Origin of the sequence: Psychrobacter immobilis (genome assembly GCF_904846175.1) — a bacterium.
Lineage (GTDB): Bacteria > Pseudomonadota > Gammaproteobacteria > Pseudomonadales > Moraxellaceae > Psychrobacter > Psychrobacter immobilis_E.
This window is the reverse complement of the sequence record NZ_CAJGZM010000003.1, coordinates 173,015-288,357: the sequence shown is the minus strand read 5'-3', so window position 1 is coordinate 288,357 and position 115,343 is coordinate 173,015. Positions and strand designations below refer to the sequence as shown.

At 42.6% G+C, this 115,343-nt stretch carries 103 protein-coding genes (2 of these 103 running past the window's edge); 36 read left to right on the top strand and 67 right to left on the bottom strand.

Going from position 1 to position 115,343, the window contains the following annotated elements; genetic code table 11:
* The 6 genes from gspD to JMW39_RS05815 form a co-directional block, all read right to left on the bottom strand.
* Positions 1-897, bottom strand: partial view of a type II secretion system secretin GspD gene (gene gspD / locus JMW39_RS05840; protein ID WP_201544739.1) — the 5' portion only. Its footprint begins 1,371 nt before the window's first position; 897 of the gene's 2,268 nt are visible here — the first part of the coding sequence; it begins with the start codon at positions 895-897; its stop codon lies beyond the left edge, outside the window.
* Positions 898-1,129: 232 nt separating this feature from the next.
* Complete coding sequence (locus tag JMW39_RS05835) at positions 1,130-2,050, bottom strand: type II secretion system protein N (RefSeq protein WP_227679410.1); 921 nt, start codon at positions 2,048-2,050, stop codon at positions 1,130-1,132.
* Entirely contained in the window at positions 2,051-2,887 is an 837-nt protein-coding gene (gene gspN / locus JMW39_RS05830) for a type II secretion system protein N (RefSeq protein ID WP_201544738.1), read from the bottom strand.
* Positions 2,888-3,094: 207 nt separating this feature from the next.
* Positions 3,095-3,418 (bottom strand): H-NS family nucleoid-associated regulatory protein, encoded by a 324-nt coding sequence (locus JMW39_RS05825; RefSeq protein WP_201544732.1) that lies wholly within the window; start codon positions 3,416-3,418, stop codon positions 3,095-3,097.
* A 364-nt stretch (positions 3,419-3,782) separates the two neighbouring features.
* Complete coding sequence (ssb, locus tag JMW39_RS05820; protein WP_201544731.1) at positions 3,783-4,466, bottom strand: single-stranded DNA-binding protein; 684 nt, start codon at positions 4,464-4,466, stop codon at positions 3,783-3,785.
* Between the two features lie 106 nt (positions 4,467-4,572).
* On the bottom strand, positions 4,573-5,937 hold the full coding sequence (locus tag JMW39_RS05815) for an MFS transporter (protein WP_201544730.1): 1,365 nt from the start codon (positions 5,935-5,937) through the stop codon (positions 4,573-4,575).
* Between the two features lie 578 nt (positions 5,938-6,515).
* On the opposite strand from JMW39_RS05815, the gene uvrA reads away from it, so the two are divergent.
* A complete protein-coding gene (gene uvrA / locus JMW39_RS05810; protein ID WP_201544729.1) occupies positions 6,516-9,401 on the top strand; it encodes an excinuclease ABC subunit UvrA in 2,886 nt (961 codons plus the stop codon).
* A gap of 225 nt (positions 9,402-9,626) precedes the next feature.
* On the top strand, positions 9,627-10,862 hold the full coding sequence (locus JMW39_RS05805) for a RelA/SpoT domain-containing protein (RefSeq protein WP_201544727.1): 1,236 nt from the start codon (positions 9,627-9,629) through the stop codon (positions 10,860-10,862).
* 337 nt (positions 10,863-11,199) lie between these two features.
* Here JMW39_RS05805 and JMW39_RS05800 read toward each other — a convergent pair whose 3' ends face one another.
* Entirely contained in the window at positions 11,200-11,481 is a 282-nt protein-coding gene (locus JMW39_RS05800) for a DUF503 domain-containing protein (RefSeq protein ID WP_201544725.1), read from the bottom strand.
* Between the two features lie 163 nt (positions 11,482-11,644).
* Between JMW39_RS05800 and JMW39_RS05795 the strand changes: the two genes are divergently transcribed.
* The 3 genes from JMW39_RS05795 (at position 11,645) to gorA (ending at position 14,498) form a co-directional block, all read left to right on the top strand.
* Entirely contained in the window at positions 11,645-12,460 is an 816-nt protein-coding gene (locus JMW39_RS05795; RefSeq protein ID WP_201544724.1) for a threonine/serine ThrE exporter family protein, read from the top strand.
* 1 nt (position 12,461) lies between these two features.
* Positions 12,462-12,914 (top strand): threonine/serine exporter family protein, encoded by a 453-nt coding sequence (locus tag JMW39_RS05790; RefSeq protein ID WP_010201359.1) that lies wholly within the window; start codon positions 12,462-12,464, stop codon positions 12,912-12,914.
* Between the two features lie 228 nt (positions 12,915-13,142).
* Positions 13,143-14,498, top strand: coding sequence for a glutathione-disulfide reductase (gene gorA, locus JMW39_RS05785; protein ID WP_201544721.1), 1,356 nt, complete (start codon positions 13,143-13,145; stop codon positions 14,496-14,498).
* 72 nt (positions 14,499-14,570) lie between these two features.
* On the opposite strand, the gene JMW39_RS05780 is transcribed toward gorA, so the two are convergent.
* Together JMW39_RS05780 and JMW39_RS05775 are read right to left on the bottom strand one after the other, a co-directional pair.
* On the bottom strand, positions 14,571-15,617 hold the full coding sequence (locus JMW39_RS05780) for an XAC2610-related protein (RefSeq protein WP_201544719.1): 1,047 nt from the start codon (positions 15,615-15,617) through the stop codon (positions 14,571-14,573).
* A 158-nt stretch (positions 15,618-15,775) separates the two neighbouring features.
* Complete coding sequence (locus JMW39_RS05775; RefSeq protein ID WP_201544717.1) at positions 15,776-16,144, bottom strand: hypothetical protein; 369 nt, start codon at positions 16,142-16,144, stop codon at positions 15,776-15,778.
* A 107-nt stretch (positions 16,145-16,251) separates the two neighbouring features.
* Here JMW39_RS05775 and JMW39_RS05770 point away from each other — a divergent pair, with 107 nt between their 5' ends.
* Entirely contained in the window at positions 16,252-16,464 is a 213-nt protein-coding gene (locus JMW39_RS05770) for a hypothetical protein (protein ID WP_201544715.1), read from the top strand.
* Positions 16,465-16,523: 59 nt separating this feature from the next.
* Here the strand turns inward: JMW39_RS05770 and JMW39_RS05765 are convergent, their stop codons facing one another.
* Positions 16,524-17,168: a GNAT family N-acetyltransferase gene (locus JMW39_RS05765; RefSeq protein WP_201544713.1), complete on the bottom strand. Its 645-nt coding sequence runs from the start codon at positions 17,166-17,168 to the stop codon at positions 16,524-16,526.
* Positions 17,169-17,275: 107 nt separating this feature from the next.
* A complete protein-coding gene (locus JMW39_RS05760; protein ID WP_201544712.1) occupies positions 17,276-18,904 on the bottom strand; it encodes an FAD-dependent oxidoreductase in 1,629 nt (542 codons plus the stop codon).
* 289 nt (positions 18,905-19,193) lie between these two features.
* On the opposite strand from JMW39_RS05760, the gene truD reads away from it, so the two are divergent.
* Positions 19,194-20,444, top strand: coding sequence for a tRNA pseudouridine(13) synthase TruD (gene truD, locus JMW39_RS05755; RefSeq protein ID WP_201544711.1), 1,251 nt, complete (start codon positions 19,194-19,196; stop codon positions 20,442-20,444).
* 80 nt (positions 20,445-20,524) lie between these two features.
* Here truD and JMW39_RS05750 read toward each other — a convergent pair whose 3' ends face one another.
* Positions 20,525-22,057: a sensor domain-containing diguanylate cyclase gene (locus tag JMW39_RS05750; RefSeq protein WP_201544710.1), complete on the bottom strand. Its 1,533-nt coding sequence runs from the start codon at positions 22,055-22,057 to the stop codon at positions 20,525-20,527.
* A 200-nt stretch (positions 22,058-22,257) separates the two neighbouring features.
* A complete protein-coding gene (locus JMW39_RS05745) occupies positions 22,258-23,139 on the bottom strand; it encodes a PHP domain-containing protein (protein WP_201544709.1) in 882 nt (293 codons plus the stop codon).
* A gap of 202 nt (positions 23,140-23,341) precedes the next feature.
* Between JMW39_RS05745 and ispZ the strand changes: the two genes are divergently transcribed.
* The 4 genes from ispZ (at position 23,342) to mnmD (ending at position 27,109) form a co-directional block, all read left to right on the top strand.
* Positions 23,342-23,893 (top strand): septation protein IspZ, encoded by a 552-nt coding sequence (gene ispZ / locus JMW39_RS05740; RefSeq protein ID WP_201544708.1) that lies wholly within the window; start codon positions 23,342-23,344, stop codon positions 23,891-23,893.
* A 128-nt stretch (positions 23,894-24,021) separates the two neighbouring features.
* The gene (locus JMW39_RS05735) at positions 24,022-24,363 is read left to right on the top strand and encodes a YciI family protein (protein ID WP_201544706.1); all 342 of its coding nucleotides are present in this window, start codon (positions 24,022-24,024) and stop codon (positions 24,361-24,363) included.
* Positions 24,360-24,908, top strand: coding sequence for a hypothetical protein (locus JMW39_RS05730; protein WP_227679407.1), 549 nt, complete (start codon positions 24,360-24,362; stop codon positions 24,906-24,908). The genes JMW39_RS05735 and JMW39_RS05730 overlap by 4 nt, the downstream gene beginning before the upstream one ends.
* Positions 24,909-24,985: 77 nt before the next feature.
* Positions 24,986-27,109 carry a tRNA (5-methylaminomethyl-2-thiouridine)(34)-methyltransferase MnmD gene (mnmD, locus tag JMW39_RS05725; RefSeq protein ID WP_201544972.1) on the top strand — a complete coding sequence of 708 codons (2,124 nt, stop codon included), beginning with the start codon at positions 24,986-24,988 and terminating at the stop codon, positions 27,107-27,109.
* A gap of 93 nt (positions 27,110-27,202) precedes the next feature.
* On the opposite strand, the gene yiaA is transcribed toward mnmD, so the two are convergent.
* A complete protein-coding gene (gene yiaA, locus JMW39_RS05720) occupies positions 27,203-27,763 on the bottom strand; it encodes an inner membrane protein YiaA (RefSeq protein WP_201544704.1) in 561 nt (186 codons plus the stop codon).
* Between the two features lie 172 nt (positions 27,764-27,935).
* On the opposite strand from yiaA, the gene JMW39_RS05715 reads away from it, so the two are divergent.
* Both JMW39_RS05715 and JMW39_RS05710 read left to right on the top strand, forming a co-directional pair.
* Positions 27,936-28,553: a hypothetical protein gene (locus JMW39_RS05715; RefSeq protein ID WP_201544702.1), complete on the top strand. Its 618-nt coding sequence runs from the start codon at positions 27,936-27,938 to the stop codon at positions 28,551-28,553.
* A 39-nt stretch (positions 28,554-28,592) separates the two neighbouring features.
* The gene (locus JMW39_RS05710) at positions 28,593-29,210 is read left to right on the top strand and encodes a hypothetical protein (RefSeq protein WP_227679405.1); all 618 of its coding nucleotides are present in this window, start codon (positions 28,593-28,595) and stop codon (positions 29,208-29,210) included.
* 109 nt (positions 29,211-29,319) lie between these two features.
* On the opposite strand, the gene JMW39_RS05705 is transcribed toward JMW39_RS05710, so the two are convergent.
* From JMW39_RS05705 to ffh, 7 genes are all read right to left on the bottom strand, one after another.
* Entirely contained in the window at positions 29,320-29,997 is a 678-nt protein-coding gene (locus JMW39_RS05705) for a DUF4112 domain-containing protein (protein ID WP_201544700.1), read from the bottom strand.
* Complete coding sequence (gene ubiA / locus JMW39_RS05700) at positions 29,990-30,907, bottom strand: 4-hydroxybenzoate octaprenyltransferase (RefSeq protein WP_201544698.1); 918 nt, start codon at positions 30,905-30,907, stop codon at positions 29,990-29,992. The genes JMW39_RS05705 and ubiA overlap by 8 nt, the downstream gene beginning before the upstream one ends.
* A gap of 92 nt (positions 30,908-30,999) precedes the next feature.
* Positions 31,000-31,242, bottom strand: a complete 243-nt coding sequence (locus tag JMW39_RS05695) for a hypothetical protein (protein WP_201544696.1) — start codon at positions 31,240-31,242, stop codon at positions 31,000-31,002.
* Positions 31,243-31,378: 136 nt separating this feature from the next.
* Positions 31,379-32,254, bottom strand: a complete 876-nt coding sequence (locus JMW39_RS05690; RefSeq protein ID WP_201544694.1) for a class I SAM-dependent methyltransferase — start codon at positions 32,252-32,254, stop codon at positions 31,379-31,381.
* A gap of 48 nt (positions 32,255-32,302) precedes the next feature.
* Positions 32,303-33,145, bottom strand: coding sequence for an undecaprenyl-diphosphate phosphatase (locus JMW39_RS05685; protein WP_201544692.1), 843 nt, complete (start codon positions 33,143-33,145; stop codon positions 32,303-32,305).
* Positions 33,146-33,272: 127 nt separating this feature from the next.
* On the bottom strand, positions 33,273-33,971 hold the full coding sequence (tsaB, locus tag JMW39_RS05680; RefSeq protein ID WP_201544970.1) for a tRNA (adenosine(37)-N6)-threonylcarbamoyltransferase complex dimerization subunit type 1 TsaB: 699 nt from the start codon (positions 33,969-33,971) through the stop codon (positions 33,273-33,275).
* Between the two features lie 210 nt (positions 33,972-34,181).
* Positions 34,182-35,732: a signal recognition particle protein gene (gene ffh, locus JMW39_RS05675; RefSeq protein ID WP_201544690.1), complete on the bottom strand. Its 1,551-nt coding sequence runs from the start codon at positions 35,730-35,732 to the stop codon at positions 34,182-34,184.
* 443 nt (positions 35,733-36,175) lie between these two features.
* Between ffh and JMW39_RS05670 the strand changes: the two genes are divergently transcribed.
* Entirely contained in the window at positions 36,176-36,982 is an 807-nt protein-coding gene (locus tag JMW39_RS05670; RefSeq protein ID WP_201544688.1) for an inner membrane protein YpjD, read from the top strand.
* Positions 36,983-37,099: 117 nt separating this feature from the next.
* Here the strand turns inward: JMW39_RS05670 and purU are convergent, their stop codons facing one another.
* Both purU and JMW39_RS05660 read right to left on the bottom strand, forming a co-directional pair.
* A complete protein-coding gene (purU, locus tag JMW39_RS05665; RefSeq protein WP_227679403.1) occupies positions 37,100-38,029 on the bottom strand; it encodes a formyltetrahydrofolate deformylase in 930 nt (309 codons plus the stop codon).
* Between the two features lie 187 nt (positions 38,030-38,216).
* Positions 38,217-40,289 (bottom strand): Ig-like domain-containing protein, encoded by a 2,073-nt coding sequence (locus tag JMW39_RS05660; protein ID WP_201544679.1) that lies wholly within the window; start codon positions 40,287-40,289, stop codon positions 38,217-38,219.
* Positions 40,290-40,772: 483 nt separating this feature from the next.
* On the opposite strand from JMW39_RS05660, the gene rpmB reads away from it, so the two are divergent.
* Both rpmB and rpmG read left to right on the top strand, forming a co-directional pair.
* On the top strand, positions 40,773-41,009 hold the full coding sequence (gene rpmB / locus JMW39_RS05655; protein ID WP_010201401.1) for a 50S ribosomal protein L28: 237 nt from the start codon (positions 40,773-40,775) through the stop codon (positions 41,007-41,009).
* A gap of 134 nt (positions 41,010-41,143) precedes the next feature.
* Entirely contained in the window at positions 41,144-41,299 is a 156-nt protein-coding gene (gene rpmG / locus JMW39_RS05650) for a 50S ribosomal protein L33 (RefSeq protein WP_010201403.1), read from the top strand.
* A gap of 176 nt (positions 41,300-41,475) precedes the next feature.
* Here rpmG and JMW39_RS05645 read toward each other — a convergent pair whose 3' ends face one another.
* The 12 genes from JMW39_RS05645 to ispH form a co-directional block, all read right to left on the bottom strand.
* Complete coding sequence (locus JMW39_RS05645; protein WP_201544677.1) at positions 41,476-41,787, bottom strand: hypothetical protein; 312 nt, start codon at positions 41,785-41,787, stop codon at positions 41,476-41,478.
* A gap of 197 nt (positions 41,788-41,984) precedes the next feature.
* Positions 41,985-42,296, bottom strand: coding sequence for a hypothetical protein (locus JMW39_RS05640; protein ID WP_201544675.1), 312 nt, complete (start codon positions 42,294-42,296; stop codon positions 41,985-41,987).
* Positions 42,297-42,430: 134 nt separating this feature from the next.
* Positions 42,431-42,790, bottom strand: coding sequence for a hypothetical protein (locus tag JMW39_RS05635; protein WP_201544673.1), 360 nt, complete (start codon positions 42,788-42,790; stop codon positions 42,431-42,433).
* Positions 42,791-42,864: 74 nt separating this feature from the next.
* Positions 42,865-43,554: a ribulose-phosphate 3-epimerase gene (gene rpe, locus JMW39_RS05630; RefSeq protein ID WP_201544665.1), complete on the bottom strand. Its 690-nt coding sequence runs from the start codon at positions 43,552-43,554 to the stop codon at positions 42,865-42,867.
* Between the two features lie 135 nt (positions 43,555-43,689).
* Positions 43,690-43,926, bottom strand: coding sequence for a TIGR03643 family protein (locus tag JMW39_RS13360; RefSeq protein WP_320157914.1), 237 nt, complete (start codon positions 43,924-43,926; stop codon positions 43,690-43,692).
* A gap of 320 nt (positions 43,927-44,246) precedes the next feature.
* On the bottom strand, positions 44,247-45,137 hold the full coding sequence (gene fghA / locus JMW39_RS05620) for an S-formylglutathione hydrolase (protein ID WP_201544663.1): 891 nt from the start codon (positions 45,135-45,137) through the stop codon (positions 44,247-44,249).
* A 166-nt stretch (positions 45,138-45,303) separates the two neighbouring features.
* Positions 45,304-46,764, bottom strand: coding sequence for a C13 family peptidase (locus JMW39_RS05615; RefSeq protein ID WP_201544661.1), 1,461 nt, complete (start codon positions 46,762-46,764; stop codon positions 45,304-45,306).
* 353 nt (positions 46,765-47,117) lie between these two features.
* The gene (gene htpG / locus JMW39_RS05610) at positions 47,118-49,118 is read right to left on the bottom strand and encodes a molecular chaperone HtpG (RefSeq protein ID WP_201544659.1); all 2,001 of its coding nucleotides are present in this window, start codon (positions 49,116-49,118) and stop codon (positions 47,118-47,120) included.
* A 286-nt stretch (positions 49,119-49,404) separates the two neighbouring features.
* Positions 49,405-50,937, bottom strand: a complete 1,533-nt coding sequence (locus JMW39_RS05605) for a catalase (RefSeq protein WP_320157912.1) — start codon at positions 50,935-50,937, stop codon at positions 49,405-49,407.
* Positions 50,938-51,351: 414 nt separating this feature from the next.
* Complete coding sequence (locus tag JMW39_RS05600) at positions 51,352-52,167, bottom strand: thioesterase family protein (protein WP_201544657.1); 816 nt, start codon at positions 52,165-52,167, stop codon at positions 51,352-51,354.
* A gap of 123 nt (positions 52,168-52,290) precedes the next feature.
* On the bottom strand, positions 52,291-52,536 hold the full coding sequence (locus JMW39_RS05595) for a hypothetical protein (protein WP_201544655.1): 246 nt from the start codon (positions 52,534-52,536) through the stop codon (positions 52,291-52,293).
* 1 nt (position 52,537) lies between these two features.
* Positions 52,538-53,494: a 4-hydroxy-3-methylbut-2-enyl diphosphate reductase gene (ispH, locus tag JMW39_RS05590; protein ID WP_201544654.1), complete on the bottom strand. Its 957-nt coding sequence runs from the start codon at positions 53,492-53,494 to the stop codon at positions 52,538-52,540.
* Positions 53,495-53,957: 463 nt separating this feature from the next.
* Here ispH and gmk point away from each other — a divergent pair, with 463 nt between their 5' ends.
* From gmk to JMW39_RS05560, 6 genes are all read left to right on the top strand, one after another.
* Positions 53,958-54,584, top strand: a complete 627-nt coding sequence (gmk, locus tag JMW39_RS05585) for a guanylate kinase (RefSeq protein WP_201544653.1) — start codon at positions 53,958-53,960, stop codon at positions 54,582-54,584.
* 222 nt (positions 54,585-54,806) lie between these two features.
* Positions 54,807-55,067 carry a DNA-directed RNA polymerase subunit omega gene (gene rpoZ, locus JMW39_RS05580; RefSeq protein ID WP_201544652.1) on the top strand — a complete coding sequence of 87 codons (261 nt, stop codon included), beginning with the start codon at positions 54,807-54,809 and terminating at the stop codon, positions 55,065-55,067.
* 519 nt (positions 55,068-55,586) lie between these two features.
* On the top strand, positions 55,587-57,776 hold the full coding sequence (locus tag JMW39_RS05575; RefSeq protein ID WP_201544650.1) for a RelA/SpoT family protein: 2,190 nt from the start codon (positions 55,587-55,589) through the stop codon (positions 57,774-57,776).
* Positions 57,777-57,935: 159 nt separating this feature from the next.
* Positions 57,936-58,316, top strand: coding sequence for a RidA family protein (locus JMW39_RS05570; RefSeq protein ID WP_144296647.1), 381 nt, complete (start codon positions 57,936-57,938; stop codon positions 58,314-58,316).
* Between the two features lie 148 nt (positions 58,317-58,464).
* A complete protein-coding gene (locus JMW39_RS05565; RefSeq protein ID WP_201544648.1) occupies positions 58,465-60,762 on the top strand; it encodes a primosomal protein N' in 2,298 nt (765 codons plus the stop codon).
* A 210-nt stretch (positions 60,763-60,972) separates the two neighbouring features.
* Entirely contained in the window at positions 60,973-62,166 is a 1,194-nt protein-coding gene (locus JMW39_RS05560) for a cation diffusion facilitator family transporter (RefSeq protein WP_201544646.1), read from the top strand.
* 75 nt (positions 62,167-62,241) lie between these two features.
* On the opposite strand, the gene JMW39_RS05555 is transcribed toward JMW39_RS05560, so the two are convergent.
* The gene (locus tag JMW39_RS05555) at positions 62,242-62,556 is read right to left on the bottom strand and encodes a hypothetical protein (RefSeq protein ID WP_201544643.1); all 315 of its coding nucleotides are present in this window, start codon (positions 62,554-62,556) and stop codon (positions 62,242-62,244) included.
* Positions 62,557-62,760: 204 nt separating this feature from the next.
* Between JMW39_RS05555 and JMW39_RS05550 the strand changes: the two genes are divergently transcribed.
* On the top strand, positions 62,761-63,465 hold the full coding sequence (locus JMW39_RS05550) for a hypothetical protein (protein WP_201544642.1): 705 nt from the start codon (positions 62,761-62,763) through the stop codon (positions 63,463-63,465).
* Between the two features lie 75 nt (positions 63,466-63,540).
* Complete coding sequence (locus JMW39_RS05545) at positions 63,541-65,427, top strand: monovalent cation:proton antiporter-2 (CPA2) family protein (RefSeq protein WP_201544641.1); 1,887 nt, start codon at positions 63,541-63,543, stop codon at positions 65,425-65,427.
* A gap of 24 nt (positions 65,428-65,451) precedes the next feature.
* Here the strand turns inward: JMW39_RS05545 and JMW39_RS05540 are convergent, their stop codons facing one another.
* On the bottom strand, positions 65,452-66,381 hold the full coding sequence (locus tag JMW39_RS05540; RefSeq protein WP_201544640.1) for a DUF2628 domain-containing protein: 930 nt from the start codon (positions 66,379-66,381) through the stop codon (positions 65,452-65,454).
* 337 nt (positions 66,382-66,718) lie between these two features.
* Here JMW39_RS05540 and trmB point away from each other — a divergent pair, with 337 nt between their 5' ends.
* The 3 genes from trmB (at position 66,719) to JMW39_RS05525 (ending at position 70,835) form a co-directional block, all read left to right on the top strand.
* Complete coding sequence (trmB, locus tag JMW39_RS05535; protein WP_201544639.1) at positions 66,719-67,588, top strand: tRNA (guanosine(46)-N7)-methyltransferase TrmB; 870 nt, start codon at positions 66,719-66,721, stop codon at positions 67,586-67,588.
* A gap of 1,089 nt (positions 67,589-68,677) precedes the next feature.
* Positions 68,678-69,736 carry a recombinase RecA gene (gene recA / locus JMW39_RS05530; RefSeq protein WP_201544638.1) on the top strand — a complete coding sequence of 353 codons (1,059 nt, stop codon included), beginning with the start codon at positions 68,678-68,680 and terminating at the stop codon, positions 69,734-69,736.
* Positions 69,737-69,776: 40 nt separating this feature from the next.
* A complete protein-coding gene (locus tag JMW39_RS05525) occupies positions 69,777-70,835 on the top strand; it encodes a regulatory protein RecX (RefSeq protein WP_201544636.1) in 1,059 nt (352 codons plus the stop codon).
* A gap of 168 nt (positions 70,836-71,003) precedes the next feature.
* Here JMW39_RS05525 and JMW39_RS05520 read toward each other — a convergent pair whose 3' ends face one another.
* The 6 genes from JMW39_RS05520 to JMW39_RS05495 all read right to left on the bottom strand — a co-directional run bounded on the left by JMW39_RS05520 (position 71,004) and on the right by JMW39_RS05495 (position 77,010).
* The gene (locus tag JMW39_RS05520; protein ID WP_201544634.1) at positions 71,004-71,735 is read right to left on the bottom strand and encodes a YidB family protein; all 732 of its coding nucleotides are present in this window, start codon (positions 71,733-71,735) and stop codon (positions 71,004-71,006) included.
* Positions 71,736-72,009: 274 nt separating this feature from the next.
* Positions 72,010-72,468 (bottom strand): hypothetical protein, encoded by a 459-nt coding sequence (locus tag JMW39_RS05515; protein WP_201544633.1) that lies wholly within the window; start codon positions 72,466-72,468, stop codon positions 72,010-72,012.
* A 41-nt stretch (positions 72,469-72,509) separates the two neighbouring features.
* Positions 72,510-72,809, bottom strand: coding sequence for a succinate dehydrogenase assembly factor 2 (locus JMW39_RS05510; protein WP_201544632.1), 300 nt, complete (start codon positions 72,807-72,809; stop codon positions 72,510-72,512).
* A gap of 151 nt (positions 72,810-72,960) precedes the next feature.
* Complete coding sequence (folP, locus tag JMW39_RS05505) at positions 72,961-73,860, bottom strand: dihydropteroate synthase (RefSeq protein WP_201544631.1); 900 nt, start codon at positions 73,858-73,860, stop codon at positions 72,961-72,963.
* Positions 73,861-74,056: 196 nt separating this feature from the next.
* Positions 74,057-75,952: an ATP-dependent zinc metalloprotease FtsH gene (gene ftsH, locus JMW39_RS05500; RefSeq protein WP_320157911.1), complete on the bottom strand. Its 1,896-nt coding sequence runs from the start codon at positions 75,950-75,952 to the stop codon at positions 74,057-74,059.
* Between the two features lie 425 nt (positions 75,953-76,377).
* Positions 76,378-77,010, bottom strand: a complete 633-nt coding sequence (locus JMW39_RS05495; RefSeq protein ID WP_201544630.1) for an RlmE family RNA methyltransferase — start codon at positions 77,008-77,010, stop codon at positions 76,378-76,380.
* 379 nt (positions 77,011-77,389) lie between these two features.
* On the opposite strand from JMW39_RS05495, the gene JMW39_RS05490 reads away from it, so the two are divergent.
* Positions 77,390-77,701, top strand: a complete 312-nt coding sequence (locus JMW39_RS05490; RefSeq protein ID WP_201544629.1) for a YhbY family RNA-binding protein — start codon at positions 77,390-77,392, stop codon at positions 77,699-77,701.
* A gap of 144 nt (positions 77,702-77,845) precedes the next feature.
* Entirely contained in the window at positions 77,846-78,730 is an 885-nt protein-coding gene (locus tag JMW39_RS05485) for a hypothetical protein (RefSeq protein ID WP_201544628.1), read from the top strand.
* Positions 78,731-78,873: 143 nt separating this feature from the next.
* Here JMW39_RS05485 and JMW39_RS05480 read toward each other — a convergent pair whose 3' ends face one another.
* Positions 78,874-79,599: a CHAP domain-containing protein gene (locus JMW39_RS05480; protein WP_201544627.1), complete on the bottom strand. Its 726-nt coding sequence runs from the start codon at positions 79,597-79,599 to the stop codon at positions 78,874-78,876.
* 164 nt (positions 79,600-79,763) lie between these two features.
* Here JMW39_RS05480 and JMW39_RS05475 point away from each other — a divergent pair, with 164 nt between their 5' ends.
* Positions 79,764-80,279: a hypothetical protein gene (locus tag JMW39_RS05475; protein WP_201544625.1), complete on the top strand. Its 516-nt coding sequence runs from the start codon at positions 79,764-79,766 to the stop codon at positions 80,277-80,279.
* A gap of 298 nt (positions 80,280-80,577) precedes the next feature.
* Here the strand turns inward: JMW39_RS05475 and lpxC are convergent, their stop codons facing one another.
* The 13 genes from lpxC to JMW39_RS05410 form a co-directional block, all read right to left on the bottom strand.
* On the bottom strand, positions 80,578-81,495 hold the full coding sequence (lpxC, locus tag JMW39_RS05470; protein WP_201544623.1) for a UDP-3-O-acyl-N-acetylglucosamine deacetylase: 918 nt from the start codon (positions 81,493-81,495) through the stop codon (positions 80,578-80,580).
* Positions 81,496-81,843: 348 nt separating this feature from the next.
* Positions 81,844-83,040, bottom strand: a complete 1,197-nt coding sequence (gene ftsZ, locus JMW39_RS05465) for a cell division protein FtsZ (protein ID WP_149488760.1) — start codon at positions 83,038-83,040, stop codon at positions 81,844-81,846.
* A 234-nt stretch (positions 83,041-83,274) separates the two neighbouring features.
* Positions 83,275-84,567, bottom strand: coding sequence for a cell division protein FtsA (gene ftsA, locus JMW39_RS05460; protein ID WP_201544621.1), 1,293 nt, complete (start codon positions 84,565-84,567; stop codon positions 83,275-83,277).
* 173 nt (positions 84,568-84,740) lie between these two features.
* Complete coding sequence (locus tag JMW39_RS05455) at positions 84,741-85,538, bottom strand: cell division protein FtsQ/DivIB (RefSeq protein ID WP_201544620.1); 798 nt, start codon at positions 85,536-85,538, stop codon at positions 84,741-84,743.
* Between the two features lie 445 nt (positions 85,539-85,983).
* On the bottom strand, positions 85,984-86,913 hold the full coding sequence (locus JMW39_RS05450; RefSeq protein WP_201544964.1) for a D-alanine--D-alanine ligase: 930 nt from the start codon (positions 86,911-86,913) through the stop codon (positions 85,984-85,986).
* A 233-nt stretch (positions 86,914-87,146) separates the two neighbouring features.
* Complete coding sequence (gene murC, locus JMW39_RS05445; RefSeq protein WP_201544619.1) at positions 87,147-88,586, bottom strand: UDP-N-acetylmuramate--L-alanine ligase; 1,440 nt, start codon at positions 88,584-88,586, stop codon at positions 87,147-87,149.
* Between the two features lie 61 nt (positions 88,587-88,647).
* Positions 88,648-89,733: an undecaprenyldiphospho-muramoylpentapeptide beta-N-acetylglucosaminyltransferase gene (gene murG, locus JMW39_RS05440; RefSeq protein WP_201544618.1), complete on the bottom strand. Its 1,086-nt coding sequence runs from the start codon at positions 89,731-89,733 to the stop codon at positions 88,648-88,650.
* Between the two features lie 231 nt (positions 89,734-89,964).
* Positions 89,965-90,408 carry a DUF2147 domain-containing protein gene (locus tag JMW39_RS05435; RefSeq protein ID WP_201544617.1) on the bottom strand — a complete coding sequence of 148 codons (444 nt, stop codon included), beginning with the start codon at positions 90,406-90,408 and terminating at the stop codon, positions 89,965-89,967.
* A gap of 150 nt (positions 90,409-90,558) precedes the next feature.
* Positions 90,559-91,530 (bottom strand): glutathione synthase, encoded by a 972-nt coding sequence (gene gshB, locus JMW39_RS05430; protein WP_201544616.1) that lies wholly within the window; start codon positions 91,528-91,530, stop codon positions 90,559-90,561.
* Positions 91,531-91,673: 143 nt separating this feature from the next.
* The gene (gene pyrE, locus JMW39_RS05425; protein ID WP_201544614.1) at positions 91,674-92,402 is read right to left on the bottom strand and encodes an orotate phosphoribosyltransferase; all 729 of its coding nucleotides are present in this window, start codon (positions 92,400-92,402) and stop codon (positions 91,674-91,676) included.
* Positions 92,403-92,479: 77 nt separating this feature from the next.
* Positions 92,480-93,517, bottom strand: coding sequence for a hypothetical protein (locus JMW39_RS05420; RefSeq protein WP_201544612.1), 1,038 nt, complete (start codon positions 93,515-93,517; stop codon positions 92,480-92,482).
* A 67-nt stretch (positions 93,518-93,584) separates the two neighbouring features.
* Positions 93,585-94,442 (bottom strand): SDR family oxidoreductase, encoded by an 858-nt coding sequence (locus JMW39_RS05415; protein ID WP_201544610.1) that lies wholly within the window; start codon positions 94,440-94,442, stop codon positions 93,585-93,587.
* 81 nt (positions 94,443-94,523) lie between these two features.
* Entirely contained in the window at positions 94,524-96,725 is a 2,202-nt protein-coding gene (locus tag JMW39_RS05410; protein WP_227679386.1) for a DUF4105 domain-containing protein, read from the bottom strand.
* A gap of 214 nt (positions 96,726-96,939) precedes the next feature.
* Here JMW39_RS05410 and ampD point away from each other — a divergent pair, with 214 nt between their 5' ends.
* The 4 genes from ampD (at position 96,940) to JMW39_RS05390 (ending at position 100,607) form a co-directional block, all read left to right on the top strand.
* The gene (gene ampD, locus JMW39_RS05405; protein WP_201544606.1) at positions 96,940-97,527 is read left to right on the top strand and encodes a 1,6-anhydro-N-acetylmuramyl-L-alanine amidase AmpD; all 588 of its coding nucleotides are present in this window, start codon (positions 96,940-96,942) and stop codon (positions 97,525-97,527) included.
* A gap of 45 nt (positions 97,528-97,572) precedes the next feature.
* On the top strand, positions 97,573-98,091 hold the full coding sequence (locus tag JMW39_RS05400) for a hypothetical protein (protein ID WP_201544605.1): 519 nt from the start codon (positions 97,573-97,575) through the stop codon (positions 98,089-98,091).
* Between the two features lie 180 nt (positions 98,092-98,271).
* On the top strand, positions 98,272-99,822 hold the full coding sequence (murJ, locus tag JMW39_RS05395; protein WP_201544603.1) for a murein biosynthesis integral membrane protein MurJ: 1,551 nt from the start codon (positions 98,272-98,274) through the stop codon (positions 99,820-99,822).
* 149 nt (positions 99,823-99,971) lie between these two features.
* Positions 99,972-100,607: a hypothetical protein gene (locus JMW39_RS05390; protein ID WP_227679366.1), complete on the top strand. Its 636-nt coding sequence runs from the start codon at positions 99,972-99,974 to the stop codon at positions 100,605-100,607.
* A 52-nt stretch (positions 100,608-100,659) separates the two neighbouring features.
* On the opposite strand, the gene JMW39_RS05385 is transcribed toward JMW39_RS05390, so the two are convergent.
* The gene (locus tag JMW39_RS05385; RefSeq protein ID WP_201544601.1) at positions 100,660-101,304 is read right to left on the bottom strand and encodes a GNAT family N-acetyltransferase; all 645 of its coding nucleotides are present in this window, start codon (positions 101,302-101,304) and stop codon (positions 100,660-100,662) included.
* A gap of 214 nt (positions 101,305-101,518) precedes the next feature.
* Here JMW39_RS05385 and ribF point away from each other — a divergent pair, with 214 nt between their 5' ends.
* Complete coding sequence (gene ribF, locus JMW39_RS05380) at positions 101,519-102,556, top strand: riboflavin biosynthesis protein RibF (protein ID WP_201544599.1); 1,038 nt, start codon at positions 101,519-101,521, stop codon at positions 102,554-102,556.
* A gap of 104 nt (positions 102,557-102,660) precedes the next feature.
* On the opposite strand, the gene JMW39_RS05375 is transcribed toward ribF, so the two are convergent.
* The 4 genes from JMW39_RS05375 to JMW39_RS05360 all read right to left on the bottom strand — a co-directional run bounded on the left by JMW39_RS05375 (position 102,661) and on the right by JMW39_RS05360 (position 107,918).
* Entirely contained in the window at positions 102,661-102,900 is a 240-nt protein-coding gene (locus JMW39_RS05375) for a DUF2789 domain-containing protein (protein WP_201544597.1), read from the bottom strand.
* 218 nt (positions 102,901-103,118) lie between these two features.
* On the bottom strand, positions 103,119-104,102 hold the full coding sequence (locus JMW39_RS05370) for a malate dehydrogenase (protein ID WP_265088447.1): 984 nt from the start codon (positions 104,100-104,102) through the stop codon (positions 103,119-103,121).
* Between the two features lie 426 nt (positions 104,103-104,528).
* Positions 104,529-105,227, bottom strand: coding sequence for a hypothetical protein (locus JMW39_RS05365; protein ID WP_227679360.1), 699 nt, complete (start codon positions 105,225-105,227; stop codon positions 104,529-104,531).
* A 441-nt stretch (positions 105,228-105,668) separates the two neighbouring features.
* Entirely contained in the window at positions 105,669-107,918 is a 2,250-nt protein-coding gene (locus JMW39_RS05360; RefSeq protein WP_201544593.1) for a lytic transglycosylase domain-containing protein, read from the bottom strand.
* Positions 107,919-108,336: 418 nt separating this feature from the next.
* On the opposite strand from JMW39_RS05360, the gene miaB reads away from it, so the two are divergent.
* On the top strand, positions 108,337-109,839 hold the full coding sequence (miaB, locus tag JMW39_RS05355; RefSeq protein WP_201544591.1) for a tRNA (N6-isopentenyl adenosine(37)-C2)-methylthiotransferase MiaB: 1,503 nt from the start codon (positions 108,337-108,339) through the stop codon (positions 109,837-109,839).
* Positions 109,840-110,082: 243 nt separating this feature from the next.
* Here the strand turns inward: miaB and JMW39_RS05350 are convergent, their stop codons facing one another.
* From JMW39_RS05350 to JMW39_RS05330, 5 genes are all read right to left on the bottom strand, one after another.
* On the bottom strand, positions 110,083-111,915 hold the full coding sequence (locus JMW39_RS05350; protein WP_201544589.1) for a DUF3413 domain-containing protein: 1,833 nt from the start codon (positions 111,913-111,915) through the stop codon (positions 110,083-110,085).
* Positions 111,916-112,178: 263 nt separating this feature from the next.
* Positions 112,179-112,904: a LysE family translocator gene (locus tag JMW39_RS05345; RefSeq protein WP_201544587.1), complete on the bottom strand. Its 726-nt coding sequence runs from the start codon at positions 112,902-112,904 to the stop codon at positions 112,179-112,181.
* Between the two features lie 147 nt (positions 112,905-113,051).
* Complete coding sequence (argE, locus tag JMW39_RS05340; RefSeq protein ID WP_201544585.1) at positions 113,052-114,302, bottom strand: acetylornithine deacetylase; 1,251 nt, start codon at positions 114,300-114,302, stop codon at positions 113,052-113,054.
* 74 nt (positions 114,303-114,376) lie between these two features.
* Positions 114,377-114,859 (bottom strand): nucleoside deaminase, encoded by a 483-nt coding sequence (locus JMW39_RS05335; protein ID WP_201544583.1) that lies wholly within the window; start codon positions 114,857-114,859, stop codon positions 114,377-114,379.
* A gap of 109 nt (positions 114,860-114,968) precedes the next feature.
* Positions 114,969-115,343: the 3' portion of a UPF0149 family protein gene (locus JMW39_RS05330; RefSeq protein ID WP_201544581.1), read on the bottom strand. The gene runs 279 nt beyond the window's last position; 375 of the gene's 654 nt are visible here — the last part of the coding sequence; its start codon lies beyond the right edge, outside the window — the gene reads right to left on this strand; the stop codon is at positions 114,969-114,971.

Genomic DNA, 115,343 nt, shown 5'->3' with positions numbered 1-115,343 from the left:
CAGCATCTCTGCAATGTGACCGGCACTGGCATATTTTAAGCGAAAAACACGTAGACCACTCAAACGTCTGGTTGGCGTGGTATCAAGCTGATTGACCATCTCTTTGACTTTGGCAATCATCTCAGGACTGCCTTTTACCAATAATCTATCGCTAGAAGTATCAGCAATGACTTTTAGCTGATTGTTGCCACCTTGGGCTTGCGCGCTACCCGCACTTGCCACCAATGCACTAATCAGCTCCATCATACGTTCAGCATCGACATGACGCAGCGGTATCACTTGCAAACTGTCATTGACGTTGCTGTCTAAATCACGGATAAGCGACGTAAGCTGATTAAGACTATCGGCGCGATCAGACAATACTAGCGCATTAACGCCCGGCACTGCTGCTGCGTGAGCGGACTGCGGCATCAGTGGTCGAATGACACCGAGGACTTCTGCGGCTTGGGTATTGGTCAAATAAATCACTCGCGTCGCTAGCGTCTCACCGACACTATCACCCCGTAAATCTACTGCAACACCCGATTGTTTGGCAACATTATCAGGTACCAGCTTAATCGTCGTACCAGAATCGATAGCAGCGATACCGTTGACTTGCATCACACTTAAAAATAGCTGATAAATCTCATCACGCGACAATGCTTTGTTAGAAATGACGGTGACGTTACCGTTAATGCGCGGATCAAGGACAAAGTTTTGATCGGTAATGGTCGCCACTTCATTAATAAAAGCTTTAATATCGGCATCTTGTAAATTGACCTTCCAGCTTTCTGCACTCACTAGCCCCGTACTTGCCGCCCATAGTGGAATAGCTAGGCATAGAGGACGGCACAGACGCATCAAACGCTGCAAAATATGGTGTAAAGGCGTGACCGAAAAATTTTGAAGACTGACCATATTGATAATTACCTACAGTGATGTCGCGAATATACTAAGTTGCATGATTAATAAGTTTCAAGAGTACTAAGTTTCGTGTTTGCTAAGTTTCGTTTGTACTAAACAAAATGTTTGCTGAACGTAATATGAACTAAATTCAATAACTCATTCATGATTTTTTGCCAGTTTGCCAACTATAAGAACACGCAAAGCTTTATTTAAAAAACCAGTAGCTAAGATTTCTAATTTTTGCTTAAAATTGCTGACGAATAGTAATGACTTGATCGCCGCGTTGTACTTCTATTTGTGCTTCGCCAGATTGTTTTGCTTGCTGCAAGACGTTGGCATCTTGTCCAGGATTACTGCCGACGCTTTGACCATTAACAGTCAACACCTTATCGCCCGGCTCTAGCCCTAAGCGATTACGCAGTTTAGCAGGCATGGCGGCTGTGACCTGATAACTTTCACCTGACGCCATCACACCCATACGACTTAAATAACTGGCGGGATTGGATTGTAATTCAGTGACGGCTTCATCAATCGGCGACTTCGGCTCACCCGCGCTGCTTGCTTCGCCATTTGGCTCGCTCTCAGGATTAACTTGGTTCGGCGGCGCTGTATTAGGTAAGTTTGGCGACATAGTATTATCTGGCAAGCGCTGATTACTCACCGTACCTGCCAGCATAGCACTTTGATCAAGTGGCATAGCTTCCGGCATTTTGATGACGATTTCTTTATCATAGGCATCAGCAATAATGACTTCATTCCAATCGACGGCGACCAACGTATAATCACTATCTTTTAAGGTGTCACCGATACGGTAATTTTTTACTTCGCCATTGACGTCCAACATTGCCGAAGACAGACTTTCTGGTATGGCCATAAGCACACCTTTTAACACGATATTAGGCGGCGGTTGGACTGGAGCAGCGATAGGATCAGGGTCAGTAAAGATAGCAAATAAGCTACTATAATCTGTATTTGAGTTCGCCGTACTTTGTAAAGGAGCAAGCGGTAATGCAGGCGCTAATGGAGCGGCCAGCAGCAGCCACAGTAAGCGCGCCGCTGTCCAGCATAACCAAACAATCGCTAATAACAATAACCACGCTGAAAAGCGATTTAGGGTGTTAATAATAGGTTTTAAACGGCTGGAGATATCGGCAACATTCATCATCTAGCGTGCCCCCAAACCATCGAGCAGCGGCTGCCGCACACTGACCACGGGTGTATCTTGCGGTGCTTGTCCTTTATATTCGGGCATGTTTTCTAGTAGGCGCTGGGTTAAGCTCACATCTAGCATATTATCGCCATCAATATATAAGTCGCCCAAGCGCTTATCTTGATTGTTTACAAGATTAATATGCAGCAGGTTTTTATTGTTCTTTTGCTCGGCGCTGAGCTCGGCACGCAGCGCTGGCATGGTGATATAAAAAACCTTACCGCCGCTAGGATAGCCGACTTCACCGCCAACCCAAGTCAGCTGGCCACTCGCCTCACTAAAGCCCGCCGCATTTTTACCTGAGTTTTCGCCTGAAGTACTTGCTGCGAAATTTGCAGCAGACTGACGTTTTAATGAGACGTTATTAACTTGAATAGGCGCATTAGGCAATTGCCAATCGACCACACTGGCCAAAGTTTCAGAAGCAATTTTACCGCTCATATTTTGAACTTGCCATGAGCTGGTGCCTACTTTAACCTGACCATTCAATCGGGTCTGCTCTGAGCTGATATCAACCTCTGCACCTAATTTGCCCAATAATAAATGCCATGGCTGCCATGACCACTCAGCGGCGCCAGTAAGCGGCGTTGCTGAGACGGGCAATTGCCAAATCGCCGAGCCTTGCCATAAGTTGCCCGACACATGTTGCACATAAGGCGTATCTGGAGCATATTTTTCAAGTAGCCATGCTGCTGGCATTTGCAAAACGGCAAATAGCGCAAATAATACAAAGCCAAATAGCCACCAGAGCTTGCGGGGACGCTTGTGAGACGACGTGGATACTTGAGGCACGGTTAGCTAACTCTTATATAAGACAAAAACGTCATTATCATAGCAAACAATGGCATACAGATGACAGAAAAAAAGCCAGTATCTTTGCACCAAAATACTGGCGATAAAGAGACTGGCTTTTATCTATCGATTTATCTATTAAACCATCATGATTAATGACGCGTTAAAGCTAAATAGCATGAGAGCTTAACAAGATATTTTTAATGACTAAATAGCAAAATCTTCCAATTTACGACCTGCTGCTAGTGCCTCTACCAACCATGTTGGTTTACGTCCGCGACCGGTCCACGTTTCTTCATTATTATCCGTATTGCGATATTTAATGCTACGTTTTTTCTCAAGTTTCTCACCCGCTTGTAAAATCTCTTCAATGCTAGCATCGCTTTCTTCAGCGATTTTTTCAAACTGCATATAAGCGTCGTATAAACGCTGGTGTTGTTTTTGCGCAATAAGTTGTTGGGCATTTTCGGTAATAGCGCGTAGCTCATCAACGTTTAGATCATTTAAATCAATGAAATTGTTTTTGCTCATCATAATCTCCACTTTTATATCAAGGTTATAAATCACATAGCCTGACGACTAATGACTTATGAATAATAAAAATCGTAAGTAACAGTAATATAAACAAAAATATAATCCATCACAAGTATTGATTGGTATTCATTGATAATAAGATAACAATCATAAATGTTATTAAATTATAGCGGTTTTAAAAGATAGTTAACTTTATATGAGTATTTATAATAAAACTCTATTATTCAAATATTATTACTTTATAAATCTTAAGTATTTCTCTTTATCACTATTTAAATAAGTCAAAAATCAGCAGCATAAAAAAGAGCCTATAAATATAGGCTCCCTTAAATTTAATCTGCATTATTCATTTATGTATTCCTCAAAAAGGAATATCATCATCTACAGGACCATCTGGCATCGCTGTCGGTTTAGACTGTGCTGGTGCTTGAGCTGGTTTATTAAATTGATTTTGCGATGACGGATTTTGATTATTAAAGCTGTTTTGGCTGCTGTTTTGATTGTTGCCTTGTGACATACCTTGCGAAGCTGGAGCGCCGCCTTGGTTATAGCCACTTTGCTGATTACTCGCTGGTTGACCATAATTACCCTGACCACCTTGGTTTTGACCGCCTTGATTGCTATAGCCGCCACTACCCTGATTGCCATAACCACCTTGACCTTGATTTGAGCTTTGACCACCAAAACCACCAGCATCTCCACTACCGCCGGTCGCGCCATCGAGCATTTGCATTTGCTCCGCACGAATCTCGGTGATATAACGGTCCTGACCATTGGGATCTTGATATTTACGCGTACGCAAACTGCCTTCAATATAGACCTTGCTGCCTTTACGCAAATATTGCGCCGCGATTTCGCCTAGACGATTAAACAATGAAATGCGATGCCATTCCGTTGCTTCTCTTTTTTCACCGCTTTGCTTATCAGTCCACTGCTCTGAAGTCGCAACCGAAATGTTGGTCACGCTACCGCCATTACTGAATTGGCGTGCCTCGGGGTCTGCTCCAAGGTTACCGATGATGATAACTTTATTAACTCCGCGCATAGTATCGTCCTTTTATTGACAAATCGTTTTATGAATATTTTAATAACTATTAAATGAAACTGATTAATAATATCAGTAATATGAATTTACTTTAACCAATTTTTGTTTAAATATCTAGGGGGCTTTGTGCCAGATGCGACAGCTCTTGTCGTGACAAATCTGTAAGCTGTGTCTTATCCAATTTTAAATAAGCGACCTGCTCTTTTGCCATGACGACCAACTCATCAACGCCATCTACCGCCAGCATTTGCCGTGACCAATCCTGTATATTGATATCTTTAGGAATCGTAACGGTGGTACTTGATAAATATGGTGGATCGGCAATCGGAATAATCAGCAGCAATGCCGCGCCCATAATAACGGCCAATATACCCCACGCCAGCAGATTTGGCTGGGTCAATAATAAGCCACCCATCGCCCCACCGACAAAGGCACCAAAGAACTGACTCGATGAATTCAGTCCCATTGCCGTCGCTTTATTGGCAACTGGCGCACGCTTCGATATCCACGATGGAATCGTCGCTTCAAGTAAGTTAAAGCCCATAAAATACAGCAGCAGCCCTAAAATAATCCCCACACCGAGCTGACTACCAAGCGCCAATAACGCTAAAGCGGCAGTCATCAATGCAATCGCGCCCAAGAATACTTGGCGCATTTTACGTTTCTTTTCAGCGATGATAATAAAGGGCAAAGCAACTGCAAAGCCTATAAACAATAACGGCAGATACACCAGACCTTGCTGACGTACCGACAATCCCATTACCTCATTAAGCTGATGCGGCAAAATGACAAAAATAGCCGTCATGGTCAAATGCAGAGCAAAAATACCAATGTGCAAACGATTTAAATCACCAATTTTTAAGACCTCTGCCAACTGCTGACCAATCGATTTATTATCCAAATTGTGCTTGAGTACCCGTAGCGGCGTTGGCACAAACAATAATAACAACATTGCCAAAACAGCAAAGCCTGCGGTCAACCAAAAAAGTCCAGAAATACCAAGTGAGCCGACTAATAACGGCCCAAAGGCAAACGCAAGCATAATAGAGGTCGCAATGGTCAAGCCCATCGTCGCCATCGCTTTGGTGCGCATCTCTTCGCGCGTAACGTCTGCTAACAGCGCCATTAATACCGCCGAGACCGCGCCACTACCTGCCAGTGCGCGCCCGATAATGACCTCATAAATATCAGTCGCATTGGCAGCGACTATACCGCCGAGGGCAAATAATATCAGACCTAAAAATATAATAGGTTTACGTGGAAACTTATCCGCCGCCAAACTCATTGGGATTTGAAAAATGGCTTGCCCTAGTCCATAAATACCGACCGCCAAACCAATTAGAAACGGTGTCGCATGCGCATAATTATCACCATAGACAGAAAATACTGGCACAATCATAAACAAGCCGATCATCCGCAAGGCAAATATACCACCAACCCCGAGGATTGCCCTTTTTTCTACGCTATTCATACTTGCCTCACTGATTCATCATGGCTGGTTTATCGCTAATTTATCACTACGCCTCTGCTCTTTATCTACAACGCTCTATGCCAGGTATCGACTAAAAATTAAGCCCCCTAGTATAAGACATTCGCTGTTTGCTTGCCGATACTTTTGCCTTGCTGCTTCAGCATCACGGCTGACACTGACTTAAGCGCTTCATTTTACGAGATAATTTTGTTACCAAGTGCGTATAAGGCAGCAGCACACCTTGAATAATGTGCTCAGGATGACAATAAAGTAAGACGTCGCAAATGATATTGTTCGCTCAAATCTATAACAAACCACTCATATTAGTTACCCTTTATTTAGATTACCTTCATCCATTTCAAGTACTAAAGGCATAATATAAAAAAGACAATCATTACTATCGCTTTGTGAAAACTGCACATTTTTATAAAGCCATATTAATTCAAATAGTATTTTTAAAAATAGCCACACTTTTGATTCATCATTACTTTTAATTAAGCATTTAACTCAACTTTATTTAGCCCTTTAATTTTAAACATTTTTATATACCCTTTTATCAAATAGGAAATCTATCAACGATGGCACACGAGTATATTAAGGTTCGCGGCGCACGCACTCATAATCTAAAAAATATCGATTTAGACATTCCACGAGATAAATTTGTGGTGATTACGGGTTTATCAGGCTCTGGTAAATCGTCATTGGCATTCGATACGCTTTATGCTGAAGGCCAACGTCGTTATGTTGAAAGCTTGTCGGCTTATGCACGTCAGTTCCTCTCGCAAATGGAGAAGCCTGATGTCGATAGTATCGAAGGCTTGTCACCGGCGATTGCTATCGAGCAAAAATCAACCAACCATAACCCACGCTCAACGGTCGGTACGATTACCGAGATTTATGACTATTTGCGTCTACTTTATGCGCGTATTGGTACGCCTTATTGCCCAGAGCATGGTGAGCCGATGGTTGCACAGTCGGTGACTGAAATGGTCGATCAAGTGATGGCGCTGCCCGATGACACTAAAATCATGATACTTGCACCGGTGATGCGTGAGCGTAAGGGCGAGCATACGGTCTTACTTGAGCAGCTAATTGGTCAAGGCTTTGTGCGCGTACGCGTTGACGGTGATGTTTACGATACCGATGAGCTACCGACACTCGATAAAAAGAAAAAGCATACTATTGAAGTCGTCGTTGACCGCTTTAAAGTCCGTGATGACTTAGGCAACCGTGTTGCTGAAAGTTTGGAGACGGCGCTGCGTTTAGGTCAAGGACTGGTCACGCTACACTTTATGGATGGTAATCCAAAAGAAGGCGGTGATGAAAACCAAGTGATGTCAGCTAAGCATTCTTGCCCAGTCTGTGATCGTGCGGTCTCTGAGCTTGAACCACGGATGTTCAGTTTTAACAATCCATATGGTGCTTGCCCAAGTTGCGATGGTCTTGGCAAACGTCAGTATTTTTCTGCCGAAAAGCTGATTACCCATCATGAAAAATCGCTCAATCAAGGGGCGATTAATGGTTGGGATAAGCGTCATGCTTATTACTTTGGTCTGCTCTCTACCGTTTGTAATCATTTTAAAATTGATATGGATGCACCGTGGCAAGATTTGCCAAAAGAACAGCAAGACCTTATCATGCAAGGCTCTGGTAAAGAGAAGCTGACTTTTAACTTTACTGATGAGCGCGGGCGTAAAACCAATAAGACTGTGCCATTTGAAGGCGTGCTGCCTTATTTAGAGCGCCGTTATGCCAAAACCCAAAGTAACCTGGTTCGTGATGAGCTGGCTAAATATTTGGCGGATACCACTTGTAACGTCTGTGATGGTGCACGTTTGAATGAGATTTCACGTAATGTCCGCGTTGACGATCAAACCATCGCTCAAATCGTTAAGCTGTCTATCGGTGACGCTGCTGACTATTATAAAACGCTGAAGATTGGTGGTCATAAAGGTGAAGTCGCGGAAAAAATCTTTAAAGAGATTAATGAGCGTTTAAACTTCCTCGTTAGTGTCGGACTTGATTATCTATCGCTTGCCCGCTCTGCTGAAACGTTATCCGGCGGTGAAGCACAGCGTATTCGTCTTGCTAGCCAAATTGGTGCAGGCTTGATGGGCGTCATGTATGTGCTTGATGAGCCGTCAATTGGTCTGCATCAGCGTGACAATGATCGCTTACTCAAAACCCTAACGCGCTTACGTGATTTGGGCAATACCGTACTGGTCGTCGAGCATGATGAAGATGCCATTCGCCAAGCGGATCACGTTATCGATATCGGTGTCGGCGCAGGCGTACATGGCGGTCATATCATCGCTCAAGGCACAGTCGATGACATCATGGCGAATAAAGAATCACTGACTGGACAATATATGTCTGGGAAGAAAAGAATCGAGATTCCAAGCATTCGTCATAAAGCCAAAACCATCGATATGGAAGTCAAAGGTAAAGCCAATCCCAAACAAATACCGATGACTATTGAGCTAAAAGGCGCATCAGGTAACAACTTGCATGACGTTGATTTGACCTTGCCAATCGGTATCATGACTTGTATCACTGGTGTTTCAGGTTCTGGTAAATCGACTCTAATTAACCGTACCTTAATGCCTTTAGCCGCAACGCAGTTAAATAACGCCTCAACACTTATCGCGGACAAGCATGACAGTATCAGTGGTCTTGAGCATTTAGATAAAATGGTCGATATCGATCAAAGCCCAATTGGTCGTACGCCGCGCTCAAACCCAGCGACGTATACTGGCGTGTTTACCCCAGTACGTGAAATGTTTGCACAAACGCAAGAAGCACGTGCTCGTGGTTATAAAGCCGGTCGCTTTAGCTTTAACGTAAAGGGCGGACGCTGTGAGATGTGTCAAGGTGATGGTCTCATCAAAGTTGAGATGCATTTCTTACCGGATATGTATGTGCCGTGTGATACCTGTGAAGGCAAGCGCTATAACCGCGAGACGTTAGAGATTCACTATAAAGGTAAAAACATCGCTGACGTGCTCGATATGACCGTTGAAGATGCGACTGAATTCTTCTCAGCCATTCCAGCGATTTATCGTCGTCTGCAAGCGTTGATGGATGTCGGTCTTAGTTATATTCGCTTGGGTCAGTCTGCGCCAACGTTATCAGGTGGTGAAGCGCAGCGTGTTAAATTGGCGCGCGAACTTGCCAAACGTGATACCGGACAGACGCTCTATATCTTGGATGAGCCAACCACTGGGTTGCACTTCCATGATATCGATAAGCTACTGCATATCTTGCATACCCTACGCGATAAAGGTAACACTATCGTGGTCATCGAGCACAATCTTGATGTTATCAAAACTGCGGATTGGGTGATCGATTTAGGTCCTGAAGGCGGCAAAGGTGGCGGACTGATTATCGCTGAAGGTACGCCAGAGGAAGTGGCGGAAGTAAAAGGCTCATATACGGGTGAGTTCTTGAAGCCGATGCTTAAATAAGCGATGAAAGAAGTCAGTTAATAGAAGTCAGTTAATAGAAGTTAGGTAATAATTGATGAAAAGGCTACTCTTTATAGGGTGGCCTTCTTTGTTGTCTAAAATTTGGTTGTTGTAGATAATCACGTTTTTTTATACTTGGTAGGATCTGATAGCGATAGCGTAACCTACCATTAATGTGGCAAACTAACCCATCTTACACGGCTAATTTTATGGATATAAGTATTTATGAGAAATACAGATGAGAATAATATATTTGAATTTGAAGGTCTTCAAGCTGAGAGCTTAAAAGAGGCAAATATTAGTAAAAATACAATTATACAAATTTACAGAGACTATATATTGAATCAAGAAATTCTAAAGCAACAGGCTCAATATTTCGGGAATATACTGCATCTAGGCGAAGAAATTAATTCGGTAAAATGGAGAGTCAAAGATCCTATTCACTTACTAACTAAAATAGTTAGAAAGAGAAAAAAAGCTATTAATGAGCATCAGAAATCTCCTTATCTAGAAATCAATGTAACTAACTATAAAAATATAATTGATGATTTAGTCGGAATTAGAGCTATTTATTTGTTCAAAGAAAATTGGGGACAAGTAAATAAATTTATTTTAGAGAATTTTAGTGTATGTGGAGATGAAAATATAACCATATATCATGCTCCTGACGATGATTTAAGCTTCTATCCAAATGATAATTTGAGCGATTATAAGTACAAACGAGTAGAAAGAGATTCTCGATATAGGTCTACTCATTACATTATCAAAGGAATTACACCTCATAGTTATAACTTTGAACTACAGACTCGCACTATATTAGATGAAGCATGGGGAGAGATTGACCACCATGTTCGATATCCCAAATTTGAACATCATCCAGAGTTAAAGCGGAAAATGTCTGTGCTAAACGGTGCAATTAGCGGATGTGAAGAACTAACTTCAAGTTTTTACAGTTATTTTAATAGTTTAGACTCCAATACTACTGATGGAGATAAGGCGCTAGATTTTGTTAATACATTGACTTTACACCCTGAACAAGAACAAATGATACAAAATATTCCTGATAATATGGATATTGTAGAAGAAACTGCAAAAATAACAGATGAAGTATGGGACAGCATAATATCTAAAGCAGCCCAATCAAGAGAAAATGAGAGAGTATTGAAAAATAAAGGATTGTTAGATACGGATAATAAATTATCTTCGTCTCATAACAATGTACTTGATGAATTAATAAAATACTATGTTCGTATGTTAATCCCAGAGGACAGCCATAGTTCTCTTTCATCTTTCTTTAATAATCGAACACCTGATAAAGGTGAGAAAATTCCAAATAAGGGTGAGCAGATCATAAAACCTCTTAATGAATCGAAAGTGAAAAGTGAATATTTAAAAAAAATAAATGTTGTTTCTAAAGATATTGATTTCACCAATGACGATTCAGATGATGATAAAAATTAGACTATGTCTGATATTACTATAAATTTTTGAATTTTTTTAATAATAAGAAAGTATTATGAGAAGTATTAATTATCCATAGGATTCATTGCATTTATGATAAGACAAATTATCACGCTCATATCGATCATACTCACATAGACCCTTTTAAATATGAATATGTAGAGCAAATTGAAGACTGGCAATATTCCTCATTTCCTCGATTTGTGAAGGATGGTTTGCTTCCTGTCAATTGGGACAGATGAGGATATTCTTTTTTAAAGTAAATGTTGGGTGTCGCAAGCTCCACCCAACCTACAAGTTAGACATTTTTCAGAGTTAAGATATAAAACCATTTAAACTAAACAAACTCCCTCTCAACATTCATCACCCGCGCATCTACCGTCCGCTCTACCTTCTCTTCTATTTGACTGCATTGCGACTCAACCTCACGTTTAGACAGCCCGACTATCACAAACGTCCACTCGCTGGCGTCATGCCGATCACGCTCACCGCTCTCACATACCGCGATGCTTGGCGTACTGCCAAAGCGTGCATGCAAGCCGCCCATGCGTTGGCGCTTTTCTTTTAATGAGCTACATCCGGGTAAAGCAAAAGTCAGGGTTAAGATAGCGATATGCATTTTATTCTCCTTACGACAGTGGTTTACGCTTTATAATAGTAGCAAATAAGCACGTCAAGTTATGCTATCGTTACCTTGTTGTCTCGATAGCCCATAACCGCTCACAGTGTTTATACTTATGCCCTTCATACAAATCACAATAGCCAACATGCGTATCTAATCAATGACCTCTATCAGCTACGTACAGCAACAGCACATTACTCGATTATGCGTGCGCTGCGGACTACTCCTTATGCAGTATGGTGCTGAGTCTGCCGTGGTGGTGGACTTATCGAAACGCTTGGGGCTTGCGTTGGGGATGAACAGCGTAGAATGTTCGCTGAATTTTAATGCCATTACCTTGACCACTATCTGTGATGAGCGCTGTATCACCACCACCAGAGATACAATCAATCAGAGCATTAATGTCAATTTATTGGTACAAATTCAGCAAATTATCAACAGAACCGAAGCCGATATAAATAGCGACAAGCCAGATAACAATAAGCTGAAGTCTGAGCTGACGGAACGCACCACCCTTGCCTTTGATGAGTTAGATAAAACCATTTATCCAACATGGCTAGTGGGCATATTTGTTGGTGCATCTTGTGCTGCGTTTGCGTATCTAAATGGTGGCAGTTGGTCGATTACTGGCGTGACTTTTATCGCGGGTATGGTAGCGATGTTTACCCGTATTTATTTGTCCAAACACCATTTTAATCCCTTTATAGCGGTCATCGTGACAGCTTTTATCGCTTCTTTAATTGGGTCGACGACTTACTATTTTGATATTGGTAATAATGCTGATATTGCCGTTGCCTCTAGTGTGCTCTTACTAGTACCAAGCTTTCCATTGATCAACTCTTTCTCAGATATCCTAAAAGGCTATGTCAATATTGGGATTGGGCGTGCCGTTTTTACCTATATGCTGACTTTGTCCGCTTGCGTTGGCATTGTGATGGCGCTGGTTTTACTTCGAATACAGCACTGGGGGTTTTGACATGTGGTTTATTGAAACCGTGGTGCTGTCCTGCATCATTACCCTTGGTTGGACGCTGATGTTCAGCGTTCCCAAACGCTATATTTTGCCATGTTTATTGATGACCGCGTTTGGATTTGGGCTAAAAACAGCGCTGGTCTATCAGCACGTCCATCTGGTGGTTGCCAGCTTTTTTGGGGCGATGCTTGCCAGCTTTTTGGGGGTTTATTTTTCTAAAAAGTACACCCTACCACCCAAAGCGTTAATTTCGCCAAGCGTCATCTGTATGATGCCAGGTATCGCCGCTTATAAGGCGATGGTCAGTATGGTGCAGATTGGCTATTTCGGTTTTTCGGACGAATTATTTAGCCAAATGATGGTGTATCTATTTGAAGCTTTATTTGTGACCTCAGGATTAGTGCTGGGCTTATCGATTCCCGGACTGTTATTTTATAGACGGCGTGCCATAGTCTAGGTAGGTTTAAGTAGGTGTAGATGAATTTAGATAAGTTTAAATCGCGGGCTGTTTGTGCCTAAATATTTTTATAACCTGATGCTAGCTGGCACAGCTTCATAAGCAAAACCTTGTAAGATTAATTATCATACCCATTACAATAGAGTTTAAAACAACAGAATTAAAAAATAATAGACTGCAAAATTGTACCAATACGCATCAATACGTACTGAATAAAGAGACTTAACTATGACCAAACATTATGATTATATTTCCATTGGTGGCGGTAGCGGCGGCATTGCCTCGATTAACCGCGCAGCGAGCTATGGCAAAAAATGCGCCATTATCGAAGCCGACAAATTGGGAGGCACGTGCGTAAACTTGGGTTGCGTACCTAAGAAAGTGATGTGGTATGGCGCGCAAGTTGCTGAAGCGATTCATAAATATGCGCCAGATTATGGCTTTGATATCGAGGTTAAAGGCTTTGACTTTCAAAAACTAGTGAATAGCCGCCAACAATATATCGAAAACATTCACCGCTCTTATGACAATAATTTGGCGAAAAACGGCGTTGAAGTGATAAAGGGCTTTGCCACATTCGTCGATACCAATACGGTTGAGGTCAATGGCGAACTGATTACCGCTGACCATATTTTGATTGCGACGGGTGGACATCCAATTCTCCCCGATATCAAAGGCGCAGAATACGGCATCGATTCTGATGGCTTTTTTGCTTTAAACGAGCTGCCAAAACGGGTGGCTATCGTTGGCGCTGGATATATTGCTGTCGAAATCGCTGGCGTGTTAAATAGCCTTGGCTCTGAAGTCCATCAGTATGTGCGTCAACATTCGCCGCTGCGCTCATTTGACCACACTATCGTTGAAACCTTGCTGATAGAGATGGAGCAAGACGGTATTCAGTTGCATACCAATACCATGCTCACTGAGATTAATAAAAATGATGATGGTAGTCTAACTTTATGTACCGCAGATGGTAGCCTCGATACAGTAGATTGCCTGATTTGGGCGATTGGTCGTGCGCCTTCGACGGACAATATCAACTTGCAAGTGACAGGGGTTGAGACGACTGAGAACGGTAAAATCAAAGTCGATAAATTCCAAAATACCAATATTAAAGGGATTTATGCGGTCGGCGATATTATCGAAAACAGCATTGATTTGACGCCAGTGGCTATCGCCGCAGGTCGTCGCCTATCTGAGCGCTTATTTAACGATAAGACCAATGAGCATCTAAGTTATGATTTGATACCGACGGTTATCTTTACCCACCCTGCTATCGGCACGATTGGCTTGTCTGAAATCGATGCAGTTGAGCAATATGGTAAAGAAAATATCAAATGTTATAAATCGACTTTTACCTCTATGTATAGCGCGGTGACCCAGCACCGTCAAAAATGCGTGATGAAGTTAGTGTGCTTAGGTGAGGATGAAAAAGTGATTGGCTTGCATGGCATTGGCTATGGCGTCGATGAGATGATTCAAGGCTTTGCCGTCGCGATAAAAATGGGCGCGACTAAGGCTGATTTTGATAATACGGTTGCCATTCATCCAACTGGCTCGGAAGAATTTGTGACGATGCGCTAGCTTTTATAGACTAGATGATATTAGTAAAAAGGCTACCTTTAACAAGGTAGCCTTTCTTGTTTTGAATGCTTTTTATCTAATTTTTACATTCTTAAATCGCGCAAGATTGTTTAAATTTCCACGCATACTACCGTTTTGTGCTTTTAAGAGAACGGTCTGATTAGAATTTTTGACCGTAATACCTTTATTATTTATTTCATAAACCACTGGCTTATTGGTGAAGCTCAAGGTTTTTTGCTTAGCGTCATATATGAACTGTCCATCATAATACAACTCAATTTTACCGTCTTTATCAATAAAGGCATAATACAGATGATCCTCATCATAGCTATCGAGTATCATTTTTTTGCCATTATCTAAATCGAATCCATAAACGTAGCGCGATGAATCATCGCCTTCTTCATACATAGCTAGCTTCTGGTATTGGTTTTCGACCATCTTGCCATTGACTCTCGTTTTCTCAAGGATAGAGAGTAAGCCTTTGTAGTTATATTCTTCCTCTACGATACGCACCGCTACTGGTTTATTATTGATGACTTTATAATCTGAATATTGATGCCATGCCGCGCCACTCTTAGTCATGGTATGCAAAGTCTGTTTTTCTTCGTCAATATCAAAAAATCCGCAATTACCTTGCGCCAGTTCAGTAAAGCCTTCGCTGTGCACGAAAGTCCTCCCTTGCTTGAGATAAACCTGATAAGAAGAGCCGCCATAACAGCCATTACGCCCATCTTTAATCGCTAAGTCGAATTTATTGTCAAAATTGAAGTCGTCATAAATCAGCACACTACTCTCTCCATAAGGAAGGCTGACAATATTGGCGCTGATTTTGTCGCCTAGCTGATGCGCTTCACTGTTATCAAGCTCATAGTCAATATCGATATCAGCAGGCTGACTAATCAAGATTTTCTTAGTCTTGGCGTCTCTTATTTCCACAATACTATTGGTTTCACTATCTGCATCATTTGTTGATTTAATAATGGCGTAGTAATCGTCAGAGAAGTCTTGTATCTGATAGGTTTGAGCTGAAGCTGCATAGGCTAAAAAAGGCAAAACAAACAAACCCAAAAATGCGAATGCCTTCTTGCTTATCTTTTTAGAGAAAGAATAAATATCCATATAAATCCTTAGCAGCTTAAGAAAATAAAAAATACCAATTTATACCAGCTTTAATATCAATCATTAAATCATTAAATCGTTAGGAGAGAGTTCAAATTCGTTAGCTTGAAAATGTCGATGTTTTTTTTATAAGTAGTTTATACAAGCATAGCTCAGTTTTAATCACCTAGTACCCATTCTCCTTTAACTTGATAAAATTTAAAATTGGTCTTATGGGTGCGACTATTCCCTGCAATCGTTTGGGTGATATCAGCGCTACACATATAGGTATTGTCGCCCTCAACGCGGTCACAGTTGATATTCTCAATGCGCTCAAGTTTTGGCGTCATGCGCTCCATCAAACTGCTTATATCTTGTGCCATTTTATCATTGCCCGCGTTCGCCTTGGCAGCCTCCATTATTTCGATACCTTGCTCATATTGCACTGCAATCAACCCCTTAACTGTGCTTTCAGAAGGCTCGTTAGAACACGTGGCAAAAAATAGTATCAATACTACGGTTAACGCCCATCTTTTAAAATCTCCCACCTTGTCCTCCTGTTATGTTACTAGCATCTTTAAAACTGAAGAGGCGGATAATTCAGACAGTACAATCACGTTACTGCTATCATGCGTTTAATAATCACCGTTGCGAGATGCTTGTGTGGCAGATGTATTTTTCTATATTACCGATTGGTCTGGGCATCATGACCTTGGTCGCAAGCCTAATTGGCTTGTTTGCTTATTTGATGTCTGATGATAATGCCACGCGCCTGCCTGCTTTTAATTGGTTTAAGCGCTTAATTATCGTGGCATTTCTCCTATTGAGCGTCGGATTATTTATGACCTTTGGCAGTTTTTGGGGTTAGTTGCTTTAATGTCAGCTGAATTGAGGTTAGTTTAATTGAAGTTGATAAGCCTTATTAGTTTATGACTCACTTACGAGTTTTTCTAATTCTAATAACTCTAAATCTTGGCGTTTAGGTTCACCATTATTGCCGTCGATAGGAAACGGCATACTGTTGCCATTTAACTGATAACCGCGGCGCTGATAATATGCCAAAAGCTCAGGACGATGACTTAAAATAGACATGGTCAAACGCGCGGGACTTTGAGCAGACTTTGATGTATTTGATTGCAAATGCCGCTGCGCAAACGTCTCAGCTGCCTGCAATATCTGATGACCAACGCCATGCCCTTGCAACTCTGGCAGGACGGCAAACATGCCGATATAGGCTTTCTTATTGCCAGCGTGCTGATTTGTATCAGTATCATCTTTTATATCGACCGCGATACAACCTAATAACTCGCCTGTTTCTTCGCCATCACGCTCGCCTGTTGTGGTTTTTGGATAAATGAAAACGTAATGTTTTGGGTCAGCGATGACGGCTAACAGCTCATCTTTAGTAGTACGAATACCGCCGATTAAATCTGCCTCATTGGTCCAGCCTTCTGCTTGCCGATAACAGCGATTCAGCAATTGCTCAAGCGCATCAATATCATTTGCTTCAGCTTGGCGTAAAAATACGGTTGTTCTATTTAAGACTTCTTTATTTATGTTCTCTTTACTCATAACATCGGTTTTCCTTTTCCGTTCATATCTTATAAAAATCTATCGTATAAAAGGCTGGCTCGGATAACCAAGCCAGCCTTTATAATAATACGTATCAGTTTTGAGTACTAGCGGGATAACGCGTGGGCTTGCTCGATAATATCAAATCCTGCATTGATTTGAGCGCGCGTTGGCTCATGACCAAGGCGCAATAATTCAGAGAAAGCAATCAGCTCTTTGTCACGTCCGAGCGAGCTTGCGGCACTGGCTCGCGTATTCTCCCCATCATCATCAAAATAATATTCGATATAATCAAGCTTATCAGGCGAACCAAATAAAATACCCTTATCAGGTGTGGCAGCATGGCCGCTATAGCGCAGGCTTTTGCCATACTGTGCTGTCCAAAAGAAAGGAATACGCTCTGCTAACGAATTGACATTATCCTCATTCAAGATAGCTGCCGCCGTAACTAGACCATGTTGCAACGCCACCCGCCAATGCTCGATACGCATGCGTCCCATCTGATTGGTGGCTTTGGCGATATCACCCAGCGCATAGACGCCATCACGCAGTTGTAAGGTCTCATCAACTTGCACACCATCTGGCGCGTTTACTTCATTTAACAGCTCAGTACGTGGTGCAACACCGGTTCCTAAAATGACCACATCGGCGGCAAGCGTTCTGCCATCTGATAGGGTGACGCCGCTGACTTTACTGTTTTCATTATCAGTACCGTCTTCATCAGCATTGATTTCGTCAACGCCGGCACCGAATACAAAATTAACGCCCTTTTCTTCGTGTAATTTGATTAAAGCATTACTGACGCTTTCAGAAACGATATTAGCCATCACACGGCGACTACGCCCAACGACAGTGATAGAGGCCGCCTTCCCTGCCTCCATTAGTGCCGACGCCACTTCCATACCGATAAAACCGGTGCCGACAATAACCACATGCTTATTATCACTGGCATTTTTGATAGCCTTAGCATCATCCATACTACGTAGCGTATAAACGCCATCGAGCTCAGCCCCTTTAAAAGGCGGTATTTTTGGCTCAGCGCCTGTGGCCACTACTAAGAAGTCCGCGGTTTGCTCTTCGCGTTTACCGTCTGCGTCTTTGATGACAATGGTATGCGCGTTCGGTAATACTTCACTGACGATTTGCTGTAAGCGCAAATCGATATTATTGTTACGTGCCCAATCAGCGCCGCCCAGCATTAGATATTTCTCATCCATTTTACCTGCCAAAAACATTTTGGATAATAAAGGACGATTATAAGGGGCTTTATCGTCTTGGCTAATTAAGGTAATCTTGCCGCCATAACCGGTATGCCGCAGCTGATTGGCCGTCATAAAGCCTGCGCCACCACCGCCTATGATAATGGTATGGGTGTCCGTCATTTTGTCATTGGCCACACGCTTATCTATCTTTGCCGTGGTTTTGATGGTTAAGCTATCGCCTTCGTCGGTCAGTTCGTATTGGGTCAGCCCGCGCATAGCGACTGGCTCTAATAGCGTGCCATCGCGACTATCAAAGCTGCCATGATGCCACGGGCAAATGACGCGATTACCACAGCGTAACCCTGCTCCCAGATCTGCGCCAGCATGCGGACATTTACCATCAAAGGCGCTAAATTCGTCCTCATCACGCGTGATTAAAATGATACTATCGTCATCCTGTTTATAGGATTTCATGCCACCATTTGGAATTTCGGCTTTACTAATGGTGACAGTATGAATCGTTGCATTGCTCATAAGTTATCCTTAACATTTAATATTGATCGTTATTGGTTCATGCTAAAAAATTCCTGCTGAAAACGTATTGATGTAAGCTGATTGAATCAATCAATACCGATAGAAATACGCAATTTAAAAAATCAGATACCTTGATAGTAGCAAGCCCATTTGATAGGCGCTGTTTATTTGTATGCTGCCTGCGTTGCAAAACGTAATTCTGACTTTTAAATCTTTAATGCCTTTTAAACCTTTAACATATATCTCAACCAATTTACTTTAATACCTATAATCAAAAAAAGATGCCTTTATGACCTCTCAAGACGATTTAAATAACGACTCACTTAATAACGAAACGCTTGATGATAAGACATTTGATATTTCGATCTTCGATATCAGCGCCGCTACTAATACGGCCAACTTACCACAACCGCTGCAGCCGCCTTTAGCACAAGCGACTTATAAAGCCCATGCCACAGACTTTGTGGTTAATGAGATATTGCCGCTCGACTTTACGGGCGAAGGTGAACATTTATGGTTGCATATTGAAAAGCTGGGCATGAATACCGCCTACCTTGCCAAGCTGCTATCCGAATGGGCGGAGATTCCACTACGCGATGTTGGTTACTCAGGGCTTAAAGATCGTCATGCGCTGACCACACAGTGGTTTAGCCTGCGGATACCTAAGAAGCAATTACCAGAGTCTGAATTTGCACCCGTAGATGTCGGAGTCGACGAATCGATCACTATCCTTGCGCAGTATTGGCATAACAAAAAGCTCAATCGCGGTACGCATAGAGCCAATCAATTTATCATTACCTTGCGTGATTGCCGGTTTGCCGATTTAGATACAGCAGCGCCAATGCCTGAGCAGTTATTATCATCTAAGAAAAGTGACAAGGGTGCTGTCGAGCAGCATTTAGCCAATATCAGCACAACGGGCGTGCCAAATTATTTTGGCCCACAGCGCTTTGGATGGAATGGTAATAATGTAAGAGAAGCATTGGCATTGTTTGCTCGTCCAGCGCCAGAAAGTCGGCCGCAACCCAAAAAAAGCAAACGCAAACAAGCGCCGCGCGAGCAAAACAGCATGGAGCTGTCTGCTGCGCGTAGCTTGATATTTAATGAAATATTGGCAGCACGGGTGCGCGATGGTAGTTGGACTAATGGGCTTGCAGGCGAAGTGTTTAATTTGGACGGGTCAGGCTCGATATTTGCCAGCGAAGCAATCGATGAGACTTTGCAAGCGCGACTTGCCAGCGGCGATATTCATCCAACGGCGGTATTATGGGGCGTGGGTAATGATAAAGTCAGTGGCACAGCTGCCGCTATCGAAAATGATATTGTGCAGAAAAATCCATTATTACATCAGCTAGCTACAGGATTAGAGAAGTGCGATATCAAAGCACAACGACGAGCGTTAAGATTACCGATTGAGGAGCTAAGCTGGGAATGGCAGGACACAGATGATGAGCTGACATTGGTGCTCAGTTTTACTTTAACGACCGGTAGCTTTGCAACCAGTGTGCTTTCAAGCTTGGTTGCAAATTTAAGCACCTAACTGAATAACCGCCTAAGCAATAATTTAATCATTAGAAGCAATAATTTGGTGATTTAGAGAAGAAACTAAATATCAAATAACTAGCTAGTCGCGTAAAGGACGGCAATTTTATCTTTTTCTGCCGCTAGCATATGATTGGCACTGACCACTTGATTGCGGCCACGGTCTTTTGCTTCATATAAGGCTTTATCCGCAACACATATTAAGCGCTGACAAATATCGCTAGGCAGTTGTGCTTGCAGTATTTCTTTTGCGGCGCGTTTTCTTCTATGGGAAATTCTTTTTTGCGCGTGCGTTTTTGCTGCGCCTGCTTGATTGCTGCTTGAAGTATGCGCACTATTGCCTTGTTTACGGTTTTTATGTGGCTTTGTAAGCGGTGGCGTACCTTCTTCTAGCGCCAATGCCTTGTATTCACTTTGGATGCAAACACGCTCATCATGTGTCAGGGTATAAACCCCTAAGCTGGCAGTAATATAGAAATCCGTACCCTCATCGCTCTTGATGACATGTTGGGCGATATCTTGGCGTAGCTGCTTAGCAATAGCCATCGCACCCTCATGCGTGGTATCTGGCAGCACGATTAAAAACTCTTCGCCGCCATAGCGACTGACAATCGCCTCTTCTGATAAAGATTTCAGTAGCGTCTGGGCAACTTCAGACAAGACTTGGTCGCCGACATCGTGACCATAGTTATCATTGATATTTTTAAACCAATCTAAATCCAGCAAAATGACACTGAAATCTTGCTTATCTCCCATCGCTAGTAGTGCTTGCTGCATTTGCGTCAAACCGTAGCGGCGGCTTTTTAGCTGGGTCAATTCATCTTGATTGGCATATTGCATGATTTCAGCTTTGCTGTTATCCAATATTAACAGCAGCGTGCGAAACATATAGATGATAAAAATTGCTTTTGGGAGCGCCATATAAATATGGGTGGTGCGCCAAAAAAATGCAGAAGAAAAACGCAGTTGATTAAAGTTGTCCCAGCTCAGCGTTCCATTTTGAAAAATAGAGGCAGAGATGGCATTTTCGATTGCCATCGTTTCGCTAAAGGTAATATAACTATAAGTATCTAATGGAAAAGAGGTAATCGTCATTTGGCGCAGATTAGGTATCGTAAAACCAAAATAAGGAATCAAAGTGACCAAAAAGATCAAGGCGATATGCCCTAAAAAGGCTTTCCATACGTAGCGCCGCCGTATCAGCATCATGCCCAGCATCGCGCCGCCAACCAGCGAAACCCCAGCAACCAGACTACTGTGACCCATGACTAAAATCACCACGGCAATATACAGGCTATAAAGCGTGACCATTATCGCCTGCCATTTATACAACGAGCCCGTATCTTCTCTAATGGGTGATGCACGGCTAACCATCCAAAAAAAGAACAGCAGCATCAGCGTCACGCCAATCCACAAGGGATACAGTAGCGCCATATCTACATAGGAGCCATAAATATCTTGACGCCACCAAACAAACAAGCACCATAGCCAATGTGACGTGACTTCTATTAAAACAAACAGCGCCAGTAGCGATGCTCTATCAGCGGCTTGCCACTCGAAAATCACTCGCGAGAGTTTTCTGTAGCCTAGATGAGATATCGATACAGCCATAATGGGCTACCGCAGATAGTGAAAGTTATTGAGATAAACCAAGTATAAAACTAAGATCTTTGACTTATATTAGACTTAAACTGACGTATTTAGTGTGGCAATTTTTCCTTTAATTATCAATCTCTTTAATTAATTTACTCATCAATATCTGACTTTTATTTTACCTTACTTATTATTCTTAAAATATAGACTATTTTGGACTAAGCCAATGCCGCAAACGACTGCCAAACGCCTTGTTGCTCAGGGTTAAGATTTGGCACATCACCCAAGCGTCGCCACGGCATATTACTGCCATGAAAGTCGCTGCCGATAGAGGCAGCAAGCTGGTGTTCAGCAATACTACGATCGACCATTCTACGGGTGCTAACCGGTTCGCTATTTGACGGCAATTCACAAGCATCACCGCCAAGTCGTGCGAACTCTTCAATTAATTTACGTACGCGGGTAGCTGAAAGCTGATAGCGAGTTGGGTGCGCCAATACCGCCTTGCCGCCGCAAGCATGAATCAGCTCGATACCGTGTTGCATCGTTAATGCTTCAATCGCCACATAAGCTGGCTTATTATCCGCCAGATATTTATCAAAAGCTTTTTGCACGGTTTTCACTGCGCCGCGCTCAAACAACACTTGACCAATATGTGCACGCCCTACCGCTTGTGGATTGCCGCCAGCTTTATCGAGCACCGCTTGCCATAGCTCAGCATAATCAATATCTAATAGCTCACTAAGTTTTTCAGTGATACGTTGACCGCGCGTGGCACGGCTGTCTTGTAATTGTTGCAAAGTAGCGTGCATTTTATCAAAGTCAGTAAAATCCAGTCCAAGCACATGGATGATTTTATTGGTAGATTTATTTTTACCATAGCCGCCGCTAAGCGTATGCTCGCAGCTAATCTCAACCCCATTGATTAATTGTATATCGCAGGCCTCAGCCGCCGCGCGCGCCTCGTCGATACCCATCAAGGTATCATGATCCGTTAGCGCCAGTACATTAATGCCAGCATTATGCGCGCGCTGTACTACTTCAGTGGGCGCATAGGTACCATCAGAGCACGTGCTATGGCAATGTAAGTCGATTTTCATAAAACTGGCCTTAAGGTGTTGAATGTGTTGTTCATTTAAATATGCTATCACTATGAACTATATTATCAGTAAAACGAGTTAAAAATGGCGAAGATATGGGCTATCGATGTCATATCGGACGATTATCAGGTTGATTGCTTTTTTTTGCAGCAGTAGACGTGTAAACTACCCCATACGTTTTTTGTTGGACATCCTATTTGCTATGAAAGCCTTATTAGACTTCATTCCGTTAATCGCTTTTTTTATTGCCGCGCGTTACAGTGGCATTTTAGCGGCGGCAGGCGCCTTGCTCGTTGCCACTATTATTATTTATGCCATCCATTTTGTGCGGCAAAAAGGCAAATTTGATAAGCAGCAGTGGGTCGTTTTATTATTAACCATCGTCTTTTGCGGTGGGACGCTGCTATTGCGTGACGACATCTATTTGCGTTGGAAATCACCTATTATCAACGGTATCTTTGCCTTAACGTTATTGGTCAGTGCGGCCATTAATAAGCCACTGATGCAACTGGCTATGAAAGAAGTATTTTCACTCACGCTGAGTGGCTGGAAAAAACTGACCGTCGCTTGGGCGCTGTTTTTTGCCATGATGGGCGTCCTGCATTATATCACGGCATTCACCATGTCTGATGAAGCTTGGATTAACTTCAAAACCTATGGCTGGATTCCGATTATGCTAGTATTCGTGGTCGCCCAATTTGCGCTGTTAAAAAACCACCTCAATCCGGCGTTAACTGACAAAAGCACTAAATAAGAGCTGGTTTAATTATAAAAGTCAGTTTAATCATAATATATGATTGAAAAACATGATGAGACATAAGCTCATTGTTTTTCATTATGCTTTATAGCGCTTTATTCTTACTATTTACTTGAGGAAGTCCCATGTCCTTATTTGCCATTATCGGTCACGATGTTGCTGGCAGCAGCGCCCAACGTCAGGTAACGCGCGCCGAACACGTTGCCCGACTACAAGTATTACAAAGCGAGCAGCGACTCATTATCGCAGGTCCAACGCCCATTGAACACGGTAAAAGCGAGATGTCAGGTAGCCTGATTATTGCTGACTTCGACTCCCTCGATGCCGCGCAAGCATGGGCAAGCGCTGAGTCTTATTTGCGTGATGGCGTTTATAGCCATGTAGATATCAAGCCGTTTATACAGACATTGCCTGCACCTACTAACAGCGCAGCAGATAAGCCAGCCAATAAGGTAGCAGCATCGTGATTAAGCAGTTATTATTAAATAGTGCTGTTTCTAATCATGTCGCTTATCATGGTATTGCGCTTTCTTTTGGTCGCATCGCTAATCTTAGTGTTGCGAGCTTATTGTTGCTTGCTAGTCTATCGGTACAAGCAGCGCCAACTGTGACCAATGCTGACCCTGCAGCAGGAACAGCTACGCTGACGCCTAATGCTGTATTAGCGCCCAATAATGTTACTCAAATAACGCCGCCAAATACTGCTTCAAATACCGTAGCAACTACAGCGCCGAACCCAACTGCCATTGCTAAGCCTGCGACCAATATTAGCGACACTTTAGCGGCGCAGCTACAACCGTCTAATAAAGCGCTTTCTGCGGCCAATCAAGAATTGCTTAGCCGTAATGCCCAGCTTCAACGTCAAGTCAATGACTTACAGACGCAAGTGAACGTTTTGGTGTATGAGAGCAAAGGTCAATTGTTTTTATATGGTGCATTTACGGTGTTAATGAGCTTATTGGTCGGGATTTTTATTTCGTGGTTGGTGTTTGTTCGCCGTGAACGCTGGTAGTAAATCCTCTATAAATGTGATGCTTTATGTCCAAATTTGTGTCTAAATCAGCTATATCTAAGCCTACCTCTCCCGCCATGCGCAAGCCTCATAAAGCCAGCAAACCCCCTAAAAAACCTGCACCGCCAAACGTGATTAGCCCTGCTAAGATTGCATGGCAAAACGATGATGCTGGCAATCAAGTGCCAGTATCAGGTGAGTTTGGCGATGTCTATTTTTCGCACGCTGATGGCTTGGCAGAATCCCGCCATGTTTTCTTAGCTCATAATCAACTACCAGAACGACTAGCGAACCTTGCAGACAAACAATGCTTTACTGTCGCTGAATTGGGCTTTGGTACTGGCTTGAATTTTTTAGCGACATGGCAGCTTTGGCGACAGCTTCGTACGCAGCAGCCGTATTTAACAAGCGCACGCTTACACTTTATCACCACTGAAAAATATCCCATTCCGCTTACTGACTTAACGCAGATACTCAGCTTATGGGCACAGCGCGCGCCCGAACTTGCCGAATTGATTGAAGAATTTTTAGCAAACTACCCACCGTTAATTGCTGGTTGTCATCGACTAAATTTTATTGACGATAACGTCACACTTGATATTTGGTTGGGCGATGCAGGCGATAGTTTGGCAAGTTTAGATGCTTTAGATACCTCAAATATTTTCGATACCTTAGATATTTTAGATAATGATTCGGCTATTAAACGCCCTTACGTTGATGCTTGGTTTCTAGATGGTTTCGCACCTTCTTGTAATGAGACTTTGTGGGCGGATACGATATTTACTCAGATGCAGCGCCTATCGCGTACTGGCACGACTGCCGCTACTTATAGCTGTGCCGGTATCGTCAAACGTGGGTTACAAACTCATGGCTTTATCATTAAAAAGGTAAAAGGTTTTGGGCGCAAGCATGAAATGCTGACTGCAATTATGGCTTATAACGCTAATTCTTTAGCACTAAATGACGATAACAATATCTCCATTTTACCAAACCCTCTCAGCCACATTCCTAGCCATATAGTGGTAATTGGCGCAGGCGTTGCCGGACTGCTCACGGCTTGGACGCTAGCCAATCGCGGTATTGCAGTGACGATGGTAGATAAGGTCGCGCCGCTTGCTGGCGCCTCTGGTAATCCGCGCGCCCTCCTCGCGCCAAACATGACGCCCATTCACCACGTTTATGAGCACCTGCACTCTATCGGTTATCTATATAGCGGCAGGCTATACCGTTATTTTAATCAGCAAGCAGCTCTGCAACAAACGCCACTGATACTTGAGCAAACAGGCACGTTAGATTTGCTGATAAAAACCAATATTGGCACGGCGCAGATTGCCGATTATCCTAATGAGATGGCAACCACGATTACGACTGAAGAAGCGCGGCGGTTAAGTGGCTTAAAGCTGAAAGACTTAGCAGACAATTTATATTTGCCACAATCTGGTTTGGTCAATCCTCAAGCGCTAAAAACGATCATCCTTGCGCATCCGAATATCACTTATCAGCAGCTTAGCGTTACTGATGTCAAAGAAACTGCTGATAAGGTTACGGTGATTGGTGATAAAGACAGTGATAATGGTAATAACAGTCAGAACCCTGTCACTATCTGCGCTGACAATGTCGTTATTTGTGCCGCCTATGAGAGCCATCAATTAGACAAACGTATCGTTGAGTGCCGTACCATTCGCGGGCAATTATCTTGGTTTACGCCTACTGACGAGCAAGTAGCTGGTCTGCCTCAATTACCGCTTAAATATAGTGGTTATTGCGCGCCCTTTATCGGGCAAAGCGATGATCCTGAGGTAAATATAATCGCCGAGGGTCAGCAGCAGTTTTTACTGGGGGCCAGCTTTGTAGATGCTGACGCCAGTACTGATATTCGTCGTGAAGAAAATCAGCAAAATTATGACAAACTGCTGGAGGATATGCCGGAATTAGGCAATGTCCTGCCAGATGATACCAGCGCATGGCAAGCGCGCGCCGGTGTGCGTACGCAAACGATTGATTATCATCCATTGGTCGGACGACTTGCGCAAAGCCGCCGAATTTGGACGCTCTCTGCGATGGGGGCAAAAGGTTATGCACTAGCACCGATATGCGCTGAAGCATTAGCAGATATGATGTTAGGCTGCTTTACGCCTTTATCCGCTGTTACCTTAGCGCGACTGTCACCCAATCGGGCGCGGTTGCATAAAGCGGGCTAATTTATTAACTAAGCTATTTATTCGCTGAGTCATTTATTTTATATAGCTTAAAATAAGCTATATAAAATAACCGTTATAGACGCAGTAAAAATATTATTCACTATCGTTCTGATCACGGCTATCTATTCTCGATTTAACAGAACCAAACAAGGATTTTCCTGAGTCTGATTTTTGATTTGATATTCTGGCGGTACTATCATCACTAAGACTGGTCGGTGAAATTAATGCACGGATTTGCGCTTCGTCTCGGGTGTTTTTTTGAATCGTGACAGCAGCAAATAAACTCATGGTAAACGCCATCATATAAAACCCTTTCTCACTCAAGCTTAAACCAGTGGCGTTCATCAACCCAATAGCAATAAGTGCAATGGAAACCGCCAGCGCCGCCCAGCTTATTAGATAATATAGATTGGTGGTAGGAATACCTTCTGCACGGTCACGCAACGTTTTTTGTAAGCTGATTGCTGAATACAATCCCAGTGCTAAAATGGCGAAGTAGTAGCCCTTTTCGTTAAGTAGCATACTTTGTGCATTCCATAACCCCATTAGATAGGCCAAAACCCCGACCAGCATCACTGCCCAAGAAGTACCTACATAAGCCGTGGTTGGCTTATATGCCGCTAGCTGACTTTTTGTAATTGTGTCATTATCCATTATCGTCCTTAATTACTTATCCATTATTATTAATTGTTTTATCGCAGCACTTACCAACTAGTGTTCTACCTTGGGATAAAATAGCACAAGTATGTTATGTTGTGATACACAAATATGCACAGAAAAATGCGTGCTTTTTTATATTTATAGCTTTTTATGACAGAGTATTGATATGTCTTTTTTTACGCTACTTATTTTACTCAGCCTTATCATTATTGTACCTATCTTTTTTGTCATGAAAGAGAAATCTCGTCGGCTGCAAATTGACTCAACCCACAGGCATAAACAATATTTAGCATCCGCAAGTAGTGCTTTGTCTGAAAGCGAGCAAACATTACCGCAAAACGATAAAACAGATGGTCTGGCTATTATTAGGTTTACCGCGCAGCATGCGTTTATCAAATACCTTTATGCTGAACAAGTTCCTGAAGCCTTTCGCGCAATTATGGACGATATCGGTCAACAGTATGAGCGCATGCACCATGTTCAAATCACTGAATCACAGCTATTTACCCTCAATAAACTTATAGAGATACGCATACCCGAGCTGATTCAGGATTACCTCAGCCTCGATCCACATTATGCCACTACTGTTATTATTGACCGCGATAAATCTGTCACCAGTTATAGCATGGTGTTAGAGCAGTTGAACTCTATTTTGGACTTTGCACAAAAGCTAAATATCCAAAGCCAAAGTGGCGTCGTTGATAAGCTGCTTGCCAGTCGTCGCTATTTAGATGATGTCTACCAAGAAAGCGCAACCAGTAACGATTTATTAAAATTAAAGTAAAAACTAGCCAATACCTTAATCAATGGATAGCTGTCTATTATGAAAACCGATATTTCTAACTTAGTAAAATCAAAACCATTCTTTAAAACAATTTCTATTACTCTTTTAAGCCTGTCACTACTGAGTGCTTGCCAAAAGACGCCAGAACCTGAGACCGTTAATGAGAATTCTGCTGACACAACCACCCAAACGACGCCAGTAAGCTCGAATATTAATGTACCGAAAGTTGCTGATGAAGATACTGCTAAGTCTGCTGTTAATACAGAAGCAGATATGAGCTTAAGTGTATTGGAAAATGAGCTTGGCGCAGCAGATACTTCAGCAAATAGTGCTGCGATAGCGCCCAATCCAGAACAAGCTATTAAAGGCGCACAAATCACCGATGTCAACTATCGCAGCGCCAGCGGTGAGACGTTATTTGTCATTTTTGAGACCTCAGAAAAAGGCGTGCTTAACGCTATCGTCACCCTTCCCAATAAACCAAAAATGACTTTGAGTGCGCCAGAAGGTCAAGGCAATAACCCTACTTACCGCTCAAGCGATGGCAGTATTCAGCTGGTTAGTCATGGCGGTGGTAGCAGCATTGACCTTATTCAAAATAATAAAACAACCAGCTTTGAGGCCATCAGTGTAGAAGCAGAAGTCATCACCGAATAATGTTATCAATAAAAATTTGGCTTAGAACCATTTAAAGGTAGTAATTTAAGCATTAAAAAAGGCGACAAATATTATTAATGCTTGCCGCCTTTTTTGCTTTGGTTTGTCTTTAGCCAAAGCCAGTGGTCTTGCCAAATAGACTAACTAGCCAGCTTATCGCCGCCCATAAGCCCCAACCAATCACTACAATAACGACTAATCCAAGCAGATCAGGAATATGCAAATATAGCCAAGCAACGACAGGATTACGCCAAAAGAACGCAAAACGGCTTTGTTGTTGCTTATCTTCTAATGATTGATGCAAAAATGGCCGATCCATATGCATGGTTTCGGTGATACCGTATTCATCGTGTAAATGCTCATGTACGATACTCAATGTCTTACGACTGGGACGAATAAAGATATCAAGTACTGTACCAATCCCAGGTACGATACCAACCACCATATCAATCAGTGCCAATCTAACAGCTGGCGTCATTTTATGCGCCGGTACGCCTAACTGCCGACCTAATATGAAAGCATAACTGGTCAGAGCCAGTCCTGCCAAATCTCCGGCCAGCGGAATGGTCGAGAGCGCTGCATCAGCGCCCATGCCTTGCTTGGTAAAAGGAATCCGCACAAGAGAATCCATGGTATTGGCAAACTTTGCTAATTTACGCTCGGTCGCAATGACTTGCTCACGGGTTAAGCCATGCTCAGCCAGCTTTGCTTGATAATCGATGACTGGCGCATTAATAGCCGCACTCCTTTTCACTTTTGACTTTGAGAGCTTCTTAAAGTTATCCATTAAAAGTCGTCCATAGACAAGCGATTGCGATAAGAGCAAAGACGTAACGCCCTACCCATATATTGGCTAAAAATGCCTGAAAGCAGGCCATAGCATGACGACTGGCACAAGCGCTGTTTTGCTTAGCAAACATCATCGCCACTAGCGCCAAACCAAATACGGGTATCACACCTACACTGGTTGGCGCAAAATAATGCCACATGACCGCACCCATAATAAGTAAAAATACGGTTTGTAGCAGTGAGATGATAATCACATCGTAGTGGCCAAATAATATGGCCGTAGATTTGACCCCAATCTTTAAATCGTCCTCACGATCCGCCATGGCATACTGGGTATCATAAGCTACTGTCCAACACATATAAGCAATAAACAACAGCCAACACCAGATATCAGGTGCGCCTTGTATAGCGACATATGCCATTGGTATCGCCCAACCAAAAGCTGCCGCTAAAAAAACTTGCGGCAAATGGGTAAAACGTTTCATGAATGGATAAATAAACGCCAATATGACGGCGCCAAGCGACCAGTAGAAGACGACAACAGGCAAAAAGAACAGCAAACTGGCACTCAGTAATACCAATACCAAAAAAGCAGCAATGGCTTCTTTAGCAGACAAGCGTCCGTCTGCTAGTGGGCGTCCTTTGGTACGGCTGACATGACCATCAACCTTGCGATCAGCAAAGTCATTGATCGCACAGCCCGCCGCCCGCATAAAAATCGCGCCCAACGCAAATATCAGCAATATCTTGAGACTTGGCAGACCTGCACTTGCCCCTTGCTGCTGCGCATGACCCATGGCAGCCAGCATCACACCCCACAGTGTTGGCCATAGTAAGAGCTCAATACCTACTGGCTTGTCAAAGCGCGTCAGCTGCAGGTATGCTTGTAGTTTGTCGTTAAATGTCATGGTATTTTAATTATCATTGATAGAATATTTTGGATATCTGTTTACCTGCTTTTTCTGCAGCTATTAGATTGATTGGTTAATAAATCGGCTAGCTACTGGATTTGTTGCCACAATTTATTGGCTTCGATGAGCGACAACTCAGGATATTGTTTGCGTAAAGCTTTAATGGCAGGAACCTTTTCTTTTTGTTTGGTTTGCTCACGCAAAAACGCTAAATAATCCTCAGGACGACTAAACTCTTTGAGACGCGCTTCCAGTCTTAATATCCGCGTACGTAGAACAATATTGATTAATAATAAACCTGCACCCATCATCCATATGATTAGCGTTGACATTCCCTGCTCCTAAATTCAACAAATCCAAACTTGGCAAATATAAAATTTTTAACTGCGACTTCTAAGCTCAACAAATCAGTAGCGTTTGTATCGTAAAAAATTAGCTATGGAAAAACACCTTTTAAAATAACAACCATCAAACAAAATAACCGTCAAAACGTACTGCTTCGTTATGCCAGCTCTCACTTGGTTGTTGGTTAGCAAGTAACGGTGCCAACTGCGGACGCTTGACGACCACGCGGCCAGATGTTTGGGCACTTTGACTGACAACTGCTTGTGCAGATTGTAGCAATTGTCGCTCTTCGTCTGAGGTTGGCGGACGCGCCAATTGATTCAGTGCTTGCATATGCTTACCAACTTTAGCACCTTTACCCGTTTTGCTATCTTGATAACTGTTTTCAGGAAACATAGGATCCAGATATACCACATCAACTGCTTTCGCATCAGTTTGTAATTTTGCAAAATAACTGAGCGCATCGATATTGATAATCTGTAGAAGACTCATTAGCTTTTGCCAATTTGGTAGCGCACGCATACGCTGCTGCTCAGCTAGCAACAACAACGCCATCAGGGGTTGCTGCTCAAGCATGGTAACTTGAGCGCCAGTACTAGCCAATATCAAACTATCATGTCCAAAGCCTGCCGTCGCATCAATGACTGTACTATCCGATGTGATTTTGGCAGCTTGTAATAACAGCTCAGACTTGCGTCCTGCAATTACTACACGGCGCTGTAGCTTATCCCATTCTGGTGCAACGCTTAACCCATCACTCAGCCATGAGAGCTTGTTTTTTTCATCCAACAGCAAGATAGATTGAGTAGCTGTCTGGCTTAATTGCTGGCGACGTTTTTGAGTGAGCTTTTCGGTAAACAACTCAGGATTTAAAATAATGGGCAGTTGATGCTGAGCTATCAGTGCTTGCAGGTTTTCAACCTGTGCGTCCTGTAACTCACTCACGTAGACAAGTTGGCAATGCGTAAAGCTACTAGATGCTGGTTGCAAACTGCTCATGACTGCCCTCTCTTTGATGACTTACAAAGCCATAAACCATAATGATAGTTAGCCTGCCATTTGATAGCCAAAACCCCAAGCAGCAATTAGTACCAATACACCAGTGATAATACGTAGCCATGCAAAGATTTTAAAGTCACGACGGCTGACCCAAGCAACCAATAGGCGAATACAAAGCAAGGCGACGATAAATGAAACTACAGTGCCAATACCGAGCACTAACCAGTCTTCGCTACTGGTCAAGACGTCATGATGCTTGAGTAAATCTAATAACGCCGCTCCTACGATAACTGGAATACCCAAAAAGAAAGAAAACTCAGCAGAAGCCTTACGTGAGACGCCAAGCCATAGTGCGCCAATAATAGTCGCACCTGAGCGTGAGGTTCCTGGTATCAAGGCTAAACACTGCATCAAACCAATCATCAATGCCGTTTTTAGAGTGACGTCTTCTGCTTCTTGCGCAATAATCGTTTTAGGGCGATTCTCGACATAGAAGATCAATAGACCACCGATAATCAGCATAATTGCCACAACGATAGGGTTAAATAAATATGCCTTAATTTCATCAGCGAAGGTAAAGCCAACAATCATCACCGGAATGGTCGCGACAATTAAGCTTAAACCTAACTGTCTTGGATTGCTCATGTCTTCCGCTTTACCAGTCAATAGCCCCATAAGGGCTTGCCACAGTCTGCCCCAGTAATCGTAAATAACCGCTAAGATGGCGCCAAACTGTACCACCACGACAAACAAATCAACTTTTTCTTTGGTCCAAAAGCCCATCAAATCAGCTGATAATATTAAGTAGCCAGTGCTAGAGATGGGTAAAAATTCAGTGATACCTTCAACGATACCCATGATGACCGCTTGGATTAATAACAGTATATCCACAGTTGCTTCCCTAAAAAAACAGCGCTATTGCCTGTCCTATATGATCGTTGCTTTTATAATCGTTTGTGCCTACTTGATGCTAAATACTTAGTCGTTAAAAACAACTTTTAACTTCATAAAGCTTAAACTACCCTTTACCTTGCTCTTTAAGCGTTTTCCACGCCTGATTGCGCAAGTATCTTGGTAAGGCATTGGCGGCATCGGTACCACCAGAATTTATGAATTGAGCGATACCCATTTGTCCGATCACTACCGCATCCGGCCAAACATCTTCATAACATACTTGTCCGTCATGTGCTTTTAATAACACCGCACCATTACCGACGATAGGCAGATTAAGCGTTGTTTGGCTGTCATAATCAAGCAGTTGCTCGGTGCTATCGCTATCAGTAGCCAACACTGGCTGCATGATAGCATTGCCTGCTACATCGCCTATGATTGAGTACTGCCCAAAATAAACTTGCTGCATACGCGCATCAAGAGCGCTATGAACTTTGGTCAAGCCGTACTTTTTATAAGCACATTGGGCAATCGCTTGCAGGCTTGAGACACCCACACAAGGAATATCATGTGCGACAGATAGCGCTTGCACCACTGCCGTATTGATTCGTATACCACTAAATGCGCCAGGACCGCGGTTGAATATCAATGCTTGTATGTCCGCAAGACGAACTTTAGCCTCAGACAATGCGGAATCAATCATCGGCAGGATTTGCTGGGTCTGCTGGCGTTTACCCGTCTCAGTATGACTCGACAGCACCTGACCATTGGCATCTAAAATCGCGATCGAACACTGATCAAACACGGTATCCATTGCTAAAAACATCACAACCTCGGCTTATTCACTTGGCATTATAAAACAGCGCCTATCATAGCATTTAGGATAGACTAATTAACCGACTTTCTATATTTTTCATAATTTTTAATAGTTTCTTTATGGAAAGTTACTTAAGCAGTTAAAACATAAAAAAACCTCAAAGCCCATTTAGCTTTGAGGTTTTGGTGAAAAATTTTTACTAATAGCAGTAACTATTATTTAAAAACGTTTCTTAAAGCCTTTCGGGGCTTGATTTTGCATTTCTTGCATCTGCTTTTGCATCTCTTCAGTGCTTGGCATGTTGTTTGGATCAAGTCCCATTTGCTTTGCCATTTGCTGCGGGTTCACATCTTTGACGCCACCTTGCTGACCACCACCGCCAAATAATGGACCACCTGCTCCGCCACCTGCTCCGCCACCACCCATTAATCCTTGCATCGATTTCATCATTTTACTGATGCCTTCAGGCTTTGAAATCATTTTCATCATTTTTGCCATTTGCTTGTGCTGCTTGAGCAAACGATTGACGTCTTGAATCTCACGACCTGAGCCAGCTGCGATACGGCGCTTACGGCTTGGGTTGATTTTATCAGGGTTTTTGCGCTCAAATGAGGTCATTGAATTAATCAATGCTTCCATCTCACGCACTTTTTCTTCAGGCTTAGCGTCTTCAACGGCTTTTTGCATGTCCGAACCGCCCATACCAGGCATTTTATCTAAGAAGCCTGCCATGCCGCCCATGCTTTTCATTTGCTGAAACTGGGTTAATAGATCCTCAAGGTCAAACTCGCCGCCCTTTTGCATCTTTTTCGCCATTTTTTCGGCTTTATCACGGTCAATCTTTTGCTCAACTTCTTCGACCAGACTCAGTACGTCACCCATACCCAAAATACGTTGGGCGATACGCTCAGGATGGAACAACTCTAGGGCGTCAAGTTTCTCACCACGACCTAAGAACTTAATCGGCTTACCCGTGATAGCACGTACAGATAATGCAGCACCGCCGCGAGCATCGCCGTCAGTCTTGGTCAAAATAACGCCCGTTAATGGCAGCGCATCGTTAAAGGCTTTGGCAGTATTAGCCGCATCCTGACCGGTCATCGCATCAACGACAAATAAAGTCTCAGAAGGATTGACCGCAGCGGTTAACGCTTTAATTTCATCCATCATGGTTTCATCGATGGCCAGACGACCTGCGGTATCAATAATCAAGATATCTTGATATTGAATTTTCGCTTCTTCGATAGCACGCAAGGCGATATCAATTGGGTTTTCATCGCTACTTGAATTGACGAACTTGGCATTTACTTGCCCAGCAACTTGCTCAAGCTGGGCAATCGCCGCTGGACGGTAGACGTCAGCAGATACCAGCATGACTTTTTTCTTATGGCGCTCTTGTAAAAACTTTGCTAATTTACCGGCAGTCGTGGTTTTACCCGCACCTTGCAGACCTGCCAACAGATAAACGACTGGCGGCTTACCGGTCATCTCTAACTGCTGATTGGCACTGCCCATCATTTCGGTCAGCTCATCATGGACGATTTTGACAAATGCCTGACCTGGCGCCAATTCTTTAAGCACCTCAGCACCAAGCGCTTGCTCTTTCACTCGTTTCACAAAATCACGAGTGACCGGTAGTGCGACGTCAGCTTCTAACAATGCCATGCGCACTTCGCGCAAGGTGTCTTTGATATTGTCTTCGGTTAACTGCCCAGTCCCGACGATATTACGCAGGCTCGACGATAATCGTTCTGTTAAGGTATCAAACATAAATAACTCTCAATTAAAATAATTCTTAGTGAAAACAATTTTTGGTAAAAAATACTATGACAACAATATGTCGTGAAACTTGGTTCAGTGTTGATTGCCGATAACTTTTATTAAGGGGTGCTATAGCATATGAGGTGGCGTTTTTATAAAAATCATTATAAAAAGCAGCACATTATCAATACTATAGCATTAAGGTGCTGCAAAGCTTATAGTCGTTTTACAAATGACAGTTTGCAAATATAGGATTAAATAAAGCTATCTACTTAAGTTTAAAGCTAATAAATACTGAATTTTAGCGCTACTGTCCTACAAGTGCTTATAATCAATCCGTAAGATGGCACTCAATTACTTGCCATTTTATGATAAATTGGATGATTATTCTAATCATTCTGATAATACCATTTTAGCATTCAATTGAGCGGCGATTTTGCGCTCATCATGAGATGAGGTTTTTTATCTTGCAACTTGCATTTTTACTGGCTGGCATGGTTTATATTTTGGTCAGCATCTACATTGGTTGGGCGCTGATTCAGGATAAACCTATCCATAAAGGCGTGAGCTTAGGTTTATTGGTCGTCGGCATGCTGGCACATGCAGCATTACTCTATCCGCATGTGGTTACCCTTTACGGGCTAAATTTTAATCTATTTAACATTATCAGCTTAATCAGCTTGTTCTTTTTATTTTTTTACGTCATGTTTTCTTTATATCGACCTATTGTTAGTCTCGGGATATTGGCAGCACCGAGCGCTTTGTTAGGTATGTTAATCGGCTATGTTGGGCGCGCGCCTTATCGTCCACTTACCGATATCAGCATGGGGCTTGAGGCTCATATCATACTATCGCTTGCAGCATATTGTGTGCTGCTCATGGCGGCAGTACAAGCGCTGTTTTTACGCCAACAAATACGTGAGCTAAAACACCAATCGATTCATCGCTTTTGGGTAAATAAACTGCCATCGCTACAGAGCATGGAAAGTCTATTATTCGACATGCTATTAGTCGGCTTTGTCTTGCTAAGTATCGCGCTAGGGATTGGTTTTGTTTACGTAGAAGACTTGATGGCGCAGCACCTTGCCCATAAAACAGTATTTAGCATGCTGTCGTGGCTGCTATTTGGTGCATTATTATTGGGTAACTGGCGCGCAGGATGGCGCGGCAAACGTGCCGCAAATATGACTATTTATGCTTTTATCTTATTAGCAATTGGCTTTGTCGGTAGCAAGTTTGTATTAGAGATGCTGTTATAAAACCAGTTCTGCAATAGCAATATGGTTAGAGAAAGCCGCGAGCATTAAATACTCGCGGCTTTTTTATTAAATATTCTTAATGCTCTTTTCTTAATTTGAAATCGCTTTAACAAAAAGCTAATTAAAAACCACGGTTTTATTACCCGCTACAATCACCCGATTTTGTACATGCCAATTTACTGCACGCGCCAAGACATTACGCTCTATATCACGGCCAATAGCGCGTAACTCGGTTACACCTTGTCGGTGAGTGACACGATGGACGTCTTGCTCAATGATAGGCCCTTGATCAAGCTCGGCTGTAACATAGTGCGCGGTTGCGCCAATCAGCTTAACTCCCTTTTCATATGCCTGACGATATGGGTCAGCCCCCACAAATGCGGGCAAAAACGAGTGATGAATATTAATAACTTGCATCGGCCAACGTTTAACAAAATCAGACGATAGTATCTGCATATAACGCGCCAATACCAACAAATCATTACCTGCCATCAACGTATGAATCTGCTCTTCTGCCTCGGCTTTATTATCCTTAGTGACTGGCACATAATAGAAGGTGATACCGAAGTTTTCTACCGCTTGGCGCAAATCCTCATGATTACTGACAACAGACGTAATCTCGCAATCGAGCAAGCCGCGCTGATGCCGCCATAGTAAATCCAACAAAGCATGATCAAACTTTGACACTAAGATGCCAACCTTGGTTTTAATCGCATTGTTATGTAAGCGCCACGCCATATTATGGCGCTTAGCCACCGTATGCCCAAAGCTGGCTTCAAAATTATCCATAATCTCGCTCAAGCCTGCTAACGCAAACTCTAAGCGCATAAAATATTGACCACCTTCATGAGCGGTTGAATACTGATCAAGAGTAATAATATTGCCGCCATAACGGTGTATAAACTCAGATACCGCTTGCACGATACCCGCTTGGTCACGACACTTAATCAGTAGCGTCGCGGTATCAATAACATCAACAGATAGTACATTTTGAGAATTTTTGCTCGATTTTGTGCTTGCTATAGCAGTCGTGGTATTGTCTGACATAAGGCGCCCAATTAAAAATGAAACGTGCTGCTTACTTTGAATATGCTTAGCAGCATAGGAAACCGACTATTCTAATCGCTTTTGCAAAACTTTGCTGATTGAGTTACTTGTATTTAATCATTGAGATTATAAATACAAAAACCCCCAACGCGAGGTTTGGGGGTTTTTTATGCATAACTTATGCTATTTAGATTATAGAAAACGTCGTAGTCTTTGAAGAAGGTGCTGGTGTTGTAACTGTTAGCTTAATCTCATCTCCATTCGCACAACCTGATGTAGATACTCCGTAACGAACAATATCAGTTCCTGCAAAGAAGTTCTGATTGGTAGTACCATTAACTTGACTCAAAGGCATTACACCAGGCAAAGTAAGATTCCCATCAAAGATTTCAGGCTCACAAGTTATTTCATTCTCAGTATTATCTTTTGTTTGTAAACTGAAAGTAGTACCAGAAGGCATAGGAAGTGTTTTCATGCTGTTACCGTATATCTCAAAAGAGATAACTCCAGACTCAGAATCAAAGCCATAATTGGTCATTGTCGGCGTATCACTAGCAAGACCCATAATAACTTGTTTACGTATTACTGTAGCTAACGAATCGTTACACTCAGTCGCAACTTTATCTTTCATTACGAAGTTTGGCAAATTGGGCTGAGATAATGTACTTGCCGCACAAGCAGCTGCTTTGACACTTTTTGGAGATTCGCCTCTTTTATAGACGAACTCACCTGGGTTATATGTAAGATCTTCATTGTCGTCACGGAAGAAGTCGCCAATGTTATCTAGCAGTTTATCTATCCCTACAGTATAAGTATTATCTCCATTAAGATCAGAGTAATCCTTGTCTCCCTCTACATAAGCAATAACGCTAACACGACCATTTGCAGGTCTTGGGTTTTGAGACGTAAAGGTTACTGAGCAATTTCCACCCGAGGTAGCACAGTTCGGACTAATAGTACCCCCTTCAGCAACAAAGCTCACCACAGTACCATCAGGAACAAAGTTTCCTTGACGATCTGTTAAATAAGCAGAGATATTAGTAGAGTCAATAAAATTATCTACTAATACATTTTTACCTAATGCTAAGGTAATACCACTTTGACTAGGTCTACCAGTGGCAACGGCAATATTTTTTGTGAAAGCAAAAATGTTTTTATTTGCACTCAATGCTGCACTTATTTCTACAGGTCCGGGTATATTACCTGGATATAGATTTACAATTACTTTTCCTGAAGCATCACTCTTTATAGTTTGAGTATTGCGATTATTTTGCGATATGAATCTAAAATCACTAGGAGACTTTACTAAACTAAGCTCCACTTGTTGATTCGATGCTGGAATACCATTGGCATAGACGGTAAACTCTATTTGACCTGATGACGATGAACCACTATCTTTAGCGCCTAATATAATCGCTTTATCTGTAGTATACACAATAGAACTTGCTGCAATTGCTCTGATATTAACAGTAATACTACGAGATGGGGTGGTACTGTTGGCTGTCGAAGCAGTAATCGTTTGTGTACCCTCACATAAGTTACCATTACTATCGATAGCTTTATAAGTCGAGCTTACATTACCTTGATTAGATGAGCTTACACTAGCAGCTTCAAAGGAACCGCAGGTCGCAGAAAAATTAACTGTTACGTCATTTTGAAATTGATTAGTTCCTAGATCTCTTGTTTGAAGCGTAACAATAGTAGAAGCACCTGACTCTAGTGTGCTTTCACCAGAGGCCAGATTCACTAATGCTATACTTATTGGCTGTAGTGAGTAGTTATACTGTCCAGATGTAGCACTGATATCATTATAATTCGCTGTAGTAGATAAACTGTAGCTGCCTGTATCATCTACAGATAAAGGTACTAAAGAAATAGTTGCTATGCCATCGCCATTAGTAAGAACAGAACCATTAGATGTACCGAACTTAACCCCTGAGCCAGTAAAAGTAACTAGCGCTCCGCTTAGTCCATTTCCTTTGGCATCTGTGACAGTGACTTTAGCAGTTGCAGAAGAAGTAGAAACAATACGTGTTGGCTTTCCATTACTATCTAACAAAGTAATGGCAGTAATATTGACTTCACTGACCGGTATAACCGGTCCTCCATCGCCATTACCACCTACATTTACACCCAAATCAGGTTTAGGTGCGATTACGTCGGTACCATCCCCACCACCACAACCTGCCAATGCTAGCGCACAAGTCAAAAAGGTGAGTTGAAATAACTTAGAAGTTAGTGGTAGTGAGCTATATGACATTTTTGAACTCCGCGGCGGACGCAATTAATTTGAGTAAATATACATAATCATTACATGGCTTCATATTAGAATACCAATGATACATATACTTACAATAATAGCAGTTGTATTAACAGATTGTATTAAATATATAACCGCAACTTTACTGACTTTTGTTATAACTTACAACTAAAAAATGAATCTCTACTATTAAATAATCAATCACATAGCCCGCTCATTTCAGGTATAATAGCTCGCGTTGAAGCAGACATTCATCATAAAAATATTTGAGTATTCATTACTTTTATGGTATAAATGTCGGCTTTAAAATTTTCTGAATTGGTTAGCCTGTTATTTGCCTTTAGATGACAGTCATATCAGCTCAACCTTCATATAGTTTTGTTTGGTGCAAAGCTGCCGCTTGCTGTGTCCATGCCGCAAATACGTGCAACTTGCCCAGACTGGTATGAGAAAAACTCATACCTCATAGATTAGGAGTTCGCCATGTCTAGAGTTTGCCAAGTGACTGGAAAGCGCCCTATGGTGGGTAATAATGTTTCGCACGCAAACAACAAAACCCGTCGTCGCTTTCTACCAAACCTTCATAACCATCGTTTTTGGGTAGAGTCTGAAAATCGTTTTGTACGTCTACGTGTGTCTACCAAAGGTATGCGCACCATTGACAAACTTGGTATCGATAAAGTGCTAGCAGATATGCGCGCACAAGGTCAAAAAGTATAAGTGACGACTGCTAGCTTAAGGACATCGATTATCTTTGTTACTTAAGCTGCTATTCTGCTATCTTCATTGTAGCCACTGAATTTTTTAGATCCGTACCCATCGTTTGAAGACCCCTCATTTACAGGAAAGCTATCATGAGAGATAAAATTAAGTTAGTATCGACCGCTGGTACTGGGTATTACTATACCACTACCAAAAACAAGCGCACTATGCCTGGCAAAATGGAAATCAAAAAGTTTGATCCAAAAGTACGCCAGCATGTGATCTTTAAAGAAGCGAAAATCAAATAATTGCTATTTTTATGGAATGTATTTTTTATAAATACGTTCTATAAATAAGTTATTTGAACAAAAAAAGGGTTTATCATTTGATAAACCCTTTTTTATTGCCTATTTTCAACCAACTATTATTTTAGTGAGGCATTAATTATATCTTCACTATGGCAAATTCACAGACCAATTAGCTATTAACTATAATGTGTCGGCTCTTTATCATACACATGCGCATGCCACTGGCTCATCTGCTTTTGCATGATGACTTGAATCGCGGCATGAATCATATGCTGACCAATCGCTTGCGTATCGCTACCAAGTATTTCTTTAAGCTTTTCAGAAAAATCAATGGTCATGAGTGGCGCTTCATCTTGTTCAGCATCACGTAATAGTAAGCGACCATCATCTGCTTCTACCAGCTCAAGCGTGGTTTCTTTGGCAAATCCTGCAAACTGATCGGTACTGTCGCTATCTACTTCTATGTCATTATCAATATCGTATGGCATTCATTTTTTCCTTATTATCCCGTTTTATATCTGTAAAAATGCGGTCATGTTATTCATTAAAGCGCTCGTCTTACAGTCATGCGGGCAAAACTATCTTAGTCATACAATGGACGCTTTATGCCTACAATTCAAGGGCTGGCGTCCAAGTCTTTTGCATACATGCACTTTATTCGTGCTTATTCGCCAAAAACTGATACTTAACGCCAATAACGCAGTTTTGCCAAGGTAAATAAGAAAGCGACAAACATACCAAGATAATAGGTCAACTTAAGCTCAAGCGTAGGATCACGATATTTAAACGGTAGGGCAACAGTGGCAGTGGCCGTCGGTATTATTATCAGCATGAGTAGCCAATTTTCAAAGACGTGCAGCCAACCTTGCAGCCCCGTACCATGACGCAGGTAGGATAACCCTAATAGCAAACAGGCAATAATTAAGCTGGTAAATAAGCCATTTGGTAAGTCTTTTGGATAAATAATGTTGGCAATCTTGGTCGGCATGATTCGCATGTAAAATTCCAGTCACGCTAGCAACGTATGACTTAATGATTGAGAAGTGTGTAAAAACCGCTTATAAAAAATATTGCCACGTTATATGGATAAGGTTATATCTATAAGGCGGTTTTATCTTGGTGACTAAACAATTAACTATAGGTACCCATCAACCATAGCATCGATATACAAGACGTTAAATAGCCCAAGCTAATGGCATTCCAACCTTCTATATGCGTGCCTTTAAGCTTGTTAAATATGCGTGAACCTATCCAAAACAACAGCGGAATACCGAGCATAAATACGGGTACTATCACTGCAGCGTGGCGTAACACTTCACCAGTATCATCACCTACCATCAGACGAAAGCCATAGCCTGCCAGACTGAGTACTAAGGCAAAAGCCGCCATGCCAATGGTAATACCTCTGGGGACTAAGCTAGCTTGCTGCGACTCAGTCTCTTTCACAGGTTGATGCGGTACTGCTGCGTTAACGGGCTTTTGCGTATCCATATTTCACCTTTGCATGACTTTTCATTGACTATCATTATAACTTTATCATTCATATGTATGGCTATAGATGGAGATTAATAGCCATTTGCCAAGGCCAACTCTGCGCGCATGGCATCGATAGCCACTTTATAATCTTCTTGGTTAAAGATAGCGGAACCGGCGACGAACATATCAGCGCCCGCTTCAGCAATGGCACGGATATTACTGGCTTTGATGCCACCATCTACTTCTAACCTGATGTCACGACCACTGGTAATGATACGCTGACGGACTTGGCGAACTTTATCTAATGTGCCTTCAATAAATGACTGACCACCGTAGCCCGGATTAACGCTCATCAGCAGGATTTGGTCAACCTTGTCCATCACATAGTCCAGATAATGTAGCGGCGTTGCGGGGTTTAATACCAAGCCACATTCTGCGCCGCCATCTTTAATCAGTTGCAAAGAGCGGTCAATATGCACGCTGGCTTCTGGATGGAAGGTGATGATGCTGGCACCCGCTTCTAAAAACTGCTCAATCATGCTATCAACTGGTGACACCATCAGATGCACATCGATGGGCGCCTCAATACCGTAATCACGCAGCGCCTGACATATCATGCTACCAAAAGTCAGATTGGGCACATAATGGTTGTCCATTACGTCAAAATGGATGACATCCGCACCCGATTCTAATACCCGCTCTACTTCTTCGCCTAATCTAGCAAAGTCGGCAGATAAAATAGAAGGAGCGATTAGATACGGTTTAGAGGGGCTAATCATAATTGAGCTACCTAATTGAGGTTGGTATAAAAGTTTAGTAAAAAAGGTTTTTAATGAATGTTGTTAGCAGTTAAATAACTGATGTTAAAGCATTTGCTGTTAATAACTGGCTATTAAAGTAATAAACTCAAATCACTAGCGCGGCTTATACTGGGTTTTACAATAAGCGCGACCAACGTCAAACGGACGTTTTGCCAAATGCTTAGTGGCACGATTGGTAACACGCTGACGCCATAAGCGAAAAGACGATGGTTTCAGTTCTTGTCGCATCAGCTTAATGACTGCCGTCTCGTCGAGACCGTAGCTATGCTCTATCGCCTCGAACGGCGTTCTGTCCTCCCACGCCATCTCTATCACCCGCGATAGTTGCACGGCATCGAGTTGTTTAGCGGCAGTTGCAAAGTTTGATTTCACGTTACGGACATCTGAATTTAGATTGCTTTTTTGCGCAATACTGTCTTGCTGTTTATTTTTGACAGCAGCAGCCATGTCAGCTTGCATAGTCAAAAGCGATGATTGAGCTGTTTTCGGCGTATGAGTTGCACCCGCATTTACCGATGCTTTCAGACTGTTTATCATAAAACTTTACCTTTAAGGCTACTTAGCATATATACAATCAAGCTCTATTTTATACCAATAAATGCGTTTGGTTAAATAATCAGCGTAACCATCTGTCAAGTTATATAACGGGCTTAGCTCATCTGCGCCATTCGCCAGTGATGTTCAATATGGTCGTTAATGACGGTTTGAATAAAATAATAGCTGTGGTCATGACCTGCCTGATAACGTAACGTCAGCGGCTGTTGCGCCTTTTTACAAGCTTCTTGTAGCTTAGAGGTTTGCAACTGCCCTTCTATTAAAAATTTATCAGCCGCGCCTTGGTCGACCAAAATACTGGCATATTGCTGACCGACCTCTACAATCATCTGTGAAGCATCGGCTTGCGCCCATAATGATTGGTCATCGCCAAAGTATTCGCTATAAGCAGCCTGCCCCCATGCTGACTCACTGGCCGCACAAACAGGCGATAAAGCGGAGACACTGACAAACTTACTTGGGAACTTAAAGCCCAACAGTAACGCGCCATGACCGCCCATCGAATGGCCAGTGATACCAATACTATCAATTGGAAACTCAGAGCGCAGCAAATCGTATAATTCATCAACGATATAGCTTTGCATATTAAAGTGTTCTGTCCACGGTAATTGCGTGGCATCGACATAGTAGCTTGCGCCCTGCCCGACAAAATAACGCTCATCGTTTGGTACATCGTGACCGTCACTGCTTCTAGGAGAAGTATCAGGGGCAATAAAAATCATGCCAAGCTCGCTACATTTTTGTTGGAAATGGGCTTTATGAGTGACGTTATCAGCATTACAGGTCAACCCTGAGAGATACAAAACTGCCGGACAGCGGCGACCGGCAAGCGCTTCATCGGGCAGATAAATACTAAAGGTCATTGGCGTTTTGGTCGACGCTGATTGATGATTATAGTAATGCTGCTCGCCATCGAAGCAGCGATTGACGCTGATCTGCTCGATTTTCGAGCTGGTAGATAAACTGTGTTTATAAGAATTATTCATAAGTAATATCCTTGTTATCCAAGATAAAATAAGCGTTGAGCGCTAATCAATAGTTAATAACAAATCATTAATAAGACAAGCGTACCATTTTAGACGTTTTAAAAGCGCTCAGCTTTTAGCTTTTAGCTTTTAGAAACTACGAGCTAAGCAATTAAGAAATCCGTGCTTAATCAATAGGAGCAGCAGCAATATTCACTGGCATATCTGAATTAATATCAGCGGCAGAACTATCAGTCACGTTAGCAAATGACGGTCGTGCTTTATCAAACAACACTTGCTCAAATGCTGGCAATGCCGTTTCCATCAAGCTACCAATCACCATTTGCGGCTCTGATGGCTCAAAGCCCATCGCAATCTCACGCTCATTGACACGCAAACGCGCATCTTTAAAGGCGGCTTCGAAGCTGGTATTGCCACGTAAGCTTTCAGCAAAAAACGCTTGGCCAAAATAGGTCATCTCAGCGCTATTGGTACAACCAAATGACATCTTGTCAGCGGCAGAAGCGGTAATGATTACTGTCGTTGGAGACGCCAACTCATCGATAAACGAGCCTGAATAGCACGCGGATACTACAATCACACGCCAGCGAATACCGGATGCGTCTAAGGCCTCACGTAACCATGCAACATCCAAATTATCAATCGCTAATGGCGGATTCTCTAGTTGAATGATATTTTCATCACCGTGTGAAGACAATGTGAGGAATAAAACATCTTCATCGGCATTCATCTGCTTACCGATGGTTTTTAAGCCGCGCAATATACTGGTCTTAGTAGCAATCGGCTCATCTAACCAACTATAGGTGTTGTTAATCAGTGATAGGGAGTGTCCGCTGGTGCCAAAACGCACATCAAATAGCTCACGTACTTTATTAATCTCAGAGCGAAAGACGTTTTGCTCTGAGAATCCTGCCACACCCATAAAATACCAGTCGGTCTTGCCTAGAGTACTCGCATCGATACTACTCAAAGCTTGCTGCAGCAATCTTGGCTGCTCGTATAACGCCGCTTCTTCTAATACCGGCTCAACAGGGATTTGCTTAAATATCGGCTGATCCGCGACATTGCGCTGCCAAATGGTCAATAATGCCACCGCCCCTATGATGACAATAATGCGCTCCCACCAAGGAACCCGCAAGCGCCTAGAGAAAATCCATAATAGTGCCAAGGTTTGCCATAAGAACAGCACCAAGAACAATATAGGCAAAAGTGAATAGCTCCAGTCGGGCAACCAACCATAACTACCAAAAAACTGTACAAGGCTTTGTAGCAGCGCCGATAACGTATCGGCAACCAACCATAGAATAACAGGCACAAAGACCAGACCTTGATTACCCGCGCGGCGTGCCAAAATGATGCCGCCCAATAGAATAATCATCGGCCAAATTAAATAGCTGACCAATCCTTGCTCATTAAAGACGCTGCCATTTTCTGCTGCCAGCCACGAAAAAAGCACATTACTACCCAGTGCTAATAAGGCGAAAACTGCAAACTGGATAAAGGTAGGTTTTACCCAAGAAAACGCCCGTGTTGACCCTACTAACATCCATAAGGTTGCAATAATGTTGGCAGCGAAATTGAGCGAGAAGCGCTGAAGCGAAACAGTTTTTAACGACGCAAGTGACAAAGACTTAGACCTCTAGCCAGTCGAGAGAAATAACGCCAATCAATAATAAAATATTTTGCTACGAATACTTTTTAATATGTGTTCTTTGAAAAGAAAAACGATAAATACATATTTTTATAAGGCGTATCGGTAGCAATTTCAGAATTAATTAACGATAAAATAGGGTTGAAAAGCAAGAAACCTAACTTAATAGTTTAGCCCGCTAATCTATCGCGATTGTAACGGATTGTCGGTCAAGAACATAAGGCTGATTTGTAAAATTCACTTAAAAAACACCCTAAATACTGATTAAAAATTTATTAAAAAAAAGAGGCCTTAGAATCAAGACCTCCTTTCTATTCAAACACTAAACATTATCTCATCAATAGCTCATTGACGCGTTTTAGATAGGCAGCGGGGTCTTCTAATTGACCACCATCTGCTAACAATGCTTGGTCAAAAATCACTTGTGCAAGCTTCTCAAAATCAGCGTCAGACTGCTCGCTACTCTCAAGCTTTTTAATCAATGGGTGATCAGGGTTGACCTCAAGCGTTGGCTTGCTTTCTGGTACGTCCTGCCCCATTTGCTTAAGCATCTGAATCATTTGTGGTGACAATTCTCCTTCACCAATGACTAGACATGCTGGACTATCAACCAAACGCGTAGATACTTTGACGTCTTTAGCACGCTCGCCTAATGCCGTTTTTAATTTATCAACAACAGGCTTCATGGTTTCTTGTGCTTTTTCCGCTTCGGCCTTTTCGGCTTCATCCTGCAAGTCGCCCAAATCAACCGCACCTTTGGCGATATTTTGCAGCGGTGTCTCATCAAATGAGGTTAAGAAGTTCATCGCCCATTCATCGACACGGCTGGTCATCAAAATAACTTCGATGCCTTTTTTCTTAAATAGCTCAAGTTGCGGGCTGTTCTTTGCTGCCGCCAAGTTATCAGCCGTTAGATAATAAATGGCTTTTTGACCGTCTTTCATCCGACCTTTATAATCTTCAAAGCTGGTCTCAACCTTATCGTTAGTGCTAGTCGCATAACGAAGCAATTTGGCAATACGCTCTTGGTTGCCCATGTCTTCGCCGAGACCTTCTTTGATAACATCACCAAATTCGCTATAGAACTGGGCAAATTTTTCTTGCTTATCACTGTCTTCGCTATTGGCCAAACTGGCAAGCAAGGTCAAAATACGACGGGCGTTACCATCACGGATTGATTTTACATCACGCGATTCTTGTAAGATTTCACGGCTGACGTTTAGTGGCAAATCGGCTGAATCAATCACCCCTTTAACAAAACGCAGGTACATCGGTAGCAGCTGCTCAGCTTCGTCCATAATAAAGACACGTTTGACATAAAGCTTTAGACCATGTTGCTGGTCACGAGTATATAAATCAACTGGTGCTTTTTTAGGAATATAAAGCAGCTGGGTATACTGAACACGGCCTTCGACACGGTTATGCGTCCATGCGAGTGGCGCATCCATATCATAGGTGATGTTTTTGTAGAAATCGACATACTCATCATCTTCAATCTCAGAGGCTGAACGTGTCCATAGCGCGCTGGCCTTATTGATAGTTTCCCATTCGTCCGTTAAGACCATTTGACCATTGGCAGGCGTGTCGCTTCCTTCTTCAACCTCATCTTCTTGCCAAACTTCTTTACGCATCTGAATCGGTAGACTGATATGGTCTGAATATTTATTCACCAAACGCTTGATTTTGCCACGGTCTAAGTAGCTGTCTTCGCCTGCTGAATATTCTTCTTTTAGATGCAAAGTGATAGCGGTACCGCGAGTTTCTTTGGTGATTGGCTCAACGGTAAAGCTACCGGTACCATCAGATACCCAGCGTACGCCTTTATCGACAGTCTCGCCTGCTTTGCGAGTTTCAACGCTAATGGTATCAGCGACGATAAAGCCTGAGTAGAAGCCAACCCCAAACTGGCCGATTAATTGACCATCTTGCTTTTGCGATTCAGACAATTTATCTAAGAAAGCCTTAGTACCTGACTTAGCAATCGTGCCTAAGTTCTCAATCGCATCGGCTTCATTCATGCCGATACCATTATCGGTAAAGGTAATGGTTTTAGCGTCTTCATCAACATTGATACGGATTCTTAACTCACCATCATCTTCATACAGACTGTCATCATTGGTCGCTTCAAAACGCAATTTATCACAGGCATCAGAAGCATTTGAGACCAACTCACGCACAAAGATATCGGCATTAGAATAAAGCGAATGCGTCACTAAATGCAGCAGTTGCGCCACTTCCGCTTCAAAGGTATGTTTTTTTAATTCAGGGGTGTCTTTATTAACATCAAGGTCATTAGCGTTTTTATTGTCCGCTTGGGTTTGTTCACTCATAAAAACTCCTATTATTGTTACCAAAACTGCTGTTGCCAGCAAACGTTAATCATAAAATTTCAAATACCAACAGTTTAGCGAATCTGCTTAATGAAACTACACTATAAATACTGTTAGGCTGCTTATACTAATAGGGGCACGGAAGAAAATTTCAAGCGCAAACAAATCAAACCAAGTCAAAAAAATCATTAGCCATAAAAAACCGCCCTAGTTTCCCAAGGCGGTTTTTTGATATTTAGTTAATAAACTGCTTTTGCTTAAAAATGACTCATTATTAAATTATCAACTATAAGCAGCTGGCCAAATGACGAGCTGGGTCAGATGCGCGAGCTTCCATCGCCTCGTCAACCGTTAAGCCTAGTGCTTTGGCAACGCCTTCGCCATATGCAGGATCACACCAGTTACAGTTACGAATATGACGATACTGAATAAAGTCCGGTACACCTGCCATATTATTAGCAGTATTTTCAAATAGCACTTGTTGCTGCTCAGCACTCATCAAATTAAACAACGCTCTAGGTTGGCTAAAATAATCGCTATCGTCTTCACGGAAATCATAATGCGCGGCATCGCCGTTAATCTTTAGTGGCGGCTCAGCATAGTCAGGCTGCTCTTGCCATTGGCTAAAGCTGTTTGGCTCATAGTGTGGGCGACTGCCGTAGTTATCATCAACACGGCCTTGACCATCGCGATGATTGCTCATCACAGGGCAACGTGGCTTATTCACCGGAATCTGCTGGTGATTAACCCCAACACGATAACGCTGCGCATCAGCATAGTTAATCAAGCGATTTTGTAGCATTTTATCTGGTGAAACGCTGATACCCGGTACTAAATTACTTGGGGCAAATGCGGCCTGCTCGACATCGACAAAGTAGTTATCAGAGTTTTTGTTTAATTCGAACTCGCCAACTTCAATCAGCGGATAATCGCCTTTTGGCCATACTTTGGTTAAATCAAACGGATGATAAGGTACAATGTCCGCCTCAGCTTCTGGCATGATTTGCACATACATTTTCCACTTTGGAAAATCGCCATTTTCGATGGCATCATACAAATCTTTTTGATGACTTTCACGATCCATACCAACCACATCTGTCGCTTCTGCATCGGTTAAGTTTTTGATACCTTGCTGTGTACGGAAATGGAATTTGACCCAAAAACGCTCATTGGCTTCATTCCAAAAGCTGTAGGTATGCGAGCCAAAACCATGCATATGTCTATACGATGCTGGCAGACCGCGATCACTCATAACGATGGTGACCTGATGGAAAGCTTCTGGCAGCAAGGTCCAAAAATCCCAGTTATTGGTTGCTGAGCGCATATTGGTACGTGGATCACGTTTGACTGCTTTGTTCAAGTCTGGAAACTTACGTGGGTCACGTAAAAAGAACACTGGGGTATTGTTGCCGACCATGTCCCAGTTACCTTCTTCGGTATAGAACTTTAACGCAAAACCGCGAATATCACGCTCGGCATCAGCGGCACCGCGCTCGCCTGCCACCGTACTAAAACGCGCAAACATTTCCGTTTGCTTACCGACTTCACTAAAGATAGCAGCGCGGGTATATTTAGTAATGTCGTTGGTGACGGTAAAGGTACCAAAAGCGCCAGAACCTTTAGCATGCATGCGGCGCTCTGGAATCACTTCGCGAACAAAGTTACCAAGCTTTTCATTTAGCCAAATATCTTGTGCCAATAGTGGTCCACGTTTGCCTGCGGTGAGACTATTTTGGTTATCAGCGACTGGTGCACCATTGCTCATGGTTAGCTGGGTTGGTGCATAAGGACATTTTTTATCGCTCATATCATTGCTCATAGTGATACTCCTTTGAAAACAAATGGATGAAAACAGAAAATCTATTCTGAATAAGCTTCTAGCAATAAATCTAGAATAGCGGTCAGTTTGTTCGAAAAATGGTAATTCTTTTTCATAATAACCTGTCAGTGTAATGATGTTGTGGTGCTTGTTGACTTATTAGCTACCATTACAACCGATTGGCATTGATTTGTATAATTAATTAACCACATGCTTTTGTTTTATTTTTCAGAACCACTAAGCGCATTTTTGATTTACCAAAAGGACTTTATTGCCTAGGAGATAATCTCAATAATAGCGATAAAAACGGCTGTTAGCTCAATATTGCAACTTCAAAGTGAATTGATTACATTCAATGATAATGAATTGATTCGCGCATAATTAAATAGTGCTTAATGAAATAGCGGCGAGCTTTTAGCGCGGCATTGGACGGATCGTTAAGATTTGCTCGCTGCGACCAAAAGGACCATGGATATCATGCAGCACGGCGCTGGTCAGCCCGATGCCATCAGCACCGTATTGTTGCACGGCTTCAATTCCAAGCCATTTACCTTGCGGCGCGCGATGCATATGAATTTGCAAATCCGTATTAGGGAACATCCATTGCAATTCTGATAAGCCAAGTCCCAGCCTTGGTACGACGCCATTGGCGGTATCGACCATACCCAGTAGATGCACCAAGTCATCGGTAGGTACGCCCTCTACCATATCGACATCGTTGGTGATCCATACCATGCCACGACCAGGACGACGGTCTGGAGCAGCCACTAAGCGCACGCTTTCGATAAAACCACCCGGCCAGCCTTTCATACCTTCCCAACTCGATAACTCTTCAGGCTTATGAATGGATTTTTGGTCTTCAAGTCCGGCAATCTCGCTGGTATCTTGCGTCATCAAGCGCCATGCGCGCGCAATAATCGCATCACGACCACGGCTGCTCATGACCGATTCAACCAGCTCAATCGTTCTGCCGGGACGAATACAGCGGGTGGTAATGGTAAAGTCATCAAGCGGAATCAAGCCTAAAATATCAAGGCTGATACGGGCAATACGCATATTTTCCTGCGGGGCATAACCGTTAAGCTCAGCAGTAAGCAAACCTGTCACTGGTGCCATATGCTGTTCATGCTCATTCCAAGCGCCTTGTGCATGCTTGGTTGGCTGATAATGGGCAACGCTGACACCGTCTTCTTGCTGTTCGCGTTTGATAAAATGATAATAAGCTGACATGAACACCCTTAATCTTTAATCCAATATTTCTTATTGATTTAGTACTTTTGACCGCTGTGATAATTCGGTAGCTTTGTTTTAACAGCTTCGTTTTGATGGTTAAATTTGGCTTACCTTCACCATTTATTTGCTGAGCTCTTGTTTTCTCATCATCAGCAATGTGCGACTTTTAGCCATTACGAATAGAAAAAAAGCCATGATGGCAATAAGCGCCCCATATAGCAGACTATAATCTCTCATAAACTGCGCGATATTCATAAAAAGCACCAATATCAGTATGACAATGGTGAACATATTGATTTTCAATTGCTTATTAACGTCATCAAGAGAGGCTTCTGCCAAGACGAATTTCTGTTTCTGCTTGTTCATGCTACTTACCTACTTGCGTGACCGGAATGCGTAAAGCTTTCGGCAAACTAAAAGTAACGTTTTCTTCGATACCTGACAGCTCGCTCGGTAAATCACCGCCCCAATCTTGCAACTGCTGCAGCACCTCTTGGATTAATATCTCAGGCGCTGATGCCCCAGCGGTCACACCGACACTCTGTATGCCGTCAAACCAACGTCTATCCATCTCGGTGGCATTATCAATCAGATAGGCACGACAATCCATGCGCTCAGCCAATTCACGCAAGCGATTAGAATTCGACGAATTCGGCGAACCAACCACCAAGACTACTTCACAGCGACCGGCTAAATCTTTGACTGCATCTTGACGATTTTGGGTGGCATAGCAGATATCGTCTTTGCGCGGACCTTGAATGCTAGGGAATTTTTCACGCAGCGCATCAATAACGCGTGCGGTATCATCCATCGACAAAGTTGTTTGGGTAACAAAGGCTAAGTGCTCAGCATTTTGGACACTCAAAGCTTCGACATCGCCTTCATTTTCGACCAAATGAATTTCACCACCATGGCGACGATTGAAACGCCCCATGGTACCTTCGACTTCAGGATGTCCTGCATGACCAATCAATACCGCATCCATACCGTCTTGGGCAAATTTCGCCACTTCGATATGTACTTTAGTAACCAATGGACAAGTCGCATCAAATACGGTCAAATCACGACGCTCAGCTTCATCTTCAACGGCTTTTGAGACGCCATGAGCCGAGAAAATAACAATCGAGCCGTCTGGTACTTCATGCAGCTCTTCAACAAAAACTGCACCGCGATTGGCCAAATCAGACACCACAAATTTATTATGGACGACTTCATGGCGCACATAAATAGGTGGCTCAAAACGTGTCAATGCTTCGTTCACTATCGCAATCGCGCGATCCACACCAGCACAAAATCCACGTGGATTGGCAAGATAAATTTGCATAATAGGGCCTATCATTAGATAATTTATGGTTAAAGCTCAACGTCAAACTGCTTTACATCAAAACTTGGGATAAAATCAATGCTCTACTTTAGCATAATTTGCTTTTATTGCCTTTGAAAATAGCCATGTTTCAAATTTACCGCACATTGACAAAGCACTTTTTTATCATAAAACACACAATAAATAAGGCTAAGTCATAAAAAGCCCTTTCTAATTAAAATAAAAGCCTTAAAAGCAGTTTATAATAAGGCATCTATTAACAATCAATAAAAATCTCTAGCGCCATACTTGATGGCGTTTTTTCTTTTTACCAGTTTTTAGCGCTTTATTAAAACAGTTTTGGGTCTTTTATTAGCAACATAGAATAAATTTTGCCAGCTCATATTTTGTTAATAAATGCTTCATTAGAATACATAGCATCAGAGCAGACTCCATTAGAAAACACTTCATTAGGGAATACTGTATGACAGGTTCATTATTTATTATTACTGCCGCCTCGGGTACAGGCAAGACTTCACTGGTAAAGCAATTATTGGCCACTACCAATGACTTGACGGTTAGCGTATCGCACACCACGCGCGCACCGCGTCCAGGTGAGATTGATGGTCATCATTACCATTTTACCGACGTTAATAAGTTTGTCACGGCTATCGGTGAAGGCAAGTTTTTAGAACATGCCGAAGTGTTTGGCAATTATTATGGCACCTCAGAGCAAAGTGTTCGTACGCAACTGGAAGCTGGCGTTGATGTTATCCTAGAGATTGATTGGCAAGGGGCGCTGCAAGTGAAAAAAATCTTCACCGATGCGACGATGATTTTTATCTTGCCGCCAAGTATCGCCACCTTACGTCAACGTCTATCGACGCGCGCACAAGATACGCTAGAAGTCATCGAGCAGCGTTTGTCTGGTGCAGTCACTGAGATGGCGCAATATGTGCATTTTGATTTTGTCATTATTAATGACAATTTTGAAGTGGCCTTGACTGAGCTAAAAGCCATTATCGTTGCTGACAGACAAACCCTTAAACGCCAACAGCAGCGTTATCATCGCACCATTACCAACTTACTCAATCCTAAAGTAGAAGAGTAGTCGGAAAAAGAGGCGAAGGTTAAAATGGCATTATCTACCCTCTTATCTAAGTATTGCGCGCGTCGCCTTCAATATAAGTAGCAGCAGATATAAAAAGCAACCACGCGCCCAAGCAAAAAATGCTATAATGCCTAACTATCACCCCTTTTGTATTTTTGATATTATTTTTATTGAGTGGCGGGCAAGCTCCGTGACTAATAAAAACAACCGAGGTAGCTATTTATGGCACGAGTGACGATTGAAGATTGTTTGGATAATGTTGATAATCGCTTTGAGCTGGTATTGGTCGCAAGCAAACGCGCCCGTCAGTTAGCCAAAGGTATCGCTGAACCATTGGTTGACGTTGATAACGACAAGCCTACTGTATTGGCATTGCGTGAAATCGCTGCGGGCAAAATCACCCGTGATATTTTAAATCAGCCAGATCACAACTTTGCGACAAACTCCTTAGATTTAGCTTTATCAGGCGATCATGGTTTTTAATGTTCTTTTATAATCAAGCTTTTTGAAACAGTACTTTTAAGGTCTTAGTTTGCTTGATCACTTTTCCAAGTGATGACATTTTTGATAAATAATAACCACAGCATAAGCTGTGGTTTTTTGGTTGTGACGCTATTATTATTTATAATACTCGTAAACCTGACAAGAACGAGAATACCAAACTATAAGCATTGAGTATAAATACCGAGCAAAAAGCGAGCACAAACTAAGCAATGAGCAGTTTTAACGTCCGCTTATAGCGAAATTCCTACCATTCAGTCGGAATTTCTTAATTTTTGCATAGCCTACTCGCTTAGCAGTTGACATTGAAGGCGATTTACGATTAATTAGAGGGTGGTCTGCCCGTTTTTTAGCTTTGCGCTTTTAAGCTTTTGTAGCTTAGGTCAGTCAGCATTCATTCAGTCACCATTTACCCAAACAGTCCAGCACCGATAAACTGTCTCGCATCGACAAATCCTCCTGAACTGGCAAATAGGTATTGGAAAATAGGATCGCCGCTTTATGAGTCAAACCTTACCCAAACTCAGTCATCCTTTAGTCGATGACGCTCAATATAATCTGCTGCGCTCAGTAGGTTATCTCACTGCGGCTGAACGTAGTGATATTATTGATGCCTGTGAGTTCGGTGATATTGCGCATATCAAAGACAAGCGTAAATCAGGGGAGCCTTATATCACCCATCCGATTGCCGTTGCCGAAATATTGGCAGGTTTTCGCTTGGATCGCGATACGATTATTGCGGCAATTCTCCATGATACGGTCGAAGATACCGAGGTCACGGCTGAGCAGATTGAGCAGCGTTATGGCAAAATAGTGGCAAGACTGGTCGATGGCGTCACCAAATTAAAATCATCAACCCATAATAAACAAGAAAATAAAGCGGCTACCTTTCATAAAATCTTGACGGCCACCCTTGCCGACCCGCGTGTACTGATTATCAAACTATCTGACCGCTTGCATAATATGTCGACTTTGGATGCGGTACGTCCTGAAAAACAGCGCACCACGGCACAAGAAACCTTGGATTTTTATGTGCCCTTTGCACGCTTAATGGGTCTCAATGACATTGCCGACTATATCGAAGTGCTTTGTTATCGTAACCTTGATTCTGAAATGTATAACAAGATCTCTGATAAGCTACTACAACATGGACTTGGGCGCAATTTTCAAAGAGAAGCCATTCATCGCTATTTAAGTATTGTTCTTAATAATCTTGATCTTAATGGCATGGTTAAAGTCTTAGACAATCGCGTCGTTATCTTCCGGCAGTTTTTCCGTAATCGCGGTGAAATCAATGCCCTACTGCGCCATTATGCATTTGAGATTGTCCTTGATAATATCGAAGCCTGTGACAAGCTTGCTTATTATCTGATTAAAAAGTATCAGATTGATGACAGTCATATCGCTGATAATATTCGCCGGCCGCTGCCCGGTGGCAATCAGTCGCTGACCCTTATCTATGAGCGCGATAATGACTTTGTTAAAGTCACCATTTTAACGAAGCAAATGCAGAACGCTGCAAGGCTTGGCGTTATTGGCGCAGAACATGCCTCCGACGTCAGTCAATCGGTCATTCAAGCGTCATTACGCAATATGAAAGACTTGGTCGACGATGAAGACAGCTTAAATGAAGATAGCCCCGACTTTTCAGCGGCGGTCTCCACCATTAATGAGCTGATGGATTATCTGCACTCGAGTAAAATCATCTGCTACAGTCCACAAGGGCGTGCTTATGAGCTACCACAGGGCGCAACCGCGCTAGACTTTGCCTACGCCGTAGGGCCTATGGTCGGCAATGTCGCCGTCGGTGCCAATGTTGATAATAAACACGCAAAACTTGGTACCGTGCTTAAAAACGGACAGTTGGTCGAGATTGAGGTCAATAGTCACTCTGAACCAAAAGCGGAATGGTTAGGCTTTGTAGTCACCAATAAAGCGCGGGTTGAAATTCTACGCTGGTTTAAAGACTTATCTGCCGCCGATAAGCAGCATCACGGCATGCAAGCCTTAGATAGAGCATTAAAAACCTATCAAAAAAGTCTTGATGATTTAAGCGAAAGTGATTGGAAAAACCTCATCGAATGGCGTGGACTGACTGAAAAATCGGCGCTATTTGAACAGATAAGCTCAGGTACACTATTGCCGCAATTGGTGGTTACGCGTTTGTTTAGCGATGAAGTTTGTGATATTCAATCGCAAGAGAGCGTTGATGATATGACCCAACCGCAGCAATTGATTGTCAATGCTTCAGGCGTTGAGCTTGATTTTGCCAATTGCTGTCACCCCATTTATGGCGACCCTATCGTCGGCCATTTATCTCGTCATGGTCTGGTTGTCCATCGACATAAATGCTTTTCATTGGACGATATCCGTAAGGACAATCCTTATCAGGTTATCCAATTACGCTGGCGCAATGATAAAGCAATTAAGCAGAGCAACTCAGAAGAACATGGTAGTAAAGTTCGTTTCCCCGCTTATCTTAAGCTCTCAATCGCCTTAAGTGATGAGCAAATCAGCGAAGTGATTTATCATTTGCGCCAGTTAAATATCGGGGTCGAAAAGGTCGATGTGCGTAGCAGCGATACTATTATTCATATCGTGGTACGTAGTCGCAATCATTTAGCGCAAGGTATTCGCGAACTCCGCTCGCTACTCGGATTCCCTAATATTATCCGGCTATATCAATTATAAAAGCAGTTAAAATAAATGTTAAAATCCATATTTTTTATCCATACCTTTTAAACGTTAGGCTTCAGCCTATGTATTTAATTTTAAGCGTTTAACGCAGCCTAAAAGTTATTGCTAACTTTTCAACCAAATAAACATTAAAGAATATCATAAGGATATTATATGACTCGTCAAACTATTCAAACCGATAAAGCCCCAGCCGCCGTTGGCACCTATTCACAAGCGGTAAAAGTAGGTAATACTGTTTATATTTCAGGGCAGTTAGGTTTTGATCCTGACACTATGGAGTTAAAAGAAGGCTTTGAAGCACAAGCGAAGCAAGTATTTGCAAACATTAAAGCCATTTGTGAAGCAGCTGGCGGCAGCTTAAATGATGTGGTTAAATTCAACGTCTCTTTAACCGATTTAAATGACTTTGCCGCGTTAAACGAAGTATTCGTCGCTAATTTAAGCGAACCATACCCTGCCCGCGCAGCCGTCCAAGTCGCCGCACTACCTAAAGGCGGTGTGGTTGAAATTGAATCTATTATGTATATTGAATAAGACGGTTATTGAGCTTTGTTAAGCTCTACGGTTTTATGTGAAATGATAATAAGCTTAGCATCATGCTAAGCTTATTAGTCTCCATCTATTTGTATTTTAACCTTTCTTCCTAATCCCCGTTCACCTGATAAGACTGCGAAGCCCTTTTATGTTGCTACAAGTTGCGCTACCCGTGCCCCTTTATCGGGTGTTTGACTACAGCTTACCCGCAGAGACTAACGCTTTGCCGAATATAACCTCCGCTCATATACCGCCTATTGGTAGCCGTGTCGAAGTCTCCTTTGGTCGTCAAACCTTAATCGGTATCGTTATTGCTCATATTGCTGCAACAGATAGCGACGCACCTCTTAATAAGCTCAAACCTATTAATAAATACTTGGATGCTGAGCCTATTTTGGATACCAGTATGCTAAAGCTGGCGCATTGGCTGGCGCGCTATTATCACTATCCGCTCGGTGACGTCTTAGCGGTTATGTTGCCAACTCTCGTTCGCCAAGGTAAGCCGCTGGATTTACTGATTACCCATTGGCGAATTTTGCCACATGTAAACGACGACGACTTTCGCGCCAATGCAAAAAAGCAAAAGCAACAATTTGATATGCTTAAACTACACGGCGAGCACGGCGCTAGTGAAGATATTTTGCTGTTAGAAGGGATGCAGCGCAGTTTTTTAAAAGCGTTAGAAGAAAAAGGCCTTATCGAGCGCTATATTCAAAACAAACAAGCACCTGCTCCTGTTAAATTGGCAACCATGCCACTTGAGCTTAATGAAGAGCAAGAGCTTGCCGTTACCGCGATTATTGCTGCTCATGAAGCTAAGCAATATACGGGGTTTTTATTAAACGGTATTACCGGTAGTGGTAAGACCGAAGTCTACTTGCAGGCGATGCAAGCAGTCTTAGAAGCCGGCAAGCAGGTATTGATATTAGTACCAGAGATTGGACTAACCCCTCAGACGCGCGCGCGCTTTGCCAGTCGTTTTGCCGCTTATATTGTCTTATTGCATTCGGGCATGAACAATACCCATCGCTTGCAAGGTTGGCAAGACTGCCGTACCGGTCATGCGCAAATCATCATTGGAACGCGCTCAGCGGTACTATATCCCTTTGCAGATTTGGGCTTAATTGTCGTGGATGAAGCACATGATGGCTCTTATAAGCAGCAAGATACGTTGCGCTATCATGCCGCCGACGTGGCGCTTTATCGTGGATTACAAGCCAATATCCCTGTCGTACTTGGTACCGCTACCCCGTCTCTTGAGCATTTAAAACTGGTCGATGATGGCAAGCTGGTAGAGTGCCTACTGCAAACTCGCCCCGGTAATGCCAAGCTTGCCAGCATGCAGCTGATTGATGCACGCTTGCAAAGTACCCATCAACAAACGACGGACGCAGGCGCACGCTATGATACTGGTCTGACCGATGCGCTTATTGGCGCGATACGGCAAACGCTAGAAGCGGGCGATCAAGTATTGATATTCTTAAATCGTCGTGGCTATGCGCCAGTTCTGTTATGCGAAGCTTGTGGTTGGCAGGCAGATTGTCCGCGCTGTGATGCGCATTTAACGGTTCATTACAATAGCAAATCGCAATCTAATTCCTATTCAAGCAGCTCCTATTTAAAATGCCACCACTGCGATTGGCAAGCTTATATTCCAACGATTTGCCCTGATTGTGGCAGTCAAAATTTGGATGCCAAAGGGATGGGGACGACAAGACTTAGCGAAAACTTGCATGCGATTTTTGCGAATCCGCAAACCAGTAAAGCGCTGTATCCCATTATCCAAATCGATCGCGATACCACCAGAAATAAAGACAGCTGGGAGAATATCTATCAGCGTATCAATGAAGGCAAGCCTGCTATCTTAGTCGGTACGCAAATGGTCGCCAAAGGTCATCACTTTCCCAATGTTACCTTGGTTTGTTTACCCAATGCTGATCGTGGTTTTTTATCCGCCGATTTTCGCTCGCCAGAACATACCGCACAATTAATGATTCAAGTAGCAGGACGTGCCGGTCGCGGTGATAAATCGGGGCGCGTACTGATTCAAACCTTGCAACCCGATAATGAGCTGTTATTAAAATTGGTAAAAGATGGTTACTTATCATTCGCACGCGAGCTATTGCAAGAACGTAAAATGATGGGCTTACCGCCGCAAAGTTATGCTGCCTTGATACGCTGTGAAGGCAAGACTCTCGCCACCACGACGCAAGCACTTAAAGATGCGATTGCCATTTTACCAAATGGGCATAATCTTGCTGTCCTCGGTCCTATCGATGCGCCGATGAGTAAAAAGAACAGTCGCTACCATGTGCAATTGCTGCTGTTAGGCAAAGACAGACAGCAATTGCATCGAGTATTAAATCATTGGTGGCAACCCGTCCTTGCTCTGCCAAGCGCCAAATATCTTAAGCTGACCTTGGATATTGACCCTGTTGGCTGGTAACTTCCAACTATTACTCTTTAAGCCCAACTACTACTCTATAGCTAGCCGTCAATAAAGAACGTTATGCAAAATCAGCAATTCATCGTTTACCGCCTAGATACAGCAAGCATTTATTAAATGTGCTAAATTCTTTATATCTGTCTGGTTTATGCTCAGCAAGCAAAGCTTTATAAACCATCCATTTCACCTTTTATCATCCTGAGTGTTGTTATGAATCAAAACCATCCAAACCCTGAAAAACATGACCATTCTCATGAGAATGCTGCGGCTGATAACCATAATCACGGTCAAAAGGATGAAGAAGGTCATTATACTAAAGACAGTTATACTGATCATAATCAAGACAATCATGACCACGATGAGCACCTAGAACAGACGGTTGCACCACGCGATACCAAAGGCTATCAGCGTACTTTGCTGTTTAGTTTTATCATTATTACTATCTATATGTTTGTCGAAGCCATCGGCGGCTGGCTCACTGGTAGTTTGGCGCTACTGTCTGATGCTGGTCATATGCTCAGTGACGCGGTGGCCCTTGGCGCGACGTTAATGGCATTTAAGATTGGTGAAAAAGCCGCAACGCATCAAAAAACCTTTGGTTATAAACGCTTTGAGATTTTAGTGGCGACGGTCAATGGTGCGACGTTGGTTATTATTGCCATCATGATTTTTTATGAGGCAATTAAGCGCTTTAATTCGCCGCCTGAGATTGCGACCCAAGGCATGCTTATCGTTGCCACCATTGGTATGTTGGTCAACATTTTAGTCGCTTGGCTGATGCACCGTGGTAGTCGTGGCGGAGATGCACATGGTCACAGTCATGCAGGCAGTAACGAGAGCAGTCAAGGGAAAAATGAAGGTAAAGCACCGGTCAATCTTAATATGCAAAGTGCTTATTTGCATGTCTTGAGCGATTTGATGGGATCCGTTGCCGCTATCGTTGCCGCGCTTTTGATGATGAGTTTTGGTTGGGTTTGGGCGGATGCGGCGGCCTCGGTAATTGTCGCCATACTGATTTTATTTAGTGGTTACCGCGTCGTCCGCGATTCGGTCCATATCTTGATGGAAGGCACACCAGAAGGCATATTGCTGGTGGAGGTCGAAGACAAACTACTCGCCCATCCGCAAGTACGGCAAGTCCATGACCTGCACGTTTGGAGTATCACCAGTGGTCTAAATGCCCTATCATGCCACGTGGTCGTCGACGGCGAAATGAGTATTTATGAATCTAGTATCTTGATTACCAATTTAGAGCAAAGCCTCCTTGAACTTGATATTCACCACGCAACCATTCAAGTTGAAAGCTTAGCGCATCCGCAAACCAAGACCCATAGCGATGCCTTAGTTTGCGATATCTCACAGCAGGCGACTGATGCTAACAGTCATATTGGTCACAACCATTAAGCATAAGAAATTAAATATTAAAAACCCTATCTTTCATATAAGTATTAATTAAAACGTCGCCTACTTATTTGTCAGTTATGAGCGACGTTTTATCAAGTAACGCTTTATAAAGTGATGCCCATAACGCAGCATTATATAAATTATCCAAAGTGCTGTTATTAGCCAAATACCTAATCCCAATCCTAACAGCATCATGCGAATCCAAAAATCTAGCGCACCGTCCATAATATGCGGCAGATAAGCTGGTCCCATATTTGACGCAATTAGCAACCAAAATCCAAATAGCAGTGCCAGTCCTGCACAGATAGCTTTTAAAATTATTTTGCCAAAAGTTATTAATAAGCTGCGCCAGTCATTATGATTGGGAGAATATTTTAAGCCATTATTCACAATAATAGCTCCTAATAAAGAAACTTAAAAAAGATAACTAAAAATGTCTAATTTTAAATAAGCTTATATCACGCGGGTTTTTATCATTGTAATCGGATGTTAAAAAATCATGGGAAATTTTGCCGCGTCGCCATATTTTTCATCTAAATTCTGTATACTTAAGGCCTAAGACCCTTATTCATAACCAATTGATGACCTTCTGCCATGTCGAGACGCTCAGCTCCTTTCGTTGCTCCAAGCTACATTGATGACCCTATCTCAAGCGAGGGTAAAAAACATGCCAAAGCATTGTTATCAACGTTGCAAGAAGATATTGCCAGCTTTCGAGATGAGCAGTTTCCGCCTGATATTTTGCGTCAAATTCGTGATATGCCGATTTATGAAGGCAATTTAGCCGAAGTCCAAGCCTATCAGCAGCGTTGGCATAATCTGCTTGAGCGCGCAATGGCTTTTTATCCGGCGGCTAACCTACCACCCGACTATCTGCCGCTACCAGCCAGCCTTGAGATACCGCAATTTATCTATCATGTGCAAAGGCTACATCTGACCAAGACCCGTGCCAAAGAATCCAAAAGCTTTGGGTCGGTCGGTGCGCTTACTGATAAATGTGGCAATTACAGCACTGATGAAATCGCCCGTATGAGCGCCATATTTGATAATGATGATGAGGCGCGTTTGGTAGCACATCGTGAATTTATCGATTTGCGCGCGTATGTATTTTGCCGTGATAACAAAGGTGAGATGCTAGAGCCTGAGCGCGTGCGCTTTTATCGCACTGGGCTTATCGTTCATGCCCTGCCCGATTTTAAAATTGTCGATAGCCGCCAGACTCCGCGTAAGCGCCGTAACGATGCTTATAGCAATGCGCTGGCAGATAATGGCGTGTGGAAGATTTATCGTAAAAAATAAACCTGCAAAAATGTTTTTGCTTATTGGCCTACCTTGTTTTACTGCTTATTTTATCGTTACTGCTAAGGATTCCAGATGCTCGCTGCCGCCGCCGGCTCACCAAATTTAATGTTACAAGCTACGATTTTCTTGGGAGCAGCGCTACTGTTTGTACCACTGGGTAAGCGTTTCGGTATTGCGACAGTGTTGGGGTATTTGATTACTGGTCTGATATTAGGCCCCAGTGGTTTAGATGTCGCAGGCGATGCGGAAAGCTTATTACACTTTTCTGAGTTCGGCGTGGTCATGTTGTTGTTCATCATTGGCCTTGAGCTGCAACCCTCGCGCTTATGGGCGCTACGGCGTTCAATATTTGTCCTCGGTGGCTTACAAGTTGGTCTGACCGGCACGCTATTAATGTCGCTGTTACACCAGTTTTTTGCCTTGCCGCTCGATACCGCTTTTATCGTTGGTTTCGGTCTTGCGCTGTCATCTACTGCCTTTGTTCTGCAAATCCTGACGGAAAAACAGCAGCTTTCTAGTACTCATGGCCGCGAAGCCTTTACGATTTTATTATTCCAAGATATTGCCGTTATTCCTTTATTAGCGGTCATTCCGTTTTTGTCAGGGGTACGTGAGCAAAGCTACGATTTGATTTATTTTGGCAAGGTTTTCGCGGTTTTTGCCGGACTTATCTTTGCCAGCCGCTATATCATCCGACCTTTCTTTAAATTCGTGGCATCCAGTGGCGCATCAGAACTCTTAACCGCCGTCGCCCTATTTATCGTCATGGGCGTGTCTATTTTGATGGGGCAAATTGGTTTATCGATGGCATTGGGTGCATTTTTAACTGGGGTTTTGTTAGCAGATTCTGAATATCGTCACGAATTGGAAGCCAGTATCGAGCCGTTTAAAGGGCTACTACTAGGACTGTTCTTTATGTCGGTCGGTATGCTCACCGATGTTAAACTCATTTTAGCAAAGCCTATTTTTATCATCGGCTGTGCCATGGCGTTGATGATGATTAAATTTGGTGTTATTACCGCTATTGCAAAAGTATCTGGCAATCGCTGGCCGACCAGTATCCGATTGGGCGTCACCCTTGCGCAAGGTGGTGAATTTGCCTTTGTGTTATTCAGTGTGGCCACAGCGCAGAATGTCTTGCTCCCTGAACTTGCCAATACCCTAAACCTTATCGTCACCATATCCATGGCACTCACGCCACTGGCATTTTTACTATTAGAAAAAATCGGTGAGCCACTATTTGCTAAAAGCAAACCAAGCCGCGAATACGATACGATTCCCGACGATGAGCATCAGGTCATTATTGCTGGTTTTGGGCGTGTCGGTCAGATTATTGGTCGGGTGCTACGTATGCACAATATCGAATTTACGGCGATTGAGCGCTCGGCAAATCGTGTCGATTTCGTGCGTAAATTTGGTAACCAAGTTTATTATGGCGATCCAAAAAACCCCGAGATACTACGCGCCGCTGGTATCAAAAAAGCACGCGTCTTTATTCTCGCTATCGATGATGTGGAGCGCTCTATCACCACCGCTCAATATTTGCGTAAAAACTATCCCGATATGATTGTTTTAGCGCGCGCCCGTGACCGCCAGCATTATTACCGTTTACGTGAAGTCGGTGTACGTCATATTTGGCGTGAGACCTATTTATCGTCTTTAGATATGTCGCGTGAATCGCTACAGTTACTCGGTATCTCACCGGAAAAAGCGCGCGAAACCGTCCAAACCTTCCGTGATTATGACGACGATTTGATTGAACGCCAGCAAGCGATTTATGACGATGAAGCCAGTATGATTGAATCGGCACAATCAGCCATAGCGGAGCTTGAGAGTTTATTTGATGAAGATATCGATAAAGCCCGTAAAATGGATTTAAGCGATTTTTATGACGCGCTAAAAAGCCAATCAACACCTGCCGATGGAAAAGATGATCTGACTGCTGACTCTAAAAATTAACCACTATTTCCTTTTAATAATCAATTAATCTTCAATACAGCTTTGAGGTGCTTGTCTTTTATTTAGCGAGGTCATACAGCGCCAATTATCGCTATCGGGCACATGATAGAAGACCAGCGTCTGCTCATTTAAATAACGTAATGGAAACTTAACGTTTTGAATAGTGGCAATGACCGCGCAATCGGTGTTTGCCACGCCCGCAGCTTTGGTATCGACAGCGATATTTACTTGGTGCGTACCCATATCTAGAGGCAGGTTAAGTGGACACTGCCCCGTTTGCCCATAAGTCAGCGCCACACGATTTTGTGCTGTTTTAGCGGTATCATAGGTATCAAACAACACTTCATTTTCTTTGGGCTTGGCGACAATGGGTAAAAACTGCACCTTTATTACCATTAACGCAAAAGCAAAAAATCCAAAGCCTAAACCCAAGCCAAATAAGCTCACCCCGCCTTCTTTTTGCAAATGTGCTTTTTGCGCTGCTTCATCGCGCGGATAATCATTGATAGCATCAGCAATCTCGCGCCGTGCCATGCGGTAATAATAAGCGTCCGTCCAACGTGCGACCATAAATGACCAAAATAGCCAAATCAGCGCCGCAATAGCAATACGAATGGCCATCTGGTAAGCATCGGCAATATACGGCATCGCGACAAACTCAACCGCCACCAATACCAGCGCCACATTAAGCTGGATAAATGACCAGCCTGCAACGCTATAAACAATCGCATCCATATAACGCTTACGATACAGCAGCCAAGGGAAAGTCACAAAAAATGCCGCCCAGTGCCATTTTGGAGACAGATAACCTTGCTTATCAAACTCCTCAAAGCGCTTAAGATAATACGACTGGCTACGCTGACTGATAAACCATTTATCCAACTGTTGACGCTTTTGAGGCGTGAGCTGTTCTTGATAAAATGGGGGCGGCGAATCCGTCTCGATAAATAACATAATAATAAGCCTTACTTGTTATTAAGCAGAAATTTTAACGCAATGATTCTTATGAAATATTTTTCATTAAAATATTCTTACTAAATGGCTATGTTTGATAATTATTTTTAAATGACGCTTACTATATGATAACGCCAAAAGCCCTCCGTAGAAAACCCATATATATGAAACCTGACTATAGAAAAAATAGATTTCTAGCATTGCATTTCATAGAAAAGCCATAGAAATAGATGAAAGTTATGGCAGGCTCGCTAAAATTGGATTGTGCGTTCACAGTGGTCACGATTTCACTTATAATGAGGCAACTTTACCCACTTAATTAAGCCTTGTTAATCCTATGAGTCAACATTCTGATATCAATGAAAACATCAATAGTACTAATACTACTGATGAACAAAACCCTAATACTACGAATAACATGAGCACCATGAACTCAGCAACTCACACTGCCACTAGCGTTGATGCCGATTCTAACAGCCAATCTGAGCCTACAGAGGGTAAACACATTCGTATCGTTAATACCTTTATGAAACGCCGTACACATATGAATAAAAATGCGGAACTGGCACTGACTGCGCCAGAGTTTGCGCATTACTTAGTCAATAACAGTTTCGGTGATGGCAATCTTGATGGCATCGATGATTTGCGAGCGCTATTCGCAGATAGCCCTAACGGCAGTGCAGCGCCTCTCACTTTAGAGATTGGTTTTGGACTAGGTGATTCATTTATCGAGATGGCCGCTGCTGAGCCGACGCGTAATTTCGTTGGCGTTGAAGTCCATGAGCCAGGTATCGGTAAATGCGCTTATATGGCAGGTACTCAGGGTCTAACCAACGTTAAAATCATTAACGGTGATGCTATCCAATTACTTAAGCAGTTACCAGAAAACCATATTGATCGTATCCAGCTTTACTTCCCTGACCCGTGGCAAAAAAAGCGCCATTATAAACGCCGTTTTGTTAGCCCTGAGCGCATGGCGATTGTCACGCGCAGCTTAAAGCAAGGCGGCTGGTTCCATACGGCGACTGACTGGGAGCATTATGCCTTTTGGATGGTTGAAGTACTGGATGGTTTTGCAGGCCTGACCAATCAAGCAGGCGCAGGTAATTTCACTGACCGTCCTGACTTTCGTCCAATGACCAAGTTTGAGCGCCGAGGGTTAGAGCGCGGACATGGCGTTTGGGATTTAATCTATATTAAAGACTGATCTCGATAGCACTACCCTAGCGATGTTGCTATATAGCGGCTAAGATACTAATAATGTACTTAGCCGCTTTTTTGTGGCTGAATACCTATCCCGCCCTACTTCATCTGTTGATATATAAGGCTTCGCACGCTGTGCTAGCTAATTTTAAATCATTAATGCCTTTAAATGCGGCCTTTATATCCACTAGATACCCGCTAGCCATATGTGAAACATAGGCATTAGACGTTAACTTTACCCCCTAAATTTAAAGTTGCAAAAATAGAAATAGTCTATATTTGGCTTACAGCCGATATTTCATATCTGCGCAAACATTGGTAGTACAAGGGCTTCATGAGTTCTCCCCATAAGCTGTGGATAACCCTGTGTATAAGTCGCTACTTGACAAGCATTTTCCTAGGCAGCTTAAAGGGTTAGGTAAAATCGTTCATTTTTTGTACAATTTTTAAAGCTATGTAAATCAACAACTTAAATTTTATTTGAAAGAAAAATAATATATTTTTAATATTTTTCAAATTAATTTTATCGCTAAGGATGTTTCACAAGCGCTGAATAAAAATGCTTTTTTTATTGTGGACAACTCGTAAATATATTGACAAATAAGCCTATTATAAAGTTCGAAACTAAGAGAAAAATCAAGCTTATTTTATGAGTATTCTTATAAAACACCATACGACACTCACTGTCGTTTAGCCTCTTAGCAGCCTCAATATTTACCTTGGATTTTGTTATAATAGCCTTATCTAATCAACAGTGATATAAAATAGGATAGCTTAAAAACTACGTGGAAAGCATGTGCTAACTAAGCTCACTGCTATTATTATGCTCATTTAATAGCAAAAATCATGAACTTTTTTTTGCTTTTCTCATTATTGAATTTTACTGTATAGTAGGGTGATATATTCGATATCACCGTCTTCAACCTAATATCTCCAACCACCTCGACTTTGTTTAAAAATCTCTCTTACTACTGTTTGAGTCTGTAAGCTAACCCATTGAGCAAAGCGTCTGTGATGGATAGTTCTAAATAACCAGTACATTTATTAGCCTTACTCATTATTTACACTTATTATTAATAACAAGGAGTCCTATATGGACGAAAATAAAGCCAAAGCTCTCAAAGCCGCACTTGGTCAAATCGAAAAGCAGTTTGGTAAAAACACCATCATGCACCTAGGCGATGACTCAGCTATTATGGATGTGGATGTGGTATCAACAGGCTCATTGGGTCTAGATATTGCGCTTGGGATTGGCGGTTTACCAAAAGGTCGTATCGTTGAGATTTACGGTCCAGAAAGCTCGGGTAAAACGACCATGACCTTACAAGCAATTGCAGAATGCCAAAAGCAAGGCGGCGTCTGTGCCTTTATCGATGCTGAGCATGCACTAGATCCAGTTTATGCGCGCAAGCTTGGCGTGAACACTGATGACCTACTACTTTCTCAGCCTGACAACGGTGAGCAAGCGCTTGAGATTACCGATATGTTGGTACGCTCAGGGGCAGTTGATATGATCGTCATTGATTCCGTGGCTGCTTTGACGCCGCGCGCAGAGATTGAAGGCGAAATGGGCGACTCACACATGGGTCTGCAAGCACGTTTGATGAGCCAAGCCTTGCGTAAAATTACTGGAAACGCCAAACGCTCAAATTGTATGGTGGTGTTTATCAACCAAATTCGCATGAAAATCGGTGTGATGTTCGGTAGCCCTGAGACCACCACTGGTGGTAATGCGCTGAAATTCTACGCCTCAGTACGTATGGATATCCGCCGTATCGGTGCAGTTAAAAATGGTGATGAAATCATCGGCAACCAAACCCGTGTCAAGGTAATTAAAAACAAGATGGCGCCTCCATTCCGTCAAGCAGAGTTTGAAATTACTTATGGCGAAGGTACTAACCATTTAGCTGAAGTGATTGACTTGGGTGTTGAGATTGGTGCAGTGGGCAAAGCCGGCTCTTGGTATAGCTATGGCGATGAAAAAATCGGTCAAGGTAAAGCCAATTCGGTACTGTTCCTAAAAGAAAACCCTGCGATTGCACAAGAAATCGAAGCCAAAATCCGTGAGGAAAAACTTGGATCCAAAAAAGAAGCCAAAGCCACAGATACTAATGAAGCCGATGTAGAACTTGCTTCTGAACCTGTTCAATAACGGATTCATTATTCACCGTTATCAATGATCATGACTTGTTATGAAAATTAAAACCTTAGCTGAAATACTCGCTGAATCGGAAGCCGATTCAGCGAGTAGTCCTAATGCTAAATCTAAAAAACCTATCAAATCCTCTGAATCTGTTAAACATTCTCAACACTCCTATCAAGACAAGCCTAGAAAAACGGCTAAAACGCGCAAGCATTCAACCCATTATCGTGAAGACAGTTCATTATCTGACGATTCTAACTTTGAGATAGATTCAGTTGATGCTCATTCTTCTACCAGTAAAAACCCTTCCAAATCCAAGAAACGTAAAAAGCGTTTTCATCCAGCGGCGAATTTTAGCCCTGAGCCTAGTGACGTGCCTGCTTATCAGCCTCCAGAAGCTCAAAGTATTAAGCAGATGCTCGCTGAAGTTAAGAATAACGTTCATGATGATCCTATAAACAGTGACAAACATCAAAAAGAGTTTGCTGAAAGCCATCAAGCAGACCTCGATAACCTACCCTCTGCACTCAAAGCGTATTTACGCACTCCCGAACAAAAACAAGCGGAAATTGACGCTATCAAAGCCGAAAGTCGCTTACGTTGGTTGGCGTTTTATTATTTATCACGTCGTGAATACGGCAAGGCTGAGCTTAAGCAAAAACTGCTTGATAAAGAACAGGATCCAGACAAAATCGACGATCTACTCGATGAGTTTGAAGAAAAAGGTTATCAAAGTGATTATCGCACCACTCTAATGATTATTCGTGAAAATATTCGTAAAGGGCGCGGACGCGGACGCATCAAGCAGGAGTTTTATCGTAAAAAAATTGCTATGCCCGCTAATATCGATGAGCTTATCGATATGGCCAATGCCGAATCGGAAGAATTTAGCGAGTTTATAGAGGATAGCGCGGACAATCTGGTCGATGGTGTTGACTGGCTCAAACTAGCAGTAAGCGCACGTACCAAAAAATACGGCGATGACATACCCACTGAACCAAAAGACAAAGCCCGTCAGCTACGGTTTTTACAATATCGCGGCTTTAATACCGATATTTGCTTTGAGGCGCTAAATTACACCTTGGAGACTTTGGATGAGCGTTTTTAGAATTATTTTCCTTAAAACGTTCGCCCTTCAATAGTTTCTTACTTTGACAAATAAAAAAGAGCACATTCACATGTACTCTTTTTATTACTAATAATTTTCAAACACAGATTCTGAAACAGTAGTTAGCAACCCTATTTTATTTCAACGTCGTTCTATTTTAATATCGCTTTATTTTAACGTTCCTAAGCGGCTCGATAATTGATTCATAATTTGATCAATCTCTTCATTGGCTTCAGGCTCATTATCCAAATTGCCATTGGGCGTCAATTGATTCATCACTTCAGGCAACAGCTCAGCGAGACCTTGACGTACTTCCATCTCATTTGCGCCAGTATGCGCGGCTACTTGCTGGATTTCGCTTTCATCAAATAGATTGTGAATTTCATTAGGATCTAAATTATCATTGGCTTCTTGATTGCTCATCCAAGAACGTGCTTGATTGTCATAACCCATGCCGGTAATTTTTGATAAGGCGCCACTCAAGCCCCCATTACGTTTGATCCAGCTGAGCACCATCGGCATAAGCGCAGCAATCAACATACCTTTACCGCCAAAGCCACTTCTAGAAGTTTGACCGCCAGTCATTTGACCACCCAGTACACTTCCTAAGATATCCCCAAGTCCGCCTCTACCCGAGCTCATACCACCACCGCGCTGATTAGCGCCTGTCAGACCGCCAATGATATCGTCTAAACCAAAGCCGTTATCGGTGCGGCGCTCATACTGCTGCGGATTGTAACCACTCGGCTGATTACCGCCGCCTAATACGCCACCCAAGATATCACCCAATCCGCCAGTACGGCGTGGGTTAATACGTTGATTCACTGGATTGCGCTGTGCGTCTTCTGGATCCATAGCACTGCGAGCAACCTGACTCACTAAATTCCCTAATAAACTCATAATCGCTTCCTTTTTATTATAAAACATTTATCATCAAACGCTTTTATTCACTTAGCCCATGTAAACAACCATCTGCCAAAAGTATGGCAAATAGTTATAAATAAGTCATTATAAACAAGTGCTAAAATAAATTAGCTATTAACGCTTTCTTGCAATATAGCAAATCTCTTTCATTATCTAGATAGGCATTTTGTTATGGGATGTAGTAGATCGTTAGCGATTAAAAAGAAAAAAGTGAAAGGAATGGCAGTCATAAATAGGAGATTGAGTTTATCTACGCAGCTTTATGAGAAATGCTATGCGCTAAAATTGTTAATTGGCGCCAGTGTTCCGCGCTGACTTGATCCCGAAATACCGCTACGGATAAAGGGCGCAGATAAGGCTCTTTGATAATAAAACTAAAGCATATGACCCACTGATAGTTACTGACCGCAGTAAGCTGCGCCTGCCATAAGGCATCACCGTGACTGGTACGCATGAGTAGCTGCCAATGCTGATAAACGCTTTTATCCAATGGCGGTTGACTCAGATGCAATAATATCGGGCGTGATAATGCTAAATAGCTGACCGCGGCGACAGTAACCACAAATATGAGTACATATTGCCATAATGCCAAGAACGCAAGTCCAGCTAATATCATCATTACACTCGCTAAAAGCATATAAAACAACAGGCGCAAATAGGTTGTAGGCTGAATAGGTGCGTCGATACGTAGCGAGGTTGGCGATATCATAATTGAATATCCAAGTATGCTTAAAACAAGAGCTTTAAGAGTTAGACTAAATCTTTATTATGGCGCCATGTTTTGATTTTATTGACCAAATCCCATATTGCCTCATTCTCTGGACGGCTTTGGTTGGTAAAGTAATCTAATAAATCAGGGTCTTCATGGGTCAGCATTTCTGCAAAAGTCGCCTGCTCACTCGGGTCAGCGGTTAAATATAGCTCTTTAATATAAGGGTCTATATAAAAGTCTAACTCTTTTAATCCACGGCGAGCTTGATAAATAATGCGGCGTTGCTCGATAGTTGGCTCTGGTTGATTGCTTGGTTCTGGCTGATTGCTAATCGTCATAAAAATATTCTCATAGGTTTAAATGGTATTTAACTGAATAGGCATTTAAATGAATAATAAAGCTGATAAATAATAGAATTCAGCTGTACTTATAAAGACATCGGTTATAAAAAGCAGTTTATAAAAAGTCATTTTATAAAAATCTATTATCCTATTGGTCTTGATGATAAGTCGATAACTGCTGCCATAATGCCACAGCTTGCTGCATCATAGCGACATTGTGCGTGCGAATGATACTAGCGCCCTGCTGCAGTGCAAACATTGCCGCTGCCGTTCCTACCGCATCACGCTCTATCGCTTGGGTAGTAGCAACCGCTTCGGCTCCGCTCTTGTTTAACACTTCAGCTAAAAAGCGCTTCCGCGAAATACCAAACATCATTGGCAATCCAAATGCTTGCAATCGTATCAGCTGGCTTAATAAAGCGCGATGATGCTCATAGTCTTTAGCAAAGCCAAAACCTGGATCAATAATAATCTTTTCACGCTTAACGCCAATACTGGTGACCTCATCGATACAGGCTGCCAGCTCGATACTGACCTCTTCAATTACATCGTCATATTGTGCAAGGTTATTCATTGTCGTCGGCTCACCGCGCATATGCATCAGCATGACAGGAATATCAAGCTTAGCTGCCATTGCCGCCGCGCCATCACGCTTAAGCGCTCGTACATCATTCCAAATATCTGCGCCTACGTCAAAAGCTGCCTGCATAACCGCCGGATTACTGGTATCAATTGATAACCATATGTCATTACCTAGCTGGTGACGAATTGCTTTGACCACTGGAACAACGCGCTGTATCTCATCGCTAGTCGCCACGGGTTGCGCGTTTGGGCGGGTAGATTCACCACCAATATCGATAATGGTTGCACCTGCGGCAATCATATCTTTAGCATGCGCAAGTGCGCTATCGATAGCGTTAAACTGCCCACCGTCAGAAAAAGAGTCTGGTGTGACATTTAAAATACCCATGATATGCGGCTGCGATAAATCTAATACTTTATCTCGACTTATCACTTTATAATTAGGTAAGGGTTGGAATAATGACATAACATATCCATTATAAATTCAGTTCGTAAAAATCGTTTTAGCTACAGTAATAATCTACTAAGCTATAATGCCTATGATAGCAGCAAATCTTATGCTGTCCTAAAGCCTTCCTAAAATTATAGCAACAAAAAAGCCCTTTACTAAAAAGGGCTTTTCTATCGAAAATAGATGCAATCTCAAAAGACTAAACCAGAAACTACATCGCTGGTAATGGCGGCGGTGTTGAGGTCGTAGTTTTAACATCATTTTTTGATAAGTTTACTTCATTATGCTGATAGACTCTAGGCGGACGAGGTTGTTCGCCAGCTAGAATATCCTGCAACTGATCACGGTCAATGGTTTCCCATTTCATCAAGGCATCTACCATAGCATGGATTTTTTCTTGATTGCCTTCAATCAATTCGCGCGCGATGTCATATTGCTCTTCTAACATACGACGTACTTCTTCATCGACCTTTTGCTGTGTCGCTTCTGAAATAGTACGACCACCGCCACCGAAGTAACCTTGTGAGTTATCGTCATCTTCGTAAACCATGATACCTAACGCATCTGACATACCGTATTTGGTAACCATTGCTCGTGCCATCTTAGTTGCACGTTCAAAGTCGTTTGAGGCACCCGTTGACATTTGATGGATAAATACTTCTTCTGCGATACGACCACCAAATAAAATCGCAATATCGCTCAGCATTTTTGATTTATACATACTGGTTTGGTCATGCTCAGGCAACTGCCACGTCACGCCAAGCGCGAAACCACGCGGCATAATAGTCACTTTATGCACAGGGTCAGTACCCGGAAGCAGCTCAGCAACCAAGGCATGACCCGCTTCATGATAAGCCGTTGCACGGCGCTCTTCTTCACGGATAACCATAGATTTACGCTCAGGACCCATATATAGCTTGTCTTTTGCGTCTTCAAAGTCATTCATATCAACGCTGCGCTTGTTGCGACGCGCGGCAAATAAGGCGGCTTCGTTGACAAGGTTGGCCAGCTGCGCACCACTAAATCCTGGTGTACCACGGGCAAGAGCATTGGCATCAACACCAATGGTATTAGGTAATTTTCGCAAATGCACTTTCAAAATTTGCTCACGACCTTTGATATCTGGTAAACCTACTTGCACCTGACGGTCAAAACGACCCGGACGCAATAGTGCTTTATCAAGAACGTCAGCACGGTTAGTCGCCGCAATAACGATAACGCCTTCATTGCCTTCAAAACCATCCATTTCAACCAATAACTGGTTCAATGTCTGCTCGCGCTCATCGTTACCGCCGCCCATACCAGAGCCACGATGCCGACCGACTGCATCAATCTCATCAATAAATATGATACAAGGGGCGCTTTTCTTCGCTTGCTCAAACATATCACGCACACGTGAAGCACCAACACCAACAAACATCTCAACAAAGTCAGAACCTGAAATCGAGAAGAACGGTACTTTGGCTTCACCAGCGATGGCTCGTGCTAGTAATGTTTTACCCGTACCTGGAGGACCAACCATTAAGATACCACGTGGAATCGTTGCCCCAAGTTTGGTAAATTTATCAGGGTCTCGCAGGAACTCTACGACTTCGACGACTTCTTCTTTGGCTTCTTCACAACCAGCAACGTCTTCAAAGTTAACTTTGATTTGATCTTCGGTCAGCATTTTGGCTTTTGATTTACCAAAGCTCATCGGACCACCGCCTTTACCGCCAGCGCCGCCCTGCATATTGCGCATAAAGAATAGGAACAGACCAATAATTAATAAAATTGGGAAACTGGCTATCAATAGTTGCATCAAGACACTTTGGCGCTTAGGCGCAGTACCTTGTACTTCAACTTGGTTTTCGCGCAATAGCGGCATGAGCTGTTCATCAGCCACGGCTGGTCGAATGGTCTCAAATGCTGAGCCATTTTTCTTTTCGCCGGTGATTTGTTCGCCGTCGATTTCAACACTGGCTACTTGGTTTTCTGACACAGCGGTCACAAACTCAGAGTAGTTAAGGCTATCAGGCTCAGAAGATTTATCAAAGCCGCTAAACACCAGCACTAAAACGCCGATTACCACCAGCCACAATAAGGTATTTTTTACCATGTCGCTCACTAGTTATTCCCATCCCTTACTTATTGGTGTGTTTACTAAACACGTGACGTCTATATATAAACGTTTGGCTCACTATTCAATGCCTAGTTGCAAATTATTATTCATGCTTGGTACTTTCACTATTTTTTAGAGTCATAAACCAAGCAAAATAATTAAACAAACGGCTATAAATAACTGAGCTGATAAGGCGCTTACTATCAGACGACTTAGCTTAAAACGACTTTGTTTAAAACTTCAAACGATTCTGTTTAAAACATAGCCTTGATATATAGCTCTATATTTAAAGCGATATAGATTCAAAACAAAGTTAATATACCATGATATGTGGTGCTAACCTGAATAATTCAAGCGGCATTGCTATTTATTCAGTTAACGAATGTAGCGCTTTTAATTTGATGATTTTGTTCAGTATTACTCAATGGCAGTTATTTAATCGCAATCCAAAACATCTCTTTTGAACGTGGTCTTGAAGCGCCAGGTTTGATACTACGAATTTTACTAAAATCAGCCTGCATCTGCTTGCGTAATTCTTGTGTACCCTCACCTTGAAACACTTTCATAATAAGCGCGCCACCTTCTGGTAAGGTTGCGAGGGCGAAATCGACTGCCAACTCGCATAAGTACATCATGCGCGGCTGATCGATGGCGCTATTGCCAGCGGTATTCGGTGCCATATCGGATAACACCACATCGACCTGTCGGTTGCCCACTTCTGCCATGATACGGTCGAACACTTCTGCCTCTCGAAAGTCGCCCTGAATAAAGGTGACGTCGGGCAAGGTGTCCATTGGTAAAATATCAGAGGCAATCAAGACGCCTTTTTCACCAACCAGTTGTCCCGCAACTTGCGACCAACTACCCGGCGCACTGCCCAAATCGACGACGGTCATGCCTTTTTTAATTAGATTGGTCTTCTCATTAATTTCAAGCAATTTATAAGCAGCACGGGCACGGTAACCATCTATTTGGGCTTTTTTCACATAAGGATCGTCAATGTGCTCCTGCATCCAAGCACTGCTGCTTTTTGACAATTTTTTATTTTCAATACGCGTGACCAAAATGACTGCTCCTATTACTTTGTAAAACACCGCTAGCGGTTTATAAATTGGTTATCTATAAGGGTTCAATATCTGTCTATTTATAAAAAACTTGACTACAAGATGACTATTGCTAGGTACTTAAGTTCTTTAACTAAATTAGCAATAAAGTCTTAAATGCACCTTGTAACCTTTCACGGTCAAATTCTCTTGGTTAAAACACTGCTTTATAAGACCGTAGCGTTTATAATGTACTCATACTTTCAGTTTAACATTTTCATCATGTAAAATCGTGCAAAATCCTGCTGATCTCATGCAAGATGACCTCAGATTATCTATAATGGTCATTATCTGCTCTTAATAGCACCATCTTTTATTTTTACCAACATCTAGGAATTATATGCAACTCGATAACGCTACCATCAAACGCCTAAAAGGCATTGGTCATGACCTAAAACCTATCGTTATGATTGGCAACAAGGGTATTACCCCAAGCATCACTGAAGAGATTGATCGCGCTTTGACGGATCACGAACTTATCAAAATAAAGCTGCCAGCTGGCACTAAAGAAGAACGCGATATCATCGGCGCTCAGCTTGCCGCCGCCGCTAATGCCTCTTTGGTACATTCAATTGGTCGTATGGCGCTGTTACTGCGTAAAAACCCACATGCCAATCCTAAACTATCAAATCTTGCTCGTCACGCGCAGTAAGTTGTTATTGCCAGCTTAGTTTGTGTTTTATCTTATCTAATAAAAGCCGCGCAGCATTTGCTCGCGGCTTTTATGTTATCTACTTACCCTTTACTGCTTACAGTTCATTCTTAATTGCTATTAAACTGCGGATATTATCAACTTATGAGCCAAACTTTTAACTTATGCCTAGCAACGGATACCCTCGCTGCTGATGCCAAACAGCTTGGCGTGACGATAGAGGACTTACAAAATATTCAAGTAGAAGTCATCGCAACCCTAGCTCAAACAGCAAAGAGAACACAAACAGAACAGAGAGCCCAAAGCACTGAGCAGCCAGAGTGGCAGTTACAGCTTGATTATTGCGTAACACTGCCACTTAAATCATTAGCGGCGCAATTAGACTGGCCAATATGGCAATCTGCGCAAGTAGGATTTGTAGATTATTTATGGGAGCAGACTTGCCTTGAATGCTTTTTAGCAGGCGGTGCAATAAATAGCACTGTTTCGATAAATAACACTAATGAAATGGGTATTGATTCAATAGATGGTAACAAAACTAGCCCTTATATTGAAATTAATGCTAATCCTGACGGTCGTTATGCGCTTTATCAGTTTAAAAGCTATCGTAACCCTACGATATTGCCGCCAACACCAGTTTTGCAAGCTAATGGGCAAACACGTGCTTTTATTAATTGGACATCCAGTCATTGCCCTTCGAGTAATGGCACTGCCAACCCAGAGCAGAACCCATTGTCAGAGACAATCAAACCTTTTATCAATTCATTAACACCTAATATTACCACCACCAAAACTTATCTTTATGAACGCAGCTTTAGTTTGTCCTTAAGTCGGATTCATAATAAAAAGGATGTTATCAATGATACTGATAATGGCATTGATTACATTCATCCTTGTGTGATTTTGAGTTTTTCGACGACATTTGGTACAACGGCGTTATATTTTGCACCCAAACACGTATCCCCGCCAGATTTTCATAATATGCAATATTGGTCAGTATTTGATAAACAGGCGGCGCTAGCTAAGTAGATTCTTTATTTACATAGCTAATTTAAACAGTTATTAAATTATGCCAAGCAAAAAAAACCAGTAATGTCATCAAGAGCATTACTGGGTTCGGAGAAAACACTTTATTCTAAAAATAATGATAACTGCTTAATGAATGCCTAATATTAGTCAGCCATAGCAAGGTAGATACCACGGTTAGACGCATCGTCAACATATTGAGAATCGCGCCAAGTTGTATAATTATAAACGCCGCTGTATGGGCTAATACTGCTTTGACGGAAGTCAGAGACCCAACCATTGCCATCAAAAATCTGGATATGACCATGTGGATGCTTTGAGCTGCGATCATAGACCACAACATCACCAACTTGTGGCTGCATATTGTTACTGATTTTAGCAAAGCCAGCTTGGGCAAGTGTGCCACGAGAGGCATACTGATAAGCTGATGGGTTAGGCGTAAATTCATAACCCGCTGATTGTAGTGCTTTACGTACATAACGCGCACAGTAACCAGAGCTGCTTGAAAGCGCGACGCGTGCAGCATTGGCTGCAGCAATGGCAGGAGCAGAATAACGATCTGGCACTGAGCTTGCTTGCTGCTGACGCTGCTCATAAGACAAACGATTGGTTAGCGAAGCAAGCTTATATTCTTTTTGCTTGGCATGGGCACTGAGATTATCAATCGCTTGACTGATTTCATCATTGCTTGAAACATAAGCACCGCTATTAGTGCTATAGATATTGCGACTTGAACCGTAGTTCGCAGAAGTAGAGATATTTGTGATGGTATGACTCAAGGTATTATTTGGTTGAAAGGTTGTTTCGACAGCACCACTCGTCTGCGCTATACCCATTCCCAATACTGACAAAATTAATAAAGCTTGTTTCATAAATTTACTACCTATTGTGAATACAGGATTGCTCGCCGTCCGTGACAAAGCATGAATTAATTTGGGGAAGATAACCATGAAATAAACATGATAAAATCCTTAGTACAAAAGCTCGCTGTTTATGATGAATATCGATTTTTTCACCTATTAGATGAGTGCTTACGATGTCAAAAAAACAACCTAACCGCCTTGCTAAACTGATTGATCATCAAGCTTTTGCTGGTAGCGCGCTACCTCAAACACTTGCTGACAATATGCGTTTATATCTACAAGCAACGACCGAGGTAAAAGAGCTTTTGGTAGATTGTCTACCTGAGGAAATCCTCAATAACTGCTGGGTCGTGGGCTTAACCTCTGAGCAACTCATACTCAGTGTGGGCTCGATGACTGCTGCCAATCACATTCGCTATTTACAGAGCGCTTATTTGCAGGTACTAACAGAGCAGTCAATTACATTTAAACAACTCAAGCAAATTCGCGTCGTAGTAGCCAAAAATTCTGCTTATAATGATTATTCTAAATCATCACAAGCCTTGTCAGCACCTCTACCAAAGCCTCTTAAAGCCCATGGAAATCAGGCTCTTAGCCAAAACACAAAGCGGACTATATCACAGGCCGCAGAGCATGTCACCACTGATAAAAATCTCAAAAAGGCGCTTTTACGCTTGATTAATTCCTAAAATAGAGTAGTTCACTTTGTAAAGTTATGTAAATTAAACCCATAGTTACCCCTGCTAAAGCTGCGTTTTTGTAATTTCTTCTATAAAAAAAATCAGTGATCGGTGAGGTTCACATTGTGAAACTCACCGAGCACTGATTTTTTTATTTCCTACATCTATTATTTTGCCTACCTTGAAGCAGGTTATTCGTAAAATGAGAAACAAAATATCTATTTAAACGAATATTATTAAGCCTTACTTATAACCATTTTATGTAATATTGCGTAAATGTTTCGATACTTCGTGTATATTCCTGTATTCATCCTTCAACGGTTATACTATTCAAAGGTAAATATTCGATAGGACAGCTTACATTGTCATCAAAAGTTACAATTTCAAAGTTAATAGGGTCTGATAATATCTCGCGCACCAACATATTATTTAGCGCGTGACCAGATTTATAAGCATTAAAGCGCCCTAAAATGGGATAACCAATCAGATATAAATCACCTAGTGCATCTAGAATTTTATGACGTACAAATTCATCATTAAAGCGTAAGCCTTCTTCATTAAGAACGCTGGCATCATCAATAACAATCGCATTGTCCATGCTACCGCCTAACGCTAAGTTATTCTGGCGTAAGGCTTCGATATCACGTAAGAAGCCAAAAGTACGCGCTGAGCTCAATTGCTCAATGAAGTTTTGGGTTGAAAACTGCAACTGTGCATGCTGAAAGTCTTTATCAATGGCAGGATGGTCAAAATCAATCTCGAAGTTTAACTCGAAGCCGTCATAAGGACGCAGCTCTGCCCATTTATCGTCAACTTTCACGCGTACCGGACGCACAATCTTAATAAAGCGTTTTGCCGCCTCTTGTTCGCAAAATCCGGCTTGGAGCAGTAAACCCACAAACGGCGCTGCACTACCATCCATAATCGGTATTTCTGACGCCGACACGCGAATCAATAGATTATCAACGCCAAGACCTGCGACCGCACTGAGCAAATGCTCGACCGTGCCGACACGCGTGCCACCAAAGACTAGGTTCGATGACATCATGGTATCTTGTACCAAAAAGGCACTAGCAGGAATAGGATTACTACCGGCAATATCAGAACGTTCAAAAACGATGCCAGTATTAATAGGTTGTGGATGAAACTCTAAGTCAACAGGTTGACCACTATGAAGACCAGTACCTGTAACGGCTATTGCTGTTTTTATGGTTCGTTGGTTCATGGCTGTCTTCTCACATATTTTGTTACAATTGCCATAGTGTAGCATTACCCACCCCTATTTCGCTAGCGCTAAAAAGCGTTAATTTGCTTATCTCTTTGATTGATAACACTTATCGTAATCATCTTAACGTTAATTTTTATCAGGCAATAAATGCTCAATCTTTGAGCAATCAATGCTTAAAAGCTTACTAACATCCAACTCTACAGATTATAATTTTATAAATAGCCAGTTTATAAGTAAAAAAATTAAAGTTTTGAAGCGAATTTGAAAAATAGGCACAAAAAAGCCAGTATCGAAATACTGGCTCTTTTTATCCATACTATCTAAAATAACCATTCATTTTAAGGATTATTTATTCTGTTGGCGCTTAAGATAGTCTTGAATACTGTTGGTTTTAGTTTTAGGCTGCTCTTGCGTCGCATTTGAGCGAATCGGACTTTCTTGATATTGAGCCTGAGACTGCTTTTGACTATTTAGCGCACTGGTATGCAAATTTGGGTCAACAGGTTGCGTGCTGTTTACCGATGGTACAGGCTGCTCTACCACTTCAGGCTCTTCTCCAGCATTTTCATCCAAAGTCAGACCAGTGGCAATCACAGTCACATGCAAATCATCACCCATTTTTTCGTCGATAACTGAACCGTAGAAAATATGCGCATCATCGATATCAGTGATTTCTTCAACGATAACACTAATTTTACTCATTTCATCTAATGATAAAGATTCAGATGAAATCACATTAACGAGTAAACCTTTGGCGTTTTCTAAACGTAAATCATCAAGCAATGGCGAGCGGATGGCTTTTTCGGTCGCTTGACGCGCACGGTCATCGCCGCTTGCACGACCGATACCCATCATCGCATGACCTTTAGCCGTCATGGCAGTGCGGATATCGTTAAAATCAATATTAATCATACCTTCGCTGGCGATAGTTTCTGCAATACCTTGAACCGCATGCAAGAGAACGTCATCGGCTTTTTTGAAAGCGTCTTGCATAGAGATATTGCCATACACGCTCATCAGCTTATCATTTGGAATGGTAATGATAGAGTCAACGAAATTGGTCAACTGCTCAATACCGGCTTTAGCAGCCTTGATACGTTTACCACCTTCAAACTTAAATGGGGTTGTGACAACCGCCACCGTCAATACTTCCATTTCTTTAGCAATACGTGCTACGACTGGTGCTGCACCGGTACCTGTTCCACCACCCATTCCGGCGGTGATAAAGACCATATCTGAATGCTCAAGTAGGGCTCGAATCGCTTCTTCATCGCTTTCTGCAGCTTCACGACCCACTTCTGGGTTTGCTCCTGCACCTAAACCACGGTTGGTCTTAGCGCCAAGCTGCAATTTATGCGGCGCGGTGAGACGATCGAGCGCTTGTTTATCCGTATTGGCACAGACAAACGTTACACCTCTAATCCCTTGTTGCACCATATGCTCAACTGCATTACCGCCACCGCCGCCCACACCGAATACAGTGAAGCTTGCCTGGCCATTGTTTTGAAGCTGATTATCATCTGGCATGGTGTATTTTGACATAAAAAGGTTTCTCCAGTTGCAGATAGCGTGATGGGTCGATACTTGGTAACACACTCATATGGCGCGCTATCGACTTACTATATATAAATGTATTTAAATAAAACACGGCAAAGGCCTAAATAGTTGTGCTTAGCCAATATATGCCGTTATTGTACAGGGTGTTGCTTTAAATATGCTTACCTATAATACTGCGGCATGCCGTTAACTGCTTAATCTCAGTAAAATGCAGCAGGATTATAATATCTTTTTGAGTACACTGGCAAAACGTTGCCCTGCACTTTGAAAAACGCCCGTGACACGATTTTTTTGAATCGCTTCCGGCTCACTTTTTTCACTACGGCGAAACTGCTCGCTTTGACTATATAGTAATGTACCAAATGCTGTTTGATAAGCGCGATCATTGACCTGAATATTCAGCTGTTTAAAGGACTCATCATTATCAAAATGATTGTAAGCACTAATAGCTGGATGGGTATTGGTCAATACTACAGGCATTCTTAACAGCTTTTTAGCAAAAGGTATCATACCTTTAATGGCACTGCCACCGCCTGAGAGCACAAGCCCTTTATCAATATAACCTAACAAGTCGGCGTCATGTAATTGGCGAACCACTTCGGTGAATATTTGCTCATAACGCGCTTCGATAATGCGCGCTAAATTATAAGTGCCGATGTTAATCTCATCGCCCGATCCTTGCGGCTTAAAGAGGAAGAATGAGCTAGGATCGACGCTATTGATATCGACAGTACCATGCGTTTTTTTAAGCCTTTCTGCCTCTATCATAGAGATACCAACATCGGCTGAAATATCCATCGTCACTTCATGGCTCCCGGTGGCAATACAATGGGTGAAAATTAGCTTATTTTCTTTATAGACACAAATACTGGTAGTACTCGCACCGATATCAACCAAGCAAACCCCTTGCTGGCGCTCATCAGGCATCAAACTATATTCAGCGCTGGTCACTGCATCAAAAACGATATGGTCAATACCGACGTCACAGCTTTGTAGTAGTTTTTGGATATTTTGACGGCTAGATACTGGCATCATCATCATGTGATACATCACGCTGATATTGTGCGCGACCATATCAATGGCATCATCAACCATAAACTCCTGATTGTCGATATAAATGCCTTGCTGACAACAATGCATTAAATAATAGTCAGGCGACAAGTCTTGTGACTTGGCGTTTGATAGCGCTTGTACCATGTCTTTGGCACGGACGACTTCGTCTTCTACTTTGACATTACCGGCGCTGTTTTTACTTAACAGCTCAGGGGTCGCCATAGTCAACCAAACGCTATGTACACGGCAATTAGCAGTGTCTTCTGCCTCTTGGATGGCTTGTCTAATAGCGCCTTGCAAGCGTTCACGGTGCTTTATTTGACCTTGATAGAAGTCGCTATTTTTAACTTGCCCCACACCCATAATACGAATGTCTTTTGCAGAGACAACGCTACCGATGACGACATAGACTGCCGTGGCACTTAGATGGACAACAACCAGATTTTCAGTATTTTTCATGGTACCAGACAAATTATCGCTAAACAGGAGACCAAATGACGTCTCCATTAAATCATTAAAAAGCGCTATCAACACGCGGTGATATTATATGTTAACTTTTCATATCGAGAAAGCAGACAAATATAAGGTTTTGACTGCTTTCTTAATGTTTTACTCTTCTGCGATGGATTCTTCTACGGCAATGTTTCAGTAGTTTTTGGCGGCGCCAGATTCCATGCGATAGTAAATCCATTTTTGTAACGAAGATCGACGGATTGTATTTCATCGCGGCGATTGCTTAATTGATTGCCAAGTAACTGACTTAAATTCAATAGCTTTTGCGCGGTGTTCTCATTATCAACGATGACACGTTGACCATTATCAAAGCGAATCAGCCAGGTCATTCTTGGTGATAAGATTATATCTTCAACTTGCATACCAAGCGGCGCATACCAATCATTTACTTGCTGCATTTGTTGCATAATAACGGGCGCTTGCGCTATATCGCCTTGCAATGTCGCAAATTTCTCTTGCGTTAACTCTCGACTATCCGCAGGAACGAAGACGGCGCCTTTTGCATCAACCAGACGCTCGGTACCGAAATTTGCCACTGCCTGTTTTGGTAAGGCTTTAATGACAATACCGCGCTGCCAATCACGACTAACGCTCACTTGGTCAACCCAAGCTAAGCCAGTACTAATATCTCTTAGCGCTTGCAAGTCAGAAGTGAAAAAACTGCTGACACTCTGTTGGTTCATGACTTGCTGTAACGCTTGGTACTGCGCAACTGTCAAATCTCGATCATCGACGTGAATAGCAGCCGGCGGTGCGTCGCGTAATGCTTTACCACCCATGATTAATATCAGCACAAGCAAACCTAACACCAGTACCGTAAAGAAATATCTTAACGCAGTCGGTACCTGAAAGTTAGAGCTCGGGCGACGGGTCTTATCACTCATCAAGTCAGCGACGTCATTGACAGTTTGAGCCATAATAAACTTCGTCCCTATTTTTGCCTAAAACTATTCGCATAATGCCAATAGTGCTTTTATTAAAGGTGAATCTGCTAAACATTCGCAGCGATCGATGAACCTGACATGTTATCAATTTATTTGTTTAAAACGGCGTATAAAGTGCAGTTATAGGGATTAAAACGTAACATTTTTCTTATTTAATGAATAACTTAAGAGAAAGCTGCATAAATAACCATAAATATTACTAATATAGACCAATAATTACAATATTAACGTATTTTACGTTTAAACAATAGCCTATCCCCTACTACGAACAACGAATTTACACAAGTTTACACGAAGCTGTGTTATAGCAGGGCTAGCGATACATTTGCGTGTGTTTAGAAAGATTATTTATAGTCATTAAAATGCTGTTAAAGTTAGGTTTTGACTAAAACAAAACAAGCTATTTTACGTTAGATATTTATAGGGTTTGCGCTAGGATATGCCAGCATAAGCTGTCAAAATCCATGCCGCGAGCTTTGGCCGCCATGGGTACCAAGCTATGACTGGTCATACCCGGCACGGTATTAATCTCAAGTAGCCAGAAATTGCCCGCTTCGTCTTGCATCGCATCAATACGTCCCCAACCTTTAGCATCGACGGCGCGGAATGCCGCCAAGCTTAACGCTTGCAAGTGTTTTTCATCAGCGGCGCTTAAACCGCAAGGAATATAATAGCTAGTATCGTTACGATTGTATTTGGCTTCAAAATCATAGAAGTTGGTAATATCGGCAGGCTCGAGGCGAATAACCGGATAAGCTTCATCATCGATGATAACAATGGTAAATTCGCGACCAGTAATCCAGCGCTCAGCCATGACCACATCGCCGCACTGTACGGCGGTTGCATAAGCAGCAGGTAGCTCATCGAGGTTATTAACCTTGGTCATACCAATACTGGAGCCTTCATGGACTGGCTTGATAATCAGCGGTAGTCCCAGCATATTAACCACTTGCTGCCAGTCGGTATCAGCGGTTAGCAATGAGAATGGCGCAGTCGATAATCCGCAGCCTTGCCAAAGCTGTTTGGTACGTACTTTATCCATACCGAGTGCTGATGCCAAAATACCTGAACCGGTCTGTGGAATATTAAACCATTGCAGCACGCCCTGTAATAAGCCATCTTCGCCGCCGCGACCATGTAAAACGTTAAAGACGCGATCGTATTGACGAAGTTCCGTAATATCTTGCTTCTTCGGATCAAAATGAGTGGCATCAACGCCTTGGTTTTGCAGTGCTTGTAAGACTGCTGCGCCACTATCTAAAGAGACACTGCGCTCATTGCTACTGCCGCCGCAAATGACGGCAACTTTACCAAACTGACTGGCGTCTTTGACTTTACTGCTTGCCATACTAGGAACAGTGTTAGATTTTGGCTGCTCACCTTCAATCTTATCTTGCTCTGCTTGTGCCGCCGCTGCCAATGCCGGTTCTGGATTGGTAATCGTGGTTTTAGCGTCTGCATTAATACTTTGATCAATGCGTTTATCAATGTTATTTTCATTTTCTTGCTTATTTTGTTCTGGTTTATTGTTTTCTGGGTTTTGAATAGTCATGGGTCTCGTTCCTAAAATTCTTTTGCGGCTTATTTGATATATAAATTATTGGCGGCCAATTCGATCGCTATTTGCCCAACATTACCCGCACCTTGGGTAATGAGCATGTCACCTGCTTTTAGTAATCGCTGCATTACCGGTGCGATATTAGCTTTATCGATAATCGTCGGTTCAACGGCACCGCGCAAACGGATACTACGTGCCAAAGCTTTGGTATCGGCACCAGCAATCGGGCTTTCACCAGCCGGATAAACGTCCAATAACAATAATTCATCGACGCTTGAGAGCACTTCGACAAAATCATCGAAACAATCACGGGTGCGACTATAACGATGGGGTTGGAACATCATCACTAAGCGGCGCTCAGGGAAGCTTTGACGAGCCGCTTTAATGGTCGCATCGACTTCTCTTGGGTGATGACCGTAGTCATCAATCAGCAGAACATTACCCTCATCTATCTCTACGGACGCATGCTGCTCAAAGCGACGCCCGACGCCTTCAAACTTCTGCAAGGCACGCTTAATCGCCTCGTCATCTACGCCTTCATCGGTTGCCATGGTAATAGCAGCCAGCGCATTATAAACATTGTGTACGCCCGGAATATTCAAGGTCAGACGCAATGGCTCACGGTCACGGCGCAAGACAGTAAAGTGGGTTTTTGTACCTTCGCTAACCAAATCAATGGCTTGTACATCGTTAAAAGGTTCAAGACCAAAGGTTAATACCGGACGCCCAATATCATCAATCATGGCATATAATTCAGGGTCGTCACCGCACACCACCGCCAAGCCATAAAACGGCATGTTTTGTAAAAACTGGATATAAGCGGCTTTTAATTTATCAAAACTATTGCCATAGGTTTCCATATGGTCTTGATCGATATTGGTGACAATCGCCGCCATCGGATGCAAAGATAAGAAGGACGCATCAGATTCATCGGCTTCGGCAATCAAAAAACGACTGCTGCCGAGGGCGGCATTTTTACCCGAAGCATTTAATTTACCGCCAATCACATAAGTAGGATCAAGCTTACCTTCCGCCATCATGGTGGTCAGCAGACTGGTGGTGGTGGTTTTACCATGTGCGCCAGCAACGGCGATACCATGACGATAACGCATCAATTCACCGAGCATATCAGCACGGCGTACCACGGGCAGACGCGCTTCAAGCGCCGCTTTGACTTCAGGGTTACTACGGTCGATGGCAGACGATACGACGATCACATCGGCATTGGCGATATTCTTGGAATCATGACCAATCGCGATATCAATACCAATCTGCTCTAAACGTTTAGTGACTAGGCTCTCTGCGATATCAGAACCACTGACCTTATAACCTTGGTTATTCATGACCTCAGCGATACCACACATCCCCGAGCCACCAATACCGACAAAATGCAAATGCTGAATACGGCGCATTTCTGGTATTTCAATCAAACGCTTAGTTAAGGCTTTAACAGAGGTTGGCATAGGGTTTTCTCTTTATTGTAGACAAACAAATTTGGTTAATAATAGGTAATAGAATTAGATTTTATACAGCTTGCCAGATAATATCGGCTACCTGTTGGCAGGCATGACGGTTGGCAAGCGCATGTCCTTTTTCTGCCATCTCTAAACAAGCTCGCCTATCTAGCATGGCCAGCTCATTACTCAAGCGTTTTGGAGTCAGCTCGCTTTGTGGCAGCAAAATCCCCGCTTTATGCAAGGTCAAGGTACGCGCGTTTGCCGTCTGATGGTCATCAACCGCGCTTGGTAGCGGTACAAATATTGCCGCTATACCAACATTTTGAATTTCAGTTACTGTCAACGCACCGGCTCGACAAACCACGATATCGGCCCAATTGTAAGCTGCTGCCATATCATCAATAAATGGCTGTACGGTAAATTGATGGGCGCTTAAATCTTCACTATCATATGCCGCTTGCGTGGCGGTCTCGTTATTGCGTCCACATTGATGACGTACCTCAAACGGACGGTCAATCAATGCCAGTGCTTTGGGTAGCGTCTCATTTAACACTTGCGCACCGAGCGAACCACCCACCACCAGCAATTTAAGCGGCGAGCTGTCATTCACATCGTAACGCACACTGGGTTCGGCAACACCGCTAATGGCATTGCGCACCGGATTGCCCACCGTTTCTATCTTGCTATCTAGCTGGCTATTGGCAAAGGTATTTTCAAACGCTTGCAATACCTTGGTCGCCATCTTGGCCAAATAACGATTGCTCATACCTGCAATGGCATTTTGTTCATGGATAATCAGCGGCTTCTTGGTCAAACGCGCGGCAATACCGCCGGGCGCGGTAACGTAACCACCAAAACCAACAACCACATCAATCTGATTGCCACGAATGACTTTAATCGCCGCCATCGTCGCTGAAAATAAAGTAACGGGTAGCTTCAGCAAGCGTCCCAATCCTTTACCGCGCAACCCTTGCATATCAATCGCATGAAAAGGATAGCCAGTTGGTGCAACCAAGCCATTTTCCATGCCATTTGGCGTACCAAGCCAGTGAATAACAGCGCCGCGCTTGGTCAACTCTTCGCTAACCGCCAGCGCTGGAAATACATGCCCGCCTGTACCAGCTGCCATCATTAATATATGCGGTGTTTTCATGAACGCCTGCCTATCTTTTCTTTATTTATATGAAAGACTTATTATCTTTTGACTGCATTATATATCGAACCAAAATGAGCCTATAAAAGCCCGCATAGTATAGTGTAAATCGCTGCCTGATAGACAGCATTTTATGCAGCGTGAATAATAAAAATCCAAGCCGTGAGCAATCGCGGCTTGGCTTTATTGAATTTATCGTCTTAATAAGAGTGAATATTAAAACAGCAATGATTAACGGCGTTTTAAAACACGAGTTTTGCCAATTAACGAGATACCTTTATAGCCCCGTAGCTTCAACGTATAACCTTGTAATTCTGCTTTTCCAGAGAAGGTTCTGCCAGTCTCTGGCTCGATACCGCTGCCATTAACATACTTATTAGGATCATTAGCGTCCGGCTCTAAATCCCACAATACGGTCGCTCCGGTCAAAGGTTTGTTTTTGAACTGACCTTTGCATTTATCACAGACTTTTTTGTCTTTAGCACGAGGGTCCAAAATTTCAACGATTTTCGCTGAAAGCTTACCATTGCTTTCAGAAAATCTTAGCACCGCATCGGGCGTGCCATTATCATTGTAAGTGGTCCACTTAGTATTGTTAAGCTGGTCAGCCGCGCTAGCACTAAAGCCAAACGCTAAGCCTACAGTGAGTAAAAGTGATTTTGCAAATGTGTTCATAGTACGTCCTTGTGTTATAAAAATTTTATAAAACGCGCAGTATCATCCTATTTATCGATAATACTGTTTTATCATATAAAATTATGACAAACAATTAAGATGAATTATGAATATAAGTTGATCTTTATTCCGTTACAAAAACTGCTTTATTTAAACGGCCAGCTTTTTCTCGATAGCGATAATAAAATCAGTCGCAATATCCGTACCGCATTGATCATCAATCTCACGCACACAGGTTGGACTGGTGACATTAATCTCAGTAATACGGCCACCGATTAAGTCTAAGCCGACGAACATCAGCCCTTTTTCTTTCACAATCGGTGCAACTACTTCTGCCACTTGGCGTTCGATATCAGTGAGCGGCATCGCAACACCACTACCACCTGCCGCAAGATTACCGCGCGTCTCGCCTTTCACCGGAATACGTGCCAAGCTATAACCGACCACTTCGCCATCGACGATTAGCACGCGCTTATCGCCTTCTTTGATTTCCGGTAAATAACGCTGCGCCATGATTGGTAGCGTCTCAAGCTCGGTTAAAATCTCAAGCGTCACGCCGATATTTGGACTGTCAGCAGTCAAACGGAAAATACCAGTGCCACCCATACCATCTAATGGCTTGACGATAACGTCTTGCTGCTCAGTAATAAATTTGCGAATATGTGCCTGTTTACTGGTCACAATCGTTGGGCTCATATAGTCGCTAAACCAGGTAGCAAACAGCTTTTCATTACAATCACGTATCGCTTGCGGGTCGTTCGCCACCAGTACGCCTGCGGCTTTGGCATGGTCAAGCATGTAAGTAGCATAAATAAAACGCATATCAAACGGCGGATCTTTACGCATCAAGATTACATCATAGTCGCTGACCGGCGCTGTCGTTTTATCCCCTAAGGTATAAAAATCATTCGGGTCACGCTTGACCGTCACCGGCTGGGTATCAACCATCAACTGCCCACGATCCAACCATAAATCATGAATCTGACAATAGCCAAGGCTGTGACCACGGTCTTGCGCCGACCACATCATCGCAAGGCTGGTGTCTTTTTTATAATTGACCTGCTCGATTGGGTCCATGATGACGAGTATATTTAAAGATTTCTTTTGGTTTTCTTGGCTCATGGTAAGGCTCACTTACGTTATAGTATTAATTATTTAAAATAGTATTAATCGTTCAAACGGACATTAATGACATGCCAACATGACTCAAACTTCACTCAGATATTGCTGGAACATAGCTAAAATACAGTAAAAACTGCGGTAAATTATACGCCGTACTGAGCGCGATAATGCTGCATTTTTGCAAGCTGGGTCGCATCTTTTTCTGGGCTACTTTCTGCTAAGTAGCTGATTAAATCATCGATATCGACAAGGGCACGCACTGGTACTTCTAATGTCGACGCCAACTCTTGAATAGCAGAATACTCCGCTAAACCCTTTTCTTTACGGTCAAGAGCGACAATAATACCCGCAACGCTTGCGCCCGCTTGCTCTAAAATTTCAACCACTTCACGCATCGCCGTACCAGCGGTAATCACATCATCAAGTACCCAGACTGCTTTGCCCTGAACATTAGCACCCACCAAACTACCACCTTCCCCATGAGTTTTGGCTTCTTTGCGGTTATAACCCCATTTAGCGTTGATACCATGATGCAGCCATAATGCTTGCGCCGTTGCCGCCACAAATGGGATGCCTTTATAAGCGGCACCAAAAATAACCAGCTCTTGCTCATCTGCGCCAGCGTTTGCCATTGAACCTTGTGCAGCCATCTGCTCAGCCAAGGCATCAGCATAACCACGCGCTAATAACGATAACATCTCACCCGACGCCAGCAAACCGGCATTAAAAAAATACGGACTAATACGTCCAGATTTTAAGACAAACTCACCAAATCTTAAGACCTGATTATCTAAAGCCAATTGGATAAATTGATGCGATGAAAATGACGTATTATTGGCAGGTTGGTTATTCGGCGTTGTGGCATTAAGCATAGGGCATTCCTATCAACAAAAAGAAAATGGAAAGTTAAACAATAAAAAGTTGTGAAGCGCATTATAGTCGTGGTGGTTTAACTTGACCAACCATTGATATCATAATCCTGCATATTCGCGTAACGCTTCAATAAGCCACAACGTGATGAGATATTAAAGTAGCATTGACCATCGCTATTGACCTGTATATCCCAGCCCAAATGATAGGCGGCAACGATAATATGGCCAGTAAATAGACGTACTTGGCGGTACGCATGACGCTGTGCTGGCTCAAAAACAACCTGACTGAGCAAGTAGCTGCGCAGATGCTGACAAATTTGCGCCGCGCTGTAGCTGTGATTGATGGTCTTACGCGTACTGCATTGCTTTAAAGCATGGACAGCAACGCTACAGGCCATAAGATCAGTCGCCAAACTGCCCTCGCCGCTGTCAAATTGCTGCGGCTGCAATATCACTTGCCAGTCATCGGCATAGACGCTATTGAGTAGCTCATCAGGATTATAACGTTTGGTCAATACTCGCAAAGATTCTGATGCTAAAGCTTTCTTAATATGATTATTATCAGTAGTCTGGTTATTAGCCTGCCCGCTATCAGTATTAATATTGTCTTCATTTATAATATCAGCAGCTAAAAACCCATAACGCGTCAGTTTTGGGTACGTTTGAAGCACGCGCTGGATATCCGCCATATCAAGCAAAGTCATATCTGTTAATGAAGCTAATAACGGCTGCTCGCTATGATTGTGATAAAAGCTCTCGGGCAGCTCAACCAGTCTTGCGGCACTGAGCAGTGATAAATGCTCAGCCAATGCTTCTGAAGCCATCAATGCCCATTTCGATAAGCTGTCTGTATTGGGCTGATAAAAACGGGTCGAACTGCCATATAAGCGGCGCAGCTGACTATTTAAGCGCCGTGCAGGCTCTGGAATATCAGTCAATGGCCGTGCAGGGTCCAATGGCAAACGCTTTGGGTCAAAATTAGGATGTACAATCGCAGGCTGCTGACTGTTTGCTAAATTAGCAGACTGCTCAGTATGACCTTCTGCAAGCTGATCCTCTTCTGTTATAAAGCTAGCGTTGGATAAACGGTCATCAGAAGTAGGAGGCTGGGTCATGAATTTTCCCTAGGCTTACAAATTTAAAAAGTCGTAAAAATAAAATCAATCAAATCAAAATGACATTTTATTGTTGATGTTGCTCTTTATCTTGATAGTGCAAAATATCACCATAGCCTACTTGCCAATCAGGATAATCTAGCCAAGCTAACGGAATGTTACTGTGTAAACGTTTTCCCGTTACCGCCGTTTTATTATTATCAATAATAGGCGGTACTTCATTTATCTGCTCACTTAACCAGCTACCTAGCTCAAAAGTGGTGACTGGGGCATAATCCGTGGCGATATAAAGCGGTTTTGGCGTTTCTATAGTCATGACATTAGCGATAATAGTAACCAAATCGCGATCCATAATACGATTGCTCCAGTGCGCAGCGGCCACTGGCTCTTTTTGTTTCTCTTTGGCTTTACGTAGACGCATCAGGCGCTCGCGTCCGTAAATACCACTTGGACGAATGATGATGGTCTTATCACCAAAACCTTGTTGAAGTGTTTGTTCCGCTTGCAATATCACTTGTGAGGCTTCACGCGCAGGCATCACAGGCGCGGTGTCTTCATCAATCCATTCGCCATTATCTTGCCCATAGACAGCAGTTGATGAAATAAAAACAATGCGCGCAAGGTTGGTGAGTTTGTCGGCCAGTGTTGCCAAATGCTGGCTGATGGCTAAGTAACTGTCATGATAACCGCTGGTTGAATACTCATCAGGAGTGACGATAATCGCCAACGCTGTAAAGTCTTGCAGCTGTTCAGCAGTTAGCGTTAATGCATCGGCTTGTAAAAAGTTAGCTTTATCATCTAGAGCATAATGATGACGCTCACGACGTGCCAGCCCAGTGACGTTTAAACCGTCCTGCGCCAGCTTATTGGTAACCGGCAAACCAATATCACCTTGACCAATAATCAGTAAATTTTGCGTATTCATCATGTATCCTTTATTCAAAAACTGCTTTTAATGACCGCCTAAGAAGGCTTTTAATAACAAGTAATCATTTAATAACAAGTGCTAAAAATAGCGTCTGTACAACAGCTGTATGTCTTCTTTGGCATCGATACGATCTTGCCATTCGTAGTTGGCATTGATACGTAATGCTTGTTTTTTATCGATGTCGTATTGTAGCCCTAATGTCGATATCGGCTGCCAATAATGACCACGAGCATTAGACTCATCGCTGCTGCCATGATACCAATATGGCAGTTGCAATTCAGCCTGCGCACGTAACTGATTGTTAATCTGATAGCGGCAACCGGCATTGATACCTGCGCCAACACGATAGCCTTTATTTATACCGCGCCCTGCTTGCGCCGTTCCTGCCAAAAACGTATAGCATAGCTGCGGCGGCATCTCGCCTGTATTTGAGCTAGGAGTACCAAACGCCCACGACCAACCCGTCTCATAGCCTAGACTACCGACTAAGTGATCGCTGCCATCCTGCTGCGAGCCGTCGTTCACGCGGGTCGCTTCAATACTGGCGCCCCACGTTTTGCCTTTTTTAGCAGAATTGACTGGATTAAATGAACGCCCTCGTACCAAGGTCACATTTTGCAAAACCACGCTGCTTGGCTGATTGGCCTTATCATTATCATAGAGGCGTAAAGTCACAGCCGCGCCTTCTAAATCAAAGAATTGTGGAAATCCTGACGGTCGATCAAGAGTATCGTGATAACCTGCGCGCACGCTTAAATCAATATAATTATTATCACCGCGCTGCCCTAGCCCGATAAACCCCAGTTGCAGCGGATGTCTGTCTATTGGATTATTATCGGCTACCGCAATACGACGTGGCAATAGCGTTTCCCCATCGGCGGCTATGCTCGAGGTTGGATTCAACTGGGCAGACTTAATCTCATTTAACGTCTGCTTAGCGTTATTATGATAGCCCAATTGCTCACGCTGCTCTTTAACCTTGTTTAACTGTGCTTGGCGCAAGGTGCTATCAGCGGGTGTATAATTGGTGCTGGCAAGTAAGTTTTCGCTATTAAGTAACTGCACGACATCTGAGGGAATTACGGCATAAGGTAGGCGGCTTAATAAATGCTGCTGCGGGCGTACCACATCAATTAAGCGTAAAATCTCAGACGCGCAGTTATCAGTGGTGAAGTAATACGGCAATTTCAAATCTTTGGTTTCCCAGACATGCAACATAATCTGCTGCACTTCTGCTGGGGTTAAATCCAATTGATAGGTCCACGCATCACGCTCGTCTTCTTGCAGATACTTTGCCAGCTTTTCGGGATAAGGGTCAATTTCAATGAGATTGTCATAGCTACCAATCATCGACTTGACGGCGTATACCAAAAAATTATCGGTTGAATCACCGCCCACCGTATAATTTAGCGCAACCGCATGATGAATTTGGCTTGGATCCGCCACGCTGGCTTTAGAATCGATGCGCAATAACGTATGAGCAAAAGCTGAGATAGGATTGTCTAAATATTCTTGCGCAAACATAATAGACAGCTGCTCGGGTGCCAGCTTTTGCATCCACTCATTCAGCTCTGGACAGTCGACTTGCAAGCCGCTTTTGTCGATATTGAGTGTATCAGTCAGCCATTGGACGCGTGCGGGGAAACGGCAGAGTACCGAGTTTTTAGTCGCAAGATTGGATAGTTTGTTATTAGCAGTGCTGTTATCTGGAGTCGTAGCCATCTCGTCAGCAAGGGCAACCAACAATGCATCAAGCTCTGCAGCGGAATCTTGTTGTCCATTCTTACTTAAAAAAAAGGCAGCATCATCAACGATACTAGTATTTTTTTTCTTGCCGATTAAGTTCTTTTGATCATCAAAGAAATATAATAACCGTCGCCATGTTATATGTTGGGCAAGGTTTTCTGTCTTTGCTTGCGCACGCCATGATGCTAATAGCTGTTGGGTGTTCGCCCTATTATCACTATTATTAGCACTTTGATTGTTATATGTCCGAGAAGTGACTGCGGTATTTGAGACACTATCTGGCTTGATGGTATCATTTGATTCGGCGACAACTGGATTAGTGTAAGCCGTTAATATTGGCTCAGCATTTTGTGATTTAGCGTCAGTAGTATCTAGTGCCAACTCACCTGTTGTCACAAGCGATGCGGGCGTCGGCAAAAATGCCTGTGCCTGTGCCGTCAGTAGCAGTCCGGCTATGGTGAGCGGCAAACGCGCTCGCCTGCCAATGTTTGTTGGCGTACAATCTATCGGCAAAAGGTTTGAATATATAGACATGAGTAACATCTCGCACGGTAGGAGTCATACGCTTATCGCGTTATGAGTTCTATCGAATTATTAGAGTGATATTATAAATTATCGTTTTGAACGACTGCTTTAAACCATTGTTTTGAATGACGGCTTTTTAAGTAGATACGCCATTTATTGATAAAAAAATATAATCATCAGCATTTACTGCGCACTTATTTATCAAATTATAAAAGAGAGTATTATGTCCACAGCATCGTCAATGACTGTTAATGCCGGTCGATTATTAGCTGCGACTTGGCTTGCCTCACCCAATTATAATAAACGACCTGAAAATGTCGCGATTGATGCCATTGTTATTCACAATATTAGCTTGCCACCCAATGAATTTGGGGCTTGCGATACTGACGGTCTACATTACGTTAAAGCGTTGTTTACCAATCAACTAGACTGGGAAGCACATCCCTACTTTCAAACCATTAAAGGCGCAGAAGTCTCAGCGCATTTATTTATAGAGCGCGATGGCGCGATTACTCAATTTGTCAATTTTAACGAACGCGCGTGGCATGCCGGACGCTCTAGCTATTTGGGTCGCCCTGAATGTAATGATTATAGCATTGGCATTGAGCTTGAAGGTTCAGATTTTGTGTCCTTCACTACTGACCAATATGAAGCGCTTGCCAAAGTTATTGTCGCCATCTATGACGCCTATCCAAAAACCCGTCGGCATCTGACTGGTCATAGTGACATTGCACCCGGTCGCAAAACAGACCCCGGTGATTATTTTGAATGGAAAAAGTTGCGTGAGATGATTGCAGCCCTATTAAAGTAATTATTTCTTAATTTCAATAATAACTATTCATCGATTGGAAAAATTATGACTTGGATTGAAGTGGTCGATTCAGCAGTAAAGATAGGTTTGGCCACATTGATAGCAGGCGTTATTACTTTTCTACTGTCCTCAACACAACATCGTAATGAGCTTAAAAAAGCTAAAGTAGAACGCGAGTTTGAGATGTTAAAAGAAGTTGCAGAAAAAGTAGAGAATTTTAATACCATTGCTCTGAATTATTGGGCATTTGCCACTGATTGGCGGCGTAGACTGGTTCCAGACTCATCTCTTCCTAAATCTAACGGATTCCTAGATTCTCAAAATAAACTATTCGATAGCTTTAGTGAACTAACGGAAGCAGAATCTTTATTACTATTGTTTGGCTATGGTAGCGCTCAAATTAAGCTCAGAGAATATGGCGAAACAGTTATAGCTCTTAAAAAGAGAGTCGAGTCTGTAGATATACCTTTCGACCATAATGATACAGCCAATTATAGAAAATCTATGATTGATAAACGCTCCGAGCTATTTAGTCTCTTGAATGAAATTTATAAAACTATTTGATTTTTAATTTATTTGTCGCAATTAAAAAAATTATCGCCACTTATCAACGATTTTTTATCATTCTATATTCCACATTCAATCCATTTATCAGTGTGATGAAAGTGCTATAATCCGTCAGTTTTTTGACAACACTACATCAACAAACAACCTTTAGTAAACAAATTAGCAGAATAGGTTCTCATGGCAAAAAGTCGTTTATTTCGTTCAACCATGGTGGTCAGTAGTATGACCATGCTGTCACGTATTTTGGGTTTGGTACGCGATATTGTATTATTAGGCGTCTTTGGCGCTGGTGGTCTGATGGACGCCTTTTTAGTCGCTTTTAAGATACCTAACTTTCTGCGACGTCTATTTGCTGAAGGTGCGTTTAGTCAAGCTTTTGTGCCTGTTTTATCGGAATACAAAGAGAAATACAGCTTACGAGAAGTACAGATATTAGTCAGTCGCACCTCAGGCGCTCTGCTATTAATCCTGTCGATGCTGACCGTGGTGGTTATTTTAATGGCACCATGGGTCGTGACATTATTTGCGCCCGGTTTTGCCGATCAACCTGATAAGTTTGCCATCACCGCTGAGCTGTTACGCCTGACCTTTCCTTACTTATTATTTATCTCTATGACCGCTTTTGCTAGTGGTATTTTGCAAAGCTACGGGCGTTTTGCCGCGCCTGCTTTTGCACCCGTATTGCTCAATCTATGTATGATTGGCGGCGCATTGGTTTTTGCACCGATGTTTGAGACACCTATTATGGCGCTCGGTTACGCGGTCGCTATCGCAGGCTTATTACAGCTTCTACTTCAGTTACCACAATTGTCCCAACAAAAGCTACTGGTGATGCCGAAAATCGACTTCCAGCATGAAGGCGTCAGGCGTATATTAAAATTAATGCTGCCGGCTATCTTTGGCGTATCGGTGACTCAGATTAATCTGCTATTAAATACTGTTTTTGCCTCTTTGATGATTGGTGGCTCAGTCTCATGGCTATACGCTGCTGAGCGTATGAGTGAGCTACCACTTGGTTTAATTGGCGTGGCAATTGGTACGGTTATTTTACCTAGCCTATCAAAAAGTGAAGCGCAAAAAGACGATATCAGCTTTAAAAAGACCATCGATTGGGCAGCACGTTTAATCATCTTAGTCGGTGTACCTGCATCGGCAGCGCTATTTATTCTGTCAGATGTGCTGATGCAAGCGCTGTTTTTACGTGGCGAATTTACCTTACGTGATGCACAAATGAGCTCGCTCGCGCTAAAAAGCATGGCGGGTGGCATCTTAGGCTTTATGTTAATTAAAGTCTTTGCCCCTGCTTTCTTCGCTCGTCAAGATATCCGCACCCCAGTCAGAATTGGTATTATTTCCGTTTTTGCTAATATGATTTTTAGTGTCATCTTTATTGGCATATTTTACTTTTTTGACATGCCGTTACATGGTGGACTAGCACTTGCGACGACTGGCGCATCATTTGTGAACGCTGGCTTATTATATTACTTCTTGCATAAGCGTGAGATTTTCCGCTTTGGCAGTCATTGGAAAAAGCTGTTTGCGCAATTTGCAGTTTCTACCACTGCCATGGTCGCTGTACTTTACGTCATGCTACCCTACTTTCCAACCAATGAAGCACAGTGGCAACGTTTGGTTGCGCTACTGATTATGTGTGTGGTCGGTGCGCTGGTTTATGGCATAGTATTATTGGCAACGGGATTCCGTCCTCGCCATCTGAAACATGGTTAAAACAGTAAGCGTTAAACATTAATTACTGAAAGCCAAGTGAGGCTTTAATTTACCAAACCAGAACAAGCTTGGTATGAGAATTGACAGTGCATGCCGCTGATAGTTGCCATAATTGCTCTTTAAGAAATAAATGAATTCTGAGAACTAATATGACGACTAAATCATCAGCTTTACCATCAACCTTGTTATGCTTACCAAGCATATTAACTGTTGGTATCCTGAGCACCGCACTACTTTTAAGTGGTTGTAGCAATAATGATAAGGGTGAAGCAGAGACCGCGGCTCATACTGCAAGCAGTAATGAAGACACTGCAGCGGTCGCGCAAACATCTGAGAACGACGCGAGCCAAGTAGAATTAACAGGCACTACTACTGATAGTAAACAGGCAGTAGATAACGCTAAAGATGAAACCACGATTGCTAGCGATAATATCAATCCTGTTACGACTGCCGCTAAGCAAAAAAGCTTGGTCACAAATCCGACCCAAGATGGTACGCCAGAAGATACGGTTAAACAGGCACTAGACAGCTTATATTATGGCGACGCCAAACAAGCCGCTACTTATTATAAAGTAGATATGGCGAACTTCGAGGAAGAGCTTGCCAAAACCCAATCGGCTTTCCAGCAAACGGTTGACGGTGTTACTTTTACTGATACCAAATACAGCGATAATAAAACCCATGCTACCATCACTGGCGAGTTGATGCTAAGAGGGCAAAGTGAACCGGCGTCATTGACTTATGAGCTACAAAAGATAGACGGAAAATGGAAGATTTTAGGATAAGAAATCTAAATGCTATTATCTAAAATTCCTTCATTTGGCATTATTAGCTGTCTTATTTGTCATTATTAGCTACCATCATCGCTTTACCAAGCATCACCACATCCGCGATAAACCCCTGCATATCGCACACTTTTGGCATATAGCCCCATTGCTCAAAGCCAAGCTTACGGAACAATCCTAAGCTTGGCTGATTATGCGCAAAGATAAGCGCCACCACGTTATGAATACCTAAGCTCGGCGCTTGCGTCAGCATCCAGCGTGTCAATAAGCTACCCAATCCTTGGCCATGGTAATCTTGATGCAAGTAGATACTAATCTCAGTGCTGATATGATAAGCCGGTCGTGCATATAAATCACTAAAACTGCCCCAGGCGACGATTGGCGATAATGTTTGCGCCTCACCTATAACGCCTATAGTTTCTGATTCTCTAGCAACGCGAACAATATAAATAGGTCGCGTGGCACTATTTACATGCTCATTGAACCAATCCTGACGCTCTTCACAACTGACAGGCGTTAGATTAGCGGTTGCTTGCTTGCCGGCGATACTTTGATTATAAATCGCTAAAATTTCTGGCAAGCCTTCTTTATGCGCACGCTGAACAATAAAGCGCTCGTTAAGTTTATAGACTGGTGATGTATGCATTATAGAATCATGAACATCATCACAATCAGCAGTGTAGATAGCATCAGACATAGCTTTTCCATAAAGTGTCATTATAATAATGATAAGTAATAAATAGCAGCTAAGGTGTTAGCCTTGTTGTTTCATTAACAACAGACTATAGGATGTTACTAGGGCTATTTTACTTTATAATGGCTGCTTTTAAACACATCTGTTTTGGAAATCTCTTTAAGTAGCGGTGTGTTTTTCTTTTTTATCTGGTCTTATCTATCATAGCTGAAAATTTATGAATACCTATTTTCTTGAGCAACTGATGGCATCGCCAAGTGCTGTGTCTGCCAATACTAGCCCAGTAGATTTGGCAGCCTGCGTGCTGACTATTGGCAACTTCGATGGTGTGCATTTGGGTCATCAAGCGATGCTGGCACAAGTTCGCGATACCGCTAAAGCACAAAATATTGGCTCGGCAGTCATGATATTTGAGCCGCAGCCACGTGAGTTTTTTGCGCCAGCTACCGCGCCTGCCCGCCTAACCAATCTTGCCGAAAAGCAAGCTTTGCTTAAAGAGTATGGCATCGAGACTTTGATTGTTGCAAGCTTTGATAGCGATTTTCGCTCGCTATCGGCACAGGCATTTGCCGATATTTTAGCACTGCGCCTCAATGTAAAAGCATTGGTGTTGGGTGATGACTTTAAGTTCGGTCATGATCGTACTGGTGACAGTCAGTTTTTACGTGATTATGGCTTAGATGTGACGAATCTGCACACCGTTATCGACGATAAAGGCAAAGGCGCTCGCATTAGCTCTACGCGTATACGAGACCTATTATTGGCAGGTGACCTTAATGCGGCAAATGCGTTACTGGGTCGCGATTATGCGATGACAGGCGTTGTCGTTGGTGGCGATAAAATCGGTCGCACTATGGACTTCCCCACTGCCAATGTCGATCTAAAGCGCATAAAACCTGCATTACATGGCATTTTTGCTGTCGATGTCGTTAGCCTTGATGATAATGGTGATGTCATACCGAACGGCTTGACCGCACTGACTAATAGCGAAAATTCAGGGGTTGCAGGTTTACGCCCGCATAGCTTATTTGGTACCGCCAATATTGGTATCAGACCTTCGGTAGATAAAGAGCATGATTGGCGCTTAGAGGTACATTTTCCTAAGCTCCAAGCAGACTTATACGGCTTAACCTTACAAGTACGTTTCTTGCATTATTTACATGGCGAGCGTCATTATGAGAGTTTAGATGCGTTAAAAGCAGGTATTCATAACGATGTGATTGATTTACTCGAATGGCGTGAACAGCAGAGCTAGAATGATAGTTATGACCATATAAAAACTTAACGTATAAAAAAACCCACAGCGTTATTGACGTTTGTGGGTTTTTACTTGGTCTAGTAGCTTACTACTTTCTAAGTCTAAGAATCAGGATGCATACGCACGTTTAAATCATCGATAACCTCGACCCATGCGGCATCTTTATTCCATTCTTCTTGCAAAAAGGCACGCTGACTGTCATTCCATACCGTCGACTCGATTAACTTTTCTTCTTTTGCTAATTGGTTTTTTTCGATAAAACTATCAATGGATTCATCCGAGCTATCAAGTCCTAACTGCGCAAATAACTCATTCATATTATATTCAGGTTCACCCAACATAGTCTTTTTCCTTAATAAAAAAATTTGATAATGATTTGATTGTATTTATTATTTGAATTAACCACTTTATTGTAGCAAGCTTTAGACTAATAGCTGTTAATCAACGTTTAACTAACGTTATCAATTGTATTAATGGATGATCAAGGCACAAAAAAGCCCTCTATCGTAGAGGGCTTTTTAGATTAAATTCTATATAACAGCTTGAGTAAATTGCCTACTTATGGAAGCAAGTGTGCTACTGCATCACGCTCTTCGCTAAGCTCTTGCTCAGTTGCGGCCATTTTCTCTTTTGAGAAATCTGATGACACGTCAACGCCTTCTACGATAGACCAGTCGCCGTTAGCGCAGGTTACTGGGAATGAGTAGATTAAGCCTTTAGCAATGCCGTATTCGCCGTTTGAGTAAACGCCCATAGAGACCCAATCGTTTTCATCAGAACCTAGTGCCCATGTACGTACGTGTGCAATGGCAGCATTGGCAGCAGAAGCGGCAGATGATGCACCGCGCGCTTTAATAATTGCGGCACCGCGTTGTTGTACTTCTGGGATATAAGTGGCTTCGTACCATTCACGATCGACTAAATCTAGCGCTGGCTTACCATTGACAGTTGCAGCCGTTAGATCTGGATACTGAGTTGATGAATGGTTACCCCAGATGATCATTTTTTTCACGTCATTAACGGTGCTATCAGTTTTGCCAGCTAACTGTGCCATCGCACGGTTGTGATCTAGGCGAGTCATAGCCGTAAAGTTACGTGGATCTAAATCTGGTGCATTACGCTGAGCGATAAGCGCGTTGGTGTTCGCAGGGTTACCAACGACCAATACTTTAACATCACGGCTAGCAACGTCGTTCAATGCTTTACCTTGGGCTGAGAAAATCGCAGCATTGGCTTCTAGCAAATCTTTACGTTCCATACCTGGACCACGAGGACGTGAACCGACTAGCAGAGCATAGTCAACATCTTTGAATGCAACGGTCGCATCATCAGTTTGAACAATACCGGCCAATAATGGGAATGCACAGTCTTCTAATTCCATGACCACACCCTTTAGGGCGTCAAGTGCTGGGGCGATTTCAAGCAATTGCAAAATAACTGGCTGATCTTTACCTAGCATCTCACCAGAGGCAATACGAAATAACATAGCATAGCTGATATTACCAGCGGCACCAGTGACGGCAACACGTAAAGGCTGTTTCATTGACATTGAATACTCCCTAATTATAGATTAGATAATTCACGATTCTAATGAATAGTTCTGATTAATGATTCTAATGGATGGTTCTGATTGATGAATATCGTTTGAGATAGCGATCTGCTCGCTCTATATAGCAGTCATAAACCGATAGCTAGTGTAGCACCTCAGCCTATTAATCGTCTAGAGAAAGCGCGAATGCGATTGCTGACAATACTGGTTATATTGTTACATTTTATACGAATAGATGTTTGAGCTTTTGGGAAAGGCTTAAAAACAAGGCGTTAGATAAGCCTTAAAAATATTTAAGGCAGTCTTAGTAGCATTATTGACATGAATATAAGGCAACTAAATAAATGATATTTCCGTTAAATAACAAGCAGTCTTATTAAATAAACGCTACGGCTGTTCTTAGATATCAATGAATAGATATTATTTACCACCCGAAATAATAAACTTACTGCCACAGTTATCGACAACATTACTACAAGTGCCAAATGAGCTGCCTTCATAACATACATGAATGTCGGTCAATACCATTTGACGACGTGTTCCTGCCTGACAAATCAAATCAACGCTATTAGCTGACATACCACTATTTAAGTGGCTCATCTGTGCGACAAAACGAGATTTTAATACCGTATAACTGTTGCCTGTATTCAACTCACTCGGCAGTTTTAAGTCGCCAGCATAGTTGGTGATTTGGCGAAAATAATTACTGGCGCTAAGCGGACTACAAACGCCATAACGCTGCCATGCTTGGGTACGAACCGTAGTATCAGGCATGATACGGTTGATCACTTTTAATTGTAGCGGGGTCAGACGCGGCTCACTACCGCGTCCGCAGCGCTCGCCATAACCCATATCAAGTCCTGAAACCGTTAACGAATACCCTTCTAAACACTGACGCATACGCGCACGCGTCGGTTGTAAGCTACACAGCGCGGGCGTCATCTCAATCATCAATACCCGCTGCCCTGTCTTGCTGGCACTAGCAGCTTGTGCAGGTAGCGTTATGGCACCCTGTAGTAATAGTAAAGCCGTCACACCAAGTATGGCATTGCCTTTACTTTCATACTTTTTGCTCATCAAGCATTCATTAAAATGCTCTGACAGCCTTGTCTTTGACATCGAGCCCACCTTTGTCTGAATAGATAGTTGACGCTTAGCTCGCGACGATATGGGCAGCTTAAAATATTTTTTAATCATAAGAAGTTAGAGCATCTAGCAATGACGAATAGGAGCTTTTACGCTTAATTATTATCTATAACTCAAGTTAGGTCGCTTTCAAAATATCAGCTACTTAAGAATAAATGAACAAAAAATGCAGACGGTAATGAAAGCAATGGTAGCAAACTGCCTTTTTTAATCTATAGCAGAAACGTAAACAGGACTTAATAAGCTGGTGATTGCTTTTAAGTGAGGAATTTTAAAAGCGCCATATAAAGCCAAGATATATTGAAGCACTTTATGTAAAAGCCGTGCATATAAAAGCCATACATATGCAAGCCCGACATATAAAAAACCATTAGCAGTTACCTGCTAATGGTTTTGTCATGCAATATTTATAAATTAAAACGCCGCAGGAATCGTTCCCATACGTTGGCTAATAGGCTGACCACGACCTAATAGACTACTGTAGATAGTAGCGTTTTCCATGACGTGTTTGACGTAATTACGGGTCTCAGGAAAGGCAATCGACTCGACATACTGGTCAGCTGCGAGTGAACCATAGGTTGGCTGCCAGCGTTTGGCATTATTTGGACCAGCATTGTAGCCCGCTGTCGCTAAGACTGGTTGGCTGTTTAATTTTCCAAAGATATCGCCCATATACCACGTACCATAACGGATATTGGTATCGCCGCTATTGGCACGGCTGGCACTATAAGTTTCGCCTAAATTACGCGCAATATATTTAGCGGTATCTGGCATGACTTGCATCAGACCGCTAGCACCAACGTTTGAGCGTGCTGACGTCACAAAACGACTCTCTTGACGCATAATGCCATAAGCCCATGCCGGATCGATACCCGCCGACTGACTGTGACGGACGACCGCCGATTGGTGCGGCATCGGATGTGATAATGCCAAACTGTCGACTCTATCGGTATTATCAACCGCATAAATCGCCCGATCGAGCCAGTCTATATCATATGCTTGACGAGCAGCGGCAATAATCAGATTATCATCACGATTGTCACGTGCTTTTTTCACCGCCCAGTTCCACTCGCGATTGGCATAGGCACGACTGGCATCAGCGTTATATAAAGCAAATGCGCGAGCAAAGTGTGGATTTTGCATAACACGGGCGCGGTCGGCGCTACTAACGTTAGGCAAATTGCTGCCACCCAAGCGACTGGCATCAAAACGTTGACCGACTTTATCCTTGGCCATCAAACCATAATACTCATTACTCTTTGCTAAGTTTTGATACATTTTTTTAGCGGTATTGCGTTTGTTGGCATCACTTGATTGCTCATAAGCACGTGCCAGCCAATATTGCCATTGATTGGTTTTTTGGGTTTCGGCATCCATTTTTGAGATAGCTTCGACCACATCATCCCAACGACTAAAACGAATCGCTGCCATAGCATAATATTCAGCTTCTTCAAAGCTAAAGTCATTGTCCAAGCTATTACGGAACCAATCAACCGCTTCAACATTAAAGCCATCATCGGTATTATGATTCATCCGCTGCACGCCAAGCGTACGATAAGCAGCACGGCGGGTATCATCCGTCAATAATTTGGCTGAGCGCTGATTGTCTTGCTTGATATCAAAATCCAACTGCAATGCGGCCTCACGATAAGACTTTTCGGCGACACGCCCCATTGCATAAAGGTACAGATATTGATTCATTTGGCTTGCAGGCTCGCGGGCAAAACGGCTAAAGAATGCTGATGGATTGAGCTGAATCTCACTCAATGACGAGTAAGGAATAGGTGTTCCTAATCGCGAAGACAGCGCCATAATATCGCCCGTTCTGCCTTTACGCAGCATACGCTTAAGGCGCGATACTCTATCTTGATTGCTAATCAGCGCATTATTATTCATCTCTAGCGCCAACTGGTCACACAGTGCTGGCTGCTTTTTGGTGTTTAGCCAAACATCAGATTTGGCTGCCATCGCACGCATGGTATCGCCGCCATTATTGAACCCAAGCGCAACGGCACACTTCTCACTGTCATCAGCGTTGGTAATGAGATTTGCTACTTGGCGTACGGCGGCATAATCATTGGAGCCCGCTTTGGTTTCAGCAAAATCAGCCACCAGTTTTTCTGCCATTACCGTATCTGGGTATTGACGCACAAACTGTGAAACCGCTGCCGGGCTTTGCGAATTTAAGTCTAAATTCATGCGCCAATAAGTGGGATACATGGCAAATAAACCGCCACTCATCGCTTGCTCGTAATTATAAAGCGCGTTGACATCACCGCGCTCTGCTGCAATCGCCGCTGCTGTAAATGAGCTCGCACCACTATCAGCTTGATAGCCGGTGTTTGATTGGTAACTGTTATTTGGCTGAGAACTTTGCGGTTGATAGCTGTCTGGTTGATAGTTATCCGGTTGATAGTTTTGAGGCTGGTAAGGCTCAGGCTGGTATTTGCCTTCTTGCGGATAACTATTATTAACACTACTACTGGTATTATTACCCCAAGTCAGTTCGGCATAAGCCACTTGCGATATGGCCAGCGCACCCATTGCCGTTGCCACACTCAACACACTGGTTCTTAGCATCGTTCTTTTAAGGTGGTTGGGCCTATTATTTTGATGATTGGCAGCTTCATCCTTGATACTCTGAGCAACTTGCGGCTTTGTCATACGGACTCTCTTTATAATAAGTCTAAATAATTTGGCTAGATAAATAGTTTAAATCTAAGTTTAAAAGGGTGTTTCTCACCCTACTTAAAACGCTCATTTAAACAATAGTACGGATATGGTTACCTTCATCATACTATACTCGTTGCATATTCAACCATAAGCTTTACTTTTCGTTAATAAATCGGATAGCCCTGTGTAACACAAAAATGTTACAACGCTTCAAATACCGACAATCTTTATCAATACTAATAATTGTTCCACAATACTAGGTAAGCATTTGATAGTATTATAAATAATCTAGCATAATTATCCCTATAGGCGTACGCTAACTTTTCACATTGCTGCAGGGTTGTGATAAAATACGCCACCGCTTAATCGCCTACCCCGCTATATTTTTAGTCAATCATGGACTTCGCTTATGAGTGTTACTGTATTTAATCCCCGCATCGATGACGCTGCTGTTGACACAAGGGTTACTGCGCCTACCGTTACGGCACTCAACTCGCCAAGTTCCGTCCAAACATCAATAGCCAAAGCAGCAGTCAATGGCGCGCCAAAAAAAGTCTTTGTTACCACCCAAGGCTGTCAGATGAACGTTTATGACTCTGGCAAAATGCTTGATGTGCTTGGTGATTCGCACGGTATGGAAGTCACTCACAATATCGATGAAGCCGATGTACTGTTAATGAATACCTGCTCTATTCGCGAAAAAGCGCAAGAAAAAGTCTTCTCAGAATTAGGTCGCTGGCGCAAACTCAAAGAAAAACGTCCAGACTTGGTTATCGGTGTTGGTGGTTGCGTCGCTTCACAAGAAGGCGACAATATCCAAAAACGCGCACCTTATGTCGATATGGTCTTTGGGCCACAAACCTTACACCGTTTGCCGGAGCTCTATGATCAATCTAATGAGCAGCGTGAAATCGCGCCTAAGAATCGCATCGGTACAGTAGATGTATCCTTCCCAAGTATCGAAAAGTTTGATTTTCTGCCAGAGCCGCGCGTTGAAGGCTATAAGGCCTTTGTATCCATTATGGAAGGCTGCTCAAAGTATTGCTCATTTTGCGTGGTGCCTTATACGCGCGGTGAAGAATTATCACGCCCACTAGATGATATCTTGGCAGAGATTGACAGCTTAGCTGAGCAAGGTGTGCGCGAAATTAATTTACTTGGTCAAAACGTCAATGGCTATCGCGGCGAAAAAGACGACGGTAGTATTTGCCGTTTCGCAGAACTGCTGCATTATGTGTCGCACGTCGATGGTGTTGAGCGTATTCGCTATACTACCAGTCACCCGCTCGAGTTCACCGATGATATCATCGACGCTTATGCGCAATTACCAGAGTTGGTATCACACTTACATCTACCAGTTCAAAGTGGCTCGAATGCTATCTTGGCAGCGATGAAACGCAACCATACCATTGATGTTTATATCAATCAGATTAATAAGCTTAAAGCCATACGTCCTGATATTCACTTGTCGAGTGACTTTATCATTGGCTTCCCCGGTGAGACTGAGCAAGACTTCCAAGATACTTTAAATCTAGCAAAAGAATTAAATTTCGATCACTCTTATAGTTTTATCTACTCTAAACGTCCGGGTACGCCAGCGGCAGAATTGCCGGATGATGTGAGCTTTAAAACTAAGAAAGAGCGTTTGGCAGAATTCCAAAAAGTCATCATTGACTCAACACTTGCCAAAACCCATGAAATGGTCGGTACGACCACTCGCGTTTTGGTCGAGCAAATTGCCAATCGTCATCCTGATTGCTTAATCGGTACGGCAGACAACACGCGTACTGTTATGTTCCCTTATGACGTTGATAAAATGGATGAGCTACTTGGTAAAATCGTGAGTGTGCGTATTACCGATTTTGTCAGTCCCCATATGGTGAAAGGCGAGCTAATCGAAGTGTTGGCTTAAGTTTTTAGAAAAAATTGGATTAGTAGAAAAAAGCCGTTCGCTATTTAATAGAGAACGGCTTTTTATTTACTCACTTTATTTCTAATACATTTTGGTAAATGCTTCAAACCGGAGACAGCTCATAAATAGAGTTAATTGATCTGATTAAATTTCAGTATTAGCGTAAGGCTTTTAGCGGTTGATTTTTATTTGCAACCGCCCTTATTTATTGGTGAGATTACTCTCGCATATTACTATCATAGCTTATTTACTAAAACGACTAATTTGCTCCATTGCTTGCTTTAATCGTGCGTAATCGGGTTCCTCTTTCAATGGCTTATACTCCTTATTAATGTATGAAAATTGTCCTGCAGAGCCAACCTCCATAATATCCTGATGAGCAACTACCGCGTATTTGCTATAGCTAGAAGCAAGCAGCCAATCACGATCAACAGGCTTACCCAATAAATTCACTCCCATAGAATAGTCTTGTATTGGATTTTTCACGCCAAGATAGTTCTTTAATAGTGTTGGTACAACATCTTGATGGCTCGTGAAGTAGTTATCCCAGCCATCGACATTTTTAGGCACATTTTTACCAACGATAACAAAAGGAACGTGTATTTGAGGGTTCGAAAAATTACTATTATGTCCCCAATAGTTCTGCTTATTGTCATTTATCTCTTCACCATGGTCACCTGTAATAATAACGATAGTGTTTTCCATCTCTCCTGAAGCATTCAATTCATCTAATACTTGCTTAGCTAGACTGTCAACAAAATGTACGCTTGTTTTATAACGATTCATCAACGGCTTAGGATCAGTATTATTGTTTAATTTTAAATAATTCACTTCAGATAACATCGGCTCATAGCGATGAGGATAGTCTTTAGGGAATTCATAGCTATGTGGTGAGTCGTAAAATAAAAATGAAAAGGAAGGTTTTGAGCTGTCTTTTTGTGTAAACCAGTTTAACCACTCTTCGGTAATATTTTGATCGCGCTCAACCGCTGTATTTCCTTTAGACTCTTTGCGAAGATTAGGCACCTTTAAAAATACAGTTTGGTCAAACTCAGGATTAGTTAACTGTGCAGAGGCAAAGATACCTAATGGATAATCTAAATCTTGCATACGATCGATAAGAATAGGACTGGTTTTATTATCTATTGCACTATGCCAATAAGTCGATGGAATGCCATAAAAAAAACCAAAAATCCCTGCTCGCGTTGCGTTTCCTGTTGAAAGATGATTTTGAAACATCATACCGTTTTGAGAAAAATTCCACAGATTTGGGGTATTTTCTGCATTAAAAGCATCTGCTCGCCAAGAGTCTATGACTAAAAATACGATATTTGGTGGGTTTTCTACGGCTTGAGTTTGTAATGGTTGTAATGGGAAATGAAAATCTCCTTGGTTTTGCATCGTCATCAGTTTTTGTTTTTCTAAAGCTTCCTCGTCAATCCAACCATATTTAGTCATTAAACTATTAGACGTCATTGGGTAGAACAGTGGCAGATAGCGTTTAAGCTGCGTCACCGATTGGTAAGCGTGCGCTGCAGCCCAAATATGGATTAGATTACTTAGCAATAGCGCTGTTACTGCTGATATGCTAAAAATACGCCCTGTTTTTGCTGGTAATTTAATTTTTCCTTCATCAAGTCCATATAAAATACCTAGCTCTATCGCAAATACCACTACCACAGTACCTATGAGCATTAGCCAAGTCGCTATAGAAAAGCTAACAATTTGCCCTGCGAATATTAAATCTAACATTGCAGGGTTGATATGAAATCGATAGCTTGCAAATACAGAAGTATCAATAAATAGATAAACCAATATTAACGATCCTAATGCGGCAACGATTATTCGGCGTATCCAATTATAAGGTAAAAAGAAAAAGGGAAGCAGAATAAGACTCACAATAGCTGTCAAAGCAACCATATGTGAGAATGTCGAAAGGACTAAAAACAATAGTCCTAGCATATCATTCGGTACTTCAGGTAAAAATCTTAAGTATCGTAAGGCGATAAAAATAGCGAAAACGGAGTTTATGAGGATAAAATACCCATAAATCGTTAATCTTTCTTTAATAGTCATATTATAATTAATTCGCAATAAAGTTGAATGAACTAAAACCTTTTACGCTTTATACAAAATGATTAGCTCAATCATAAGTAATAATGGCATCAAGGATAATGTATTAGTTACTTTTTTAGGCTAAATTGGGCTGATTTGAAAATAGATGGGTTAAAAAACAGCTCTAATGAAATGAAAGCTCATGAAATAAAAAAATGGTTAATTATAAGGCTTTTAGGTAATTTGAACAATTGTTTTAAATTCATTTTAAGATAGCCACTCTTTTATATTAGGCTGGCGATGACGTCACTCAATAACGCCGCTGCAATCAACATAAATATTACCCCGCAACCGCGATTAAGCCATGCTAAACGCTCGCCAACGTCCAACCATCCTGCCAACTTTTTACCGCCAATGGTGTAAATCAGCTGCCAAATTGTCTCGCTCAAAAATAACCCAAAGGTAAGCATAATATACTGCGGCCATAGCGGCGCACTAAAATTGATAAACTTGGGAAAGAAGGCGGCAAAGAATAAGATCGCTTTTGGGTTAGACAGTGATACCCACATACCAGTTCGAAACAACAACCAATCACTAGGCGGGGTTTTAACAGCGGCACTAGAGAGTGAGCGCGGCGTAGGTTTATCAGACATCTCAGTAGTCAGAGTCAACTCTTTATTAACTTCAGTACTCAGCGCATTTGCATCACTCATCAAGCTGCTACTGGTACTATCGCGCCACGATGTGATACCCAAATAAATGAGATAAATAGCACCAACGGTTTTAATAACTGTCAATAACCACGGCGATTGACGGCTGATAACATCGAGTCCAAGCAGCGTTGAGAGTAATAATATAAACAACCCAAGACTTAAACCTGCCAGCGTCCATAATGTGCGCTTGACACCATAATTAAGCCCGTATTGAAATGCCAGTAGCATATTAGGCCCTGGAGTCGCTGAGATAAAAAACGTACTTGCAAAAAATACCGCAAACAGATGCCAAGACATCAACTAACCCCTAGTTCATCATTTATAAAAACTTAAAACCAACTTATTAAAATCGACTTAATATTTGCAAAATAGCTAGATATAACGCTTAGACGGTGTATTTTATGCGCATATAGATTGAAAAAGAACGGCCTGCTACCTATTGTATCAATTGATGACACAGCTGTTTAGCAGCTTTTGTAAAAACTCATCACAGCGCTCAATCTCACTTAGCGCGACATACTCATTAGCTTTATGAGCCTGCTCGATACTACCGGGACCGCAGATAATCGTTGGAATGCCGCTATTGGTAAATTGCCCGCCTTCAGTGGCATAAGCAACTTTATGACGTGTATCGTCGCCAGTTAGTGCCGCTATTAACGCTTGTAGCTCAGCGTTGTCGCTATCGGTCATTGCCGGTACACTTTCTTCTTGCAGCAGCTCAATGCCCGTATCGGCAGAGCGTGCTTGCATTTGGGCGCTTAATTCTGCTACTTTTGCTTGAATCGGTGTGAGAATATCGTCTTGCGTCATATGTGGCAGATTACGATAGTCAAAGGTAAACTCACACAGATTGGGGACAATATTGGTCGCCGTCCCACCTTTTATCGTACCTACAGACAATGTCGAATAAGGCACATCAAACATCGCATCGTTATCACTGCGATGACTAATCTCTTCCGCCAATTCATCGACATAACCAATCAAACGACTGGCATAGCTAATGGCATTGACACCCTGTTTAGTCAATGACGAATGCGCTGACTTGCCATGCACACGGCAACGATAAACGGCGATGCCTTTATGCGCCACGACCATCGCCATATTGGTCGGCTCACCGACGATACAATAATCAGGAGTGATACCGCGAGCTTTTAAATCGGCTAATATTAATGGCGCACCTAGACAGCCAACTTCTTCATCGAATGATAAAGCCAAATGTAGCGGGCGACGCAGCTGACCGTTTTTAGATAGCTTTGCAGCTTGTGGCAATAACGTCAACGCACAGGCAATAAAACCTTTCATATCGCAAGCACCGCGTCCGTAAAGCTTGTCGCCGCGTATCGTCGCTATGAACGGCTCAGACGTCCAGTCTTGACCGTCGACGGGTACGACATCGGTATGACCTGATAACACCAGACCATGATTCACTTCATCGGCATTTTTTCCCGCTGGCACCGTAACGAATAAATTGGCTTTATTTTTAGCGTCATTAAAGGTTAAATCTACCGTAAGGCCCAATTGCTCACAGTAAGCCTTCACCTCTTCAATCAATGCTAAGTTTGAATAGCGACTGACCGTATCAAACGCAATTAATCTTGTCAGCCAATCAATACTATCGGTGGGATAATTAGCAGGAGAATAATGAGCATTAGGCGTTGCTCTTTTTGCAACTTTATTGTGATTTCTTACCGTCATAAGACATCCTTATCGTACTATAAGATAAAAAGACTCTATACTTTTTGATGAGTCTCTTTAAGCAGATTTTTTAATTAGCCTTTTTGAAATGAGCGCTGTTGCAGTACTTTGATTTCTTCATCTAAGCCAGCAATCGGACCATCTACTGACACATTCGGCGCAACTTCTTGAACAGTTAATAAATTGATGGGCGATGTTGATGTCACGCCCATTTCATCCATCCATGTACTTAGCTGTTTTGATGAGCTGATATAAACAATACGACCAAGCCCCGCCCATGCATGCGCAGCTGAGCACATGGCACAATGCTCACCTGAGGTATAAACCACCGCTTTTGCACGTGCTGCAGGGGTCATATTTTGAGCAGCCCATTTAGCCACAGCAATTTCAGGATGGTAAGTCGCATCGACCGTATTGGCACGATTACGATCTTCTCGTAATACATTGCCATCGCCATCAACCAACACGCTGCCAAACGGCGCATCGCCCGCCTCTAATGCTTCAGCAGCGAGTTCCACGCAGCGGCGTAAATGAATCATCTCATTATCAGTAGTCATCATAGCTTCCCTTCTATTATTTTTTCATAGCTATCTATCTAATAGCCAAGTGCCATTTGCATGGCGTCAAACTTGGCTATTTTTACATCTATTCATCATATTATGCTGTTTATGATGGACGGTTTTGATTCATCACATCAAGCACTGGCGGCATCGGTTTTGGCAACTTACCTTCTGCTTGTAGCTCTTTGGTGGTTTTGGCATCGATAGCCAGTCCAGCAATCAGAGCAATATCTTTAACAGCTTTACGCTTACGGGTAGCAAAGCTTACTGGCACCATGCGCGCAAACTCGTAAATATGCAGATAAGACTCTTCGCCACCTTCAAAATCTTCGTCATCTTCTAAACGAATGCCACCGATTTTAGCCAAATCCGACAGCATCTCGTTTTCGTCGCTACTCAGACCACAATCTGTAATACCAAAACCAGTCATAAAGCCATTTGCCCACTGTTTCAGCGCCATCACACGCTCGTATAGGTCATG

Coding starts and splice junctions, on each gene's coding strand:
- JMW39_RS05835 (WP_227679410.1), bottom strand. CDS start 2,050: ATGATGAATGTTGCCGATATCTCCAGCCGTTTAAAACCTATTATTAAC.
- JMW39_RS05825 (WP_201544732.1), bottom strand. CDS start 3,418: ATGAGCAAAAACAATTTCATTGATTTAAATGATCTAAACGTTGATGAG.
- ssb (WP_201544731.1), bottom strand. CDS start 4,466: ATGCGCGGAGTTAATAAAGTTATCATCATCGGTAACCTTGGAGCAGAC.
- JMW39_RS05815 (WP_201544730.1), bottom strand. CDS start 5,937: ATGAATAGCGTAGAAAAAAGGGCAATCCTCGGGGTTGGTGGTATATTT.
- uvrA (WP_201544729.1), top strand. CDS start 6,516: ATGGCACACGAGTATATTAAGGTTCGCGGCGCACGCACTCATAATCTA.
- JMW39_RS05805 (WP_201544727.1), top strand. CDS start 9,627: ATGAGAAATACAGATGAGAATAATATATTTGAATTTGAAGGTCTTCAA.
- JMW39_RS05800 (WP_201544725.1), bottom strand. CDS start 11,481: ATGCATATCGCTATCTTAACCCTGACTTTTGCTTTACCCGGATGTAGC.
- JMW39_RS05795 (WP_201544724.1), top strand. CDS start 11,645: ATGACCTCTATCAGCTACGTACAGCAACAGCACATTACTCGATTATGC.
- JMW39_RS05790 (WP_010201359.1), top strand. CDS start 12,462: ATGTGGTTTATTGAAACCGTGGTGCTGTCCTGCATCATTACCCTTGGT.
- gorA (WP_201544721.1), top strand. CDS start 13,143: ATGACCAAACATTATGATTATATTTCCATTGGTGGCGGTAGCGGCGGC.
- JMW39_RS05780 (WP_201544719.1), bottom strand. CDS start 15,617: ATGGATATTTATTCTTTCTCTAAAAAGATAAGCAAGAAGGCATTCGCA.
- JMW39_RS05770 (WP_201544715.1), top strand. CDS start 16,252: ATGCTTGTGTGGCAGATGTATTTTTCTATATTACCGATTGGTCTGGGC.
- JMW39_RS05765 (WP_201544713.1), bottom strand. CDS start 17,168: ATGAGTAAAGAGAACATAAATAAAGAAGTCTTAAATAGAACAACCGTA.
- JMW39_RS05760 (WP_201544712.1), bottom strand. CDS start 18,904: ATGAGCAATGCAACGATTCATACTGTCACCATTAGTAAAGCCGAAATT.
- truD (WP_201544711.1), top strand. CDS start 19,194: ATGACCTCTCAAGACGATTTAAATAACGACTCACTTAATAACGAAACG.
- JMW39_RS05750 (WP_201544710.1), bottom strand. CDS start 22,057: ATGGCTGTATCGATATCTCATCTAGGCTACAGAAAACTCTCGCGAGTG.
- JMW39_RS05745 (WP_201544709.1), bottom strand. CDS start 23,139: ATGAAAATCGACTTACATTGCCATAGCACGTGCTCTGATGGTACCTAT.
- ispZ (WP_201544708.1), top strand. CDS start 23,342: ATGAAAGCCTTATTAGACTTCATTCCGTTAATCGCTTTTTTTATTGCC.
- JMW39_RS05735 (WP_201544706.1), top strand. CDS start 24,022: ATGTCCTTATTTGCCATTATCGGTCACGATGTTGCTGGCAGCAGCGCC.
- mnmD (WP_201544972.1), top strand. CDS start 24,986: ATGCGCAAGCCTCATAAAGCCAGCAAACCCCCTAAAAAACCTGCACCG.
- yiaA (WP_201544704.1), bottom strand. CDS start 27,763: ATGGATAATGACACAATTACAAAAAGTCAGCTAGCGGCATATAAGCCA.
- JMW39_RS05715 (WP_201544702.1), top strand. CDS start 27,936: ATGTCTTTTTTTACGCTACTTATTTTACTCAGCCTTATCATTATTGTA.
- JMW39_RS05710 (WP_227679405.1), top strand. CDS start 28,593: ATGAAAACCGATATTTCTAACTTAGTAAAATCAAAACCATTCTTTAAA.
- JMW39_RS05705 (WP_201544700.1), bottom strand. CDS start 29,997: ATGGATAACTTTAAGAAGCTCTCAAAGTCAAAAGTGAAAAGGAGTGCG.
- ubiA (WP_201544698.1), bottom strand. CDS start 30,907: ATGACATTTAACGACAAACTACAAGCATACCTGCAGCTGACGCGCTTT.
- JMW39_RS05695 (WP_201544696.1), bottom strand. CDS start 31,242: ATGTCAACGCTAATCATATGGATGATGGGTGCAGGTTTATTATTAATC.
- JMW39_RS05690 (WP_201544694.1), bottom strand. CDS start 32,254: ATGAGCAGTTTGCAACCAGCATCTAGTAGCTTTACGCATTGCCAACTT.
- tsaB (WP_201544970.1), bottom strand. CDS start 33,971: ATGTTTTTAGCAATGGATACCGTGTTTGATCAGTGTTCGATCGCGATT.
- ffh (WP_201544690.1), bottom strand. CDS start 35,732: ATGTTTGATACCTTAACAGAACGATTATCGTCGAGCCTGCGTAATATC.
- JMW39_RS05670 (WP_201544688.1), top strand. CDS start 36,176: ATGAGGTTTTTTATCTTGCAACTTGCATTTTTACTGGCTGGCATGGTT.
- purU (WP_227679403.1), bottom strand. CDS start 38,029: ATGTCAGACAATACCACGACTGCTATAGCAAGCACAAAATCGAGCAAA.
- JMW39_RS05660 (WP_201544679.1), bottom strand. CDS start 40,289: ATGTCATATAGCTCACTACCACTAACTTCTAAGTTATTTCAACTCACC.
- rpmB (WP_010201401.1), top strand. CDS start 40,773: ATGTCTAGAGTTTGCCAAGTGACTGGAAAGCGCCCTATGGTGGGTAAT.
- rpmG (WP_010201403.1), top strand. CDS start 41,144: ATGAGAGATAAAATTAAGTTAGTATCGACCGCTGGTACTGGGTATTAC.
- JMW39_RS05645 (WP_201544677.1), bottom strand. CDS start 41,787: ATGCCATACGATATTGATAATGACATAGAAGTAGATAGCGACAGTACC.
- JMW39_RS05640 (WP_201544675.1), bottom strand. CDS start 42,296: ATGCGAATCATGCCGACCAAGATTGCCAACATTATTTATCCAAAAGAC.
- JMW39_RS05635 (WP_201544673.1), bottom strand. CDS start 42,790: ATGGATACGCAAAAGCCCGTTAACGCAGCAGTACCGCATCAACCTGTG.
- rpe (WP_201544665.1), bottom strand. CDS start 43,554: ATGATTAGCCCCTCTAAACCGTATCTAATCGCTCCTTCTATTTTATCT.
- fghA (WP_201544663.1), bottom strand. CDS start 45,137: ATGAATAATTCTTATAAACACAGTTTATCTACCAGCTCGAAAATCGAG.
- htpG (WP_201544659.1), bottom strand. CDS start 49,118: ATGAGTGAACAAACCCAAGCGGACAATAAAAACGCTAATGACCTTGAT.
- JMW39_RS05605 (WP_320157912.1), bottom strand. CDS start 50,937: ATGAGCAATGATATGAGCGATAAAAAATGTCCTTATGCACCAACCCAG.
- JMW39_RS05600 (WP_201544657.1), bottom strand. CDS start 52,167: ATGTCAGCTTATTATCATTTTATCAAACGCGAACAGCAAGAAGACGGT.
- JMW39_RS05595 (WP_201544655.1), bottom strand. CDS start 52,536: ATGAACAAGCAGAAACAGAAATTCGTCTTGGCAGAAGCCTCTCTTGAT.
- ispH (WP_201544654.1), bottom strand. CDS start 53,494: ATGCAAATTTATCTTGCCAATCCACGTGGATTTTGTGCTGGTGTGGAT.
- gmk (WP_201544653.1), top strand. CDS start 53,958: ATGACAGGTTCATTATTTATTATTACTGCCGCCTCGGGTACAGGCAAG.
- rpoZ (WP_201544652.1), top strand. CDS start 54,807: ATGGCACGAGTGACGATTGAAGATTGTTTGGATAATGTTGATAATCGC.
- JMW39_RS05575 (WP_201544650.1), top strand. CDS start 55,587: ATGAGTCAAACCTTACCCAAACTCAGTCATCCTTTAGTCGATGACGCT.
- JMW39_RS05570 (WP_144296647.1), top strand. CDS start 57,936: ATGACTCGTCAAACTATTCAAACCGATAAAGCCCCAGCCGCCGTTGGC.
- JMW39_RS05565 (WP_201544648.1), top strand. CDS start 58,465: ATGTTGCTACAAGTTGCGCTACCCGTGCCCCTTTATCGGGTGTTTGAC.
- JMW39_RS05560 (WP_201544646.1), top strand. CDS start 60,973: ATGAATCAAAACCATCCAAACCCTGAAAAACATGACCATTCTCATGAG.
- JMW39_RS05550 (WP_201544642.1), top strand. CDS start 62,761: ATGTCGAGACGCTCAGCTCCTTTCGTTGCTCCAAGCTACATTGATGAC.
- JMW39_RS05545 (WP_201544641.1), top strand. CDS start 63,541: ATGCTCGCTGCCGCCGCCGGCTCACCAAATTTAATGTTACAAGCTACG.
- JMW39_RS05540 (WP_201544640.1), bottom strand. CDS start 66,381: ATGTTATTTATCGAGACGGATTCGCCGCCCCCATTTTATCAAGAACAG.
- trmB (WP_201544639.1), top strand. CDS start 66,719: ATGAGTCAACATTCTGATATCAATGAAAACATCAATAGTACTAATACT.
- recA (WP_201544638.1), top strand. CDS start 68,678: ATGGACGAAAATAAAGCCAAAGCTCTCAAAGCCGCACTTGGTCAAATC.
- JMW39_RS05525 (WP_201544636.1), top strand. CDS start 69,777: ATGAAAATTAAAACCTTAGCTGAAATACTCGCTGAATCGGAAGCCGAT.
- JMW39_RS05520 (WP_201544634.1), bottom strand. CDS start 71,735: ATGAGTTTATTAGGGAATTTAGTGAGTCAGGTTGCTCGCAGTGCTATG.
- JMW39_RS05515 (WP_201544633.1), bottom strand. CDS start 72,468: ATGATATCGCCAACCTCGCTACGTATCGACGCACCTATTCAGCCTACA.
- JMW39_RS05510 (WP_201544632.1), bottom strand. CDS start 72,809: ATGACGATTAGCAATCAGCCAGAACCAAGCAATCAACCAGAGCCAACT.
- folP (WP_201544631.1), bottom strand. CDS start 73,860: ATGTCATTATTCCAACCCTTACCTAATTATAAAGTGATAAGTCGAGAT.
- JMW39_RS05490 (WP_201544629.1), top strand. CDS start 77,390: ATGCAACTCGATAACGCTACCATCAAACGCCTAAAAGGCATTGGTCAT.
- JMW39_RS05485 (WP_201544628.1), top strand. CDS start 77,846: ATGAGCCAAACTTTTAACTTATGCCTAGCAACGGATACCCTCGCTGCT.
- JMW39_RS05480 (WP_201544627.1), bottom strand. CDS start 79,599: ATGAAACAAGCTTTATTAATTTTGTCAGTATTGGGAATGGGTATAGCG.
- JMW39_RS05475 (WP_201544625.1), top strand. CDS start 79,764: ATGTCAAAAAAACAACCTAACCGCCTTGCTAAACTGATTGATCATCAA.
- lpxC (WP_201544623.1), bottom strand. CDS start 81,495: ATGAACCAACGAACCATAAAAACAGCAATAGCCGTTACAGGTACTGGT.
- ftsZ (WP_149488760.1), bottom strand. CDS start 83,040: ATGTCAAAATACACCATGCCAGATGATAATCAGCTTCAAAACAATGGC.
- ftsA (WP_201544621.1), bottom strand. CDS start 84,567: ATGAAAAATACTGAAAATCTGGTTGTTGTCCATCTAAGTGCCACGGCA.
- JMW39_RS05455 (WP_201544620.1), bottom strand. CDS start 85,538: ATGGCTCAAACTGTCAATGACGTCGCTGACTTGATGAGTGATAAGACC.
- JMW39_RS05450 (WP_201544964.1), bottom strand. CDS start 86,913: ATGGCAAGCAGTAAAGTCAAAGACGCCAGTCAGTTTGGTAAAGTTGCC.
- murC (WP_201544619.1), bottom strand. CDS start 88,586: ATGCCAACCTCTGTTAAAGCCTTAACTAAGCGTTTGATTGAAATACCA.
- murG (WP_201544618.1), bottom strand. CDS start 89,733: ATGAAAACACCGCATATATTAATGATGGCAGCTGGTACAGGCGGGCAT.
- JMW39_RS05435 (WP_201544617.1), bottom strand. CDS start 90,408: ATGAACACATTTGCAAAATCACTTTTACTCACTGTAGGCTTAGCGTTT.
- gshB (WP_201544616.1), bottom strand. CDS start 91,530: ATGAGCCAAGAAAACCAAAAGAAATCTTTAAATATACTCGTCATCATG.
- pyrE (WP_201544614.1), bottom strand. CDS start 92,402: ATGCTTAATGCCACAACGCCGAATAACCAACCTGCCAATAATACGTCA.
- JMW39_RS05420 (WP_201544612.1), bottom strand. CDS start 93,517: ATGACCCAGCCTCCTACTTCTGATGACCGTTTATCCAACGCTAGCTTT.
- JMW39_RS05415 (WP_201544610.1), bottom strand. CDS start 94,442: ATGAATACGCAAAATTTACTGATTATTGGTCAAGGTGATATTGGTTTG.
- JMW39_RS05410 (WP_227679386.1), bottom strand. CDS start 96,725: ATGTCTATATATTCAAACCTTTTGCCGATAGATTGTACGCCAACAAAC.
- ampD (WP_201544606.1), top strand. CDS start 96,940: ATGTCCACAGCATCGTCAATGACTGTTAATGCCGGTCGATTATTAGCT.
- JMW39_RS05400 (WP_201544605.1), top strand. CDS start 97,573: ATGACTTGGATTGAAGTGGTCGATTCAGCAGTAAAGATAGGTTTGGCC.
- murJ (WP_201544603.1), top strand. CDS start 98,272: ATGGCAAAAAGTCGTTTATTTCGTTCAACCATGGTGGTCAGTAGTATG.
- JMW39_RS05390 (WP_227679366.1), top strand. CDS start 99,972: ATGACGACTAAATCATCAGCTTTACCATCAACCTTGTTATGCTTACCA.
- JMW39_RS05385 (WP_201544601.1), bottom strand. CDS start 101,304: ATGTCTGATGCTATCTACACTGCTGATTGTGATGATGTTCATGATTCT.
- ribF (WP_201544599.1), top strand. CDS start 101,519: ATGAATACCTATTTTCTTGAGCAACTGATGGCATCGCCAAGTGCTGTG.
- JMW39_RS05375 (WP_201544597.1), bottom strand. CDS start 102,900: ATGTTGGGTGAACCTGAATATAATATGAATGAGTTATTTGCGCAGTTA.
- JMW39_RS05370 (WP_265088447.1), bottom strand. CDS start 104,102: ATGAAACAGCCTTTACGTGTTGCCGTCACTGGTGCCGCTGGTAATATC.
- JMW39_RS05365 (WP_227679360.1), bottom strand. CDS start 105,227: ATGTCAAAGACAAGGCTGTCAGAGCATTTTAATGAATGCTTGATGAGC.
- JMW39_RS05360 (WP_201544593.1), bottom strand. CDS start 107,918: ATGACAAAGCCGCAAGTTGCTCAGAGTATCAAGGATGAAGCTGCCAAT.
- miaB (WP_201544591.1), top strand. CDS start 108,337: ATGAGTGTTACTGTATTTAATCCCCGCATCGATGACGCTGCTGTTGAC.
- JMW39_RS05350 (WP_201544589.1), bottom strand. CDS start 111,915: ATGACTATTAAAGAAAGATTAACGATTTATGGGTATTTTATCCTCATA.
- JMW39_RS05345 (WP_201544587.1), bottom strand. CDS start 112,904: ATGTCTTGGCATCTGTTTGCGGTATTTTTTGCAAGTACGTTTTTTATC.
- argE (WP_201544585.1), bottom strand. CDS start 114,302: ATGACGGTAAGAAATCACAATAAAGTTGCAAAAAGAGCAACGCCTAAT.
- JMW39_RS05335 (WP_201544583.1), bottom strand. CDS start 114,859: ATGACTACTGATAATGAGATGATTCATTTACGCCGCTGCGTGGAACTC.